Annotated in this window: 90 protein-coding genes, 2 tRNA genes and 1 other annotated feature; of the genes, 53 read left to right on the forward strand and 39 right to left on the reverse strand. The window is 44.8% G+C overall.

The features are described from left to right. Positions 1-247 precede the first annotated feature (247 nt). The 8 genes from HNQ47_RS08370 (at position 248) to HNQ47_RS08405 (ending at position 10451) form a co-directional block, all read left to right on the forward strand. Complete coding sequence (locus tag HNQ47_RS08370) at positions 248-856, forward strand: ECF transporter S component (protein WP_183328950.1); 609 nt, start codon at positions 248-250, stop codon at positions 854-856. 224 nt (positions 857-1080) lie between these two features. Continuing rightward, positions 1081-2781, forward strand: coding sequence for a phosphoenolpyruvate--protein phosphotransferase (ptsP, locus tag HNQ47_RS08375; protein WP_183328951.1), 1701 nt, complete (start codon positions 1081-1083; stop codon positions 2779-2781). Between the two features lie 98 nt (positions 2782-2879). Beyond that, entirely contained in the window at positions 2880-3686 is an 807-nt protein-coding gene (locus HNQ47_RS08380; protein WP_183328952.1) for a PfkB family carbohydrate kinase, read from the forward strand. Positions 3687-3723: 37 nt separating this feature from the next. Next, positions 3724-3929: a binding site (T-box leader), on the forward strand. 39 nt (positions 3930-3968) lie between these two features. Further along, positions 3969-6587, forward strand: a complete 2619-nt coding sequence (locus tag HNQ47_RS08385) for a valine--tRNA ligase (protein ID WP_281378196.1) — start codon at positions 3969-3971, stop codon at positions 6585-6587. 216 nt (positions 6588-6803) lie between these two features. Further along, positions 6804-7718, forward strand: coding sequence for an acetamidase/formamidase family protein (locus HNQ47_RS08390; protein ID WP_183328954.1), 915 nt, complete (start codon positions 6804-6806; stop codon positions 7716-7718). 4 nt (positions 7719-7722) lie between these two features. Next, positions 7723-9090 carry an APC family permease gene (locus tag HNQ47_RS08395; RefSeq protein WP_183328955.1) on the forward strand — a complete coding sequence of 456 codons (1368 nt, stop codon included), beginning with the start codon at positions 7723-7725 and terminating at the stop codon, positions 9088-9090. Between the two features lie 418 nt (positions 9091-9508). Then, entirely contained in the window at positions 9509-9949 is a 441-nt protein-coding gene (locus HNQ47_RS08400; protein WP_183328956.1) for a MarR family winged helix-turn-helix transcriptional regulator, read from the forward strand. Next, on the forward strand, positions 9933-10451 hold the full coding sequence (locus tag HNQ47_RS08405; protein WP_183328957.1) for an AAA family ATPase: 519 nt from the start codon (positions 9933-9935) through the stop codon (positions 10449-10451). Before HNQ47_RS08400 ends, HNQ47_RS08405 begins: the two co-directional genes overlap by 17 nt. Before the next feature lie 24 nt (positions 10452-10475). Here HNQ47_RS08405 and typA read toward each other — a convergent pair whose 3' ends face one another. Then, complete coding sequence (gene typA, locus HNQ47_RS08410; RefSeq protein WP_183328958.1) at positions 10476-12311, reverse strand: translational GTPase TypA; 1836 nt, start codon at positions 12309-12311, stop codon at positions 10476-10478. Positions 12312-12433: 122 nt separating this feature from the next. Here typA and HNQ47_RS08415 point away from each other — a divergent pair, with 122 nt between their 5' ends. Further along, positions 12434-13183: an esterase family protein gene (locus tag HNQ47_RS08415; RefSeq protein ID WP_221248085.1), complete on the forward strand. Its 750-nt coding sequence runs from the start codon at positions 12434-12436 to the stop codon at positions 13181-13183. Positions 13184-13223: 40 nt separating this feature from the next. Here the strand turns inward: HNQ47_RS08415 and HNQ47_RS08420 are convergent, their stop codons facing one another. After that, positions 13224-13481, reverse strand: coding sequence for a NifU family protein (locus tag HNQ47_RS08420; protein WP_183328960.1), 258 nt, complete (start codon positions 13479-13481; stop codon positions 13224-13226). 12 nt (positions 13482-13493) lie between these two features. Continuing rightward, complete coding sequence (locus HNQ47_RS08425; protein ID WP_183328961.1) at positions 13494-13958, reverse strand: divergent PAP2 family protein; 465 nt, start codon at positions 13956-13958, stop codon at positions 13494-13496. Between the two features lie 187 nt (positions 13959-14145). On the opposite strand from HNQ47_RS08425, the gene nifJ reads away from it, so the two are divergent. From nifJ to HNQ47_RS08440, 3 genes are all read left to right on the forward strand, one after another. Beyond that, positions 14146-17655 carry a pyruvate:ferredoxin (flavodoxin) oxidoreductase gene (gene nifJ / locus HNQ47_RS08430; protein ID WP_183328962.1) on the forward strand — a complete coding sequence of 1170 codons (3510 nt, stop codon included), beginning with the start codon at positions 14146-14148 and terminating at the stop codon, positions 17653-17655. An 81-nt stretch (positions 17656-17736) separates the two neighbouring features. Continuing rightward, positions 17737-18435 (forward strand): HAD family hydrolase, encoded by a 699-nt coding sequence (locus tag HNQ47_RS08435; protein ID WP_183328963.1) that lies wholly within the window; start codon positions 17737-17739, stop codon positions 18433-18435. Next, complete coding sequence (locus HNQ47_RS08440) at positions 18419-19093, forward strand: HAD family hydrolase (protein WP_183328964.1); 675 nt, start codon at positions 18419-18421, stop codon at positions 19091-19093. The genes HNQ47_RS08435 and HNQ47_RS08440 overlap by 17 nt, the downstream gene beginning before the upstream one ends. 32 nt (positions 19094-19125) lie before the next feature. Here HNQ47_RS08440 and HNQ47_RS08445 read toward each other — a convergent pair whose 3' ends face one another. After that, complete coding sequence (locus HNQ47_RS08445) at positions 19126-20013, reverse strand: fructose bisphosphate aldolase (RefSeq protein WP_183328965.1); 888 nt, start codon at positions 20011-20013, stop codon at positions 19126-19128. Between the two features lie 265 nt (positions 20014-20278). On the opposite strand from HNQ47_RS08445, the gene HNQ47_RS08450 reads away from it, so the two are divergent. The 7 genes from HNQ47_RS08450 (at position 20279) to HNQ47_RS08480 (ending at position 26041) form a co-directional block, all read left to right on the forward strand. Next, the gene (locus HNQ47_RS08450) at positions 20279-21115 is read left to right on the forward strand and encodes a peptidase U32 family protein (RefSeq protein WP_183328966.1); all 837 of its coding nucleotides are present in this window, start codon (positions 20279-20281) and stop codon (positions 21113-21115) included. Further along, positions 21112-22323: a peptidase U32 family protein gene (locus HNQ47_RS08455; RefSeq protein WP_183328967.1), complete on the forward strand. Its 1212-nt coding sequence runs from the start codon at positions 21112-21114 to the stop codon at positions 22321-22323. Before HNQ47_RS08450 ends, HNQ47_RS08455 begins: the two co-directional genes overlap by 4 nt. Next, positions 22320-24014 carry a proline--tRNA ligase gene (locus HNQ47_RS08460; RefSeq protein ID WP_183328968.1) on the forward strand — a complete coding sequence of 565 codons (1695 nt, stop codon included), beginning with the start codon at positions 22320-22322 and terminating at the stop codon, positions 24012-24014. The genes HNQ47_RS08455 and HNQ47_RS08460 overlap by 4 nt, the downstream gene beginning before the upstream one ends. A 42-nt stretch (positions 24015-24056) precedes the next feature. Further along, entirely contained in the window at positions 24057-24749 is a 693-nt protein-coding gene (locus HNQ47_RS08465) for a Bax inhibitor-1/YccA family protein (RefSeq protein WP_183328969.1), read from the forward strand. Between the two features lie 140 nt (positions 24750-24889). Further along, a tRNA-Cys gene (locus HNQ47_RS08470) sits at positions 24890-24963 on the forward strand. A 4-nt stretch (positions 24964-24967) separates the two neighbouring features. Beyond that, positions 24968-25055, forward strand: a tRNA-Leu gene (locus HNQ47_RS08475). Between the two features lie 104 nt (positions 25056-25159). Continuing rightward, positions 25160-26041 carry a YitT family protein gene (locus HNQ47_RS08480; RefSeq protein ID WP_183328970.1) on the forward strand — a complete coding sequence of 294 codons (882 nt, stop codon included), beginning with the start codon at positions 25160-25162 and terminating at the stop codon, positions 26039-26041. 15 nt (positions 26042-26056) lie between these two features. Here the strand turns inward: HNQ47_RS08480 and HNQ47_RS08485 are convergent, their stop codons facing one another. Next, complete coding sequence (locus HNQ47_RS08485) at positions 26057-26944, reverse strand: putative manganese transporter (protein WP_183328971.1); 888 nt, start codon at positions 26942-26944, stop codon at positions 26057-26059. 56 nt (positions 26945-27000) lie between these two features. Beyond that, a complete protein-coding gene (locus HNQ47_RS08490) occupies positions 27001-28128 on the reverse strand; it encodes an AI-2E family transporter (RefSeq protein WP_183328972.1) in 1128 nt (375 codons plus the stop codon). A 63-nt stretch (positions 28129-28191) separates the two neighbouring features. Here HNQ47_RS08490 and HNQ47_RS08495 point away from each other — a divergent pair, with 63 nt between their 5' ends. Genes HNQ47_RS08495 through HNQ47_RS08545 form a run of 11 tightly spaced genes read left to right on the forward strand, consistent with a single transcriptional unit; the run spans position 28192 to position 39946 of the window. Beyond that, positions 28192-28914 (forward strand): RNA methyltransferase, encoded by a 723-nt coding sequence (locus HNQ47_RS08495; RefSeq protein ID WP_183328973.1) that lies wholly within the window; start codon positions 28192-28194, stop codon positions 28912-28914. Next, on the forward strand, positions 28911-29780 hold the full coding sequence (locus HNQ47_RS08500) for a DUF4438 domain-containing protein (protein WP_425486191.1): 870 nt from the start codon (positions 28911-28913) through the stop codon (positions 29778-29780). Before HNQ47_RS08495 ends, HNQ47_RS08500 begins: the two co-directional genes overlap by 4 nt. Further along, entirely contained in the window at positions 29777-31894 is a 2118-nt protein-coding gene (priA, locus tag HNQ47_RS08505) for a replication restart helicase PriA (RefSeq protein ID WP_183328974.1), read from the forward strand. Before HNQ47_RS08500 ends, priA begins: the two co-directional genes overlap by 4 nt. A 1-nt stretch (position 31895) precedes the next feature. Then, a complete protein-coding gene (rsmB, locus tag HNQ47_RS08510; protein ID WP_183328975.1) occupies positions 31896-33116 on the forward strand; it encodes a 16S rRNA (cytosine(967)-C(5))-methyltransferase RsmB in 1221 nt (406 codons plus the stop codon). A 40-nt stretch (positions 33117-33156) separates the two neighbouring features. Beyond that, on the forward strand, positions 33157-34203 hold the full coding sequence (gene rlmN / locus HNQ47_RS08515) for a dual-specificity RNA methyltransferase RlmN (protein ID WP_183328976.1): 1047 nt from the start codon (positions 33157-33159) through the stop codon (positions 34201-34203). Next, a complete protein-coding gene (locus HNQ47_RS08520) occupies positions 34200-34940 on the forward strand; it encodes a Stp1/IreP family PP2C-type Ser/Thr phosphatase (protein WP_221248087.1) in 741 nt (246 codons plus the stop codon). Before rlmN ends, HNQ47_RS08520 begins: the two co-directional genes overlap by 4 nt. A 3-nt stretch (positions 34941-34943) precedes the next feature. Beyond that, the gene (pknB, locus tag HNQ47_RS08525; RefSeq protein ID WP_183328977.1) at positions 34944-36605 is read left to right on the forward strand and encodes a Stk1 family PASTA domain-containing Ser/Thr kinase; all 1662 of its coding nucleotides are present in this window, start codon (positions 34944-34946) and stop codon (positions 36603-36605) included. Between the two features lies 1 nt (position 36606). Beyond that, entirely contained in the window at positions 36607-37446 is an 840-nt protein-coding gene (gene rsgA, locus HNQ47_RS08530) for a ribosome small subunit-dependent GTPase A (RefSeq protein WP_183328978.1), read from the forward strand. Beyond that, positions 37443-38099, forward strand: a complete 657-nt coding sequence (gene rpe / locus HNQ47_RS08535; RefSeq protein ID WP_183328979.1) for a ribulose-phosphate 3-epimerase — start codon at positions 37443-37445, stop codon at positions 38097-38099. Before rsgA ends, rpe begins: the two co-directional genes overlap by 4 nt. After that, the gene (locus tag HNQ47_RS08540) at positions 38096-38701 is read left to right on the forward strand and encodes a thiamine diphosphokinase (RefSeq protein WP_183328980.1); all 606 of its coding nucleotides are present in this window, start codon (positions 38096-38098) and stop codon (positions 38699-38701) included. Before rpe ends, HNQ47_RS08540 begins: the two co-directional genes overlap by 4 nt. A gap of 54 nt (positions 38702-38755) precedes the next feature. Further along, entirely contained in the window at positions 38756-39946 is a 1191-nt protein-coding gene (locus HNQ47_RS08545; RefSeq protein WP_183328981.1) for a DUF308 domain-containing protein, read from the forward strand. On the opposite strand, the gene HNQ47_RS08550 is transcribed toward HNQ47_RS08545, so the two are convergent. After that, positions 39913-40647, reverse strand: a complete 735-nt coding sequence (locus tag HNQ47_RS08550) for a tRNA 2-thiocytidine biosynthesis TtcA family protein (protein ID WP_183328982.1) — start codon at positions 40645-40647, stop codon at positions 39913-39915. The genes HNQ47_RS08545 and HNQ47_RS08550 overlap by 34 nt on opposite strands. A 57-nt stretch (positions 40648-40704) precedes the next feature. Between HNQ47_RS08550 and truB the strand changes: the two genes are divergently transcribed. From truB to HNQ47_RS08630, 16 genes are read left to right on the forward strand one after another with little or no spacing between them, the layout of a single operon-like run. After that, the gene (gene truB / locus HNQ47_RS08555; RefSeq protein WP_183328983.1) at positions 40705-41517 is read left to right on the forward strand and encodes a tRNA pseudouridine(55) synthase TruB; all 813 of its coding nucleotides are present in this window, start codon (positions 40705-40707) and stop codon (positions 41515-41517) included. Then, complete coding sequence (gene ribF, locus HNQ47_RS08560; RefSeq protein ID WP_183328984.1) at positions 41517-42500, forward strand: riboflavin biosynthesis protein RibF; 984 nt, start codon at positions 41517-41519, stop codon at positions 42498-42500. Before truB ends, ribF begins: the two co-directional genes overlap by 1 nt. 60 nt (positions 42501-42560) lie before the next feature. Continuing rightward, a complete protein-coding gene (locus HNQ47_RS08565) occupies positions 42561-42890 on the forward strand; it encodes an Asp23/Gls24 family envelope stress response protein (RefSeq protein ID WP_183328985.1) in 330 nt (109 codons plus the stop codon). A 38-nt stretch (positions 42891-42928) separates the two neighbouring features. Further along, positions 42929-43816, forward strand: a complete 888-nt coding sequence (locus HNQ47_RS08570; RefSeq protein ID WP_183328986.1) for a 5'-nucleotidase — start codon at positions 42929-42931, stop codon at positions 43814-43816. 10 nt (positions 43817-43826) lie between these two features. Next, positions 43827-44201: a transcription antitermination factor NusB gene (gene nusB, locus HNQ47_RS08575; RefSeq protein WP_183328987.1), complete on the forward strand. Its 375-nt coding sequence runs from the start codon at positions 43827-43829 to the stop codon at positions 44199-44201. Further along, positions 44198-45520 carry an exodeoxyribonuclease VII large subunit gene (xseA, locus tag HNQ47_RS08580; protein WP_183328988.1) on the forward strand — a complete coding sequence of 441 codons (1323 nt, stop codon included), beginning with the start codon at positions 44198-44200 and terminating at the stop codon, positions 45518-45520. Before nusB ends, xseA begins: the two co-directional genes overlap by 4 nt. 2 nt (positions 45521-45522) lie before the next feature. Continuing rightward, positions 45523-45741 (forward strand): exodeoxyribonuclease VII small subunit, encoded by a 219-nt coding sequence (gene xseB, locus HNQ47_RS08585; protein WP_183328989.1) that lies wholly within the window; start codon positions 45523-45525, stop codon positions 45739-45741. Continuing rightward, the gene (locus HNQ47_RS08590) at positions 45725-46567 is read left to right on the forward strand and encodes a polyprenyl synthetase family protein (RefSeq protein ID WP_183328990.1); all 843 of its coding nucleotides are present in this window, start codon (positions 45725-45727) and stop codon (positions 46565-46567) included. Before xseB ends, HNQ47_RS08590 begins: the two co-directional genes overlap by 17 nt. Positions 46568-46580: 13 nt before the next feature. Further along, the gene (dxs, locus tag HNQ47_RS08595) at positions 46581-48434 is read left to right on the forward strand and encodes a 1-deoxy-D-xylulose-5-phosphate synthase (RefSeq protein ID WP_183328991.1); all 1854 of its coding nucleotides are present in this window, start codon (positions 46581-46583) and stop codon (positions 48432-48434) included. Beyond that, on the forward strand, positions 48427-49152 hold the full coding sequence (locus tag HNQ47_RS08600) for a TlyA family RNA methyltransferase (RefSeq protein ID WP_183328992.1): 726 nt from the start codon (positions 48427-48429) through the stop codon (positions 49150-49152). The genes dxs and HNQ47_RS08600 overlap by 8 nt, the downstream gene beginning before the upstream one ends. Positions 49153-49156: 4 nt before the next feature. Beyond that, entirely contained in the window at positions 49157-50797 is a 1641-nt protein-coding gene (gene recN / locus HNQ47_RS08605; RefSeq protein ID WP_183328993.1) for a DNA repair protein RecN, read from the forward strand. Next, positions 50790-51959 carry a DNA polymerase IV gene (gene dinB, locus HNQ47_RS08610; RefSeq protein WP_183328994.1) on the forward strand — a complete coding sequence of 390 codons (1170 nt, stop codon included), beginning with the start codon at positions 50790-50792 and terminating at the stop codon, positions 51957-51959. Before recN ends, dinB begins: the two co-directional genes overlap by 8 nt. Then, a complete protein-coding gene (locus HNQ47_RS08615) occupies positions 51952-52614 on the forward strand; it encodes a tRNA1(Val) (adenine(37)-N6)-methyltransferase (protein ID WP_183328995.1) in 663 nt (220 codons plus the stop codon). Before dinB ends, HNQ47_RS08615 begins: the two co-directional genes overlap by 8 nt. A 12-nt stretch (positions 52615-52626) precedes the next feature. Next, positions 52627-53529 carry a tyrosine-type recombinase/integrase gene (locus tag HNQ47_RS08620; RefSeq protein ID WP_183328996.1) on the forward strand — a complete coding sequence of 301 codons (903 nt, stop codon included), beginning with the start codon at positions 52627-52629 and terminating at the stop codon, positions 53527-53529. Further along, positions 53529-54362: an Mrp/NBP35 family ATP-binding protein gene (locus tag HNQ47_RS08625; RefSeq protein WP_183328997.1), complete on the forward strand. Its 834-nt coding sequence runs from the start codon at positions 53529-53531 to the stop codon at positions 54360-54362. The genes HNQ47_RS08620 and HNQ47_RS08625 overlap by 1 nt, the downstream gene beginning before the upstream one ends. Further along, a complete protein-coding gene (locus HNQ47_RS08630) occupies positions 54359-54967 on the forward strand; it encodes a M48 family metallopeptidase (RefSeq protein ID WP_183328998.1) in 609 nt (202 codons plus the stop codon). The genes HNQ47_RS08625 and HNQ47_RS08630 overlap by 4 nt, the downstream gene beginning before the upstream one ends. A 21-nt stretch (positions 54968-54988) precedes the next feature. On the opposite strand, the gene purB is transcribed toward HNQ47_RS08630, so the two are convergent. Then, the gene (gene purB / locus HNQ47_RS08635) at positions 54989-56419 is read right to left on the reverse strand and encodes an adenylosuccinate lyase (protein WP_183328999.1); all 1431 of its coding nucleotides are present in this window, start codon (positions 56417-56419) and stop codon (positions 54989-54991) included. Between the two features lie 115 nt (positions 56420-56534). Between purB and HNQ47_RS08640 the strand changes: the two genes are divergently transcribed. Continuing rightward, complete coding sequence (locus tag HNQ47_RS08640) at positions 56535-57851, forward strand: Mur ligase family protein (RefSeq protein WP_183329000.1); 1317 nt, start codon at positions 56535-56537, stop codon at positions 57849-57851. Then, positions 57848-58600, forward strand: coding sequence for a type 1 glutamine amidotransferase (locus HNQ47_RS08645; protein WP_425486192.1), 753 nt, complete (start codon positions 57848-57850; stop codon positions 58598-58600). The genes HNQ47_RS08640 and HNQ47_RS08645 overlap by 4 nt, the downstream gene beginning before the upstream one ends. On the opposite strand, the gene HNQ47_RS08650 is transcribed toward HNQ47_RS08645, so the two are convergent. Continuing rightward, complete coding sequence (locus HNQ47_RS08650) at positions 58582-59148, reverse strand: DUF1836 domain-containing protein (RefSeq protein WP_183329001.1); 567 nt, start codon at positions 59146-59148, stop codon at positions 58582-58584. The genes HNQ47_RS08645 and HNQ47_RS08650 overlap by 19 nt on opposite strands. Before the next feature lie 110 nt (positions 59149-59258). Here HNQ47_RS08650 and HNQ47_RS08655 point away from each other — a divergent pair, with 110 nt between their 5' ends. Then, positions 59259-60113, forward strand: a complete 855-nt coding sequence (locus tag HNQ47_RS08655) for a DegV family protein (protein WP_183329002.1) — start codon at positions 59259-59261, stop codon at positions 60111-60113. Between the two features lie 33 nt (positions 60114-60146). Here HNQ47_RS08655 and HNQ47_RS08660 read toward each other — a convergent pair whose 3' ends face one another. Further along, a complete protein-coding gene (locus HNQ47_RS08660) occupies positions 60147-61049 on the reverse strand; it encodes a DegV family protein (protein ID WP_183329003.1) in 903 nt (300 codons plus the stop codon). A gap of 194 nt (positions 61050-61243) precedes the next feature. On the opposite strand from HNQ47_RS08660, the gene HNQ47_RS08665 reads away from it, so the two are divergent. Both HNQ47_RS08665 and HNQ47_RS08670 read left to right on the forward strand, forming a co-directional pair. Continuing rightward, positions 61244-62764 carry a hypothetical protein gene (locus tag HNQ47_RS08665; protein ID WP_221248088.1) on the forward strand — a complete coding sequence of 507 codons (1521 nt, stop codon included), beginning with the start codon at positions 61244-61246 and terminating at the stop codon, positions 62762-62764. 1185 nt (positions 62765-63949) lie between these two features. Further along, positions 63950-64606 (forward strand): flavodoxin family protein, encoded by a 657-nt coding sequence (locus HNQ47_RS08670; RefSeq protein WP_183329005.1) that lies wholly within the window; start codon positions 63950-63952, stop codon positions 64604-64606. A 96-nt stretch (positions 64607-64702) separates the two neighbouring features. On the opposite strand, the gene HNQ47_RS10170 is transcribed toward HNQ47_RS08670, so the two are convergent. From HNQ47_RS10170 to HNQ47_RS08700, 7 genes are all read right to left on the reverse strand, one after another. Continuing rightward, positions 64703-64816, reverse strand: coding sequence for a WxxxWxxW domain-containing protein (locus HNQ47_RS10170; RefSeq protein WP_425486193.1), 114 nt, complete (start codon positions 64814-64816; stop codon positions 64703-64705). A 52-nt stretch (positions 64817-64868) separates the two neighbouring features. Further along, positions 64869-66863: a vWA domain-containing protein gene (locus tag HNQ47_RS08675; protein WP_183329006.1), complete on the reverse strand. Its 1995-nt coding sequence runs from the start codon at positions 66861-66863 to the stop codon at positions 64869-64871. 510 nt (positions 66864-67373) lie between these two features. Next, a complete protein-coding gene (locus tag HNQ47_RS08680; protein WP_183329007.1) occupies positions 67374-69119 on the reverse strand; it encodes a subtype A tannase in 1746 nt (581 codons plus the stop codon). A 206-nt stretch (positions 69120-69325) separates the two neighbouring features. Beyond that, positions 69326-70663 (reverse strand): MATE family efflux transporter, encoded by a 1338-nt coding sequence (locus tag HNQ47_RS08685; RefSeq protein WP_183329008.1) that lies wholly within the window; start codon positions 70661-70663, stop codon positions 69326-69328. Positions 70664-70796: 133 nt separating this feature from the next. Further along, complete coding sequence (gene ade, locus HNQ47_RS08690; protein ID WP_183329009.1) at positions 70797-72974, reverse strand: adenine deaminase; 2178 nt, start codon at positions 72972-72974, stop codon at positions 70797-70799. A 68-nt stretch (positions 72975-73042) separates the two neighbouring features. Then, the gene (locus HNQ47_RS08695; protein ID WP_183329010.1) at positions 73043-73390 is read right to left on the reverse strand and encodes a branched-chain amino acid transporter permease; all 348 of its coding nucleotides are present in this window, start codon (positions 73388-73390) and stop codon (positions 73043-73045) included. Beyond that, positions 73387-74148 (reverse strand): AzlC family ABC transporter permease, encoded by a 762-nt coding sequence (locus HNQ47_RS08700; protein ID WP_183329011.1) that lies wholly within the window; start codon positions 74146-74148, stop codon positions 73387-73389. Before HNQ47_RS08700 ends, HNQ47_RS08695 begins: the two co-directional genes overlap by 4 nt. A gap of 328 nt (positions 74149-74476) precedes the next feature. On the opposite strand from HNQ47_RS08700, the gene deoC reads away from it, so the two are divergent. Then, a complete protein-coding gene (deoC, locus tag HNQ47_RS08705) occupies positions 74477-75187 on the forward strand; it encodes a deoxyribose-phosphate aldolase (RefSeq protein WP_183329012.1) in 711 nt (236 codons plus the stop codon). A 71-nt stretch (positions 75188-75258) separates the two neighbouring features. On the opposite strand, the gene HNQ47_RS08710 is transcribed toward deoC, so the two are convergent. Next, positions 75259-76038, reverse strand: coding sequence for a tyrosine-protein phosphatase (locus tag HNQ47_RS08710; RefSeq protein WP_221248089.1), 780 nt, complete (start codon positions 76036-76038; stop codon positions 75259-75261). Positions 76039-76146: 108 nt separating this feature from the next. On the opposite strand from HNQ47_RS08710, the gene HNQ47_RS08715 reads away from it, so the two are divergent. Further along, on the forward strand, positions 76147-76854 hold the full coding sequence (locus HNQ47_RS08715; protein ID WP_183329014.1) for an HAD family hydrolase: 708 nt from the start codon (positions 76147-76149) through the stop codon (positions 76852-76854). A gap of 26 nt (positions 76855-76880) precedes the next feature. Here HNQ47_RS08715 and HNQ47_RS08720 read toward each other — a convergent pair whose 3' ends face one another. The 21 genes from HNQ47_RS08720 to HNQ47_RS08820 all read right to left on the reverse strand — a co-directional run. After that, positions 76881-77552, reverse strand: coding sequence for a hypothetical protein (locus HNQ47_RS08720; RefSeq protein ID WP_183329015.1), 672 nt, complete (start codon positions 77550-77552; stop codon positions 76881-76883). Positions 77553-77638: 86 nt separating this feature from the next. Further along, entirely contained in the window at positions 77639-77932 is a 294-nt protein-coding gene (locus HNQ47_RS08725; protein WP_183329016.1) for an HU family DNA-binding protein, read from the reverse strand. Between the two features lie 9 nt (positions 77933-77941). After that, entirely contained in the window at positions 77942-78940 is a 999-nt protein-coding gene (locus HNQ47_RS08730) for an NAD(P)H-dependent glycerol-3-phosphate dehydrogenase (protein WP_183329017.1), read from the reverse strand. A 12-nt stretch (positions 78941-78952) separates the two neighbouring features. Then, the gene (der, locus tag HNQ47_RS08735; RefSeq protein ID WP_183329018.1) at positions 78953-80260 is read right to left on the reverse strand and encodes a ribosome biogenesis GTPase Der; all 1308 of its coding nucleotides are present in this window, start codon (positions 80258-80260) and stop codon (positions 78953-78955) included. 17 nt (positions 80261-80277) lie between these two features. Beyond that, positions 80278-80934, reverse strand: coding sequence for a (d)CMP kinase (cmk, locus tag HNQ47_RS08740; RefSeq protein ID WP_183329019.1), 657 nt, complete (start codon positions 80932-80934; stop codon positions 80278-80280). Positions 80935-80938: 4 nt separating this feature from the next. Next, on the reverse strand, positions 80939-81883 hold the full coding sequence (locus HNQ47_RS08745) for a hypothetical protein (protein ID WP_183329020.1): 945 nt from the start codon (positions 81881-81883) through the stop codon (positions 80939-80941). A gap of 108 nt (positions 81884-81991) precedes the next feature. Continuing rightward, a complete protein-coding gene (locus HNQ47_RS08750) occupies positions 81992-82885 on the reverse strand; it encodes a DegV family protein (protein ID WP_183329021.1) in 894 nt (297 codons plus the stop codon). Between the two features lie 75 nt (positions 82886-82960). After that, positions 82961-83587: a VanZ family protein gene (locus HNQ47_RS08755; protein ID WP_221248090.1), complete on the reverse strand. Its 627-nt coding sequence runs from the start codon at positions 83585-83587 to the stop codon at positions 82961-82963. 91 nt (positions 83588-83678) lie between these two features. Next, positions 83679-84491 (reverse strand): DUF4422 domain-containing protein, encoded by an 813-nt coding sequence (locus tag HNQ47_RS08760; RefSeq protein WP_183329023.1) that lies wholly within the window; start codon positions 84489-84491, stop codon positions 83679-83681. Then, a complete protein-coding gene (locus HNQ47_RS08765) occupies positions 84491-86572 on the reverse strand; it encodes a sugar transferase (protein WP_183329024.1) in 2082 nt (693 codons plus the stop codon). The genes HNQ47_RS08760 and HNQ47_RS08765 overlap by 1 nt, the downstream gene beginning before the upstream one ends. A 112-nt stretch (positions 86573-86684) precedes the next feature. Further along, a complete protein-coding gene (locus HNQ47_RS08770) occupies positions 86685-88139 on the reverse strand; it encodes a hypothetical protein (protein WP_183329025.1) in 1455 nt (484 codons plus the stop codon). Further along, positions 88140-89480 (reverse strand): O-antigen polymerase, encoded by a 1341-nt coding sequence (locus tag HNQ47_RS08775; RefSeq protein ID WP_183329026.1) that lies wholly within the window; start codon positions 89478-89480, stop codon positions 88140-88142. A 28-nt stretch (positions 89481-89508) separates the two neighbouring features. Further along, positions 89509-90624, reverse strand: a complete 1116-nt coding sequence (glf, locus tag HNQ47_RS08780) for a UDP-galactopyranose mutase (RefSeq protein WP_183329027.1) — start codon at positions 90622-90624, stop codon at positions 89509-89511. After that, a complete protein-coding gene (locus HNQ47_RS08785) occupies positions 90611-92092 on the reverse strand; it encodes a flippase (protein WP_221248091.1) in 1482 nt (493 codons plus the stop codon). The genes glf and HNQ47_RS08785 overlap by 14 nt, the downstream gene beginning before the upstream one ends. 57 nt (positions 92093-92149) lie before the next feature. Beyond that, the gene (locus HNQ47_RS08790) at positions 92150-93220 is read right to left on the reverse strand and encodes a glycosyltransferase family 2 protein (RefSeq protein ID WP_183329029.1); all 1071 of its coding nucleotides are present in this window, start codon (positions 93218-93220) and stop codon (positions 92150-92152) included. Continuing rightward, positions 93210-94286, reverse strand: a complete 1077-nt coding sequence (locus HNQ47_RS08795; RefSeq protein WP_221248092.1) for an NAD-dependent epimerase/dehydratase family protein — start codon at positions 94284-94286, stop codon at positions 93210-93212. Before HNQ47_RS08795 ends, HNQ47_RS08790 begins: the two co-directional genes overlap by 11 nt. Before the next feature lie 8 nt (positions 94287-94294). Beyond that, positions 94295-95011: an IspD/TarI family cytidylyltransferase gene (locus HNQ47_RS08800; RefSeq protein WP_183329031.1), complete on the reverse strand. Its 717-nt coding sequence runs from the start codon at positions 95009-95011 to the stop codon at positions 94295-94297. A 27-nt stretch (positions 95012-95038) separates the two neighbouring features. Further along, positions 95039-95857, reverse strand: coding sequence for a LicD family protein (locus HNQ47_RS08805; RefSeq protein WP_183329032.1), 819 nt, complete (start codon positions 95855-95857; stop codon positions 95039-95041). Positions 95858-96184: 327 nt separating this feature from the next. Continuing rightward, the gene (gene efp, locus HNQ47_RS08810) at positions 96185-96745 is read right to left on the reverse strand and encodes an elongation factor P (RefSeq protein ID WP_183329033.1); all 561 of its coding nucleotides are present in this window, start codon (positions 96743-96745) and stop codon (positions 96185-96187) included. A gap of 402 nt (positions 96746-97147) precedes the next feature. After that, entirely contained in the window at positions 97148-98152 is a 1005-nt protein-coding gene (locus tag HNQ47_RS08815) for a glycosyltransferase family 2 protein (protein ID WP_183329034.1), read from the reverse strand. A 65-nt stretch (positions 98153-98217) separates the two neighbouring features. Next, the coding region (locus tag HNQ47_RS08820) for an FAD-dependent oxidoreductase (RefSeq protein ID WP_183329035.1) at positions 98218-99171 on the reverse strand (954 nt) is incomplete at its 5' end.

Genomic DNA, 99171 nt, shown 5'->3' on the forward strand with positions numbered 1-99171 from the left:
AATTCCGCCTGATCAGCAAACCATTAAGATTCCCTTTAGGTAAAGACAAAATGAAGGGACAGAAAAATTTATGACCCCTTTACTAAAGTATAGAATGACCCGGATTTTTTCTTGCGCCGGCACCGCTGCAAGAGTATAATCAGAACAAGGCTGTTCATACAGATCCTAAGGACTGTAAGGAATCCAAGGCCCGATGTTTATTTATTTTTACATTGTATTCGTTTGAAACAAGAGTAAAGGAGACAAAATGAAACAAAATTCGAATGTACGCCGGATGACGGCGCTGGCATTATTGATTGCCATTGTTGTGGTGATGTCGCTGACACCGCTTGGCTATCTGCAAGTCGGACCGCTTTCGATGAGCCTGCTGACGATCCCGGTTGCGGTCGCAGCCATGGTATTGGGACCGACAGACGGAGCCATTATTGGACTGGCTTTCGGTTTGACAAGCTTCTACAGTGCGGCTGTCGGCCGAAGTGCCATGGGGACTGCCTTATTTGCGGTCAGCCCGGGCGGCATGTTTGTCGTCACGGTCGTAGCGCGTGTCCTGGAAGGCTGGCTGGCCGGTTTGATCTTCCAGGCGATGACCAAGAAAGGCACAAAAGACAGTAAACCGGCGTATTTTGTGACAGGCCTCATGACTGCCGTCTTGAATACGGTATTCTTTATGGGCTTTTTAGTGCTGTTCTTTTATAACTGCGACTATGTGCAGAGTTTGGCAGCAACATTAAATGTCGATAATGCACTGATGTTCATCATCACTTTGGTTGGCGTCCAGGGTTTGATCGAAGCCGTCGTATGCTGCTTGGTTTCTTCGGCCGTCAGCATCCCGTTACGTAAGATCTGGGTGAAATAAAATATATTTTTTATAAAAATAAATAAACAGGAAATGCCGTTTTCAGAAAAGAAAGCGGTATTTTTTATAGGATCCGATTTTATGACCGGAATTGTTTTATGCAATGAAATCATGTTCTGGTCCATCCAATTTCATCGTTGAACATTGAAGTGCATACTAAAAAGTGTTAAAATTTTATCGGATGAAAGCGATTTTTTCGCATAGAGTACATAGGAGGATTCATAATGTTAAAAGGAATTGCGGCAAGTGCCGGAATTGCGGTAGCGAAAGCATATAAGCTGGAAACACCGAAAGTTGTAATCGAGAAAAAGTCCGCAAATGCAGACGAAGAAATCAAAAAATTTGAAGATGCTTTGGCAAAAACGACCAAAGATATCGAAGGTGTCAAAGAGCGTGCTTCGAAACGTCTGGCAGAAGAAGAACTGGCAGTTTTTGATGCTCACTTGATGATGGCCAATGACCCGGAATTAGCCGGACAGATCAAGACCATGATCCAGAACGACAGCGTCAATGCCGAATATGCAACGGATCAGGTTGCTACGCAGATGGTGCAGATGTTCGAAAGCATGGATAATGACTATTTCCGCGAAAGAGCAGCCGATGTCAAGGATGTGACATTCCGTTTGAAATGCAACCTGTTAGGCTTGGAAATTCCGGATCTGACGAGCATTTCCGAAGATTCGATCATTGTTGCTCATGATCTGACACCAAGTGATACGGCACAGCTGAATGAATACGTAAAAGGTTTCGCAACCGAGATCGGCGGTAAAACTTCGCATTCTGCCATCATGGCCAATAGTTTGGAGATCCCGGCTGTCGTCGGATGCCCGGGCCTGCTGGATGCCATCAAGACTGGTGATACCATTGCCCTGGATGCATTGGACGGTGTGGTAGAAGTCAATCCGGACGATGCGACGGTCGCAAAATATGAAGAAAAAGCAAAAGCTTATCTGAAAGAAAAAGAAGAACTGAAAGTTCTTGTCAATCAGGAAACGATCACACCGGACGGACACAAAGTTGACGTAGCCGGAAACATCGGCGGTTTCAAGGATGTAGAAGGCGTTCTGAAGAACGGCGGCGAAGGTGTCGGCCTGTTCCGTACGGAGTTCCTGTATATGGATTCCGATCACTTCCCGACAGAAGATGAGCAGTTTGAAGCATATAAACAAGTTCTGGGAGGAATGAATGGCAAACGTGTCGTTGTCCGTACATTGGATATCGGCGGTGACAAGAAGTTGTCCTATTATGAATTCCCGCAGGAAATGAACCCGTTCCTGGGTTATCGTGCGATCCGTCTGTGCTTAAAAGAACAGGATGTTTTCCGTACGCAGCTGCGTGCATTGTGCCGTGCATCTGTTTACGGTAAATTAGCCATTATGTTCCCGATGATCGCAACAGTGAAGGAATTCCGTGAAGCAAAATCGATTTACGAAGAAGTCAAAGCGGACCTGATCAAAGAAGGCGTTCAGGTTGCAGATGATATCGAAGTCGGCATGATGGTTGAGATCCCGGCTGCGGCTGTATTAGCCGATCAGTTTGCGAAATATGCAGATTTCTTCTCCATCGGTACCAACGATCTGATCCAGTACTCGATGGCGGCAGACCGTATGTCTGAGTACGTATCGTACTTATATCAGCCAATGAACCCGAGCATCCTGCGTCTGGTTGCCAATACGATCAAGGGCGCACATAAACACGGCCGCTGGGTCGGCATGTGCGGTGCGATGGCCGGTGATCCGGTATCGGCGCCGATCCTGCTGGGATTAGGTCTGGATGAATTCTCTATGAGTGCAACGCAGATCCTGAAGGCACGTAAGATCATCAACTCGACTTCATTTGAAAAAGCGCAGAAATTAGCTGCTGAATGTCTTGAAAAAGATACGATGGATGAAGTTGAAGCAACAGTAAAATCGTATTTAGGATAAAAGCGTGTGAGCAAAAGCATATCTTCGGATATGCTTTTTACCATCCTGAATTTGCCGAAAAAGCCTTATAGGATGATATATAGGTAGGTGAGTTGATCATGGCAAAAAAAATACTACTCATTAGTGAATATGTAGGGGTCGGAAAAGTAGCATTATCAGTCTCAATGCCGGTACTTTCTCATTATGGGTATGATATCTATGCACTGCCGACTGCCATTATGTCAAATACGATGGATTATGGAAAATTCACCAAAATGGACACGACGGAGTATATGGTCAATACAATGCGTGTCTGGAGAGAGCTGAACTTCTCGTTTGACGCCGTCTGCATTGGATATGTTTCCAACGAAGATCAGCTGCGCCTGATCCTTCAGTTCTGCCGCAGCAGCAAGGCCCGGATCCTTTATGATCCGATCATGGCCAAATTGGGAAAACTGTACAACGGGATCTCCCGTGAAACAATTTCCATTATGACAAGACTGTCATCGGTTGCCGATATTGTCATTCCGAATTATACAGAAGCATGTTACATGACCTTCACACCATATTCGGAAAATGCAACCAAAGAAGATATGGCCGGCATTCTGAATCAGCTGCGTCAGTCAGGCTGCCGCACGGTCGTAGCGACCAGCGTTCCTTATGAGAACGGCTGGGCCAACGTTGTATACAACGGCAATGACAATGAAATTACAGCTGTCCCATATACCAAGATCCCGGTGAATATCCCAGGCGTAGGGGACATCTTTACTGCTGTATTCCTGGCACATGTGCTGGAAGACGGCAAGATCATTGATGGTGTCAGAGCAGCAACCGAAATTACATACGAATTGATTGCAGAAAACCGCGACAATCTGGATCTGAACAAAGGTATCCGGATTGAATCGTGCATGCATTTATTAAAGTAAAAGCTTGATATTTCGCGGCATTTTTTATAAACTGTTATTAAATGTGGTGAAAAGAAGGAGTAACTTTTCTGAATGCTTCAAAGAGAGTTCTTGGCTGGTGAAAAAGAACAGATTCAAAAAGCGAAGGTAGTCTGGGAACAGGTTTTCTGAAAAGATCAGTAAGAAAACTCGCGGACACGGCGTTATGTGAATGAGGCTTTTTAAGCAAAGTTAGGTGGTACCACGTCAGAGCACGTCCTATATCGGATGTGCTCTTTTTCTTTGAAAGGAAGGATGAATCGAATGGGAAAACAAATGGCAGCTAAATATGATCATTTAGCCGTAGAAAAAGACCGTTACCAAACGTGGATCGAGAAAGGATACTTTACGGCAGGGGACATGTCCAAAACACCGTACTGTGTGGTCATTCCGCCCCCGAACGTAACCGGAAAGCTGCATCTCGGCCATGCCTGGGATACAACGATCCAGGACATTTTATGCCGCTACAAACGCATGCGAGGCTATGACGTCCTCTGGCTGCCGGGCATGGATCATGCCGGTATTGCGACGCAGGCAAAAGTCGATGCGCGGTTAAAGGAAGAAGGCATTTCCCGCTATGATATCGGCCGTGAAAAATTCCTTGAACGGGCCTGGGACTGGAAGGAAGAATATGCTTCAACGATCCGCCAGCAGTGGGGCAAGCTTGGTTTATCGCTGGATTATACACGGGAACGTTTTACATTGGATGATGGATTATCAAAAGCGGTCCGTAAAGTCTTTGTGGACCTCTATAACAAAGGCCTGATCTATCAGGGCGAGCGCATCATCAACTGGGATCCGGAAGCCAAGACGGCGCTTTCGAATATCGAAGTCGAACATAAGGAAATCAAAGGCCACATGTTCTATTTCAAATATAAAATTGTCGAAAACGGCCGTGAGCTGGTCATTGCGACCACACGTCCGGAAACGATGTTTGCCGACCAGGCAATCTTTGTCCATCCGGATGATGACCGATACAAAGACATAGTCGGCATGCACGCCATCAACCCAGCCAACGGAGAAGCGCTGCCGATCATGGCCGATGATTATATTGATATGTCCTTTGGTACAGCCGTCATGAAATGTACACCGGCACATGATCCGAACGATTTCGCTTTAGCACAGAAATATCATTTGGATATGCCGATCTGCATGAACCCGGATGGTACGATGAACGAAATGTGCGGCAAGTATGCCGGTATGGATCGATTTGAATGCCGTGATGCCCTGGTCAAAGACTTTGAAGCAGCCGGTGTTGTCGATCATATTGAAGAACATATGCATCAGGTCGGTCACTCACAGCGGACCGGTGTCATCGTTGAGCCTTATTTGAGCAAACAATGGTTTGTCAAGATGAAACCGTTGGCAGAAGAAGTGCTGGCTAATCAAAAGATCGAAGATCAGAAGATCCATTTCGTTCCGGAACGATTTGAAAAAACGTTTACACAATGGCTGGAAAATATTGAAGATTGGTGCATTTCCCGTCAATTATGGTGGGGCCACCGCATTCCGGCCTGGACAAACAAAGAGACCGGTGAGATTTATGTCGGCATGGAAGATCCAAAAGATCCGGAAAACTGGCAGCAGGATGAAGATGTTTTGGATACTTGGTTCTCCAGCGGTCTGTGGGCTTTCTCAACATTGGGCTGGCCGGAAAAGACTGCCGATCTGGAACGATATTTCCCGACAGATACCTTAGTGACTGGTTACGATATTATTTTCTTCTGGGTTGCCCGTATGGCGTTCCAGACCCGTTTTGCGATGCATGACCGTCCGTTCAAAGACGTTTTGATCCATGGACTGGTTCGTGATAATCAAGGACGGAAGATGTCCAAATCATTGGGCAACGGCATTGACCCGATGGATGTCATTCAGGAGAAGGGTGCCGATGCGCTGCGCTTCTTCCTGACGACGAACTCCACACCAGGACAGGATCTGCGCTACGATGAGACCAAGATCGATTCTTCCTGGAACTTCATCAACAAGATCTGGAATGCGGCGCGCTATGTTCAGATGCAAGTCGGTGATGAGCGTCCGACATTGGATACCAAAACATTAAGCAGTGCGGATAAATGGATCTTATCCCGCCGGAATGAAGTCCTTGAAAATGTGACCAAAAACATGGATCGTTATGAACTGGCCATGGTCGGCAACGAATTATACAGCTTTGTCTGGGACGACTTCTGCTCTTGGTACATTGAATTAAGTAAAGCGACTTTGTTCAGTGAAGATCCGAAGGTCGTTGCTTCCACGAAAGCCGTTCTGTATACGGTATTGATCGATATTTTGAAATTCCTTTCACCGTTCATGCCGTTCGTGACCGAGGAAATTTACCTCGATCTGCCGCATGACAAAGAAAGCCTGAATGTCGAGACATGGCCGGAGCACATCGATTTTGAAGTGACACAGGATGAAATCGAAGAAATGCAGATGGTGATGAGTGCCATTGAAGCAGTCCGCGAGATCAAATCCACCTATAACATCAAACCAGGAAAGGATATTGCCGTTTCGCTGCGGACCGATCAGAACGACTTCATCGCTTTATCTGATGATGCGCAGGCGATCCTGACAAAGATGTGCCATGCGCAGAATGAAGCCGAACTGCATTCCGATGATCTGCTTTCGCGCAACATTGAACATGCGGTACTGACATGTGCGATGAACGATTTGGTCGACTACAAAGAAGAGCAGACCAAACTGTTGAAAGAAATCGACCGTTTGAATAAAGAAATTCAACGTGCTTCCGGCATGCTGAAGAATCCGGGCTTTGTCAATAAGGCACCAGCCCAAAAAGTACAGCAGGAAAAAGATAAACTGGCTAAGTACCAGGAACAGCTGGCATTGACTCAGAAACAGCTGAGTGATGTAGAGCAGAAACTTTAATTGCTGGATCCACCAATCCTGCGGGACTGATGAAACAAACGCAATGCGATGTTTTTGAGGGTTTCGCAGGTTTTTCCTTTTATGGCGGAGATCGGGCAAACTTATGCTGATCAAATGGCATGCAGCACAGACGAATCCAGAAATTCTGTCTTTGTGATTGCTGTCAAAGAGAGGGTCAGGGCTCTGTGCTTATGCATATAGTCAAGGAGGTACAGTATGAAAGAGTTACAAGATCAAGATGTCGTGTATGAAATTTCTAGAAAAAATTCACCTGTAGTTCATGCCGACGACGGTGAATTGGTATTATTTCATACACAAGATTGTTACAAGAACATGGTGACGAATGAGAATGCGGCTATGTCGGAACAGTTCCCGGATGAAACGCCGAACAATCCGGCAACGGGCCCCGTTTATATCAATGGAGCTCAGCCGGGTGATGTCGTGGCGGTTGAGATCCTGGATATTCGGGTCCAGGATCACGGCGTGGTTGAAAATGGACACAACCATTATCCGCTGGCTGCAGATCAAGAGCGAATCCGTATTTTGCCGATCCACAATAACACCGTTACTTTTCACGATGTGACGTGGCGGCTGGAACCAATGATCGGCGTGATCGGCATGCCGGCAGACAACGATGAACCCATGCCGACGATGTGTGTTTTTAACGGCGGCGGTAATATGGATAATCGCCGGATCACAAAAGGTGCAACGGTTTATTTACCGGTCCGTGTCGAGGGCGGCTTGCTGGCGCTGGGCGATCTGCATGCCACGATGGGCGACGGTGAAGTCTGCGGGACCGGACTTGAAGTTGCCGGCGAAGTCTTGGTTCGTCTGCATTTGATCAAAAACTTTGCCTTGAACTGGCCGGTCATCGAGACAAAAACACGTTGGTATGTCAACACCAATGGAAAAACAACGGATGAGGCCATTCGTGCAGGCTATAAAGAAATGCGTCGTCTTCTGGCAAATGCATATGGCTGGGATGACGCAGACGCTGCGATCTATATGACTTTACGTGGATATGTAGAAGCGTGTCAAGCTTGTCTGGTACCTGGCGCCGGCGGAAATTCGATGCGTATCGGTACCCCAAAACTGGCTGATCATAAGCCATTGATCACAAAGGAGAATTAAGCATATGGAAGAAAAAGAAAATCAAGTCAGTGAAAACGGCTTTCGTAAGGAAATCGGTTTATTTGGCGGGATCAGTGTCATTGGCGGCATTGTCATTGGATCAGGAATTTTTTATTTAGGTTCTTATGTACTTCAGTATGTTGGCATGAGTGAAGGACTCGCTCTGCTCTGCTGGATCATCGGTGGCTTTCTTTCTTTGCTGGGCGGACTTTGCTATGCGGAATTGGGTGCCGCATTTCCTAAAGCAGGCGGCAACATCTATTATTTGTCTGAGGCCTTTCATCCTCTGATTGGTTCACTGGACGGGTATAGTTTATTTCTGATTTCCGATCCGGCTTCTTCTGCGGCAATATCCATTGCGTTGATCACCGCTCTGTTTGGAAATACAATGTCGGATATGCAAATCAAGATCGCATCGATCATTTTGATCGTTGCCTTAAGCATTTACAACTGCTTTGGCGTGAAATTAAGCAATATCCTTCAAAATATTTCGATGGCTGCCAAATTGATCCCTTTGATCATCATCATCGTGCTGGGTCTGTTCATGGGCAATGTCCAGCCTGATTTGTCATTGGCGGTAAAAGAAGCTACCGGCGGAAATACCATTGGTATGATCGCCCTAGGCATCATGGCTTCTTTATGGGCTTATGAAGGATGGACCAATATCAACCTGGTATCGGAAGAAATGAAGAATCCGCAAAAGAATTTACCACGTGCGATCATCATTTCATTGACAGGTATTACCTTACTTTATACACTGTTCAACTTTGTCATTTACCGGATCTTGCCGCTTGATGTGATCACAAAAGAATTAGCCGACGGCAATTTATATTTAGGAACATTGGCGACGAAAAACCTGTTGGGCAATTTAGGAAGCATTTTGGTTACCTTGTGCATGGTATTTGCGATGTTTGGTTCGTTAAACGGCTGCCTCTGGACACCACCGCGTACGTATTACGCTTTGGCACAAGAAAAACACTGGCCGAAAGCATTTGGAAAATTGAATCCGAAAACAGGCGTACCAGTCTTTGGATTTGTGATCGAGACGATCATGGCGATCATCTTTGTCTGCTTTAATACGCTGCAGGATCTAACAATTTTGGTTGCCTTTACGTCTTTGATTTTTAATTCTTTAACCGTTTTGGCCGTTCCTGTCTTCCGTAAAAAATTCCCGGATGTACATCGGCCGTACCGTGTCTGGACACCAATTGTCTATATTTACTTAGCAGCTGAAATCATCTTGATTGCCTACACAATTGCGACGGATATGCGAAATTCATTTATTTCACTCGGCGCTTTGGTGATCGGTGTGATCATTTATTATTTCTTTGAATGGAAATTAAAGAAGGAAAAAACTAAAGATGTCTCATAATCGTACCTTTTGGATCACTGTCCTTTGGGTACTGGCCGCGCTTTGGCTCTGCAGCGGACTGCAGGACTGGAAAAAAGGGGCATCCCTTTGGTGGGTACACATATGTATTGCTTTGCTTTTTGCTGCTGCGGCGATTGTATGGACAAAAAAGAAATCCAAAGAAAAATAGACTGAAAGTATTTTGATGATGAGCATTAAACTCCATTTGAGATACGGTTCAGACATATTTTACTGCTGAAAAATGGGCAGTAAGTCACTGAAATCTTTTATATTTTCATCTTTTCATCAAATACAAAAATAATTATCATTTATCACGGATTCACTTTAGTTAAAAAGGATTTATAGACCATTGGCAAATTGAAACACTTGGAATAGAGTGTAGATTGTTAAGGTACTTAAATGAGAGGCGAAGTAAACTATGACTAGAGAAGACACATTAAAAGCAGTGGATGAATCTTTATTGGTTTTGATGGAATTTACCCGGGAGACGAGAAAACCCATCAAGAATATTCACATCCGTGATTTACAGATCCTTTTGTATATTGATCAAAAACATGACAATCATCGCGTGACCGTTTCCGAGCTGGCTTATCACTTAAATATCACACCGGCCGCTGCCAGTCAGATCCTGACAGGGTATGAAAAAAAAGGCTGGATCCGCCGCATTCGTTCCGAACAGGATCGCCGGACCGTATATATTGAAATGACCGATACGATGAAAAATCACTTTTACGATGAATTACAGATCCATCGTGAGCGGCTCAATAAATTGCTGGATAAAATCGGTGAAAAAGACTGTGAAGCATTGGTACGTATTTTAAGTATCCTGAATGATTATGTCCGTGAAACCTACATCTGACTGCCTGATCTTGATCATGGGCCCGGCAGCATCCGGGAAAACAACGATCGCAAAAATCTTGGCAGAAGTCTACCACATTCCGCGCCTGATCACTTATACGACAAGGGCGCAAAGAGCAGGAGAAAAAGACGGTGCAGATTATCATTTTGTATCGAAGGAAACCTTTCAAAAGATGATCGATGCACATGCGTTCGCCGAGTGGCAGTCGTTTGATTCAGCTTATTATGGATCCTGCATAGAACCAGGCACACATGTTTTAGTGATAACGCCGCAGGGATATCAGAAAATCAAAGATCAGGTATCCTGCCGCGGGTTCTATCTGGAAGTAGATCCGCAGCAGCAGTTCCAACGTCTGCACGACCGTGGTCTGACAGAGGTTCAGATTCATGAACGTATCGCTGAAGACCAGGCCGAGAAGAGATTTCTCGACGCATCCGTCCGGTATATCGATACTCATCAAAAAACACCGGCAGAAATTGCCGATGTCATCATGAAACAATAATGGAACCCATTCGGGGTCCATTTTTTATTGATTTTTCTGGGCCATTTTCTGGCGGTATAAATTCCGACGGTCCATAGCAGTCAGACCTTTTTTCCGCAAACGGATCGCATCGGGTGTTACTTCGACCAGTTCATCATCGTTGATCCATTCCAGAGCTTCTTCCAAAGAGAAGACGCGCGGCGGTGTCAGCAGCATGGCTTCATCGCGGCCGGAGGAACGGATCGCGGTCAGTTTTTTGTTCTTCAGCGGGTTGACGTCCAAATCAATGTTTTTCGAACTTTCTCCGATGATCATTCCTTCATAGACTTCGGTCTGCGGTGAAATGAACAACGTACCGCGCTCCTGCAGATTCCATAATGCGTATGTCATAGCGGTACCTGTTTCAGTTGAGATCATCGCACCCTGCATCCGCTGATGAATTTCGCCTTTATATGGTTCATAGCCCGAGATCCGGCGGACCAGCGTGCCTTCGCCGTGGGTGTCATTGATGAATTCGGTCCGGAAACCCAGCAGACCGCGGGTCGGTGCCAGATACGTGATCCGGACATATCCGTTTTCTTCCGACATATCCTGCATGACACCTTTCCGTAAATTCAGCTTATTGATGATCGTACCTTGGTATTCTTCCGGAGCAAGGCAGACGACCTCTTCGACCGGCTCAACTTTTTTGCCGTTTTCATCGACATGCAGGATGACTTCCGGTTTTGAAACCGCCAGTTCATATCCTTCACGGCGCATGTTTTCGATCAGGATCGAGATATGCAGCTCACCGCGGCCGCTGACTTTAAAGCAGTCCGCACTGTCAGTCGGCTCGACGCGCAGCCCAACATTGACTTCCAGTTCGCGTTCCAGACGTTCTTTGATATTTCGGCTGGTGACGTATTTGCCGCTTTGGCCGGCAAACGGGGACGTGTTGACATGGAAGTTCATCGATAAGGTCGGTTCCTCGATCGGGATGTGCTCCATCGGTTCGATGGCCTCCGGATCACAGATCGTATCACCAATACTGATATCCGGCATTCCCGCGATCACGACGATATCACCGCTGTGCGCTTCTTTGACATTGGTCCGGGATAAACCTTTGTAGACAAACAAATTAGAAATGGTTTCTTTTTCTTCCAGGCCCTGCTGATTGCAGCGGATATACGTCTGTCCTTGTTTCAGAACACCTTTGTATAATCGGCCGATGCCCAGACGTCCGATGTACTCATCGTAGGCCAGGGCGCTGACTTGCATCTGTACTGGTTCGTCATCTAAATCTGGATAAACATCACAGTGTTTCAGGATGGTATCAAACAGCGGATCGATGTTGTCACTTGGTGTGTCGAGATCGTACTGAACGATGCCGTCGCGGGCCACACCATATAAGATCGGGAAGTCCAGCTGCTCATCCGTGGCATTCAGATCCAGGAACAGCTGATAGACTTCGTCGACGACTTCTTCGGCGCGCTGATCTTTTTTATCGATCTTATTGATCAAAAGGATCGGGCGTAAGCCGATTTCCAATGCTTTGGACAGCACGAAACGGGTCTGTGGCATCGGGCCTTCACTGGCATCGACCAGCAGAATGACCGTATCGACGGTGCGGATGATGCGTTCGACTTCACTGGAGAAGTCCGCATGGCCTGGGGTGTCGACGATATTGATCTTTACACCGTTGTGAATAACGGAGCAATTTTTTGAATAAATCGTAATACCGCGTTCACGTTCCAGATCGTTGGAATCCATGACACAGTCAACGACTTCTTCGTTATCGCGGAAAACATCGCTTTGACGCAGGAATGCATCAACCAGAGTACTTTTTCCGGCATCAACATGGGCGATAACGGCAATGTTTAAGATCTTTTCTTTTTCTGACATATTGTCACTCTCTTTCTTTGCACAGAAAATCGTTATAATTATAAGGCAAATCAGTTTCTTATACAATAATTATAAAAAATATTTTATAATACGGTAAGAGGAAAGTAGAATGAGGTAAGAGCATGCAAATTCGCTATTTTAGAGAGTATTCAGAAAATCTGAATCGTTATATGGAATTTAAGATGTACGGACATGCCGGAAAAATATGTATGGTCGTTCCGACCCAGAATAATCGGTTTTATGAATGGGAAGACCACGGCATGTTTGATCCAGTGCGTGATGTGATCGAGGACGGCGAAATACAGTTTATCGCCTGCGACAGCATCGATCCGGAAACATGGTCCAATCAATATGAACCAACCAAGGATTGGATCCGCAAGCATGAAAACTGGATCAATTATATTATCTATGAATTGGTGCCGAGCGTTTTAGAAAAAGCAGGTAAACCAAAAGAGGAAAAACTGATGGTAACGGGCGCAAGCATGGGCGCAACGCATGCCGCCAATTTGATGCTTCGCTATCCGGATACGTTTGATACCTTGTTGGCGTTATCCGGCATTTATGAGATGGAACCGTACTATCGCGGCTATCATGACGATTACACGTATTTCAACAATCCGATGGCGTATTTATCCAATATGCCGGCCGAACATCCATATATTGAAAAATACAATCAGTCGCGTCTTATTTTCTGCGTCGGCCAAGGACAATGGGAAGAGCAAACCCAGGAAGAACTGCGGCATTTGGCGGATATTCTATATAAAAAAGGCATCCATGCCTGGACGGATTTCTGGGGACCGGATGTTTATCATGACTGGCCATGGTGGCAGGTCCAGCTGCCGTATTTCATTGATGTGATCCTGCATCGATAAAAAAAGCCCGAAACCGGAACTTCCGATTTCGGGTTATTTTTTACTGCACCAACATGACGTCTTTGACGCCCGGTACTTCATCCAGGATCAATGCTTTGATCCCGCCGGAGAAGTCGGCCGCTGCCATCATACAGCCGGCACAGGCACCGCGGAAGGCGACATATACGACCGCATTTTCGTCGATTCCCAACAAGGCGATATCACCGCCGTCCTGTTGTATATACGGACGTATTTTTTCAATGCATGCTTCTACATCATCTTTGTCTGGAAGCTGGAATTCTTTTTTTTCTTCTGCCATATAAATCCTCCTTTATCCCAAAAATAAGGGTGTTAAGATCAAGGGAATGATCAAGCCGAGCACAAAACCGCCGGCTACTTCACCAAATTTATGTCCGAGTATGGTTTTCAGCTGTTCTTTATAGATCGGCTGATCGAATTGAATGCCGGAAACTTCCTGCAGGCCTTTGACGAGCTGTTTGGTCAATTCGATGTTTTTGCCGGAATAGTAACGGACGTGACAGGCATCATACATAACGATGAATGCGAAGACGGCCGTGACCGCAAATAAGGCTGAATTGAATCCTTCCTGTATACCGATGGCCATGGCCAGACCGGTCACAGTGGATGAGTGCGAACTCGGAAAACCGCCGCTGGCAATCACCCAATGCAGATCCCAATGTCCGGACTTATAATAATAATGAATGGTTTTAGCACATTGTGCAACGATATTGCACAGCAGCGCCGTGACTAACGGATAAAGGGACGCTGAAAACATGAAATCTCCACCTCAATTCCATAGTATTATAACATACTATTCACATTTGTTGAGTGATTTGAATTTCTTGAAAACCGCCGAAAAGGCACAAAGTGAAAAAAATCACATGAAAGGCCTTTAAAAAGTTCGATATTCCTCGTATAATTATTACGGTATGAATGACCATATTTAAGGAGGAATTTAAAAAATGGCAAAAAAATTTATGTCCATGGATGGTAATACTGCCGCCGCCCATAACGCCTATGCGCTGACGGAAATGAGCTGTATTTACCCGATCACGCCGTCGTCTCCGATGGCGGAATCAATGGATGCTTGGGCCAGCCAGGGCCGTAAGAACGTTTTCGGCAACGTCGTAAAGATCGCCGAAATGGAATCTGAGGCCGGTGCTGCCGGTGCCGTTCACGGTGCTTCCCAAGGCGGAACATTAGCAACGACATTCACTGCCAGCCAAGGTTTGCTGTTGATGATCCCGAACATTTACAAGTGGGTCGGAGAAAACCTGCCGGCAGTTGTTCATGTTGCTGCACGTTCTTTGGCAAGCCGTTCGCTGAACATCTTCGGTGACCACGAAGACGTTTATGCTGTGCGTCAGACCGGCATCTGCATGCTGTCGAGCCACTCGGTTCAGGAAGCAATGGATCTGGCCGGTGTTGCTCACTTAGCAGCAATCAAATGTCAGGTACCGTTCCTGCATTTCTTCGATGGTTTCCGTACGAGCCACGAAGTGCACAAAGTCGAAGTCTTTGATACAGATCTGTACAAGGATATGATCGACTATGACGCTTTGGAATCTTTCCGTAAGCGTGCTATGGGACCGCATACGAACCCGGTTACTCGCGGTACCAACGAAAACGATGACATCTTCTTCCAGGGCGTGGAAGCAAGAAACCTGCATTATGCAGCTGTACCGGATGTTGTCGCTGACTACATGAAGAAAATCAGCGAGATCACAGGCCGTGAGTATGCACCGTTCACTTATGTTGGTGATCCGGATGCAGAGCGTGTGATCGTTGTGATGGGTTCTGCCAGCGAATGTGCCGGTGAAGTCATCAAAGATCTGACCGCAAAAGGCGAGAAGATCGGTATGATCAAAGTTCATTTGTATCGTCCGTTCTCCGTTAAATACTTGAAGGCTGTGCTGCCGAAGAGCGTAAAACGCATCGCAGTTCTGGACCGCACAAAAGAAACCGGATCCATCGGCGAGCCGCTGTACTTAGATGTATTGGCTGCTTTGAACGGAAGCGGTATCGAAATCGTCGGCGGACGCTATGGTTTAGGTTCTCACGATACACAGCCGAACCAGATCAAGGCCGTATTTGATTATCTGAAAGAAGACGAGATCAAGAGCGGATTCACGATCGGTATCAATGATGATGTTACACATACATCGCTGCCGGTCGATCCGAACTACGAGATCGAAAGCGATGCAACTTCCTGCCTGTTCTGGGGTCTGGGATCCGATGGTACCGTCGGTGCCAACAAGAACACCATCAAGATCATTGGTGATAACACGGATCAGTATGCACAGGGTTACTTTGCTTATGATTCCAAGAAGGCCGGCGGCGTTACCCGCAGCCACTTGCGTTTCGGTAAATCACCGATCCATGCAACCTACTATGTAAACAACGCGGACTTCATTTCCGTTTCGTTGGATACATATATGTTCAAATATGATGTTGCCCGCGGCTTGAAGGAAGGCGGCACGTTCTTACTGAACACGACATTCAGCAAAGACGAAATCGTTGATCATATGCCGAACCGTCTGAAAGCACGTCTGGCTCAGCAGCATGCAAAATTCTATATCATCAACGCGACGAAGATCGCTCAGGAAATCGGTATGGGCCGTCGTACCAACACGATCCTGCAGTCGGCATTCTTCGCATTGAACGAGCAGATCATGCCGTTGGATACATCGGTTGATTTGATGAAGAAATTCGCGAAGAAGTCTTATGGCTCCAAGGGCGATGCGATCGTAGAGTTAAACTACAAAGCGATTGATGCCGGAAAAGATGGAATTGTCGAAGTTCCGGTCGATCCGGCTTGGGCAGATCTGCCGTTTGGTCAGCTGCGTGAAATGACCGGCGATCCGTACTGGGATGAATATGCTGGCCGTATCAATGCACTGGAAGGCTACGATATGCCAGTATCCGCCTTTACGAAGTTTGATGTACTGGATGGTACGATGCATCCGAATGCTTCCTTTAAGGAACACCGTACGATTGCGACCATGGTTCCGCAGTGGAATCCGGATAACTGTATCCAATGCGGTTTCTGCTCGTTCGTATGTCCGCATGCAACGATCCGTACATTCGCTTTGACGGATGAAGAAGTTGCCAACGCACCGAAGGAATTCGAAACAGTTCCAGTTATGGGCGTAAAAGATAAGAAGCTGAACTTCCGTGTTCAGGTTTCGCCGTCGAACTGTGTCGGCTGCGGCCTGTGTGCAACCGAATGTCCGGGCAAGAAGGGGGAGAAGGCTTTGAAGATGGTCGATGTTCACTCGATGCTTGATCAGGATGATTTGGCAAACTACTTATTCAAAGAAACAGAATACAAGAAAGATCTGTTCCCGAAAACAACGATCAAGGGAAGCCAGATGCTGATGCCGTACTTTGAAGTTTCGGGTTCCTGCCCGGGCTGCGGCGAAGCTCCGTACTATCGTCTGGCATCTCAGCTGTTCGGTAAAGATATGATGATCGCCAACGCAACCGGATGCTCTTCCATTTACTGCGGTGCAACGCCAAGTACACCGTTCGTAACGGATAAAGACGGCGAAGGTGTTGCCTGGGATAACTCCTTGTTCGAGGATAACGCTGAATTCGGTTATGGTATGGCTTTGGCTCAGAACTACAAGATGGCTGAAATCTATAAGACCATCGAAGATAACATGGATACGGTTGCTCCGGAACTGAAAGCCGCATTTGAAAAATATCTGGCTGCTAAGGGCAATCGTGATGCAGAGCGTGAGATCGCTCCGACGATCCGTGAATTAGCCGCAAAAGAATCCAACGCGGATGTACAGGCTTTGGCAAAAGCCGACCTGGTAGAGCGTTCCGTATGGATCATCGGCGGTGACGGATGGGCATACGATATCGGTTACGGCGGACTGGATCACGTATTGGCAAACGATGTCAACGTCAATGTCCTGGTACTGGATACCGAAGTTTACTCCAACACCGGCGGACAGTCGAGTAAGTCCAGCCAGCGTGCTTCGATCGCGAAGTTTGCGGCCGGCGGTAAATCGACTGCGAAGAAAGACCTGGGTCAGATTGCCATGACATATGGTCATGTATATGTTGCCAGCGTCTGCATGGGTGCCAACAAGATGCAGACTCTGAAGGCATTCCAGGAAGCAGAAAGCTATGACGGACCTTCGTTGATCATCGCTTATGCACCATGTGCTGAGCACCACATCAAGGGCGGTCTGGGAATCCATCAGATCGTACAGAAGGAAGCCGTTGCCTGCGGTTATGTAGATCTGTATCGTTACGATCCGCGCAAGGAACAGCACCTGACGATCGATTCTGCAGAACCTGACTACAGCAAGATGGAAGCCTTCATGAAACGTGAAGCACGTTTCGCTCAGTTGGTTAAGTTAAAAGGAGCCGAAGGAGCAGAAGCTCTGTATGAAGAGGCAAAACAGGATGCGATGCGCCGTCATCACAGACTGCAGAGCCTGGCAAAAGAAGACGAATAATTCTCTTCGTTCCTTTTTGGGAATCGTGTTGCGATCGCAATGCGATTCCTTTTTTGTTACAATAAGAACGGGGGAACCAACATGAAATTCTGTTTTGATTGTGACGATACATTGTATGATCTGCAGGAACCCTTTCTGCGCACGGTCCGGCATGAACTGCCGAATATTGGTAAAATCGATCTATCCGCATTTTATCAATGTTATCGCGGCTACGGCGATGAGGTCTATCAATTGCTGCAGGACGGCATCATTACTGTGGATGACAGCGGCATTTACCGCGCCTATAAAGCAGCGGAAGAATTCGGCATTCCGATGACGTTGGAGAAAGCCTGTGATTTCCAGGAGCGTTATGGATATGAGCAGCATCATATCCAACTGAGCGACATCTATAAAAAATACTTTTCGGATACGAACTCTGAATTGGCCATTCTGACCAATGGAGAAGACAGTCATCAGCGCATGAAATTGAATGCCTTGGGCGTGTTTGATTACTTTGCACCGGACCATGTCTTTACCAGCGGCGAGATCGGTGCGGCCAAACCGGAAGCTGAAGCCTTCCAGATCGTCTGTCACCGGATGCAGACAGAGCCGGAAGAATGGTTCTATATTGGGGATAATTATGTCAATGATATGGAAGGGGCCAAGTCTGCCGGCATGCATACGATCCATTTCAATCGGCACCATGCCCATGAAGGACCGGCAAGCGATCATGTAGTTTATACGGAAGAAGAATTGATACGATACTTAAGAAAGTTGGAAGAGAATGAAAGCAGCCTTTGATTTTGACAACACCTTATATAATTTACAGACACCGTTGGATGTTTGTGTCGATGAACTGATCGAAGAACCGATCGATAAAGATCAGTTCTATTTACTGACACGAAAATACAATGAAGAACTGTTTCCGCTCCAGCAAGCCGGCAAGATCACGTATGATGAGATCATGCGCCGCCGTTTACGTTTGGCGATGGAAGATCTGCATGTCGATGTCAGCCGCATTGACCTTGATCAATTTATTCGCCGATATAAAGAAGCCCAGGATCACATCCAGATCAGTGATCTCTATCGGACCTATTTCATGACTACGACCGATGAGATCGCCATCCTGACCAATGGTGACAATACTCGCCAGCGTGAGAAACTGGCAGCGGCCGGATTAACCGAATTAATACCGGCAGATCATATCTTTACCAGTACACAGCTGGGATATGCAAAACCGGATCCGCGCGTATTCTTAAAAATGCTGGAACTACTAGGAGACAAGGCAGAAAACTGGTATTATATCGGTGACAATTATGATATTGATATGGTCGGTGCAAAGTCGGCCGGCCTGCATACGATCCATTTGAACCGACATCGGCAAAACGAAGGACCGTGCAGCGATCATACCGTTTATACAGAAGCAGAATGCATTGATTTGTTAAAGAAATTGGCATAAGAAAAGCGAGCTGAGCTCGCTTTTTCTGTTGATCAGCTGATCGAAGCATCATAGATCAGATCGGCTGCTTTTTTTACTTCAGCATCAAATTCTGCATCTGTCTGATTGTAACGCAGATTTTGGGCAAAGGCCCGTGAGAAGCTGGCGATCATACCATGGTTTTGTTTCAATAATTCGCAGGCTTCCTTCTGTGAATATCCGCCTGACAAGGCAACGACCCGGACAACATGCGGATCGGCGATCACATCGGTATATAAATCTGCCTGAGTTGGAATGGTCAGTTTAAACATGATCTTTTCATCGCCGAGCGTTCCAAGTTTTTTCATGATCAAATCATGCAGCAGTTTTTCACATTCTGCTTTATGCGGACTGTGAATGTCAACTTCTGGCTCCAGGATCGGAACCAAGCCGTGTGCGCATACTTTCATTCCCAGTTCAAACTGCTGATCGACGATGGCAGCAATGCCTTTTTCATCATAGTCGAGAATGACTGAACGTTCCTTGGTGCCAAAAATGTGGCGGTCCTTGACGGCATGTTCCAATGTCGCATCGAGACCAGGGATCGGTTTCATCAAACGAACATGATTTTCCTCATCTTTCAGGCCTTTATCGATCTTTAAGATCGGGATGATGCCTTTGGTGTTCCATAAATAATCCGCTGTGTACTGACCCTCAACTTTCCGATCCATGGTATTTTCGAATAAGATAGCTGCGAGGATCCGGTCGCTCGTGAATGAAGGAGATGTCATGATTCGGGTGCGCATCTGGTGGACCAAATCAAACATTTCATCATCATTGTGCCAAGCATCATCGCTTAAGCCATAGGCGCGCAGTGCTTTCGGGGTCGATCCGCCGCTTTGATCCAATGCGGCAATAAACCCTTTGCCGGTGTGCATTCTGTCAAATTGTTTTTGATTCATTGCTTTCTCCTCCTTCTCTTCTATCTTCATTATAGTGCATGAACATCATTTCGGCCAGAAATAAATTATATAAAAGTTAAAATTGACCGATTAAAAACACGCGTGTAGAAAATAATTAAAAATATTGACATTGATATCAATAATAATCAATTTATTGCTTGATGAATTGCTGAATTTCAATATGATGAAGAAATTAAGAACGACTCGAATCGAATCGCTATTCTGCGGCATCTATGATAGAATAATAAAGCTAATGAGGAATTATATGATATTGACAACAATTCATTCGATCGACCGGCTGAATGACTTGAAAAAAGCCGGTGCCGATGCGGTGATCATCGGTGTACAGGATCTTTCGATCCGCAGTCTGCAGTACGCTCCATTCGAGCAGATTCCAAAATGGAAACAGGCATGTGATTCGGCCGGTCTAAAATTGTATATCAACGCATTAAAATTATGTATGGATGAAGACCTGGAAAATGTCCGTAAGCTTCTGAAAATTTGTCAGGAGCAGGAAATTGACGGTGTCTATTTTGCCGACGAGGGCATTCTTTACGAGGCAAAACAACGGCAGCTGGAACACTTGCTGATTTATCAGCCGGAAACCCTGATCACCAATCATTTGGATGTGCAGTTTTACTTAAAACAAGGCATACAGGCCGTCAGCCTGGCTCATGAGCTTTCATTGGATGAGATCGGCAAAATGGCAGTCCCAGGAGCTGAGGTCCTGCTTTCCGGTTACTATTCGCTGCTGTATTCAAGAAGACCGCTGGTTTCCAATTACTTCGATTTCATGCACAAAGATGTGGATGTCAATGGCCGCCGCTTTGATTTGATCGAACAGACACGGACCGATCGGATGCCGATCGTGCAGGATGAAACCGGCACACATATCTTCAGTGAAGTGCCGATCGCCAGCTTTCAAGAATTTGAACAGTTGAAACAAATGGGCATTCAGCGTTTCCGAATCGATTCCATGTTTTTTGATGATGGCTGGACCGTTCAGACCTTGAAGGCATATACGCAGCACGGCCGTCCGACTGCCGGCAGTGATCAATGGTACTACCAGAAATCCGGCAAGACCAAGGAGGACGTGTCATGAAACCCATTGAATTATTAGCACCGGCTGGGAACTTAGAAAAAGCGAAGATCGCAGTTCTGTATGGCGCGGACGCGGTCTATGTCGGCGGCAAACAATTTTCTCTGCGCTCACGTGCCAGCAACTTTTCATTATCTGAAATCGATGAATTGGTGAAATTCGCAGCGGCTCATGATGCACATGTGCATGTAACTGTAAACATGCTGCCGCACGAAGAAGATCTAGAAGGTTTGGATACCTATCTGAAGGATCTGGATGATATCGGGATCCGGGCCATCATCGCGGCCAGTCCGTATGTGATGTCCCGCGCCAAGGCCCTAGGCTGCCGCTTTGAAGTGCACGTCTCCACCCAGCATTCCACCACAAATACATCGGCTATTCGATTCTGGAAAGAGCAGGGGATGGATCGTGCAGTGCTGGCCAGAGAATGCGGCATGGATCAGATCCGTTCCATGACCGCTGCTGATGTTCTGCCGGTCGAGGTCTTTATCCACGGCGGCATGTGCATCTCATATTCCGGCCGCTGCGTGTTAAGCAATCATATGACCTTGCGCGATGCCAATCGGGGCGGCTGTGCCCAAAGCTGCCGTTGGAAATATCATCTGATGGACGGGAACAAAGAATTAAGTGATCCTGAACGGCTGTTTTCTATGTCCTCCAAAGATCTGCAGGCCGTCGATGAGATCGAAGCGTTCATGAAGATGGGCGTGGCTTCGCTGAAGATCGAAGGACGGATGAAATCAGCATATTATTTAGCAACGATTGTTTCGGCCTATCGCCATTTGATCGATGAAATCATGAAAAATGGAACAGCCAGTGAAGCGCTGATCGCTAAAACGAAGACCGAGATCGCCAAAGCTGAAAATCGAATGACCGGTCCGGGTTTTTATCAGGGGATCCCTGGCTGTGATGTACAGCTGTACCAAGATCATGATGAGACAGTGACGCAGGAATATGTGGCATATGTCATTGACTGCGAACTGGAGCAGCATCGGGCAACGATACAGGTCAAGAATAAATTTTATAAAGAGGAAGCATTTGAGATTTTTGGTCCGTCATTGTATAGTACGGAAGGAAAGATGCTTAAGATCCTGGATGAAGACGGCAACGAACTGACGATGTGCAACCGACCGATGCAGGTGGTACATATACGTTGGGAAGGACCGTTGGAAAAGAATGCGATGATACGAAAAAAGGAGAACAGACAATGAGATTAAGTGAAAGTTTCTTTTATACACTGCGGGAAGACGCAAAAGATGAAGACAGCGTTTCCAGCAATCTGCTTGTACGTGCTGGTATGATCAAAAAAAGCAGTACCGGCATTTATATGATCATGCCGATGGGCAAGAAAGTTCTGTCCAAGATCGAAAATATCATTCGTGAAGAGATGGATGCCAAGGGAGCACAGGAACTGCTGATGCCGGCATTGATCAGTGAAGATGTCTATGTGAGATCCGGCCGGCGGGATGCATTTGGTTCCAATATGTTCAGCTTGAAAGACCGTTACAATCGTCCGTATGTGCTCGGTCCGACACATGAAGAATTATTTGCGGTCGCAGCCAGCATGCACGGCGGCAGTTATAAAGACTTTCCGTATAATCTCTACCAGATCCAGACCAAGTACCGTGATGAAACACGGCCGCGTTTTGGCCTGATCCGGGTGCGCGAGTTCATCATGAAAGATGCGTACACATTTGATATCGATGAAGCCGGGCTGGATGTCGCATATGATAAAATGTACGATGCCTATTGCCGGATCTTTGACCGCCTGGATTTAAACTATAAAATCGTCAAGGCCGATACCGGTGCCATGGGCGGCCTGCTCTCCGAAGAGTACCAAGCCATCAGCTCGATCGGTGAAGATACCGTCGTAGGCTGTGAGGCTTGTGATTTCTCCAGTAACTTAGAGATTACTGAAGTCGTTGATACATTGATTGACAGCACCGAGGAAAAGAAAACGATGCGCGTGGTAGAAACGCCGAATGCCAAGACCATCGAAGAAGTGGCAGCTTTCTTTGGCAAGTCGCCGAAGGATTTTGTGAAGACGCTGCTTTATAATGTCGACGGCCGGATCGTTGCTTTCTGTATCCCGGGTGATCGTGAACTGAATGAAACGAAAGCGCTGAAACTTCTGCAGGCCAATGAAATGGAACTGGCCTCGTTTGAAGACGTGGAACGTGTGACCCATGCGAAAGTCGGATTCGCCGGTCCGGTCGGTTTGGATTGTCCGGTCTATTTGGACCGTCAGATCCTGCATATGCGCAACTTCATCGTTGGAGCCAATCAAACCGATCACCATATTGAAAATGTAAATCTTGAAGATTTTGAACCGGAAGCTGTCGCTGATCTCTGCCAGGTCAAAGAAGGCGATTTATGTCCGAAGTGCGGTAAGAAACTGACTTTTGAACACGGCATTGAAGTCGGCAACTTATTTAAGCTGGGAACCAAATACGCCCGCAGCATGAACTTGTTCTATACCGATGCAAACAACCAGCTGCAGCCAGTCTGGATGGGCAGCTACGGCATCGGTCTGGAACGCTGTATGGCAGCGGTCGCTGATCAGCATCGGGATGAGCATGGTTTGATCTGGCCGCTGGAGATCGCACCGTTCCGTCTGGCCATTGTGCTGATCAATAAGAAAGATGAAGAACAGGTAAAATTGGCGGATCAGCTGTATGAATTCTGCCAGTCAAAACACTTCGATGTCTTGCTGGATGATCGGAAAGAACGCCCGGGCGTGAAGTTCAAGGATATGGAATTGATCGGTATTCCGTATCGGATCACAGTCGGGCGCGGGGTCAAAGACGGCCAGGTCGAGTGGACAGAGCGGGCCACCGGTGCTAAAGAAAATGTAGCCATCGAGGACATCGAAGAAAAAATCATGGACATTTATCAACATTAATTGTAAGATATGCAAAACCGAAATAAGGAAGGTGAATAAAGAATGAGTCAAATTACGAATTACTTTTCGCAGGATGATACACACCAAGCGCTGCTGAGCATGTATTCCTGGCTGGGAATCGGTCTATTGGTCACGGCAGTGACATCGGCTGTGATGTATAGCTCCGGCGCATTTATTACGATGTTGGCAATGGCCCCAAGCATGGCCTGGATCCTGGCATTGGTGCAGATCGGCGTGGTCGTCGCATTTTCTGCACTGATCAACCGGGCTTCTGCTTCCACGTTAAAAGTGCTGTATATTGTTTATGCGCTGACACTGGGCGTTTCATTAACATCGTTGTGCTATGTCTATGATTTAGGATCGATCGCGATCGCTTTTCTGGTCAGCGCAGTCTACTACGGCAGTCTGGTCGTGATCGGACATACGACAAAGCGCAATTTAGCCGGCATTGGTACATTGTGTCTGGGTGCCTTGGTCGCCTTGATCATTTGTGAGATCGTGATGATGATCTTCGGTGTATCTGCTTCGACCCAGCTGCTGAGCATCATTGGACTGTTGATCTTTACTGGTTTGACGGCTTACGATGTGCAGCGTGCAGAACGTCTGCTGAGCCTGCCGGACGGCACCATGATCTCGCGTGAGAAGATGACAATTTATATGGCTTTGGAGCTGTATTTAGACTTCATCAACATTTTCTTGTATATTCTGCGGATCATTGGCCGCAATCGCGATTAAGAGTTCGAAAGAACTCTTTTTTCTTGCTTAATGGATAAAAAACATTCTGAGGAAATCAGGACGTTTTTTCAGATCTGCGGTTCATCTTTCTCTTGCAACCGTGTTTGAATTTATGTATAATAAATAAGCACATGAAAAATGGTTCCGTAGCCAAGTGGTAAGGCAATAGACTGCAACTCTGTGATCACCGGTTCAAATCCGGTCGGAACCTCCATTTTGGGGTCGTGGCGAAATCGGCAGACGCAACGGACTTAAAATCCGTTGGGAGTTAATCCCGTGTGGGTTCAAGTCCCACCGTCCCCACCACTTGAAAGAGACATCGCAAAACGATGTTTTTTTTTCATATTCTTTACAATGAATGTAACCTTTTCTTGCGTTACAATACGTTTAGTCACGGAAGGGGAATTATTATGATCGAAGTTTGGAAAGATATGCAGAAAGACAAAAAAATACGGCTGGTGATTTCTGTTGTGGTCGTGATCATCAGCGCTTTTCTGCAAGTTGTCATCATGGAAGTGTTCATGGATCCATGCAACTTGATTTCCGGCGGTTTTACGGGCATCTCTTTGATGCTGAATAAAATCATGAAACTCTTTGGGATCAACTTCTCAACATCGGCCGGCATCCTGCTGTTGAATATTCCGGCAGCTGTATTATGCTACCGCTATGTTTCACCGCGATTTACTTTTTTAAGCTGTCTGCAGTTTACATTGGTATCCTTGTTCCTGGAAGTGTTTCATTTCGAACCATTCATTTCTGATCAGACATTGAACGTTTTGTTCGGTGGTCTGTGCTGGGGATTTACGATCTCTATCGCGCTGCGGGCCGGCGGCAGTACCGGCGGCACCGATTTCATCGCACAGTATGTTTCCAGTAAGATCCACAAAGGAATCTGGGAATATGTCTTTGCCGGCAATTGTGTCATGTACGTGATCTTCGGCTCGATCTTCGGCTGGACCCATGCAGGCTATTCCATCGTCTTCCAGTTTTTATCGACCAAGACGATTTCCAGCATGTATCATCAGTATTCGCAGACGACATTGGAAATCACGACTTCTCATCCGCAGGCAGTCATCGATGCGTTCATGACGACCACCAAGCACGGCATGAGCGTACTGCCGGGCTTCGGCGGCTACAGCCATCGCCGCATCTATATCTGCAAGGCGGTGGTCAGCAGCTATGAATGCTCGGATATCATTGACAATATCCGCCGGGTCGATCCGAAAGTGATCATCAACACATATCCAACTTCAAACTTCTATGGCAGTTTCTATCAAAAACCGATCGAATAACAACAAGCCCTGACATTATGCCAGGGCTTGAATAATAATACCGGAAAGTATAGCAGTGATCAGCAGGATCGTGATGATCCGCAGAATATTTCGACGGCGTTCACCGTAGCGGATCAAGACCAACATGCCCAGTCCCGAATTGGTGATCAGCCCGGAGAGCAGGGAACCTGATGAGATGCTGCCGGTCGCATACAACTGGGCCAAGATCACGGTTGCGGCACAATTTGGGATCAAACCGATCACGGCGGCCAGCACGGGCTGAAATACGGTATTGGAAAGCAGGATCGTCCGTAAGGCTTGTTCACCGAACGTTTGGATGATTGCAGTGAGGATCAGCGTGGTCACAAACAAGAAGATCCAGATCTTGGCCGAACGCAGCAGAACACTGACGGCCATAGGCTTATCTGTATAACAGCACGGACACTGCATGGCCGATCCTTCATAGTCGTCGAATTCATCGTATTCTTCACCGTTTTCTTCCGGCATATCTTCAAAACGAATAATGTGCTGGCGTTTGCGCAGCAGGAAATCGATCAAATATCCGACGCTGATGCCGAGAATGAACTTCATGATCAGCACCCAGCCCAGCGTGGTATACATCGAAGGATTGCTCAGCAAGATGGGGATGGCTTCATCGCTGGTCGAAATCATGACGGCCAGCAGCGTTCCCATTGTGATGCTGCGCTGTACAAACAACATCGCAGCCAGGACGCTGAACCCGCACTGCGGCAGCAGACCGACCAAGGCACCGATCAAGGGGCCGAATTTCTGCAGACCGACAAAGATCTTATCATCGGTCTTTGCATTTTGACGGCGTTCGAAATGCTCAATGATCACATAGGTCACAATGAGCAGCGGGAACATCGTCCATGTATCGTGAAAGCTATCAAGCAGAATGTTCATTTCTTACTCCTCTCAAACCGATACTATACACAAAAACAGAAAAAAAGTCACGTCATTCAATACGTGACATCTTCATCTAAATCGATCTTTTTATCCTTGATCCGTTTGGTAAATAACTGATCCAGTTCGCGATAGCAGAAGGCAAAGATCGGTACGCCCAGGAACATGCCCAGGATGCCGCCTAGGTTGCCGCCGACGGTGACCGAGAACAAGATCCAGAAACCGGAGAGACCCAGCTGATCGCCCAATACGATCGGTTTGAGGATATTGCCGTCAAATTGCTGGAGGGCCAGGATGAAGATCAAAAAGAACAACGCATACCAAGGATTGATCAATACCAGAATGATCGCCACCGGAATGGCTCCCAGGAACGGGCCGAACATCGGGATGACGTTGGTCAGTCCGACAATGAATGCGATCATCGGTGCATACGGCAGTTTCATCAGGGTGACGCCGATAAAACATAAGACACCAATGATGATCGAATCCAGAATGGTCCCGACAATGTATTTATCAAAGATATCCAGTGCATCGCGGAACAGGCCGGCCACCACATCCGCCGTACGGACCGGGAACGTGCCGTAATTCATTTTCACCAGCACTTTTTTCAGCTTTTCCTTATCCAGGATCATATAGAAGGCTGCTACAGAAGCAATGATGAAATTGATCAGACCGCGGATGAACGAAATTGAGAACGATGCGATCTTATCTGCATATTTGGCGATGAACTTCGCAAATGTATGATCCATGCGGCCGGATTCCAGCAGCGGCACCGAAATGCCGAATTGTTTGTTCAAATGTTTCATATAAGCTGAAAGCTTGTCGGCGTATTTGGCATTGTCGCTGATAAATGTATTCAGCGAATCAGCGATGCTCGGGATGATCGCAATGCCCAGCAGGATCAAAAGCAGAAAGAAGACAACGAATACAATAACCAAAGACCACATTCGTTTATGCTTTGAATTTTTGAAAGCGTGCGCTTCCAGCCACCGTGCCGGCACACGCAGAACGATTGCCATCAGCAGGCCGAAGAAGAAGGCTTTCGCTGCCGAAACGATCGTCTTGATCGTCATCCAGAGAATATCCAAATGCCCCAGCAGCAAGCCGACCGCAATGACGATAATAAACGAGACGGAAAGCACGAAGATCCACTTGCGCATTTCCGAATCCACTTTAATGTGCATATCAATCACTCCATAACTCCCATATATCTGGCACATAAAATGCAAATTCGCTATAATAATAACATGAAAAAGATATTTATTGGTACAATTTCGTGCAAATCCGTATTAGAGGCTGAAAAACGCCCGGCGATCTGTCTTTATGTCGATTCTAAAAAACGCACTCGTGATATCCGCTATATCTGCCGGCTGGCTGAGAAAAAAGCCGTACCGGTCGAAAAAACGAACCGTGAAGCACTGGATCGATTGACGGGATCCAAACGGCATGGCGGCATCGCGCTAAGTGCCGGACGGCGTATGATTCCATCTGTTTCTGCGGGAATGTCTGGTTTTTTATGCCTGATCGACGGGGTGGAAGATCCATACAATCTCGGCAGTATCTGCCGGACTTTGTATGCCGCCGGATGCAGTACATTGATCCTGCCGCGGCGCAGCTGGGAGAATGCGGAAAGCACGATCCAGAAAGCGAGCGCCGGCGCCTATGAGCGCCTGGATATCCGTATGTATGAGGATGCATCGTTGTTGGTGAAACAACTGCAGGCGGATGCGGTCCCGCTGTATTGTGCCTATCGCAAAGACGCTGTTGAACTGCCTTCGTTCCAATTCCCAGAAACATTTTGTCTGGCGATCGGCGGGGCCCTGCGCGGTCTGCAGGCCGATCTGATCGCCGCTTCCGCGAAGAATCTTGTCATTCCGTATGAACGGGATTTCCGGAATGCGTTGGATACACCGAGCGCAGCGGCTGTCTTTGCGTATGAATATATTCGACAGAAAAAGGAGCAATCATGATGAATATCAATAAGGAACAATTAATAAAAATGGCCGTGAACGGTCAGGTCGATCATCCCCGTATGGGGCATTTCTATGTCGGCTGCGACGGTAAGGGAAGACTGCCGGTCGGCACCGGCGGCATCGTTTACAACCGTGAGATCGGAGATCCATGCATGAACCTTGCCGGCGATCATGTCGAACCTGGTGTCACCATTGCCAATCCTTCAGACCGTGAGAATCATGCCTTGGAGACGCTGGCCTGCATCGGCAACGAAGCGATCGTATTGAACGGACCGGCGGAAGGGGCGGTCGGCTATGTGACGGGGACCCATGGCGGTGTCGATCATACAATGCTTTATTTTCCGCATGAAGAGATCGAAAAAATGACGGGACATGAACAGTTTCTGGTCAAAGCATATGGTCAGGGCCTGAAACTGCTCGATTATCCGGAGATTTATATGATGAATATCGATCCGGATCTTCTGCTCAGCATGCCGATCAAGGAGCATGAACTATATCTTGAATTTCCGGTGGTGACGATCCTGCCGCCTTATTTGATGGGTGCCGGATTGGGACAATCTACCATGATGGAAGGCGATTATGACATCATGACCCAGGATGAAGAGAGTGTTTATAAGTATGGGATCCATGAGCTTCGTTTCGGCGATTTTGTCGCTGTACAGGATCACGAAACAACTTATGGACCGCATTATCAGAAAGGCTCCTGCACCATCGGTGTCGTCGTACACAGCGACTCCTTTACCAGCGGACATGGTCCGGGCTTGACCGTCGTGGCAACATGTGAAAGCCGGATCTTGATGCCGTATATTGACAAAAATGCAAACATAAAAACATACATGGAAGGAATGCAGCGTAAACTATGATCTATATCGATGTGCTGGTCGAATACGATGTGCTGAAACTGAACCGGCCGTTTACGTATGCCTGCCGTCAGCCGGTCGAACCGGGCTGCCGCGTACGTGTCCTGTTCCGCAATCGGGAAGTCATCGGTTATGTGACCGCAGTACATGAACAGACACATCTGCAAAAAGTCAGCGAAGTGCTCGAAGTAGTCGATCCCAAACCGCTGCTCAATGAAGAGCTCTCAGAACTCTCGGAATGGATGAGTCATACGTATGTCTGTCCGCGGATCTCCTGTCTGAAGACCATGCTGCCGCCGGCTTTGAAACCCGAGAAAACACATTCAAAAGTCATCATGGAAGACTGGGCTGAGCTTGGCGATCCTGTTGAATTGACGGAAAAACAACGGGCGTACCGCGATGCTTTTGAATATCCTTTACCAGCGCGTGAATTCCGCCGTCAGTCTGCCGGTCTGGCGCGCACATTGATCAAAAAAGGTGCAGTTCGTCTCTTTAAAAAAGAAAAAGAATCAAAGCCAGTTATGCCGGTCGGAACGGATACCAATTTTACGCTGACCGAGGAACAAAAAGCGGCTGTTCAGACCATTGCCGAAGGCAGTGATTCACTTTATCTTCTGCACGGCGTGACGGGATCCGGCAAAACGGAAGTCTTTTTGCAGCTGGCACAGAAAACACTTGATGCCGGACGTCAAGTGCTTTTTCTCGTACCGGAGATTGGTCTGACCCCGTTGATGATCGAACGTGTTACAGCCCGTTTCGGTGCCAATATCGCGATTTATCATTCACGGCTGACCGCACAAGAAAAATATCGTCAATACCGTGCCGTGCAGGAAGGAAAGACCGCGATCGTTGTCGGTACGCGGTCGGCCGTGTTCATGCCGTTTTCTAAACTGGGTTTGATCTTGATGGACGAAGAACACGACGGCAGTTATAAGCAGGACAATCTGCCGCGTTATCAAACCCGCGACATCGTCCGCTGGCGGGCAGCGTATCATACATGCAAAGCCGTATTTGCTTCGGCAACGCCCGCTTTGGAATCGTACAGCCGTGCCTTGAATCAAACCTATCACCTGGTCGAACTTAAGCATCGCATTTATCAGAACCTGCCGGAAATCCGCCTGCTGGATATGCGCAGGGAACCGCGTCAGGATGCTTTGGCAAAAACGTTGATCGATGCGATCCGCCAGCGCCTGGCGGATCATGAACAGACAATATTATTGCTCAACCGCCGCGGATATTTACCCATTGTCCGCTGTGCAGAATGCGGCACGGTGCTGACATGTCCGGACTGTGGCATCGCACTGACCTATCATAAACGCGAGGATGTTTTAAAATGTCATAGCTGCGGACGAATTTTTGCGTTTGATCATATTTGTCCCACATGCGGCAGCACACATTTTTTTCAAGCTTCGCTGGGCACAGAAAAACTGGAAGAACAGGTCCGCCAGTTGTTTCCGACCGCCTCGATCCTGCGCATGGATGCCGACAGCACTCGAAAAAAACACGCCCATGAAAAGATCCTCAGCGAATTCCAGGCACATGGAGATATCCTGCTGGGGACCCAGATGGTTGCCAAAGGTCTGGATTTTGAACGCGTCACGCTGGTTGGTATTTTACAGGCGGATGCATCATTGGCACGAATGGACTATCGTTCGGCAGAAACAGCGTATGAAATGTTGGAACAGGCGGCCGGCCGCAGCGGACGCGGGACACGTGCCGGCATCGTGATGATCCAGACATTTGATCCGGATCATTATGTGATGCAGGCTGTGGTGAAGCACGATTATCAACAATTTTTCCGCAAAGAAATGAAGTACCGCCGTTTAGGCGTCTATCCGCCGTTTGTCTTTTTGTGTTCTGTCTTGTTCAGCGCCGGCAATGCGCAGAAAGCGCTGCAGGCAGCCAGTGATGCGAAAGCATTTTGTGCAGGATTTGACGTCATTGGTCCGACGGAGATCTCCATGCGGCAGCGCCGTCCGCGTTTTCGCATCGTGATCAAATCATCATCAAAACAAAAACTGGTGAAAATGGTACAGGAACTGGCAGACCGCCACCAGAGATTATTTTCAACGGTATCCATCAGCATCAATATGGATCCGTATATGTTGGAGGAGTAATATGCGGCAATGGATCTATCAAGCTTTATGCGCCATCGTATTGGATGGACAATATTCCAATCTCTATATTCGAAAGCATCTGAACGAGCTGGATCAGAAAGATCAGGCGCTGGCCACCCGGATCGTCTATGGGACCCTTCAGAACCTGCTTTTCTGCGAGGCGCTTTGGCAGCCGTATGTTAAACGTGTACAGCCTAAGCTCGGCGTCTTATTGTCCATGAGCGCCTATCAGCTCTATTTTCTCGATGCGGTGCCGGCGTATGCGGTCATTGATGAGGCAGTGAACATCGCCCGCAAAACTGCCCCCAAAAGTGCCGGTTTCATCAATGCCGTTCTGCGGAAAGTGGACCGAAGGGAATTTCGTATGCCGGATGATCCAATAGAAGCCCTGTCGCTGAAGAGTTCCGTGCCGCTGTGGCTGATTCGTTTATGGACTGCGCAGTATGGTGCAAAAAAAGCCGAACAATGTACCATGGCAACAACGGCCATCCTGCCGGTCTATGTACGGCGGAATCCGCTGCGTATTTCCAAAGCAGCTTTTGAAAATGCCCCACACATCCAAAGAATTGGAGATGACTGGATCTACATAGGACATGATCTGGCTTCTGACTTGTTGTATCAAGAAGGAAAGCTTACTGTTCAGGAAACTGGATCGTATCAAATCAGTCAGTTTGTCGGACCGAAGGCCGGGGACCGCATTCTCGATGCCTGCGCGGCACCGGGCACCAAAACCACGGCCATGGCAGAATGCATGAATGATCAAGGATGGATCGATGCGCTGGATCTGCATGCGCATCGGGTCAAACTGATCCAAAAGGACTGCCGACGGCTGCATCTGGCCTGTATTCATCCCCGTGTCATGGACGCCTGTGCCATCGATGATCTGGGTCTGTATGACCGCATTTTGTGCGATGTGCCATGCACCGGTTTCGGCGTGATGGCCCGCAAACCGGATATCAAGTGCCGTTTAAAACCGGAAAACATTGATGAGATCCTGCCGGTACAGAAAGCAATACTGTCATCGTGCAGCCAGCATCTGAAAGCCGGCGGCACATTGGTCTATTCAACTTGTACGATCAATAAAAAGGAAAACGAGCGACAGATCGAAAGTTTTCTTGATGCTCATCCGGATTTCAGGCTGGAAGCAATGCAGACCCTGTTTCCGGATCAACAGCACGACGGCTTCTTTATGGCCCGCTTAAAACGTGTGGCATCCAAATAAGAATCTGTTATAATAGGAACATACAGAATGGGGGTACTTTGTGCAAAGTTTGTTTGACTTCAATTTTGAGCAAATGAAAGAAATGGCGGAAGATCATGGCTGGAAAGGTTACCGCGGACAGCAGATCTTTGAATGGCTGTACCGCCATCGGGCCTGTTCCATCGACGAGATGACCACGCTGAGCAAAGAAACACGCGAAGTGCTCAAGGACCAATATGCACTGAATCCGCTGGAATTGGTCAAACAGCAAGTATCCCGTGACGGCACGACCAAATTTCTGTTCCGTACGCATGACGGTGCGTTATTGGAAAGTGTTTTGATGGTCTTTGATTACGGCAACAGCATCTGTGTTTCCAGTCAGGTCGGCTGCAATATGGGCTGTGCGTTCTGTGCCAGCGGTCTGACCAAGAAGATCCGCAATCTGACATCTGGTGAAATGGTCGGTCAGGTGATGTACGTGCAGAATGAATTGGATAAGCGGCAGGAACGGCTTTCTCATGTGGTCGTGATGGGCACCGGGGAGCCGTTTGATAATTATGAAAATGTGATGAACTTTACGTCGACGGTCAACCATGACCGCGGTCTGGCCATCAGCAGCCGGCACATCACGATTTCCACCTGCGGCATCGTTCCGCGCATTTACGATTTTGCGGATGCACATACACAGTACAATCTGGCGGTCAGTCTGCATGCGCCCAACGATAAGCTGCGCAGTCAGCTGATGCCGGTCAACCGTGCTTATCCGCTGGCGGAACTGATGAAGGCCATTGACTACTACACGAAGACCAACAATCGTCGTCTGACGTTTGAATATATTTTACTGGATGGGGTGAACAACCGTCCGGAACATGCGCGTCAGCTGGCGCGTTTATTAAAGGGGCTGAATGCGTACGTGAATTTAATTCCGTACAATGCGGTGGAAGAAAATCAATTCCGCAGCGTCAGCCGTCAAAAAGCGATGGTGTTTTACGACTTGCTCATGAAACAAAACATTCGCTGTACGATTCGTAAGGAACACGGCAATGACATTGATGCGGCATGCGGTCAGTTACGGATCAAAGAGATGAAGAAAGGGAACGGACAATGATCAAAGCTTTCGGACAAACAGACATCGGCTGTGTGAGAAAAGAAAACGAAGATGACTTCTGCGTCTTTTCGAATGCGCACGAAGACTGGATCGCAGCAGTCTGTGACGGCATCGGCGGCAGTGCCGGCGGAGAGGTTGCCAGCAAGATCGCCGTGCGGACCTTGAAGGAAGCGTTTGAAAAAGCGCCGGAATTCATGAAAGATTCGCAGGTCAACGACTGGATCCAGTCGACATTGAACAAAGCTAACGATGCCATCTACTATAAGGGTCTGCATTCAGACGATGAAAAGGGAATGGGCACAACTTGTGTCGGTGCCATCATCACCGGGGATTCGACCTATATTTTTAATGTCGGCGATTCCCGCATCTATGCGGACTACACCGAAGGTCTGGTGCAGATGAGCGAAGACCATAGTGTGGTCGCACGTCTTTTGCGCAGCGGACAGATCACTCCTGAGGAAGCCAAAACACATGTGCAGCGCAATACGCTGACCAACGCCTTGGGAATCTGGCGTGTTTTTCAAATTGATATTCATAAAATCGATCCGGGATACCAGTATTTATTGATCTCCAGTGATGGGCTGCATGGCTATGTTGCACATGATGATATACAAGCCATTGTTGAAAATCAAGACCTCGATGTCAAGACTAAGACCGAGGCGCTGATTGCCCGCGCCAACAATGCCGGCGGCTATGACAACTGTACCGTGATCGTCTTGGAAAATGTTAAGGAGTAACGAATGGATTCGGAAATCAAAATCGTCGCCAACCGTTATGAGATCCTTTCATTGATCGGACAAGGCGGTATGGCGGATGTTTATCAAGCGCGCGATACGATTTTGAATCGTGTCGTTGCGATAAAAATTCTGCGCGACAGCATGAGCGAAGACCCGATGACCTTGGTGCGGTTCCAGCGGGAAGCCAGTGCTGCCAGCCGTTTATCACATCCCAACGTCGTCGATATCTATGATGTCGGCGAATACAAAGGCATGCATTACATCGTGATGGAATATATCCGCGGCCGGACATTGAAACAGATGATCAAACGGCGCGGCTCCATCGATCTGCACGAATCGCTGAATATTATGATCCAGCTGACCAGTGCGATCAAAGATGCGCATTCCCACAATATTATTCACCGTGATATCAAACCGCAGAATGTGCTGGTAAAGGATGACGGTACGGTCAAGATCACGGATTTTGGCATCGCGATCGCCAATGACAATGTCCAGCTGACCATGAACAATGCGGTCATGGGTTCTGCGCATTATTTGGCGCCGGAAACGGCCCAGGGCAAAGAAGCGACGCCGCAGGTGGATATCTATTCATTGGGCATCGTTTTTTATGAATTGCTCACCGGCAGCGTGCCTTTTCAAGGACATACGCCGACAGAAATCGCTGTCAAACATCTGCGGGAACCGATGCCTTTTGTGCGCGATTATAACCCGGAGATCCCGCAGTCCGTGGAAAACATCATTCTGAAAGCGACTGCCAAAAACCCGGCGGACCGGTATGAAAACGCCGGCTTGATGCTTTATGATCTGGAACATTGTCTGGATCCGGAATATATGAATATGCAGCGGCTGACGTTCGATGATCGGCCGATCGCCAATGTCGATGTTTCGCACGGGCATGTGGAAGTGGAGTACGATGATCGGCCCGTAAGCAAACCGAAAAAGCAGCGGAACTGGGCGACGATCCTTACGATATCGATCTGCGCTATCATCATTGCGGTCATCTTATTCTTGATGGCCTGGGTGACCGGTCTGGTGCGGTTCAGCGGCATGCTCGGGTATGAAACCATGCCGGATGTGACCGAGATGAAAGTGGCAGATGCCGAAGAAAAACTTGAAGCATCCGACTTCACGCACTATAAGATCAAACGCAAAGTCAGCGACAGTGTCAAAAAAGGTTATGTGATCGAAACCAATTACGATGCCGGTGACGTGGTCTCTACCGAAGACACGGTCGTATTGACGGTCAGTAAAGGACCAAGTTATTTGATCAAAGATTATACCGGACTATATTTAGCTGACGTCAAACAGGAATTTGAAGATGACGACGTCAATGTAAAGATCAAAGTAAAGTATAAGAATGCCTCGGATACCAATCCTGGCGTGATCCTGAAACAGTCAAAACTGGAAGCAGGCGATCGGATCGATCCGGATGCCGGTGAAACCATTCAGTTTACGGTTTCGCGTTATCCGACCATCACGATCCCGGAGAAGATCATCGGAATGGATGTCACAAAAGCGAAGAAACTGCTGAATGACAAAGGCGTTGCAGTCGTGACGGAACAGGTCGGCAGCGGATCCGGCGAAGTCCTTTACAGCAGCCCGTCGGTCGGCAGTACGTATACACAGGAAGGATCGGACAGCGTTGTCACGCTGTATTATGACTGATATGAAACAAGGAACGATCATAAAAATTATTTCTAACCAGTATACGATCCATTCGGCGGAAGAAGAAATCATCGCCACGCCGCGCGGTAAAATGCGCCGGGACGGTGCGCCGGTCGTCGGCGATCACGTTGAGTATGAATATATCGAAGGCTCGTACCGCATCCATCGTGTGCTGCCGCGGCAAAATCGGCTGCTGCGGCCGGCGATGGCAAATGTCGATCAGGCGCTGATCGTTACCAGTATGAAAGATCCGGATTTTTCGGAGCACCTGCTCAACCGCCTGATCTTTCTGATTTCTCTGGCCCATGTAGAGCCGATCATCTGCGTGACAAAAGTCGATCTCTATGACAAAGATGCCGAAAAGCAGTTTACCTGGTATGAAAAAGCAGGATATACAGTTGTCTATTCCTATCCGGGCAGTGATGATGAAGATCTGAAAACGATCTTATCCGGAAAGATCAGCGTTTTATGCGGTCAGTCAGGAGCCGGGAAAAGCTCGCTGCTCAATCGGCTGGATCCGGATTTCCAGCTGCAGACGCAGGAAATCTCCAAAGCGTTAGGCCGCGGAAAACACACGACCCGCTATTGTCAGCTGCATCCGATCCTGGATGGCTGGGTCGGGGATACACCAGGCTTTTCCAGCTTGGATTTTTCCAGGCTGGATCTTTCAGAGATGGATAAGGTCATCAAAGATTTTCAGCCCTATCTGGGCAAGTGCCGGTTTTCCGACTGCCGGCATTTGAAGGAACCGGACTGTGCTGTCAAACAAGCGGTAGAAAACGGTGAAATCAATCCGGTCTTATATGAAGATTATCGTCAAATTAGGGAGGAATTTTCATGAATGAACATATCGTAGCACCATCGGTCCTTTCCTTGGATTATACACATTTGAAGGAACAAGTCCGCGGATTGAATGAATCCAATGCCAAGTGGCTGCATTTTGATGTGATGGACGGTCACTTTGTTCCCAATATCACGTTTGGTCCGATCATCCTGCATACTTTTGATCAGATGTCGGATTTATTTATGGACGTCCACCTGATGATCTCGGATCCGGAAAAATATATTCCGGATTTCATCAAGGCCGGTGCCGACGGGATCACGTTCCATACAGAAGCCGTCGGAAATGACATTGAACACATCCGGAAGATCATCGATGATCTGCATGCACAGTCGATCAAGGCGGGTTTTGTGGTCAAACCGAAAACGGATATCAAGCAGTTTGAACCGTTGCTGCCGATCGTGGATTACATTTTGATCATGAGCGTGGAACCGGGATTCGGCGGTCAGAAATTTATGCCGGATCAGCTGGAAAAAGTGCGCTGGCTGGATGCCAAACGGCAGGAAAAAGGATTGTCCTTCCGCATTGAGATCGACGGCGGCATCAATGAAACAACCGCAAAAGAAGCGTATGCAGCCGGCTGTGATACATTGGTCGCCGGCAGTTACGTTTTCAAGGCAGATATTGCCAAACAAGTTGATTCGATCTTATGAAACGTGCTGTTTTGATCACGCCGATGGTCTCTGAGATCGTACCGTTTGATGAGGCAGATTATATCGGAGTTGATGCCGGTGCCCTGCTGCTGCTTCATAAGAGAATGCCGATGAAATGTGCTGTCGGGGATTTTGATTCAATGGATGAAACACAGTTTAAAATGCTCGAAGCGGCAGTCAAGATCTACCAGCATCCGGTCATGAAAAATGAAACTGACAGTGAACTGGCGATCCGTCTGTGCATCGAAAACGGTTATGACGATGTGATCCTGGAAGGCGGTCTGAACGGCCGCATCGATCATACGATCGCCAACCTGCGTTTATTGATGTATCGCTATCCGCAGGTGACCATTTTGGATGGGGACCAAATGGTACGTATACTGCGACCAGGTACGTATAGGGTCGATACGCCCGTCAAGCACGTTTCCTTTTTTGCGGTCGAACCATCCGTGCTTACGCTGCGGGGCTTTCTCTATCCGCTTGAACATCGATCGATCGTCCCTTCGGATATTTTTACGGTTTCCAACTCATTGGATGGCAAAGAAGGGCAGATCATCGTAGAAGCGGGCAAGGTATTGTATATTTGTTCGAATGAAAGGTAGCTCGGTATGACATTCTTTTTATCCGGTCTTTTATTTCTCTTATTGGGGATGTTTATGATTTTTATTCCGACGATGGTGTTTCGCTGGTTCAGTGAAGCACTCTTTTTCGGCCTGATCGTACATGCCTGTCTGCAGGGACAGCGTTTTTTCCGCGGGCAGGGAAGCGGCCATTTTGTCGGTGCCGCTGTTTCTGCCGCATTCGCCGTGTTTATTTTGTTTCATCAGCAGTTTCCTGCCTGCTTGCTGCACTTTTTATTCGGGTGCTATTGTTTATTCAGCGGTCTGCTTTCAGCCGTCCAGTTTTTGATCAACCGGAAGAATCATGCAGACGGCGGGCTGTTCTTTTTCTTCCATACGGCAGCGGCCTTCAGCATCGGTGTGTTCGCACTGACGCATCCCAATACAGCGGATGAAGTGCTGCAGATCTACGGTCTATATTTTATCTTGCTGGGGATCCGTTATCTGCACGATGCCCGTCAAAGTAAGATCTTTGAATCGGCCTATCATTGGCATCGGAAACTGCGGATCGCCATGCCGGCTTTGGCGGCTGCCTGGCTGCCGAGCTGGTTTATTCATCATTTTATCCGGACCCGATCGGATGCCGACCGCCGCAAGAGTGACGAACAACCAGATCTAAAGATCATGGTCCATGTCGGCGAAAAAGGCATTCAAAAAATCGGGCACATTACATTCTGTCTGGACAATATAGTCTACAGTTTTGGAAATTATGATCGATCGGCTTCAAAACTGGGATCGATTCTTGGTGACGGCATCTTTTTTACGGCCCCGTATCGAGCGTATATGAAAAATATAATCGTTGGAGAGAAGAATACCATCGTAGAGTTCGGCATCCGGATCACGGCCGCTCAGAAAAAGGCCATCCAGACAGAAATCGAAAAGCTCAAAACGGCTGCCGTCCGGTGGCACTGTCCGCTTGAAACAGATGCCTCCGGCCGGGAACAAAAACTGAAAGAAGACTATGCCTGCCGCGTCTATGCGCGGACCGGGGCGCAGTTTTATAAATTTACGCAGGGAATTTTTAAAAAATACTGGGCCTTCGGCGGCAATTGTGCCTTGTTTGTCGATCAGGCATTAAAAAAGCTGCAGGCTTCGATCCTGGATTTCCGTCTGATCATGTCGCCGGGAATTTATTTTGACTGGCTGGAGAGTGAATTCGCAAAGAAAAACAGCCCGGTCATTTCACGGACTGTCTATTTGGCAGAAGATTTCCAGAGCTCGATTTGATCGATATTGGATAAACTGGAAATAAAGTTATCATGCGCTTCAGGATTCTCGGCATAGAATGCATTCAATTTTTCTTTGATGTACTGCCGGCGCGTAAAGCCGTCATTGGGACAGACGCGGCGTACACCGGTGATGTGATTTTTGCGGCAGGCTTCGATAATGTCCTGCTCTTTTAAATAGATCATCGGCCGGATCAGATCCATCTGCTGCCGGGACATATATTGCTTCGGCTGAAAGGTGGCGATCCTCGAGCCATACATCATATTCATGAACAGGGTCTCTACGGCATCATCGCCGTGATGGCCGAAGGCAACCTTATTGCACCCATTCGCTTTAGCGGCCCGGAACAGGTCGCCTTTTTTTAAATTGGAGCACAGGCTGCATTGGATCTGTCCGCGGGGGTTGGGATGTTTTTTTAAAATTTCATAGATACGGGTTTGATCAATGATCAAATCTAAATTGTATTGTTCCGCAAAATCGATCATCGGCTGGTGATCAAAGTTTTCAAAGCCAACATCGACATGGATCCCGCAGAGAGAAAAGTGTTTCGTTTTGTATTTTTGATAGATACTTAAAGCCAGAAACAGAAGCATGGAATCTTTGCCGCCGGAAAAAGCGACCGCGATCTTATCACCATCTTCGATCATGCCGAAATCCGTATCTGCTTTTTGGATAGCGCCTAAAATATGTCTAAGTTTCATGGTTCGATTATAACACATTGGTTGCCTAATCGTAGAAAGACCGATAAAATAGAAACTATGGATGGAATTTTGATCATTGACAAACCCCAGGGCATGACCAGTCATGATGTGATCAATGCCCTGCGGCGGAAATACGGACAAAAAAAATTCGGTCATACCGGCACACTGGATCCGGAAGCAACTGGCGTATTGGTCGTGTTATGCGGCAAAGCGACCAAAGCGCTGCAGTTTCTGACCGATACCGATAAAACCTATATCGCTCAATTTGAGTTAGGAAAACGCACTGATACGGATGACATTTGGGGCAATGTGATCGAAACCAAGCCTGTTCGTACCGATTTTGACTTAAATGAAGTCCTGCAGTCTTTTGTCGGGCCGCTGCATCAGAAGGTTCCGATGACATCCAATAAGCGGTATAAAGGCCGCAAACTGCTTGAATATCAACGGAAAGGTATTACCGTGCCGGATGTTTATCAGGATGTGACAGTTTACAGTGTGCAGGCGCTGAACGATGATACTTTCCGTATCCATTGTTCTTCCGGAACGTATGTCCGCAGCATCTGCCGCGATTTGGGCGAAAAAACCGGTAATGCGGCATGCATGAAAAGTCTGCGGCGGGTGCAGGTAGGACGTTTTACGATTGATCAGGCGCAGACCATTGAAGAGGAACCAAAGCTGTATTCTATGGCTCAGGTACTTGACCATTTGCCGAAGATCGAACCAGAAGATTGTCAGCCCGTCTATCAGGGTAAGCGCCTGTATTTGGATCGGGAAGAGCCGTTGGTCTGCATCTATGAGAACGGCGAACCGATCGCTGTGTATGAAAAAGAGGCACCCGGACAATATCACAGTAAGAGGGGGTTGTGGTAATGGAAGTTGTTCATATCAATTATAAGCATGTGCCCGCGCTGCCGGGCAGCGTAGGATGCATCGGTTATTTTGACGGTATCCATAAAGGTCATCAGACACTGATGAAAAAAGCAGCGGCACTGGCTGAGGAAAAGAATATCGCTTCTTCCATCGTGACATTTGATCCCGATCCATGGAAGGTATTTTATCCGGATCGGAAGATCACTCATTTGACCACATTGAGCGACCGGATCAAGATCGCCGAGCACATGAATATTGACTTGTTTTATATTCTGACATTCAGTCGAGAATTTGCGGCGCTGCCGGTCGATGCTTTTCATGAAGTCCTGCACACCATGAAGATCCGTTCTCTGGTCTGCGGATTTGATTTCCATTACGCTGTGCACAATTCTGGGAACACGGATACCCTAATCCAACAGCCTTATTTCGATGTGCATGTGATCGACAGTATCAATGAAGGCAATCGGAAGATCGCCTCCAGCCGGATCGAACCGCTGGTAATGGCCGGAGATGTCGAGCAGGCAGCCCGTTTATTGGGCTATGTCTATTCGATACGCGGTCATGTGGCGCACGGCTATAAACGGGGGACGAATCTGCTGAAGATCCCGACCGCAAATTTAAATATGCATCCGGAATACGCATTGCCCGCTGTTGGTGTTTATGCCGGTATGGTCAAAGTGGGAACGAGGCTGTTCGGTGCAATGATCAACATCGGCAGCAATCCTACGTTCGAAAATGAAACCGTCACGATCGAAGCCCACTTGCATGATTTTAATGAGGATATCTATGGTGAGGAAGTACGCTTCTACTTTTTGAAAAAGATGCGAGATGAAATTAAATTTGACAGTTTTTCTGCGCTGCAGAAGCAATTGTTCTATGATATTGATCACTCACGTATCGTGCTGAAACAAAATGATGATCTGGTTCGGACCACAGCACGGTTATGGGATGTCAAACAAAATTTTGTGAATGTGCAAAGATAAAAAACTTTCCCAAATAACAAGGGTTTGTTATAATAGAAGCAAGAATTGTAGGTGAAAAAAATGGCTGAGGAATATGTAGTAATGGAACCGCAGAACAAGTACGGTACGGTTCGATTGAATAAATCGGTATTTTCGAGCATAGCGCTCAATGCCATGCAGGAGGAAGAAAATATCCAGCTGGTGGAAGGGACCAAGCCGTTCCGGGGCGGTATTGCCACGGAGATCAAGGACAACCAGCTGACGATCCGCATTCCGGTGAAAGTACACTATAAAGCGAATGTAGCGGATACCTGCACGAAACTGCAGAACAAGATCTTTGAAAGTATTTCTTATATGACCGGTTTCAAGCCCCAGGCAATTGAAGTCGAAGTCGTCAGTTTCATTTTCTAGGAAATCTTTTAAGATTTCCTTTTTTTAAGGAGGAAACGATGAGCGTATCATTTGATCAAATGTTGGTGGTGGGTATTTCATCACGGGCGCTTTTTAATTTAGAGAAAGAAAATCAGATTTTCGAAAAGGAAGGACTGGAAGCCTACCGCAATTATCAGTTTGAACACGAAGAGGATATCCTCGAGCCGGGGGCTGGTTTTCCGCTGGTGAAAAAGCTGCTTGCCGTCAATGAAAAAATGCAGAAAAAAATGGTTGAAGTGATCGTCATGTCGCGCAATTCCGCGGAGACATCCTTGCGGATGATCAATTCGATCGATCATTACGGATTGGATATCAATCGCATGGCCATGAGCGGAGGGGAAGCAATCGACCGATATCTGGAGCCGTTTGGCGTCGACCTGTTTCTTTCCCGCAAGGAAGAAGATGTCAACCGGGCTTTGAAAAGCGGCTTTCCGGCCGGTTTGATCTATCCGCACGACAGCTATCAGGCCAACGCAGACGATCCGATCCGGATCGCGTTTGATGCCGATGCCGTCTTGTTTTCCGGTGATTCGGAGAATATCTACCAGCAGCACGGACTGGATGCTTTCCGTGAAAACGAAGTCAAAAACGAAAACAATGCCATGAAAAAAGGTCCGATGGCCAAGTTCCTCTTTCAGCTTTCGCATCTGCAGAAAGAGTGTGCCGGCCACAACGTTCTTCGTACGGCCATCGTCACTGCCCGTGACAAAGACTCCGGCAAACGGGTCATCAAAACACTGCGTCAGTGGAACGTGATCGTGGATGAGGTCTTCTTTTTACAAGGGGCAAAAAAAGCCGATGTCCTGAAAAGTTTTCAGGCGGACATCTTCTTCGATGATCAGGATGTGCACGCAAAACCGGCCAGTGAGGTCGTGCCGAGCGCGCGGGTGCTGAACACCGATTAGAAAGGAACGTATGAACAGACATGAAATGAGAAAAACGGCCATGGAGTGCATGTACCAACATTTATTGCTGAATAGGGATATTCGCAAATGTGTCTTTGAAGCGGTCGGTTCCAATAAGATCGATTCCTTCCTCTATGCATTGACCATGGGTACGGTCGAGAACGAATACGCGTTTATTCGGGCCATCAACCAATATTTACGCGAAGATTGGGAATTCAGCCGGCTGAGCGTGCTGGAACAGGCCATCCTGCTGATTTCTTTTGAAGAGATACTAGCTGTGGAAACGCCGAAAGCCGTCGTCATCAATGAAGCTGTGACTTTGGCAAAGCAATATTGTGATGATGATTCGTATAAATTGATCAACGGCGTTTTGGATCGTCTATGAGCGAGAATCTGCCGGTCGTTTCGGTCAGCTCGGTTTTACGGCGGCTGGATAAGGTGCTGGAAAAAACCATGCCGCTGGATACCGTCTGGATCGAAGGTGAAATTTCCGGCTTAAAAAAATACAAACATTATTATTTTTCATTAAAAGATGAACAAGGCATGATGGCGTGCATCATGTATGAATGGAATGCACGGCGTCTTGATTTTGATCTGAAAGACGGCATGAAAGTGCTGGTCCGAGCCGATATCAGTGTGTATCATCCCAACGGCAAACTGCAGCTGGTCATTAAATCGGTCCGGCAGAGCGGTTTGGGCCAATTGTATCTGGAGTTTGAAAGGCGCAAAAAGAAATTGACGGAAGCCGGTTATTTCGATGATGCCCATAAAAAGCCGAAGCCGGACTACATGGAAAACATTGCGGTGATCACATCTGCCAACGGGGAAGTGATCCATGATGTACGCAAAACCATTGCCAAACGCTGGCCGATGATGAAGATCACTTTATATCCTGCGGCTGTGCAAGGCGATAAAGCGGCACCGGAAATCATCCGCCAGCTGAAAAAAGCTGATCCAGTGGGGTATGATGCGATCTTGATCGTGCGCGGCGGCGGCAGTTTTGAAGACTTGTTCTGTTTTAATGATGAACAATTGGTCAAAGCTATCTATGATACAAAAACCTATACGGTCAGCGGCGTCGGACATGAACCAGATTTTACACTATGTGACATGGTCTGTGATGTCCGGTGTGCAACACCGACAGCGGCGGCGGAATTCGTGTCGTGGAATCAATATGAAGTGCTTGCCGGACTGGAAAAAAGCCGGCAGTCGATGGTCCATGCGATGCGCAGCCGGCTTGGACAAGGAAGACGTCAGCTGGAACAATATAAAAATAACCCTTATATACGTGATCCGATGAAATGGGCGGCCGATAAACAGCTGCATCTGGCTGCCCTGCAGACACAGATGGAGCAGGAATACGAACATATTCTCGATAAACGCATCGATATCGTCCGCAAACAGGAACTGATGAGCGAACAAATCCGCCGGTTCCTGCAGGGAAGAAAGATGGATCTGGCGCAAGGTCAACAGCGGATCCCTGAAGCGATGAAAAATTACCGCCGACAGCAGCGCGATACTCTGAAACATTATGCCGCTCTGTTGGATGCGTATTCACCGCTGAAAACGATCAGCCGCGGTTATACGATCACGGCCAAAAACGGGCAGTACATCCGATCTATTCAGGATGTCGATCCCGGTGATTCGATGGAAACCAAAGTAAAGGATGGTACGATTCTTTCGACTGTCATCAAGAAAGGATAAACATGGAAGAAAAAGAATATACATTTCAGGAAGCAATGAAACGATTGGATGAAATCGTGACGCAGCTGAATGCCGGCGATCTGGAACTGGAAAAAGCAATGGATTTATTTACCGAAGGCATGAAGCTGTCCGCCCGCTGTGAAAAACAGCTGACAGAATTTGAAAAGAAAATGAATGATTTGATGAAAGAGAACGGTGAGGCCGATGATCCTGAAAAATGAATTTGAGGCGTATCTAAAAGCTAAAATGGATGAAAATATTCAGGGACGAGTCAACGCAGCCATGAGCTATTCTTTATTTGCCGGCGGCAAACGCGTGCGTCCGCAGCTGTTGTTTGCGGCCCTGCAGGACTATGGTGCCGATCCTGCTGTCGGTCTGCCGGCCGCAGCGGCCCTTGAAATGATCCAGACCTATTCATTGATCCATGATGACCTGCCGGCCATGGATGATGATGATCTGCGGCGCGGGAAACCAAGCTGTCATGTGGCCTTTGATGAAGCAACTGCGATCCTGGCCGGTGACGGCCTGCTGACATTGGCCTTCCGGGTCCTCTGCGAATCACCGAAAGAGAAAGTGCCGGAGTTGGTCGCTGCCTTCAGTGATCATGCCGGCGCCAACGGCATGGTATACGGACAAGAACTGGATCTGAAAGCGGAAGCGGATCCTCAGCCGACCATTGAAAAACTATATACAATTGATCAGTATAAGACCGCAAAGCTGCTGACGCTGCCGCTGTTATCTGCAGCCATTCTGACAGATCATAGGGAAGATCAGGAAACCATGAAAACGATCGGTTATGATATCGGCATTCAGTTCCAAGTGCTTGATGATATTTTAGATGTGACACAAAGCAGTGAAGCATTAGGAAAAAGCACCAGTGATGCCGAAAACAATAAAATGACAGCCGTGTCCCTGTTAGGGCTGGAAAAAGCCAAGCAGACCGTAGCCGATCTGGAACAGGAAATCAATACAGCTATTGATTCCTTGCACAGCGACGGCCGGGCCTTGAAAGAATGGATCGCTTTTTTGACTAACCGGACATATTGAAAGGAAGGTGCCTATGCGCGTAACGGATATTCAATCTCCGAAAGACATCAAATCGATGAATGTCCGCCAGCTGGAAAATCTGGCAGATCAGATCCGCACGTTTTTGATCGAATCGATCGCGCGGACCGGCGGACATCTTTCCAGCAATCTCGGTGTCGTAGAACTGACGCTGGCGATGCATTATGTTTTCAATGCGCCGAAAGATAAACTGATCTTTGACGTCGGCCATCAGTGCTATACGCACAAGATCCTAACTGGAAGGGCCCAGATGTTTCCGCTGCTGCGGCAGCGCAACGGCTTATCCGGTTATCAGCGGATGCATGAAAGTCCGTATGACTGCTGGGAAGCCGGTCATTCATCGACTTCCTTGAGCGCTGCACTGGGTTTTGCGACCGCACGGGACTTGCTGAAACAGAACTATGAAGTTGTGGCTTTGATCGGCGATGGTTCACTGACTGGCGGTATGGCGATGGAAGCATTGAATGATATTGGCTCGAAGCAAAAGAAGCTGATCATTATTTTCAACGACAACAATATGTCGATTTCCCGCAATCATGCCGGCTTTGAAGAACGGATCACTGCGCTGCGTGCCAGCAAGGTTTACCGCAGTACGAAACAAGGCATGAAATCCAATTTAAAGAATAATAAAATGGGTCAGAATGTCTTAAAACAAGTGACCAAGGTCAAGGATCATATCAAAGATGGGGTGATTGATGCGCCGTTGTTCCGGGAATTTAATCTGGATTATATTGGTCCGGTCGACGGTCATAATTTAAATGAATTGATCAATGTTTTGGAAACGGCCAAAGAGCATGACGGACCGATCGTCGTGCATGTTCTGACCCGAAAAGGGAAAGGCTATCCGTATGCTGAACAGGATCAAACCGGCAAATGGCACGGCGTTTCACCGTTTGACGTAAAAACCGGCGAACCGCTCATGAAACTGCCGTATGATCATTTGACCTGGTCCGAAGTCATCAGCCGGACTTTGATGCGCTTTGCCAAAAAAGACAAGAAGCTGGTTGTTTTAACACCAGCCATGGCACAAGGTTCGAAACTGCTGGAATTCAGTAAAGCATATCCAGACCGGTTCTTTGACTGCGGCATTGCCGAGCAGCACACCGTCACGATGGCCGGGGCGATGGCGCTGGGCGGTCTGCATCCGTTCGTGAGCGTCTATTCAACGTTTCTGCAACGGGCATACGATCAGATGAATCATGATATCGGCCGGATGAAACTGCCGGTCGTCATCGGCATTGACCGGGCAGGCCTGGTCGGGCAGGACGGTGATACACATCAAGGTGTCTTTGATATCGCCATGCTGCGCAGCATTCCGAATCTGATCCTCTCACAGCCGCAGGATGCCGCAGAGGCACAGAATCTGCTCTATACGGCGTTTCGATCAGGTAAACCATTCTGTATCCGTTATCCGCGGGGCAACGTAAAATACGAGGAAGTGACTGATCTGCAGGATATCGAAATTGGCAGCTGGACCAAAACGACGGTCGGTACGCATCCGAAATCGATCGTCATCACATATGGGCCGGATGTTGACCATGTGATTGCCAAAGCGAAAACGAACAATATGGATCTGATCGTCGTCAATGCCCGGTTCTTTAAACCGGTCGATGGTACGATGATCGATGAATTGTATGAAACCGGTCTGCCGATCCATGTGTTTGAGACCGACTGCCGTATCGGGTCACTGAGCACAGCCATTCTTGAATACCGAAACCGTGTTGCACCGCAGTTTCAGACATTCGGTATTGATGATCATTTTGTCGAACAAGGTTCGGTGCGCTCTTTGCGGATCCAGGAACACATCGGCCTGGAAGATTTGTTTGAGGAACTGGAGCAGGATGTATAAAGAGCGGCTGGATATTGTCTGCAGCAGACAGCTTGCTTCCCGTGCCAAAGCGCAGGATGCGATCCAGGAAGGTCGCGTGAAAGTCAACGGGTGCACGATCAAGAAAAACAGCTTTGCGGTCAGTGAAGAGGATACCATCGAGATTCAGCCGAGAGAAAAGGAATTCGTTTCGCGCGGCGGTTATAAACTGAAAATTATTTTCGACCGGTTTTCGGTTTCGGTGGACGATCAAATCGTACTAGATATCGGAGCCAGTACCGGCGGATTTACGGATGTCTGCCTGCGGCACGGTGCCAGAAAGGTGTACGCACTGGATGTCGGGCATTTGCAGCTGGATGCTCGGTTGGATCAAGATCCGGCCGTGGTCAAAATGGAAGGGCGCAACGCCCGGGATATTCAGCCGGACTGGTTTGAGGAGCCAATCGATTTCATCTGCATGGATGTGAGCTTTATTTCCTGCCGGACGATCTTGTCGCATTTGTTTCAAGTACTGCCGGTGCCGCATCTGGCGGTGCTGATCAAACCGCAGGTTGAATGTGGACCGGCAGCTTTGAATAAACACGGCGTCCTGAAAGATAAAAAACTGCAGATGAAAATTGTCAATGAAATAAAAAGAGAAGTCTTAACGAAGTATCGCATTGTCGAGGTGATTCCTTCGCCAATCGAAGGACGCGGCGGCAATCAGGAATTTGTATTGTATGCCGAAGATTTGAGGTGATCTGATGATTGAACAATTGATGGTCCGAGATTATATCTTGTTTAAATATGCCGTTGTTGATTTTACCGACGGAATGACGGCGATCACCGGTGAAACCGGAGCCGGCAAGAGCTTGTTGATCGATGCGATCGGATATGTCAGCGGCCGCCGGATCACTTCCAATGTGGTGCGAAAAGGTGCGAAAAAAGCTGTGATCCAAATGGTCATCAGTTGTGAGGATCCGTCTCTACGGGAATATCTGGAAGAGAATGGATTCGAAGCTGATGAGCATTTGATCATTCAGCGGACGATCACCGATAATCAGAAATCGACGATCCGCGTCAATCAGCAGATCACAACTTTAGCTTTTGTCCGTTCGTTGACCGCGCGCTGCATTGATGTTCATTCTCAGATGGATACCTATCAGCTGATGCGGCCGGATGTTCAGCTGAATTTACTGGATCAGTATTGTCAGACGCAGGAACTGCGCCGGCAGGTGCAGGCGGCTTATCAACGTCTTCGTTCTGTGCAGGACCATCTCCGTCAGTTGGAAAACGAGACCTTGTCCGATGATGAATTGGATTATATCAATACACGGTACAATGAAATCGTGGATGCTGAGATCGGGGAACAGGAAGCGGAAGAGCTGGATGAAAAGATCCGTACGATCACGGAAGCGGAAAAGAATTCTGAGCAGATCAGGGATGCGCTGTATCGTCTGGAAGGAGAAGGAAATGTTTCCGATCAGTTATTTGATGCCGCAAAAGAACTGGAAAAGAGTGAAATCACTGAATCAGAAGCAGAGAAACTGAACGATTTGTATTACGATGTACAAGAAATGATCGAGCAGCTGAAAGAAAAAATGGAAAGTTTCCAGAATGAAGCGCAGGATCTGAATGCACTCCAGGAACGGCGCTATTTGATTCGTTCGCTGATCCGAAAAAACGGGGGCAGCTACGAGGCGATGATGGCGCAGAAGGAAGCCTATCTACAGAAAATCGATGCGATCATTCATCGGGATGATGTTCTTCGGAAAGTGAAAAAGGAATTGGCACAGGCGGAAGCGGAATACAAAAAGCTCGCCGGCGAACTTTCCCAGAAGCGGCAGGCCCGCTTTGCGGAACTGCAGACGGCAGTGGAACATCATTGTCATGATATTATGTTGGAGCATGCCCGTTTTGCGATCCGGCGAACGGAAAAACCGGCTTCTGCCGATGGCATCGATGATCTGGAATTTGTTGTTTCTATGAATCCAGGGCAGGATTTTTCGCCGCTGAAGGAAAGTGCATCAGGCGGTGAATTATCGCGGCTGATGTTGGCGCTGAAAGTGGTGTTCCAGTCCGAGAGCGGTGTGCAGACGATCATTTTTGATGAAATTGATACAGGGGTCAGCGGCAAGGTCGCATTTGCGATGGGGCAGAAAATGAAACAGCTGTCTCGATCGTACCAGGTTTTATGCATCACGCATTTGGCCAGTATCGCAGCATGGGCGGATACGCATTTCAAAGTGGAAAAATCGAGCAGCGATCGTTCAACCGTTACGGAAGTCCATCGGCTGGATGAATCGGAAAGTCTGGAAGAATTAGCGATCATGTCTTCCGGCAAGGCCAGTGCCATCGGTATCAAAGCGGCCCGGGAACTGAAAGCGAGGGTGAAAAATGGCTAGAGTCATCTTTCATGTCGACATCAATGCTTTCTTTGCTTCAGCTGAAGAAATGCGCAAGCCGGCTTTGCATGGCAAGCCGGTCGCGGTCGGATCAAACAGCCGGCGCGGTGTCGTTTCGACCGCCAACTACAAGGCGCGTGAATATGGTGTGCACAGCGCACAGCCAATGTACGAAGCCAAAAAGCTCTGCCCTGACCTTGTGATCGTCCCGGCCGATTTTGCTTATTATCGGGCGCTGAGTGCCCGCTTTTTCGCCTATTTAAAGAAATTTACGCCCTATATTGAGCCAGCCAGCATCGATGAGGGATACATGGATGTGACTGAGACGATCCGTCATTATCATCGGCCGCTGGACCTGGCATATCAGATCCAGAACGGCTTGTTGGAAACATTGGGGCTTCATGTTTCTATTGGCGTGGCACCGACAAAATTTCTGGCGAAAATGGCCAGTGATATGCGCAAACCTATGGGGATCACGGTACTGCGGCGCAGTGAGCTGAAACAGAAATTATGGCCGCTGCCGATCGAATCGATCCATGGTTTAGGTAAAAAGAGCGCGGCGCTGCTGCGCAAAGAAGGGATCGAAACCATCGGGGATTTTGCCGATCCGGACAATGAACAGCTGATCATCGGTAAACTGAAGAAAAATGGCTATCAGTTGATCCGCAAAGTCCGCGGCCGAAGCACCGACCGACTGGATGTTTCAACGACTCGTAAAAGCATCTCGGCGAGCCGTACTTATGATTACGATTTAACGACTCTGGAAGAGACCGGCCGGAAAGTACAGGAATTGTGCCGGGAAGTTGTAAACAAGATGCATCAGGAGCATCAGATGGGTAAAATGGTATCGCTCTCGCTGCGGGATACGGAATTTCATACTATCGTTCGTTCAACGACATTTTCGAACTATATCGATGCCTATCCGGTACTGTACCAGGCGCTGATGAATTTACTGGAAGAAAATTTTGAGCCGATCGGCTATCGTTACGTCGGTGTCCATATCGGATCTTTGAAGTATGCCGAAAAAGTGATCGTACAGCCTTCATTATTTGAAAAGCCGGTAGAAGATACCGGTGACATCGTGACACAGCTGAATAAACGCATCGACGGGATTCATTTGATGAAAGCCAGTGACTTGCTGAAGGGAGAAGGGCATGAGTAACCTAGAATTGGATTATTTCATCGATCGGGATCTGCCGATTTATCAAAATCGGGAGCATTTTCGTTTTAACACCGATTCAAAGCTGCTTGCGCAGTTTGCTCATGTCCGACGGGATGATGTCGTGCTCGATATCGGCACGAACAACGGTGCGATTTTACGTTATTTGGATACCTTTCCGATCGAAAAGAGTTACGGCGTAGAGATCATTCCGGAAGCATGTGAACTGGCGCAGCTGAATGCCGACACGTTTTTCCGGCATCCCTGCACGATCCTCAATGCCCGTATTCAGGATGTGCAGATCGATCCGGTGGATGTGATCGTCAGCAATCCGCCGTATTTTACGCTGAGTGAGACGCATCCGGAAACGAAGATGGATCTGCGGCAAATGGGACGAATCGAAAAGAACCTGACCTTGCAGGAATTGATCTTTCATGCATCCCGGCTGCTGAAAAGCAATGGACGTTTTTATTTTATTCATCGGCCGGAGCGTCTGAACGATATTCTGAAATTATTATATGCGCATCGTTTTCAGCTGAAGACCATGCAGATCGCTTATCATCATCAAATGGCTAAATCGGTTTTGTTTGAGGCAGTTAAAGAAGGAACCTGCAACTGTACCGTTGGCAAACCAATTGATTTAGATCGATTGGGATAGTAGAATAATGTTATGAATATATCGGAAGCGGTCGATGATTATATAATGAACATCACCGTGATCGAAAACAAAAGCAAGCAGACATCCCAAGCTTATCGGCGTGATCTGAATGCCTATACCCAATATTTATCAGCGCATCACATTGACAAAATGGAATCAGTAACGACTGCTGATGTGGATGCGTTTTTAAATGCGTATGCGGAAAATCATGCAGCGGCAAGCGTCAATCGCATACTTTCAGCGCTGCATTCTTTTCATCGGTTCACTTCACTGAATCATCCGGAAATTGATGATCCGTCCAAAGTGATCCGCGGCATCGCAAAATCACGTCATCTGCCGGTCTATTTTTCCTACGAGGATGTGACAAAAATGTTAAGCTCTTTTGGCAGCAGCGACAAAGAAGTCTATCAGAAAACCATTCTGGAAACGTTGTATGCCTGCGGGCTGCGTGTCAGTGAATTGTGCGGCCTGCAGCTGAATCAAGTACATCTGTCGCAGGGAATGATGAAAGTCAAAGGCAAGGGCGGCAAGGAACGGATGATCCCGATTGCTGAACCTTGTGTTCAGCAGATGCAGCTGTATCTGGATGTGATCCGGCCGCAGTGGGATAAAAACAAGCTGCCCAATTTTTTCATCAATCAACTGGGTCATGTCTGTACGCGCCAGTATATTCATGTGCTGATCAAGAAAAAAATCAACGCTTTACATCTCAATCCGGCGATTTCTGCACATAGTTTCCGGCATAGTTTTGCGACTCAGCTGCTGGCCGGACAGGCAGATATCCGTGTGGTCCAGGAACTGCTCGGTCACCGGGATATACAGACGACCCAGATTTATACGCATGTCCAGGATGAGCGGCTGCGTCAGGCGTATGATGATTTTTTTCAAAGTTTTAATAAAAAGGAGGACGCATAATGTCGTGTGAAGGATGCCCGAATGAGGGAAACTGCAATAAAGATGCTGCATCTTGTCAGATCGTCACCAATCCCAAAAATCACATTGCCAAGATCGTAGCCGTGATGAGCGGCAAAGGCGGTGTCGGTAAATCAACGATGACGGTGATGCTGGCGAAATCTTTGGCAAAACAGGGAAAGAAAGTCGGAATTATGGACGCGGACATCACTGGTCCGAGCATTCCGCGTTTGATGGATGCACAGAATGAGCATGCCATGGGAACGGCAGAAAACGAAATTCTGCCGATCGTGGTTGACGGCATCAAATTGATTTCTTTGAACTTTATGATGGAGACGGAAAGCACGCCGGTCATCTGGCGCGGTCCGATCATCGGTAATGTTGTGAAACAGTTTTATACCGATGTTTTGTGGGGCAATCTGGATGTACTGCTGGTGGATATGCCGCCGGGAACCGGTGATGTTGCTTTGACCGTGATGCAGTCGCTGCCGGTCAGCGGTGTGATCATGGTTTCTACGCCGCAGCCGATGGTTTCGATGATCGTTGCCAAAGCCGTACATATGTGCGAGAAAATGAATATTCCGGTCCTGGGCGTGATCGAAAATATGGCGTATCTGGAATGTCCGCACTGTCATGAGAAGATCAACTTCTACAATGACGAAGAGCTGGATGCATTCTTTGATGATACCAAGATCAAATGCTACGGCACACTGCCAATGGTCGATCTGATCCGCGATATTCATGCGTATGATACGTATAATCTGGAACAGCAGGAAAAGACATTGCAGTTTATCGATGATATTGCAGACCAGGTGGTCCAGGATCTGAATCAATGAACGTAACGGTCATTCGCAAACGCCGAAATAAACGAATGTATTTACGAGTAAAAGACGGGGAAGTTGTCGTAACGGCCCCGGCTTTTGTTTCAGATCAGGAAATTGAAGCTTTTGTACATTCACGGTCGGATTGGATCGCTTTACAGCTGGAGAAAAACCGCCCGCTGCAGACCGGAGATGAGCTGAATATTTTACAGGAAACGTACACGGTCATTCGGGATGACAAAACGTATGTGGATGGTCATCGGCTCCATCTCTCGGATCAAAAAGCCCTGCAGGCTTTGATCCTCGAAAAGTCAGAAGCCTATCTCCGTAAGCGGTTTGCCGATTGGCAGGATCGCATGGGCTATGCGGATCTGACGCTGAAATTTGGATTTTATACGTCCAAGTGGGGCAGCTGTCAACCGGCGAAACGACTGATCCGCCTCAATGGTTATTTAGCATTGTGTGATCCGGAAGGCATTGATGCTGTCATCGTACATGAGCTGTGCCATTTAAAAGTACTTGGACATTCACAGCGATTCTATCAGGAAATCAGTAAATGGCTGCCGGATTACAAACAGGCGATGGCATCCGTTAAACGGATCCGGATTCCAAGGGTATAAAAAAAGGGCATAAGCCCTTTTTTATACATTAATTTCTGCTTTTACGCCCAGATCTTTCTTGTGTGCTTCCAGGATCGGATCGATATAGTCAGCGAAGAACTCTTCGGTCTGCTGCACGGAGCGGCCGACAAAGTTGATCGGTTTCATGATCGCTTCGATCTGTTCCTTGGTCATTCCAAACCTTGGATCTGCGGCAATGCGGTCGATCAAATCATTTGGTCTGCCTTCTTTTTTCACGACATTTCCCGCGGCCATCGAGTGCTGACGGATCGCTTCATGCAGTTCCTGGCGGTCTCCGCCGGCTTTGACGGCATCCATCAATATGTTTTCGGTTGCCATGAACGGCAGTTCTTTCTGCAGATCGGCTTCCACGACTTTCGGATAGACCACCAATCCGGATGAGATATTCAAATACAAATCAAGAATACCATCGATGGCCAGGAAGGCTTCAGCAATGCTGATGCGTTTATTTGCACTGTCGTCCAGCGTACGTTCAAACCATTGCGTACTAGCAGTAATTGCCGGATTCAGGCTGTCGCAGATCACATAGCGGGCCAGGGAATCCATACGTTCCGAGCGCATTGGATTGCGTTTGTACGCCATGGCGCTTGAACCGATCTGTGTCTTTTCAAACGGCTCTTCGACTTCTTTCATATGCTGCAGCATGCGGATATCGTTGCTGAATTTCGATGCGCTCTGCGCGATACCGACCAGTGCTGATAACACTTGCGTATCATACTTTCTTGTATATGTCTGACCGCTGACCGGAAAATAATGTTCATAGCCCATTTTTTCGCAGATCTTCTGATCTAAGGCTTTGACCTTGTCGGTATCTCCGTTGAACAGTTCCATGAAACTGGCTTGTGTGCCGGTAGTGCCTTTGCAGCCTAACAGCCGTTTGTTTTTCAGCAGATGTTCAATTTCCAGATAATCAAGATACAGATCCTGTGCCCACAAACTGGCCCGTTTGCCGATGGTGGTCGGCTGTGCCGGCTGGAAATGAGTAAACGCCAGACATGGCATGTCTTTATATTCCAGCGCAAAATCTTTTAATTGTGCCAGGACGTTGATCACTTTTTTCTGTACCAGTTCCAAGGCTTCGTGCATGATGATCAGATCAGTGTTGTCACCGACGTAGCAGGATGTTGCGCCCAAGTGAATGATGCCTTTGGCTTTCGGACATTGGACGCCGTATGCATAGACATGGCTCATGACATCATGACGGACGACTTTTTCACGCGCCTGCGCAACATCGTAATTGATGTCGTCTTTGTGCGCGATCATTTCGTCAATTTGTTCATCGGTGATATCCAAGCCGAGTTCTTGTTCAGCTTGTGCCAGCGCGATCCAGAGACGGCGCCAGGTACGGAATTTTTTATCGTTGGAAAACAACGCCTGCATCTCCTTGGATGCGTATCGTTGAGATAACGGGGATTGATAATATTCGTTCATTTTATGCCTCCTGCTGATATTATATAAGAAACGCGGCAGGATTGACAATTAGGATGGAATATTTCTTCAGGCGTGGTAAAATAAAACATATTGAAAACTAAGAGGAGTGTTCGGGATGAAGGGAATTTCTATCTTCGCAACAAAAGTAAGTGCATCTTTGCTTCACCGGATCGGACGGGGCGGTTCCTTGCCGGGTTCGATCGGGCTGAAGCTGGATTCCGATATATTCAGTAAATTACGGATCAACGGTCCGGTGATCCTCGTGACGGGGACCAACGGGAAAACCAGTACAGCCAATATGATCACTGACCTAATGGAACAGGACGGCTATCATGTGATTTCCAACCGGCGCGGGGACAATCTGCGGGAAGGGATCGCGACCACGTTGCTGTCCCACAGTACGCTGTCAGGCCGGATCAAAGCCGATGCGGTGGTGCTGGAAGTCGATGAATTGAATGTACGGCATGTGCTGCCGAAACTGCCGGTACAGTTGTTGGTCGTGAATAACTTTTTCCGCGATCAGCTGGATCGGGCCCGGGAGATGGAACAACTGATTGATTCAATCGAGGGCGTACTGCCAAATTTCAACGGAACGTTGGTATTGAATGCCAACGATCCCAATGTCGTGCGTCTGTCGCTGAAAGCCCCGCAGGCGGACTGCCTGTATTTTGGCTTGGCAAAAAATAAATATTCTGTTGCTTCGACCAATGAAGCCAGTGAAGGAAAATTCTGTCCGAAATGCGGCGCCCGCTTGGTTTACGATTATTATCAGTACAGCCACATCGGCAAATTTCATTGTTCAAAGTGTGATTTTCAGACGCCTCCCATGGATGTGGAACTGACCGACATCGATTTGGAAACCGAAACATTCCGCTATAAGGACAAGCTTTATCGCTCGCCGTATGAAGGAATGTATTCGATGTATAACTGTGCAGCCGTGCTTGCGGTCTCAGCTTTTTATCGAATGAAAGAATCGGCTGCCCGCGCTGTCTTTGCGCATGCTCCGCAGCCAAAAGGCCGGAATGAGCGATTTGAAAAAGACGGCAGGACCGTAATTTTGAATCTGGTCAAGAATCCAACCGGTGCCAACGAAGTCATGAAGGTCATTGAGCGGGATGAACGGCCAAAATCTGTCTGTATCGTTTTGAATGACCGTGAACAGGACGGCACCGATGTCAGCTGGATCTATGATACGTTCTTTGAGAAGCTGATGAAAGATACCACAAAAGCGGTGGTCTGTACGGGTCTTCGGGCGTATGATATGGCGCTGCGCATGTATTACGGCGGTTATCAAGGAAAAATCGCCGTGAAAAACAATGTGACGGAAGCTGTGGATCTGGCGATGAAAGAATGTGATCGGGTATATGTAGTGGCTACGTATACAGCACTGCTGCCGACAAGAAATATCATCGTGAAGGAGATGGGGTTATGACAATGAAAATGAAAGTGTGTTGGATGTATCATGACATCATGGATCTTTACGGCGATAAAGGCAATATCCTGACGCTGCAGAAACGGTGCGAAGACCGTGGTATAGAGTTTGAACTGGAGACCTGCGGGATCGGAGAAAATAAAGAACTATCGGATTTTGATTTGATGTTTTTGGGCGGCGGTGCCGACAAGGAACAAATCAGTTTGATCCCGGATCTGCGCAGCCGGCGTGAAAATATAAAAAAAGCATTGGATGAAAAGACTTTTGTGCTGCTGATCTGCGGCGGCTATCAGTTGTTTGGACAATATTATACTGCGGCAGACGGCTCCAGGATCGACGGTCTATGTTTCAACGATTATTATACGGAAACCGGCAAAGCGGGAAGCCGCTGTATCGGCAACATCATCTTGGATGCTCAATTAGAGGATCTTCACACCAAGATCGTCGGATTCGAGAATCATGGCGGTCAGACATTGAACGTTGCACATCCACTAGGAAAAGTACTGGTCGGTGAGGGCAATGCGTTTGGTGCCGGTTATGAAGGGTATTACGACGGCAGGATGCTGGGGACTTATCTGCATGGTCCGCTGCTGCCGAAGAATCCGGATGTAGCGGATTTTGTGATCATGAAAGCACTGCAGAAACGACATCCAGACTTTACCTATAAAGATTTAAAACCCCTGACCAATCCATTTGATCAGGGGGCAAGAAAAGCTTTATTTGAGCGTTTTCACATTGAGGCAGACTGAACGGCTGCCTTTTCTTTTGCTTTTTTCTCTTTGTAGGCGAGAATGTCCAGTTCGGAATACATTTTATAAACCACAGTTTTGATCACATTGACCATAAGGTGATGTTCTTTTGTATCATTTTCCGGCTGGATCATTTCCGATGCGTTCTGATCGGACATGATCGCATGCAGATAGGTATCAAAACAAGTGCTGAAAGAATCGTAGAGTTCCGGGATATGCATGGATCTTTCGGTCTCACGGACAATTTTGATCAGCTGTGTGATCTCGTCCAGCGAGTAGCATCGTTTCAGGATGCACACCGCAATTAAAAAGGCCATGTGGTATTGTTTGTAGTGTTTTTTGATCGGCGGATCGACGATGCTGTTTTTTACATAGTTATTGACCATGTTGGATGTGATGATTTTATCGCTTTCGTTAAAATATAAAGGGGCCAATCGATCGTTGATAAAATAAATGACTTGATCCATGTATACGTCAAAATCCGGCAATGCTTCCCATTTTGGACAGGAATAGGCACACAATTGTTTTTTGATTTCTTCTTTGCTCATGCTTTAAAATTAACATAATTTTCATCTCTTTTCAATATGGTTTTTAAAACTAGTTTATATTGACATTGAAAAATATTTTGGTAAACTAAAATAAAATATGAGGTGCTTCTATGGTTAAAATTGTTACAGATTCAGCAAGCCACTATTCTCGCCAGCAGGCAGCGGACAGCGGCATGTATGCCGTCCCTTTGATGGTTACCATTGATCATCAGAGCTACCGAGATTACGAAGAAATTACAGATGTCCAGTTATTAAAGAAAATCAATGAAGGTAAAGTACCGAGCACATCACAGCCGTCAATTGGCGAAAAAGTCGATATATACAATGAAATCACTGAACAGGGAAACGAAGTGATCGATATTACGATGGCCGACGGTCTGAGCGGCACGTATCAGTCTGCTTTGATTGCCAGAGAAAGCTGCGATCATCCGGAGATGGTGACGGTATTCAATTCGAAGACATTGTGTGTGCCGGAACATATTCTGGTTGCCCATGCGAATCAAATGGCACAGGCAGGAAGATCGAAAGAAGAAATCATGACCATGTTGGAGAAATCGATCGCAACCGATGATTCATTCATGATCCCAATTGATTTCCAGTTCTTGCTCAGAGGCGGCCGAACAAATAATGCCTCGGCGTTCTTAGGCGGTTTGTTAAAGTTGATTCCGATCATCCGCCGGACCGATGATGCAAAACGTCTGGAAAAATATGCGATTGCACGAACCTATAAGCGTGCATTCGGAATGATGATGGATCATTTTGAAAAGCGGGGCGTCGATTCGACATATACGTTTTGTCTGGCGCATGCCCAGAATGAAGAGCTGGCGGCCAAGGCGGCACAAAGTATCTGCCGTCGGTTTGGCGCATCCGTAAAGATCGTTGTCATGCCGCTGTGTCCTTCTTTTATTGTTCAAGGCGGTCCGGGCTGCCTGGCTTTTCAGACAATTAAAATTATCGAAAAATAAAAATGCAGGATCGATCGATCTTGCATTCTTTTTTTATTCATAATCTTCTGGTTGTACGATGCGTGCTGCACCGATTCCTAATACGCCTGGACCTGTATGGCAGGAGATAAATAAAGGCAGCGGATCATGCATGACCGTGTGTCCTGGGAAGGCTTGTTCTACTTCATGGATCCAACTATCGATGATGGATTGATCCTGGTGGGTATAAGAAACCATCAGCTGCATCTGACCTTTGGCCTCGTACTCTTTGAAACGAGTATCCAGGTCCTTGCGCAGTGCTTCCAGCATGGTCTTTTTCGCAGATTTTACACTGCGTGCTTTCGCAAACGCATCGAGCTTTTCACCTTGGATCTGCAGGACTGGCTTAATGCGCAGAAAGCCCCCGAGCAATGCAGCTGCCGGCGTGACTCGGCCGCCGCGTTTTAAGAATTCCAGCGTATCAACCATTAAGTAGATCGTGTTGTCGTGTTTTTGTTCCAATAGGATCTCTTTGGTTTCCTTTGCTGTTTTGCCGGCATTTTTCAAGTGGATCGCATCCAGGATCGCCTGACGCAGAGGAACAGAGATCCGTTGGTTATCAACTACTTGAACTTTGCCTTCAAAATCCTGTGCCAAGGATTCCGCAGTCTGTGTAGAATTTGACAAACCGCTGGAGATCGGCATGTATAATATAGCATCATAGGTTTTCAACAGACGTTTCCATTCATTTAAGATATCGCCTGGTGTCGGCATGGAGGTGGAAAAATGCATATCCGGATGATCTTCCATGCGTTCAAAGAATTCTTTTGCGGTGATATCGATTCCTTCATGGTATAATTTTCCATCTATATAAAAAGGAATAGAAATAATTTCAATTCCGAGTTTTTTTGCTTCTTCCAATGGAATACCGCAACTGTCATCGGTCATGATCACAAAGTTTTCAGTTTTGTTGCCCATAGTACACTTCCTTTACATCCTTCAATCATTTTATAAAGTTTAAGGACATTATGCAAGTTGATTTATTATGTAATAAGATAAGATGAGTCTTGTTTTTATACATGAATCGGTTTTTGCATAACAGATTTAAGAAGAAAATTCAGCTCTGTTTCAGGAATAAAACGTATAGTAAATGAGACAGGAGATGAATGAAAATGAATCAAAAAAAATGGGTCCAAATGATGACGGCAGCGATGCTGTCTTTGAGCATGGCTTCCGCACCGATTTATGCGCAAGATACGCAGGCGGAACCATCTTCCCAGGGGCAGGATCAGGCACCCAGTCAGGCGGGCGGCGGTGCAGATACAATGTCTTATGACTATACAGGCAGTTACAGTGCCTCTTTAACAGCGGACGGAGAAAAAACCAAAAGCAGCAATGATACGATTTCTTCCGATCAAGCGGATGTCAATGCGGCTTTAGCTGAAAACGGCGGTACATTGGCGATAAAAAAAGGAACATTGACCAAGTCCGGGGATGATACAGACGGCGATAATTGTAATTTCTATGGCGTCAATTCAATCTTACTGAGTGTCGGTGATGGTTCCAAAGCATATATTTCCGGCAGCAAGCTGACGGCAGACAGTGCCGGATCGAACGCGTTGTTTGCGACAGATGAAGCATTGATCTATGCCAATTCCGATACCATTCAGACCGCAGCGGATAATTCACGCGGTTTGGATGCTACATACGGCGGTACGATCATTGGCAATAAATTAAATATCTCTACAAAGGGCGATCACAGTGCTGCCTTGGCAACTGACCGCGGCGGCGGGAATATTTCGGTGACAAATAGTAAGCTGAAAACATCCGGATCCGGATCTCCGCTGCTTTACTCGACTGGAGATATTGAAGTTGAAAATGTGACCGGTACGGCTTCTGGTTCACAGATTGCGGGCATGGAAGGATTGAATACCATCTATATAAAGAATTCCAATTTAAAATCAACGAATACATCAACAACCGGCAGCGATCCTGTGGCCAATGGTGTGATTCTCTATCAGTCGACATCGGGCGATGCAGAATCTACGACCGGTGATACAGCGTCATTCTATGCATCGAATTCCACATTATCCAGTGACATCGAATCTGGCTCAATGTTTTATGTCACAAATACAACAGCAAATATCGTTCTATCAAAAACAAAGCTGAAATTCGATTCTTCAAAAGCCAATTTGCTGCAGATCGAAGGAAATGATTCCAATAATTGGGGTACAGCAGGTTCCAACGGCGGTACGGTCACATTTACCGCAACAAATGATACGCTGAAAGGAAATATTTCCGTGGATTCCATCAGTTCCTTGGATTTCTATGTGATCAATGATTCGAAATATATTGGTGCCGCAAGCATTACAGAAAATGCCACAAATACGGATGCCAAGGATTCGAATATCACGATGAATGTCGATGAGGACTCTACCTGGGTCGTAACGAAAGATAGTACCGTTTCAAATCTGAATGTGGAAAACGGTGCGAAAATCGTTGATTCCGAAGGTAAAGATGTAACGATCGTTGTTAATGGTAAGACAAAGATCAAAGGGGATAGTGATATCACAGTGACAGTAACGGGTTCTTACTCAACAAAGGTCAATACAAGTAAAACCAATGAAATCTCTTCAGATACGATCGATCGTTCGGATTTCGATTCCTATTACGATACGGATACAAAATTTTAAAGAATGGCCTCGATGAAAATCGAGGCTTTTCTATGATTTATATTTAAGATACTTAAATATATAGGAACAGGACAGGGAAAATTGTTTTTTAAATATGAGAAAAATCTGTCGTGTGAATAAATAGTCTACGTAGTTACTCATGAAATCAAAATTAAACGGATGATCATCCGTTCGTCTGCAGCAATAATATCTAAACTAAATATACGTTAACAAGACTGATTTCAATAAAGAATGAATTGTTTGCGTATCTTTAAAGATCAGTAAAATCATGAAAAAAAGCAGATTCAAATTTGCATCGAGCTGTATAGTCGATCGTAAAAAAGAGTTTCGATGCAAATGAGAGGATCGATCAATCGATCATTTAATTTATTTTGAAGTTTTATAGGTACTTATTAATAGAAAAGAATGATCAGATGAAATTTAATGAAATAAACAAATCATCATTAAAGAAAAGTGTCATTCAATAGATTTTATTAAAGAGAGGATACCTAAATATTCAGAAAATAAAGAAAACATGCGTAGAATCGTTATCGATTCGTATAAAATGCAATGTTCTAAAAAATAACATAATATATATTATGCGAAGTAATGCTAATACACGAAAGTGTCAATATAGGCGAATACCCCCGAATTTAAAGGATATTCCCTGTTTGTTGCTCTATAATTGGAAATCGCTCTCGATCTGCCATCGGATCAAAGCTACCATGCTTGAGGCGGAATTATTCTCTAAATACTGTCGCTCCAAAAAAAGAACCATGCTTACGACATTGCTTTTAAGCGTCTGTATTTATTATTGATGATTATCTGAGCGTATTATACATTGAAATTGTGATGAAAAAAGTTTATGACAAAAATAAATAGCCTCGTTCTGCTCTTTCACTTGCTTTATATGCTGCTGAAGCCGTCTGTGTTTTGTGTCCCCTTTCCTCTTGGGTAGCTTACTTCAGTTATCAGTTGTATATGATTTTACTAGGAATATTAATATAAGCATCAATCATTATCCCGTTTTTATTTGATGCTGTTCATTCAGTCAAAGTATCAACGACTATATACGATGGCTTCCTGTTGATTATTCATGCTTATACTTTCCTTTTGGATAGTATCTAACAAAATAGTGCGTTCTTCCCATTTTTATCTTTTCATTTTATGATAATGAAAACGAATCAAATAAAAGGAGGATACCTTATGAAAGTACTACTCGTTAATGGCAGCAGCCATCCGGCTGGCACTACAATGAGAGCTTTAAATGAAATGATCAAAGTATTTGAGGAAGCTGGTGTGGAAACAGAAGTGATCCAACTTGGCGGAAAGCCGATTGCCGATTGTTTACAATGCAATGTCTGTCAGAAGACCGGCAAATGTGTTTTTAAAGATGACGGAGTGAATGATTTTGTCGAAAAAGCCTATAATGCCGATGGTTTTGTATTTGCATCTCCGACCTATTTTGCACACCCAAGCGGCAGGCTGCTTTCCTTCCTTGACCGTGTTTTTTACAGCAATGGAAAAGACGAAGTCTATGATGCCTTTCAATTTAAACCAGGCGCTGCAGTGGTAACGGCCCGCCGCGGCGGAACATCTACTTCCTACGATGTCATCAATAAGTATTTTGGTATTGCACAAATGCCGATCGTTACTTCTACTTATTGGAACAATGTGCACGGCCTTACTGCAGATGATGCAGTTCAAGATGAAGAAGGACTGCAAGTTGTAAGAAATCTCGCAAGAAATATGATCTGGATGATGCAGGCATCTGCTGCCGCAAAAGAATCCGGCATTGCACTTCCAAAAGCGGAGAGCGAAGCGGTAACGAATTTCATCAAACGAAACGATAACTTACGTTGATCAAAAAACGACAGGTATTTTATTGCCTGTCGTTTTGATTTTTTTCACTTAATATTAAATAATCCATTATCCGTTCATTCTTAAACTAGGATCTATCTATTTCACGATAAATCTATAAATTGCATAGACAACCCAGATAATCCAAGAAAAAGCCCACAAATCAAAGAGAATGCTTACTGTTAAATAAACGATAACAACAATTGCTATTATCCAATTTTTCTTTTCAGAATTTGATAATAGGAATTCAGCGCCACAAAGGTTTTTACCTTTCTTTTTTCATACATACGATACCGCCGAAGGCTGCCAGTGCGATGATCATCCAAAAAGCCGTAAATCCATTTACGGAAGTCTGCACACCGCTTTTCTGCTGAGAAACGGCTGCTGCCGTCTGCACAGCTTTTTCAGCCGGCTGTGATTCTGATTCATCGTTCGATGGTGTTGTTTCTTCTTCCTGCGGTACTTCTTTTTCGTAGTGTACGTATGGCACTTCAAAATATTCACGGAATGATTCGTTCCATTCTGTCGTATATTTCAATGAAGCTAATTTATTGGTCGGATAGTCTCCGGTCTCGTCTGCCGTCAGCAGCAGCCGATAGGACAGGCGCAGCGGATCCGACACTTTTACCGGGACATTGATCTGCAGCACGAACATTTCTTCTGAACGGCCATAGGTCAGCACGTATTGATACATCTGTTCGCCGTCTTTTTCGATCAGACTGCCGAATGCCCAGACATCGCTGCCAAGTGATATTGGTGTCAGCGTCTGACTGCCGATCTTCAGCGTGAACGGGCAGGTACCAGCTGTTTCGACCAAATCAAAGTCGTCTCCGATATAGTCGGTCAGTTCTGCTTCTTCGAATAAATATTCGATATTGTAGTTGATGTCGTCGAAACTTTCACCTATGGTCGTTCCCCAGTTGTCGATATCCGAATCGGTCGAAGTACGGCCGTAAATATGTGCGTTAAAATCGTTCTGGATCTGTTCAAGGAAATCCATCGGCTTATTCTTAAGATATTGATTCCAGTTGTAATCCTCGCCGTCTGTTCCGTCATGACTTGTCGAGAACACCATAATTTTATATCCGCGTTCATAGCTTTCTTTCAATGCCTCATAGGTCATGAGCAGTGAAATATCGTTGCCGTTCACATAGTTGTCTCCGGCGGTCTGTATAATGGCCCATTCAGTATCCATCAAGTCCTGAAAATCACTTTCGGTAATACCTGCCAGCTCTGCCGGCATACCGCCCGGATAAATATTGTTCCAAAAATGTCTCCACGAGTATCCGAAAGTTCCCCAACGAACAAAACAATTGGTATTGAAATCATCACGGCTCTGGATCGCTCCGGACTGCCAGTCACTAAGCAGATCGGCCCAGCTATCATAACTTGAATCAAGCGCCAGAACGGCCTGAGTAGTTTGGCCATCGGTCTTGCTGACAGGGACCATCTCATAAGTTTCGCCGTTGATCGTGATCGGTCCGGAATAAATATACGATTCTAAATCAGATAGTAGGGTCAGATTTTTATTTTGGTCCGGCGTCTGTGTATCGGCCGCCAGCATACGGTTGGCCAGACGGATGGCTGTCTCGGTATTGCTTCCGCCGACAAAATACGAGTTAAACACATTAAAATTGTACAGGATCGCTTCCAGTAAGCTGTCGTATGTATCCGCATTCACATCAACCAAGCCGGTAACAACATCGCCCAAGCCTTGTGACAGGGAATACGCATCGTGTGCTAATCCGTCAAATACCACAACGCCTAATTTGATCGAATAATTGCCCGTTTCGACTTTTGCCATAAAACTATCTAGCAAAGCTTTGGATTGGGCTTCGATATTATCGATATCAGAACCCGCACTTTTATCCATGACCAGTACGACATCGGCTCGATACATTTCGCCAGAAGGTATTTCCAAGGTCACTTCGGTTTCTTTGTTTTCATCAAGATCCGTTGCTGTCTTGGATTTATCCGTATTATTTTCATCGATGACCAGTGTGCCGTCTTCTTCCACGGTCCCTGCTTCTTCCTGGACCGGATCGGTTTCTTCTGTTTGCGAGGAAGTCTCTGTAGTACTCGTTTCTTCCTGAACAGTATCCGTTTCTGTTGATTGTACAGATGTTTCCACAGTGCTCGTCACTTCCTGAACGCTATCTGTTTCTTCTGCCTGTATGGATGTCTGCGCAAGCCACAGACAAAAAAATACGCCCAGGAAAACAGCTATAATGAAAAGCGTTTTCTTGCGTGATTGTTGCATTTGTTCACCTCCCTTCATCTCTCACAAGTATCATAATATATTATTAATAATATTAGTAGTTATATGTCCTATATTTTATTTTTATAGCAAATTTCTTATTATTATTGTATTTTTAGTAAATCAATAAAAAACTTCCATTTCTACAACGCTTGTGCCATGAGGAAATCCATCGCATAGACGATCTGGATGCCGCCCTTGGTCATCTGAGGTTTACTTTCCAGGCAATGATGACATTACTCAATGTAAAGATCTTATACTTCTTCCAACGTATAGACACGGTCGTTGATCGATGAACGCTCCATATTCTGGATCATACGTATGGGACACTCGAACATCAGTATCACGCTGAACCTGTACGCCTATGCGTCAATGAAGAATGTCAGGACAGAATTAAGTGGTGGTTTAGAAGTATCAGCCGAAAAAAAATGTCCGTAAAGCTGATCAAATAAGGCTTTACGGACATTTAAGAAGATATGAAGAGATAATCAAAAATTCTATTTTGAGTTTATTCTAATCATCTACGCTTTCATTGACCCATTCGATAAAGTTTGTGGTTGAATCACCGGTTCGTTCGGCCATGGTATGACCAAGGCCCCAGACGGTCGCAAAATCGACGTCGCTGACGTTTGTATTCGCTTCCAGCGCCAGCATTAAATTCACTTCGGTACACAGTGATGTATCTCCCTGCTCGATGCCGGTGCGGATCCGCCAATGGGAAGCAACTTTCGATGTGCCGTAACCATCTTCCGAAGCCATCAAGTAGTAAAGCGGCGAATACATGGATAGTCTTGTTTGTACATCAGTATCCAAACTGTCGGTCTTTTTAAGATCTTTCTTATAATCAGAAGCATAATCGCTGTCAAGGTCAGAAAGAATGGAAGCAAGAGTCGCATCGAAGTGTGCGCCTTCCCCGTCGCCGTAACCGAACAGGATGTTTTCCCCCTGACCGGCATCCAGCTGGTCAAAGGCACCCAGGCTTTTGGAAGCACTCTTCATGGCGCTCACAAAATCTGCAACAGAAGTAATAGTGGCGGTATTTGTGTCCGCATCGTAGTTTACCCACGTACCATTGGCATTCAATGCATCGATGTAATCCTGTGCGGTCTCATAGGTTCCGGAAATCGAAACACTGTTGGACTGCTCCGTTTTGGTAATGTTGTCGTTTTGACCGGTTTGATTTGCCGCATCAGCGGTCGGCGTCGTCCCATTTGTATCATTTGGTAAATTTCCATCCGGAGTTCCGCCGCCGGTCGGCATGCCGGCCGTCTCGCTTGTTGCTGAATCCGAATCGTATGGGAAGGTCGTATCGGCGAGGAAGTTGTTCAGCGAAGTTTCGATGGTCTTCTTGATGTATTGATAATAACTGCCGGCCTGATAGATGCCGTCATCTGATTTCTTCAGTGTCAGCGTATTGCCGTCGTCATCGACAAAACCTGCGCTGTTGACATATTTCGCATAAGCTTTCGCCAGTTCATCGGAGATCGATTGTTCTTCATCCGAAAGACCGCTGCGGGTACTGCCCATGTTCCATTCATATGCTTCATCGGCTTCATCCAGACTGGTAATCGGACACCAGCACATGGAACCATTCACCGCATCGGAAGTTTCCATTACCGCGCCGATGGATTTTAGATATTTATTATAAAGATCAGAATCGCCCGTTGCTCCAAGCACGGCGGACTGTGCCCCGCCGCCGGACATGCCGAATGTAAAAATGCGGTCGCAGTCTCCGGCAATGACGCCTTCGTTATATCGGATATATCGGATCCCGGCTTTGAAGTCTGTCACGCCGGCTGGTGCACCGGCATCTCTGCCGCGCGCGCCGATATGGACATAAACAAATCCCGCATCGGTGTAGTCGGAGACATCCGTATAATCCGATAGTTCTTCCTGTGCTGCGTAACCTGGGGTATTGACCGGCACGACGATCGGTGCGGTTTTTGCGGTATAGCCGGATACTTTCTTGCTTGTCAGTTTGCAGGTGTATGTACCGTCACCATTATCGGTTGCTTTCAAATAGTCGCCGGGCATGAAAACGGCAAGGCTGTCATAGGCCTCATCCGGTGCGTCTTCGGCATATTGGATGCCGACTTGATAATAGACGTTATCCTCTTCATTGTATTGCCATTTGCTCATATCAATTGTATCAAGCGATGTCTTGGCGGTTGTTTCAGTCGTTTCATTTGATGAGCAGCCTGCTAATAAAAGCGAGACTGCGGTAAACACACTTGTCAGTACTTTGAATTTCTTATGCATCGGGTTTCCTCCTCTATCTCCGTTCAAAATATTATAGTTTTATGCTGCAGAATGTGTCTGCCGAACACAGTAATTTCTGTAGCGTAATTATTAATTAACTTAATTTTATCATGTGGAAACCGTTTACATATTATATAAAATTTCAATATTTCTCGATCATTTATAAGAACAGCTGGTCTGCCCAACTGATCCGATCAAGGATTTCTTTACTTAGTTGTCGTTTCCTTCCGCATCCGTGTTAAATAGAAAATACACAAAATTGTTTGGACAGCGGATGCGCATGGTGTGGAAAGACCGATCTGGAAAAAAGATACCGGACGCATCCTGGAAAAGATCCAAGCCGCCGGCAGACGTACACCGATCCCACCGATCAAATTCTCTGCCATCACAAAATTGGTGTGGCCGCAGCCATTTAAAAAGCCTGCAATATTAAAGAAAATCGGCGTGATACAACAATCGATCGCATAAGAACGCAGGTAAGCAAAGCCAATTTGAACGACTTCCGGATCTTTCGTGAAAATCTGGCACAGCAGATTACCGTGAAAATACGTCAGCAGGCTCATACAGAAACCGATGCCAAGCGCAGTCAGGATCCCATAGCGCAGTCCTTTATAGGAACGGTCCGGCTTTCCGGCGGCTTGATTTTGTGCGACAAAGGCCGACATTGACTGAGAGAAAGAGGTCGGCACGATCATAATGAACGCACAAACTTTTTCGGCGACTCCGATGCCGGCACTCGCCGTGACACCAAACTGATTGACGATCGCCAGGATCACCAAAAAGGACAAGCCAACCAAAAAGTCTGAGATAGACAATGGGAAACCCAGTTGAAAGATCTTTTTGATATCCTTTGAATTCCAACGAATCATTGTCCGATGAAAGGTGACCGGCAGTTCCAGATGACGGATCCATATCAATGAAATAAGTACCGACATGGCTTGCGAAAAGACGGTCGCATAGGCTGCACCGGCAGCGCCCATATGGAAAACTCGGACGAGAATCAGATCGCCGGAAATGTTCATGATGGCAGCCAGGATGACGGTGACCATCGGAATCATTGAATTGCCAAGGCCGCGGAAGATCGAACTGAACAAATTATACCCGGTGATGCAGATCATGCCGGCCCCGCAGATACGAATATAATCACATGTTGCCGAATAGGCTTCAGCCGGCGCCTGCAATATGGATGCCAAAGCACCTGTACTTAAAACAATGAAAAATGAAAAAATGACTGCAAGAACACAAAAAAATACGACGGAAGTCCCAATGATCTCCCCTGCTCTTTTCGGTTCTTGTTTTCCGATTGCCCGGCCGACCAAAATCGTCGTACCCATGGATAAACTAGCCATTACATACGTCATGATCTGCATCAGCTGGGAACCGGTCGAAACGGCCGAAACATCAACGCTTGAAGCAAATTGTCCGACGATCAATAAATCGACCGCACCATAGAGCGATTGTAAAAAAAGCGCGATCATGACAGGCAGCGTAAACTTCAGCAGCGGCTGCAGAACTTTTCCTTCGGTCAAAGTTTGATTGGTCATAAACACTCTCTCCTAAAAAAAGCCGGATAAGAACGAGCATCTCAACTCGTGCCTTATCCGGCTGTTGTTTCTGATGAACAACGCACCTCCGTGCATGACTTATCATAGCATGGATGACTGTATTGTCAATCATTCATTTGCGAAAAATTGATAAATATTTTTGTTTTTGGACATCATATATACCATGTGTCGTGATCCGTAATGTCGGGATCACGGTCAGGGCCATGAAACTTAAGGTCATGAACGGGTCGATGCCTGGATTGACCCCAAGCTGCCGGGCCGATCGTTTGCATGCGGAAAGTCTGCGGCTGACGGTTTTTAATGGTTCATCGCTCATGATGCCTGCGATGGCCAGCGGGACTTCGCCGCAGATCTTTTCCTGATCCATGACGACGATGCCGCCGTTGATCGCGATCACACGGTTGACAGCGTCGGTCATTGCTTTTGGATCGGCACCGATGACGATAATGTTGTGCGCATCATGCGCGATGGAAGTGGCAACGGCACCGGATTTCAAGCCGTATCCTTTCATGTATCCCAATCCAATGTGGTTGGTATTGTGGTGGCGTTCAATGACCGCAATTTCCAAACGGTCCTGTTCTGGATCGGCAGAAGCAGCAGTTCCTTCGTCAGTCGTCGTTATTTCCCCATTCTGCATGCCGATGACGGCCAGCGGCCGGTCCGGAATGAAATCTTCTGGTTCCATTTTGCGGACATGAAAGGTGTGATGTGCTTTTTCAGAGAGCGTATCCTGAATGACTGGTTCCGGAAAATCAATGGCTCTGCCATAGTCAGCGACGATCTTACCGTTCTTATAAACGCGCTGAATAGTAAAATCTTTAAAGTTATCAATGATTGTCAGATCAGCAGCATACCCCGGTGCAATAGCACCGTGCTGACGGTAACCGAAATAACGAGCTGTATTATAAGTAGCTGCTTTGACAGCCAGGCAAGGATCGGTACCGGCAGCGATGGCTTGTTTCAAAATATAGTCGATATGCCCTTTCTCTTCTAAATCATTTGGATGCCGGTCATCTGTACAAATCAAGATCCGGTCGATGTATTTCTCGATCAGCAGCGGGCGCAAAGCTTCCAGATTGCGGGCTGCGGTCCCTTTGCGGATCATGATAAACTGACCGCTGCGCAGTTTTTCCAGTGCTTCTTCAAAGGTGCTGCATTCATGGTCCGAGGCGATCCCGGCAGCAGCATAAGCCTGCAGCACTTTTCCGCTTATGCCTGGTGCGTGGCCGTCGGTCCGGGCATGATAAGCTTTGCAGTCTGAAAGTTTTTGAAGGATCTCAGGATCACAGGAAACGACGCCATGCGCGTTCATCATTTCGGCCAGTCCTTTGACACGCGGATGCGCATAAAACGGGGCCAGAGCAGCGGCCTGCAGTCTGGCACCGGATTCATCCTCCGGTGCGGCCGGTACACAGGACGGAAGCATGAAATACACATCAAGCGGCAGCCCTTCAGTTGCCTCCAACATATATTCAATGCCGTCTGTTCCCAATACATTGGCGATTTCATGCGGATCTGTAAAGACGGCTGTCGTGCCGTGCGGCAGAACGGCTCTGGCAAATTCAGAAGGCATGGTCAGTGCTGATTCTAAGTGAATATGCGCATCCATCAAGCCCGGCAGGACGATGCTTCCGGACAAGTCAATTTCTTTGCGGCCATGATAACTCCCAATGCCGGCGATCAGACCGTCCGTGATCGCCAGATCACCGGAAAGAATTTCGTTGGAAAATACATTTACATAGCGGGCATTTTTCAAGACTAGATCTGCTGGTTCCTGGCCGGCTGCTGTCCGAATAAGCCGGGCTTTATTTTTCATTTGTATATTATCCTGTTTTTTATTGGTCATATTGATTACGAAAATCCTCCGAACATTTTTTAATGTGGAACCATCGATCCGATAAACGGTCCAGTCTGACATCGGTTCTGCACCCATTGATAAGTAAAAATCAATACTCGGTTGGTTCCGATCCAGGCACCACCATTCTAAACGGCCGCATCCCCGTTGAACAGCGATATCGGCCAGCTTTTCCAGCAAGGCTTTTCCATATCCTTTGCCGCGGTATTCTGGTTTTACAAAAAGGTCTTCTAAATAAATTCCGGCGCGGCCAAGAAATGTTGAAAAGTTGTGAAAAAACAACGCAAATCCGGCTTCCTTCCCTGCTTCTTCAATAAAAATAGCTTCGGCTTTCTGCCGGTCAAAGAGCCATTCTTCCAATGTCGCTTCATCGGCAACCACTTCCTCGAGCATTTTTTCATAAGCGGCCAGTTCTTTGATGAATGCCAGGAGCAATGCGGTATCTTTGCGCTCGGCAAATCGAAAATGAACATTTTGATTCGTAGATCTTCCCTCATTTCTTTTTAAAAAACCACTTGTAACAGGAACATGTAAACGGCAGTGCCGAAGGCCATCGCCAGCATCATCTGCCGCTTTGAACAATAAACAGCACCCGTTACAAGCAAGGCGATCAGTTCCGGAATGCCGTGGGTCCCGCCTTGGGAAAACGGGGTCAGAACATCGACATTACGGAAGCAATAAATCACCAGCAAGCCGAAGACGGCTGCACCCAGTACTTTTCCTAAATAAAGAATATATGACGGAATGGGTCTTCCTTCCGGAAAGGCGATATAAGAAATGAAACGGGTAAAAACTGTACCGGCAATGACGATCAGTATTGTTATGGCGGTTTGTGCTGCGGTCATGGTCATTGTACGATCCCTCCCTGTTCATTTGGATCCTTTTCTGGCTCGAGCTGTTTCCGGCACAAGGTCAGTACTAATAAAATCAAAAACATCGACGGCACGATGAATCGTTCTGGGCCAAAAAGCAGCAGACATAACAGTGAAGAGCCGGCACCGATGATTTCCGGTGCGTGAATCCGGATCCGATCTTGATAGGTTGATCGTTTTCCGTTTGCCTTCAAAATATCGTTGTCTTTTAGCCACTGATTTAAAAAGATACAGACAAACATAGCAGTCATCACGAAATCAAGTCCTTCGGTATTGAAGGAGATAAGCTGACCGCACAAAGCACCGATGGCCGTGCCGGCGACCCAGTAAGACTGGTCCAGCACAGAAACCGCGACATAATATTTCGTTTTATCCAGTTCCGGCGGAATGTCCGCATCGCAGTTCAATGCGAACGTTTCATCACTCGTAGAAAAAATCAAATAATATTTCGCTTTCCCTGTGCCGCGGTAACGATTTAACATGGCTAAGCCATAGAAGATATGGCGCGCCCCGACCATTAAAGTTGTCGCTAAGGTAGCCCAAGGATTGAACGGAGAAAGCAGAATGCCGACCAATAAAAATTCCATGCTTCCGGTATAGACCACGCAGGCCGTTAAAATAGGCAGCCAAAGTGGAAAGCCGTTGGTTTCCATCAAGATTCCGTAAGTGATTCCAAGAAAAACATAGCCGGCCAGCACAGGGATCGTCCTGGGAAAAGCCGCTTTCAGTTCCTTCATATGAATCCCCCTTCGTACTTCGATGGTATTATTGTATCATCTGAAACGATAAAAAACGACTGTTTCGCTGGCTGATCCTATCATGGACATTGCGCGGATCCAGATCCAGTTCAGATCCGTTCATGGATCGGTGCGTTGTCGATGATTTTAGATAAAATGATTGATTTCGATCATTTTTGGGGGTCAGAGTCCCTTTTTTATTGTATTTAAATTCCTAGGACATCCAGAATTTACTTTTTGCTTCTTATTAAAATGAACGTTTTCAATCATAAAATGATTGACATCACTCATTATTGTGCTATGATAAGAATGAACAGGAGGAACAAACATGAAACCAAATAAACCAGCAGCAGAAATGACAACCAAGGAACTGGCTTCCTACATCGATTATTCCGTTTTGAAACCGGAGTTCACGGAGCAGGAGATCATCGATCTGACCAAAGACGGTGTAAAGCTGGGCTGTGCGACGATCTGCATCAACCCGGGCTATATGGAATTGTGCCGTCCGTATGTCCAGGGATCGGATACAAAGCTTTGTCCGGTCACGGATTTCCCATTTGGCGACAGTTCCACGGCCAGCCGTGTGAAACAAATTGAAGATGTCGCGAAATACGACGAGGTAAAAGAAGTCGATATCGTGGCTAATTTCGGTAAGATCCGTTCCGGCAAACTGGACGAAGTGACCGCAGACTTGAAGGCTTGTGCAGAGGCTGCCCATAAATATGGACGCGAGCTGAAAGTCATTTTGGAGACCGACGCTTTGACAAAAGAAGAAATCAAGGCCGGCTGTCATTGTGTCATGGACTCCGGCGCCGACTTTATCAAGACCAGCACCGGTTTCTTGACCGGACATGACAATGTCGGTGCAACACCGGAAGTCATTCAGCTGATCATGGATGAGAATCAGGGCAAATGCAAGATCAAAGGATCCGGATGCATCCGTACCCGTGAACGTTTCCTGAAGCTGATCGATATGGGAATTGACCGGATGGGTATTGGATTCCGTTCGATCCCGGTCGTACTGGATTTAAAACAATAATTCAGCAGACTTCCATAAACTTCCTTCATCCCTCAATTTAAAAATGCAGACTTGAAAACAGGTCTGCATTTTTATCTATCTGATTCTTTTTTGACGGTCCACTGGGATCGAAAGGCCTGCTGTTCCGCAGACGGAATTTCCAGAGCTTCGGTCAAATAGTTCGTTACTGTACCGTAGTTCTGTTCGATGGCTTCAAAAGCCGCATCCATGTACCGGATCTTCGCGCTGAAGATTTCTTTCACGGCATGGGCTTTTTCATGATCGCCGGTTCGTAACAGCACTGCGCGGACCGTGCGGTCCATGCTTCGGCTGGGGGCTTTGTTGGTCCAAAGATAGTCGCGGTAAATGGTTTGTCGGTCCACATCCATCATAGAAAGGAACAATGCAGAAACAATTCCTGCGCGGTCCTTCCCTTCTGAACAATGCCATAAAACTGCACCGTCTTCATGTTTCAGGATGATCCGAAAGATTTTTTTCAGCTGTTGGATGCATTCTGGCTGCAGGACCATAACTTTGTACAGTTGTTCCATATCCGGCATCCTGCCATGATCAAGCAGATCATTGAATTCATGGGAAATGCCTTTGGTCGAGGTGCTGAAAACCGGGATGTGCTCATAATGCACGTTCGGGATGATGCGGTCGGGTCTTTCTGCGGTTTCTAAATGGGTCCGCAGATCAATGACGGTGTTGACGTCGTAGGTTTTTGTCAACGTGACCATATCTCCCAGTGTCAGGTGGTTTAAGGCCCCGCTGCGCAGGAACACGTGTTTCCGTATGGTTTTACCTTCTAAAGTCTGAATGCCGCCTAGATCGCGGGCATTTTGTTGTCCGATCAATTTTATATTTTCCATATCCCCACTATAGCATGTTTTTGTTTTTTCGGATTATATTAGTGACCGAAATTGATTTTTGTACTTAAAAAAATATTTTTTGTTATACTGATACGCAGGAGGAAGTCCATGAAAAAATTTGTTTGTATCGATCTGGACGGTACGCTGCTGCCGATGGATAACGATTATTTTATTAAAATGTATTTAAAAGAACTGGCGGCCAAAATGGCGCCGTACGGATACGATCCTCAGGAATTGATCAAAACCGTTTGGGCCGGCGTTTATGCCATGTTTGAAAATGATGGATCTCAGACCAATGAAGAATTGTTCTGGAAATTGATGAATGAACATTATGGAGAAGCCCGGGTGAAAAAAGATTACCGGCTGTTTGATGAATTCTATTCCGAAGATTTTGATGCGATGAAGAAATATACCGACGGCTGTGATCCGGATGCGAAAGTTCTGATCGATGGATTAAAAAAATCCGGCTGTCAGATCGTGCTGGCTACTTCGCCGGTTTTTCCGCAGGTCGCCACATACACAAGAATTCGCTGGGCCGGACTGAAACCGAGTGATTTTGACTGGATCACGACTTATGAAAATGTCATTCATACCAAGCCCAACCCATTATACTACCAGGACATATTGGAGAAATTTCAGACCGACGGCGAAGATGCGATCATGGTCGGAAATGATGTAGATGAGGATATGTCGGCCGCTTCATTAGGAATGGATGTATTTCTGCTGACGGATCATCTCATCAACCGGCATGATAAAAATATAGACGCTTATCCGCATGGCGGTTTCAAAGACTTGATGGCTTATTTAGAAAAATAAAGATCCCTTGCGGGATCTTTATTTCTTTAACTATCGATTTCAGTTTTTTCCGTCTTCGAAATTTTCCATTCCCCATCGACTTTTTCAAACGTAAATGTCACCTTATAATCTTTATAATCCAGGTTATTCACTTCATCCTGAACCTGGCTGTACACATAGTCGACCGCATCCGGTGCATATTGCTCGATGGCTGCCTGCGTGCCGGAACTCATGACGGTCGATGCGATGCTGCTCATGTTATTTTTGATATACGTTTTAACAGCCGATTTCACATCGCTTTTGATCTGTGAAATATCTATAGCAGAAATCGTTGCCTGTACAGAATCAGTGTTATCAGACATTGAATATTCTTTGAATACTTTCTGACAGATATAAGCAATGGCCTGATCGGCCTGGCTTCCATACGTATCTTCCAAGTTGTATTTGCTCAGCAGATCTTCAAACTCATCGTATGTGCTTTTGATTTCAAATGCATCGCTGAAATCATCGGTGCAGTAGGAATTCGCTGTATCGATATCACCATTCTGGATGGCTTCGATATAGGCCTGAGCGACTTCTTTTTGTGCTTCGATATCAGCGGATGAAGTGCTGGTCGATGACGTACTTGTCGTCTGGGATGTATTCGTTTCGGTTGACTGGCAGGCGCTGATTGAGAAGACCAGCAGGCCTGATAATAAAATCGTCAATAATTTTTTCATATGACACCTCCATGTCGGGTATCAGTATACAATGAATTTCTTAAAATTGTCTAAAATAACAATTTTTCACATAATTAAAACGAGACCTATTTGGTCTCGTTACATTTGTTTTTCAACGTCTGGCTGGGTTTGAATTTCGGCAGCTTGGAAGAATGGATCATCATTTTTTCCTTGGTCGCCGGGTTGATTCCCATGCGCTCTTTCCGATAAAAGATATGGAATTTTCCGAAGGATGTGATCTCTACATTTCCTTCGTTGACCAGCGCATCGGACATTTCATCAAAGATCACGTTGACGGCTTTCATGGCGTCTTTTTTGCTCATGTTGCATTTTTCGGCAACGCTTTGTGCCAGTGTTTCTTTATTAACTAATTTTCCCATCGTGTCACCTCATTCGAATTCGTCTTTTAAATCACGGAGCATCAAGTCATAAGCACATTCCCGCGGTTCTTTGTTATGGTAAAGGATCTGATAGACTTCCTCACAGATCGGCATGGAAATGTTCTTTTCTTTTGCGACTTTGTGTACGATCTTGGCCGTGCGCACGCCTTCCACGGTTTTTGTGTTATTGGCCCAGAACCCTTCCACGGAATTTTCGGTTCCGATCTGGAAACCGCACTGGAAGTTTCTCGAATGCACACTGGTACATGTAACGATCAAGTCGCCGATACCGGTCAGACCATTAAACGTCTTGGCATGAGCGCCGAACGCGACACCGTAACGGATCATTTCCTGCAGCCCGCGTGTGATCAAGGCGGCTCTGGTGTTATCCTGATAACCTAGACCGGATAAGACTCCGGAGGCAATGGCCATGACGTTTTTGATCGCGGCACCCAATTCACTGCCGATTTCATCTTCCCCTGTATAAATCCGCAGATAATCATTGGAAAACATCTGCTGGATGATGACCGCATCTTCATGTTTCAGACTGATGGCGTCGATCGAGGTCAGCTGTCGGATGATGACTTCTTCCGCATGGCTTGGCCCGATCAAGGAAACGACACTGCTGATATTTTCCGGAGAGATCGTCCGGCGGATGACTTCTGACATCCGCTCATTGGTCGTTGGGTGGAATCCCTTAGAGACATTGACGATGATGACGTTCTTCTTCAGCATCGGGTCGATCTGCCGGCAAATGCCTTCGATGGCAATGGTCGGCACGGCCAGTACCACAATATCGGCTTCTTCGACAACCGATAGGTCGGTTGTCGCTTTGAGATCCGGCGAAATAATGATCTGCTGGAAAAATTTTTGGTTCTTATGGTGTTCGTTGATGTCATTGACTTCTTTTTCAGATTTTCCATACAAAATGACATCTTCGTGATTATCACATAAGACCTGTGCGAGTGCTGTGCCCCAGCTTCCGCTTCCGACAATGACTGTTCGCATATTTATTCCTTTCTATGTTCGCTGACGGGCGAATATTTTGATCGGCGTTCCGGTAAAGCCGAACGCTTCTCTGATTTTATTTTCGATATATCGTTGATAACTGAAATGGAACAAGTCCGGATCGTTCACAAAGAGAACAAAGGTCGGCGGTTCCACGGCGACCTGGCTGCAGTAATAGATGCGCAGCTGACGGCCGTTATGCGGTTTTGGCGGGTTGATCATCTGGGCATCCAGCACGACGTCGTTCAGCACGTTGGTCGGAATGCGCAGACAGCAGGCATCGTGCACTTCATTGATCAGCGGGATCAATTGATTGATGCGGCTGTGATTCTTGGCCGAAACAAATACGATCGGTGCATAATCCAGATACACAAACTGGCTTCGGATCTTCTTGGTGATCGTCTGCATCGTGTTCTGGTCTTTTTCCACTGTATCCCACTTGTTATAGACGATGATGACCCCTTTACCGGCATCATGGGCCAATCCGGCCACATGCTTGTCCTGGTCGATGATTCCTGTTTCGCCATCAATTAAAAACAAGGCAACATCACTGCGGTCAATGGCGCTCAAAGCACGCAGGATCGAGTATTTTTCAATGTTTTCGTATATTTTTCCCCGTTTGCGGATACCGGCCGTATCGATGATCATGTATTCCTGGCCTTCATACGTAAACGGTGTGTCGATCGCATCCCGTGTCGTTCCCTGCACATCGGAGACGATGGAACGTTCTTCATGAAGGATGGCATTGACCAAGGAGCTTTTACCGACATTCGGACGGCCGATGACACAAAAAGAGGTAATGCCTTCATAGGTTTTGATTTTCTTTTCCGGCATTACTTGAATAATTCGGTCCAATAAATCACCGAATCCAATGCCATGGGCAGCGGAAACGATCATTGGATCGCCCAGTCCGAGCTGGTAAAAATCATACTGCATCAGCTGCAGTTGTTCGTTATCGGATTTATTGACCGCAACAATGACCGGTTTCTTGGTTTTTTGCAATTTACGGGCAATCGCAATGTCGTCAGACGTGGCGCCTTCCTGGGCGCTGGTCACAAAAATGATGACATCGGCTTCTTCGATGGCAATATCCACCTGCATATTGATCTCTTCCGCAAAGGGCTGGTCTTCGATCTGTATACCGCCGGTGTCGATCAATCGAAATTCTTGGGTCAGCCATTCGACGGTGCCGTAGATCCGGTCTCTGGTCACGCCGGGGGTGTCATCCACGATACTTTTTCGTTCTCCGATCAAGCGATTGAAAATCGTTGATTTTCCGACATTTGGCCGGCCGACGATGGCAGCGGTTCCTCGTATCATGGTATTCCTCCTGTTCGTTAGATTTCTTTATCGATGATATCCAATACGGTTTCGACGACTTCGTCGATCGTTAAGTCGGATGTATCGACCAGAATGGCGTCATCTGCCTTTTTTAGCGGCGATATGGCGCGGTGGGTATCCTGGTAGTCCCTGGCTACGATATCCTGAAAAATCGTCTCATAGTCCGCTTCGATGCCTTTTTTAATATATTCTTTATAACGACGTCCGGCACGCGCTTCCGGCGTGGCGTCCATATATAATTTTACTTCGGCATCCGGCAGGACCACGGAACAAATATCCCTGCCGTCGACGATGAATCCTTTGTCCTTTACTGCTTCCTGCTGGAGACTGACGAGCTTTTGACGTACTTCCGGCAAAGCTGAAGTGATCGAAGCCATCATGGACACTTCATTCATCCGGATCGCTTGGGATACATCTTCCCCGTTTAATAAGACCCGGTCGCCGTCGAAACGGATATGGATCTGATCCAGTGCTTCTTGAAGCGCTTGTTTATTTTCATAATCGACATGATTCTTTTTGACATAATAAGCTACGCAGCGGTACATTGCACCGGTATCCAAATGGCGCATATTCAGCTTTTCGGCTATGCGGTCGGAAATGGTGCTCTTTCCGACCCCGCTGGGGCCGTCGATCGCAATATTGATTTTTTTCATTTCGTTATGCACCCAAATTTTTCAGAATGACGACGGTGAAGCCGATCGCGATGATCAAAAGAACAACCAGAACGATCAAAATGATATTCAGAACTTTGCCTGTGCGTTCTTCTTTGGAAGTTGTCTTCTTTTGTGCCTCTTTCAGCGTATCGCTCGGCATTTTGTCCTTAGACTTTGCGGCTTTCTTCTTTGCTTTGCGGGCACGTTTTTCTTGTTTTTTGCGTTCTTTTTCTTTCCGCCGTTCTTCCCTTGCCTGTTCGGCTTCATCAATTTCAGGAAGTTCTTCCTCTTCGTATTCATCATCATAGACAAATTCAGTCGGAATATCGTCATTGGAAAGAACGATCTTTTCTTTTGAATCTTCTTTTGGTTCTTCTTTTTCCGCTGGCTCCTCTGTTTCATTGACTTCTTCATCATCAACGACCGGATGAACTGGCAGCGGTTCATCGCTTACCGGCAGGATCGTCGGACCTTCATCCTCTTCTTCCTCTTCCTCGTCTTCGACTTCCGGTGTCTTAATAGCACTGATATTCATCGACTGATTCGGAATGAATGGTTCAGCCTTTGGCTGTCCTTCGGATAAATCGACCGTTGAGCCTAATTCATCATCGTCCTCTTCCATCGGAACGAAATGCTGGTTGCGGTGCATAGTATCGGTTCCGCCCAGCTGTTTCAGAATATTGATCTGTGTATCATCCGATACACTGTTTCCATTATCTAAATTATATTGACGTGCTTCTTCAAACACATTGGCCATGACGTCATTGTCATTTTCGGCAGCCTGTGTTTTGGTTTCCTGATGCGGATGGACCGGCTGATTGGCATGGTTTAAAGAAGTATTTTCTTCTATTTTTGTTTCTTTTGTCTGTGCTTGTTTGGCAGTCGTTTCTTCTTCCAGCTGCTCGCGCAGTGCTTTATATCGTTGAACCCGTGAATATTTTTTAGGCATACTGAACCTCCCGTAAAATCATAAATAATTATATATAAAAAAGGGCAAAAAGTCTATATACTTAAAGCCCGATTCATTTCTCGACATAAAAATTTTAAATGTGAAAAATTATTCAATCGTCGTGCCTTCTACACGCGGCGCATACTGAATCGCAAACGATTTCATACCTGTATGACAATTAATGACCGGCGACAATACGTCCTTATTGTAGTGCACGTCCGGGAAAAATTTTGCCATTAGTTCTTCGCCGTAAGCCATTGCTTCCGGATTGCGGGAATCCATCAAATAGAAGACATAATCATGATAGTCATCCCCGTTTCGCTCCGCAATACCCTTCTGACAAAGTTCAAAGGTCCGGCGGATCGCTTTCTTCATGGTGCGGACTTTTTCGGACATACCAACCTTTCCTTTCGTATCAATTGATACGACACAGATTGGTTTGATCTGAAGCATATTGGCAAATTTTGCGGCAAAAGGAGTCAGTCGGCCGCCTTTTGCCAGGTGATTCAGATCATACGGCAGAAGATAGCCGCAGGAACGGGTCGTGGAAGCTGCTAGACGACGGATGATTTCCTCTGGCTCTACGCCCTGTTCAACGAGCTGTCGGGCCGCTTTGGTCCAATATCCCTCAATGGCCAGCGTTGTGAATGTATCCGTTGTGTAGACCGGGATATCAAATTGTTTTCCGGTCGACAGCATCAGCGCGTTGGTGCCGGACAGTCCCGGACTCATATTGACCGCAATGACGTCGGTAACGCCTTCTTTTTTATATTTAGCAAATAATTCTTCGGCAAGTGCTGCTTTTGGCTGACTGGTCATGGCATAGGAACCGTCCTCCATCAAGTCATACAAACCTTGGGCATCCAAGTCAACGCCGTCATCATAGCTCTTGTCATCAATAAAAATCTGCATCGGCAGAATATCAATATCTAAATCGGCTGCTTGTTTTCGGGTCAGGCAACCGCCGCTTTCTGTTACTACGCGAACTTTTCGAGTCATCATGTTCAACCTTTCTCTTTTATCTTAAATCATAGCAGATTCTTTGCATTTTGCATTTGTGTAAAATTCAGAATCTGCCTAATTTTCGTTGTTTTCCGAAGCCGTTTCGGTCTGTTCGGACGCTTTCCGTATACGGCGCTTGCCGCAGAGCATATAAAGCATGCCGCCGATCATGCCGCCGAGGGTATTGAAAAATAAATCCGACAGCTGAAATGTACCCACCTTCAGCAGCAGCTGCAGCAGTTCGATCGACAAAGAAAATATAAAAGAATACGAGAACGACTGAATCACAATTTCAGAATACTTCAGATCTTGATCTTTTCCTTTTTCCTTTGCCCAAAATACCAAATACGTAAACGGTACAAAAAGCAGCAGGTTCTCAATGATCTGTGTGGATAAATTGCCTGCATCATCATACAATCCCCATGTACCCATGACATCGCTCAGCGGATTGTTCCACAAAGACCGGCAGAGCAGCGTCCGATAAAGAATCATGGCCGTATAAAAAGCCAGATAGAAAACATATCGAAATTCCTTGTTGGACTTAAAAAATCGGCCGAACACATGGAAGGCATTGCGGAATCCGCCGTTCTTTTTAGCGATCATATATAAGTACATGAAAAGAAAAGCAGAAATGACAGAAGCGAAAAATTCCTGATAGAAACTAGCTAATACGTTGGTTAGAACTAAAATAAATAAATCCAAAGCAAATCCCCTCTTTTGCCATATCATGGTAACATGAGGTCGCCTTGGATTCAAATAAATATAATTCCATTAAAGTGTTCAAAATTTCATTTTAGAAACTTTTTGTATACTTCTTATGGAAGAGTTTTGCCGCTAAGAATGATGTGATCTTGCGTTTCCAGTCGATCTGGCCGAAGTACATATACGGCACTTCATGGATCTCATTCGGGTCCAGTACATCCGAGCGGACTTGATAGTCCAGCCAGACATTGAATAAACGTTCACTGATCCGGCCTGGATACCGCATCTCAAATCCGGACAGACCGTCTGCTGAATATTCTTTTACCAGCGTAAAAAGAATATCGAACAGCCATTCACAATACTGATCGGCCAATTTTTTGTTCATGATAAACATGTTGAACATATAACCGCTGCGCTGATTCATCACCCGGTCAAAGGATTCTACATATTCCGGATATTTTTTCTGCAGGATCTCTTTTGTCAGATTCAGCTGTTTTCCGTCAAATGTATGCGCATAATGGGAATAAATCGTTTCGATATAGTAATGACGTTTTTTCGGTACCAGGACTTGATACTGCTTCAGCATTGGTTCCAGTTCTTCCTTTGTCAGTACAGATTCCAACTCTTCACGATTTTTCTGATACGACTTGCTTTTCATCGTAAAATACCGGCGGTAATGGACCAAACCAAAGTAATCACACGGCAAATTTTTCCAGGCCCAGTAGACAACCGTCAATTCCGAAAACATCGGATTCTGATCACTGATATTGTCCCCGCTGTTATCCGGTGTAAATCCTGGGATCGGATCATGCAAGGCGCTGCCGGCCTGAACTGGCAGATAGATATCACTTTTTGGCACATCACAAGGTTTATGACATGCGATACATAATTTTATATCTGACATTATTTTGCTCCTTCTTCTTTTGCGACCGAGCGGAACGTATGGAAAATGATCTTAATATCGAATCCTAAACTATGATGATCAACATAGTATAATTCCATTTTCTGCCGTTCGCCGGATTCATAGGTTGCGTTGTTGCGCGCATAGGCTTGCCAATAACCGGTCAGACCTGGTTTGACACTTAAAAGCTTGCCGATCTGATCACCGTAGATCTTTGTCTCTTTTTCCACGATCGGCCGCGGCCCGACGATGGACAGGCTGCCGCCCAGGATGTTGAATAACTGCGGCAGTTCATCCAGGCTTGTCCGGCGCAGGAAACCGCCGATCTTGGTAATACGCGGATCATCGGTGATCTTAAATTCGGTTTGATATTCATGCAGCTGCTCTTCGGTCAATACTTCACGTAGATCTTCAAAATCATTGCGCATGGACCGGAACTTGTAAACCTTGATCCGTTTGCCGTTCTTGCCGATTCGTTCATGGCCGTAGAACGGGCTGCCGCCGTCGTTCAATACGACTAAGATCATCAAGACCAGCAGCAGCGGTGAAAGGATCACGATCGCAATGGCAGAAAGAACAATATCGAAGGTTCTCTTGATAAACAAGTAGAAGCTTTCTTTGAAAGAATGCCGTGCATGATACAGCGAATGATCATACGGCAGCGGCTGTTTAAATTCAACATACCGCTGGATGCGGTGCAGCTCTTCATTTTGATTCTCTTTGGTATATTTTCTTGTGGAACGGAACGTGATATAACGACCGATCATCTTTAAAATGATAAGCAGATCTTTGCCCAGGTTCCAGGATTCAATATAGTCCCGTTCAATATGGATCAGTTCCTTGTCGGAATACTTGCAGCTCCAATAGCCGACCACACCAGCCTGTACATTTAAATTTGTACGCTCTTTGGCACTTAAGTGGATGTATTCCACCGGCTTCAATGCCTTCGGTCCGACAAAACTCATTTCCCCAGCCAATACATTCAGGATCATCGGCATGCCGTCCAGATGGGTCCATAATAAAAACAGTCCGAACTTTGTATACGGTGATTTATGAGCTTTGATACGCTCTTGGGCATCGATCCGCATGGTACGGAAACGATATTGCCGGAAGTTCATCCCGTTGCGGCTGATCCGAATGAGATGGACAAGGATCCGTCCATGGGTTTCAAAAATCGAATCAATTAGTGAAAGAACGCAAAGGATCAACAACGCCGGCAGCAGGCAGAGTCCCAAAACGATATCGAATAAACGTTTCAAAGCAGCTGAACGTTTCGGGATCGGAATGATCGGCAAATACGTCAGTACCGTGCACTCCCCGATCCGGTTGACGATATCGTGGTAATTCTGCATTAAATTGAAATCGTCGACTTGGACGTGAACGGTTTTTCCTTCTTCACAAATTTCAGAAGCAACTCGAAAGACCGATCGGTCAATTACATCCGCAGCTAAGAAAACATCATCGACCGCTTCCGATTTGATGATTTCCATATAATCTTCATATGAACCAATGACTTTGACATTATCGATAAAAGAATCTTTTAAGTTCTGATCCGTTACGATCAAGCCGGAGACTGTATAACGCCAATCATCGGTATTTTTTAATTTTTCCAGTGCACTTTTTACCAGACGCAGAGATCCGACAATAATAAGCTTCCGGCCATGCGAAAGCTGGTAACGAAAAAAGAACCGGCTTTTTAAAAAGTTTCGGAAAACAAATAGAAAAATAACGGAGAATCCAACGAACAGAATGAAAAAACTGCGTGAATAAGCGATACTTGTCTTCGTGAAGAACGCGAATCCAAGCATGACTAAAAGCAATAAAAAAACAATCTTGATGCATTCCCCAAGTTCCTGTATTTTCGATCGCGAAAATAAGGTATCGTTATGGAGCATGATGATGATCAACGCAAAATAACCAACAATCATCACAAAGTAAAGTGTGATATATGCTTGTTGGTTATAGTTCACTCCATCCAGAATAGGAGAAAATTTAATCGCTTTAGCCAGCCAAAACGAGATGGTGATTGCCAGCAGATCCACGATATATTGATAATACAGATTGTATTTGCTTAAGTTATTCATACAAATTCCTCATAAACGTTAATATTCTAACATATTTTATTATGAAATGAAATGAAATGAACATACGCACCGTTGAAATAAAAAAGAAGCCTTTTATAAAGGCTTCTTTTATTTAACAAGTAATTGCACCAATAATTTCTTTTCTGTAATTTGCGGCAATATCAAAGAATTCATTTAATTCGGAATATTTCGATACTTCACATTCTGCAACAAGAATGACTGCATCTACCTCATCCAAATTCTTTCTTTCCAGTACACTGTCGTTGACATTTGGCAAAGCGACAATTTCAATGTCTTTTGTTCTGGATTGAATCTTTTCTGAAAGATCGATGATCTTACTTGCTTTGGTATCACCAACTAAAGCAATCTTCTTTGCATCGGTTATTCTTGTCACTGTATCGATACACAAATCGAGACGATCTTCAATCGATAAATTGGTTCGATCTTCTGCATTTAAACGCATGATTTTCTTATTCAATCCTTTTAGAGATTTTCCTCTATATTTTTTCTCTAAAACAGCTAGAGAAGGAATTTCATAGAAATCTGTTAATTCTTTTGCAGAAAGAACTTTACCAGCAAGCAACAAGTAGAATCCAATCAAGATCACTGCAATCAAAACACCGGCCAGTCCGCCAAGAATAAATTGCTTCAACACTTTTTTCTTGCTAATTGACGTTATTTTAGAAGATGCAGTAACCGCATTTGCCTGATCCGAATAAGTTCCGTTGTTCTCTAACAAAGTAACATAGTTATTAATTTCTGTAATTCGGCTATTGAGCCAAGTGAAATTATCACTATCAACAACTTTAGTGGAACTCCTATCTAAGGTGACAAGCGAATAACCAGATACTCCCATTTTTTCTACGGTTGAATTAAATTTATCTTCGACTTGAGACTGAATGTCATCGAGAACGTAATTCGCAGATTTTTCACTTTTAAAGAATACGGTGACTGTGAATGTGTTTCCTGATGCCTGTGTGACAACAAGTTCATTTAAATACTCATCTTTGTTGATGTCGTATTTATTTTTTACGGAATCCCAATCCAATCCGTACTTTGTGAAGTTGGATAATGTCGTTAATAGTGTGTTAACATTGGAATCACTGGAAACGACTTCAAGATTATTCGATTCAGAAGTTTCGTCTGAACTTGAGCTTGAATCACTTTCGTTTTCAACTGCAGCTGCCGCTGAATCCGTATTCTGTGTATTCGAAGAAGAATTTATATATAATGTGACGGAAGCTGCACTTGTAGAATAAGGATCTAAATTTGTCTTTACGGAATTTTTCAAATATTTATAACGGTTGTTTAACGCTTTGATCAGTTGATCTTGCTGGTCTTCATAATATGTTTCATAATCATTGTCAAAGGACTCCTCAGAAGCAGAATTTGATGTAGCTAATTGTGATTTTTGCGTTAAGTAACTTTTTCCGCCAAAACAGAGTCCGAAGATAATTCCAATTAATATAATTGATTTCCAACGCAACAAAAGCCGAATTAATAAGGCTCTCATGCTAACGGTTCGATCCTTTTCAAGCACCTTTGTTTCTACATTTGTTTTAAGCATCTAATCATTCCTTTCTTGAAATATTTTTTCTATTTTTTTATTTGATGAGGTATGGTAATAAATCAAATAGCATAAAATCCAAATAATAATCATTTTTACCATGGCAAATGTGAAATTTTCTTCGTAAAATTTATTGGAGAAAAATGACATAATAAGGCTCGCAGCTACGTGACCATAGATTAAAAAACATATAAAGAACGAAAATGAATTCTTTGAATTTTTTACATTTTCAAAAAATATCTGTGATATTGCGGCCATTAATGCTACGAGAATAATGCATCCTACATAACCAAAATCATAAATAAATGGATAAAAAACTGTATAAACATTACCTAAATTGAATCCATTCACTTTCCTATATGGAAGATCTAATTTATACTTCGAGTGTAGCCAACCAATTCTTTTGCCTATAGAAATGACCAAAGACCTAAATGTTTGACTACCCCATATTCGAGAAATACGTCGCGGTTCTTGAAGAAATAAATCTAAATTCTTAATTTCTGCTCCCATGTAAATTGCCAAATAGTCAAATGCTGTTAATCGATTATCAATTGATCTTTGCATTAACTGTCCGCTTGCTTTAAATAATATCATGCAGACAATTGCAATTAAAAATATCGCAACAAACATTTTTCTTGTGATGATTTGTTCTTTATTTTTATTTTTTTGTAAAATGATAAGATAATATACAAATATACATATGGCTAATGAAATCAAACCACCACGACTTCCCAACATTAAATTTGATGGAATACTGCATAGTAATATGAATAAATAGCTTAACTTTATTTTTCTATTTTCTGCAAAATAATTCGCTAAAAGTAGTCCGTAGAAATAAGTAGATGCAGTCAAAAACGCTCTGAGTTGTTCAGTCATATTTGAAAATTGTAATCCATCTCCATTTGAGAATTTTGTTTGATCTACTTTTCTGGATGCTTCTACAATTGAAGTAATGGGTAACCCAGCCCAGTCTAGTTCTTCTTTTAAGGATATTAATAATGTGAATATACAAATCAATAACACTGCATAAGTAATGATATTTGGTATTGAATTCTGGATAAAGAATTTATTTTGATGGACACCTACAGTTTCATGAGTTAGATTAAATGCATATTGAACTATTTTACATACAATTATAAATTCTAGAATTCCACCGGTAATAACTAAAAATGTATTTATATGCAGATTTAAAGTCCAGGTAGATTTATAAAGACATGCTATTAATGTGGCGGGAATAAATGATAATGTAAAAATAAAAGAAGGAGCAATAACATTCCGATTATTCCATCTATAACTTATATATAAAAGAATGCAAATAATAATAAACATTAAATAAATCAATATCATCACTCCTTATTAACTAGAACCTTTAAAGCATTTTTATAGTAAAGTTCAATGCAGATGCTATAACTGCATCCATATCATAATATTTGTATTCTCCTAAACGTCCACCGAAATACACGTCGTTTTCTTTGTCAGCTAATTCTTTATATTTTGCAAACAAAGCGCTGTTTTTTTCATCGTTAACCGGATAATACGGTTCATCTCCCGGTTTCCATTCCGAGCTAAATTCACGGGAAATTACTGTTTTAGGTAGATCATTACCCTCTACATCTTTACCAAACTCAAACCATTTATGTTCAATGATTCGTGTCCATGGAGTTTCACGATCTGTGTAATTAACGGCAGCGTTTCCTTGGAAATTCGGAATATCCAATACTTCGTTTTCAAAGCGGACCGATCGATATTCCAAATTACCTAATTTAAAATTGAAATAGGCATCAATAGGTCCGGTATAAACCACTTTTTCAGCTAACGCATCTAACTCTTCTTTATGTTCGAGATAATCGGTATTCAAACGCACCTCGATATCTCCAATCATATTCTGAACCATTTTTGTGTAACCGCCGACTGGAATTCCCTGGAATAACGCATTGAAATAATTATTATCAAATGTCAATCGTACAGGAAGCCTCTTAATAATAAAGCTCGGTAGTTCTGTGCAGTCCCTTCCCCATTGCTTTTCTGTATATCCTTTGATTAATTTTTCATAAATATCTCGGCCAACCAAAGAAATTGCTTGTTCTTCCAGATTTTGTGGTTCATGATCAATTTCTTTGCGTTGTTCAGCAATTTTTGCCTCCGCTTCTTGTGGTGTTACAACGCCCCACATTTTATTGAATGTGTACATGTTGAATGGCAGTGAATAAAGCTCTCCCTTATAGTTTGCTACTGGGCTGTTCGTGAATCGATTAAATGTTGCAAATTGATTAACATATTCCCAAACTTCCTTATTGTTGGTATGGAAAATGTGTGCACCATATTTATGGACATTGATCCCTTCAATTTTTTCTGTATAAACATTTCCAGCAATATTTGGGCGTTTATCTACCATTAGTATCTTTTTTCCTTTTTTATTAGCTTCATGTGCAAATACAGATCCAAATAAACCTGTTCCAACAACTAAATAATCATACTTTTTCATGTTTCTCTCCTTTGAATCGTCTTAATAAATCATTTTTCATGTCTATTACAAATGGTTCTTTCATTAAAAGTAGAAGTAATCCGTATATACCGAAAAAAATTATTCCAGTAATAACAATTACTAAAAAACTATTCCATCTCAGACTGTTTAATATCTGTAAGTCTTTGAAAAATGAAGAAATAAATACACTAGCAGCCAGACTAATTAAAATTCTAAAATAATTAAATGACTTAAAAATATCTGCAACAAAATCTTTTGTATAGTGCAATTGTACAATTAAAACGACAAATTCTGCAACTAAAGTTCCAATAGCAGCGCCAGATGATGCCATACTTGGAATCAATATCAAATTAATAATAAAATCAACAATTCCCCCAGCAACTTCAGAATAAAGTACACAAATTTCATTGCCGGTCGGTACAAGAATTTGCATTCCTAAAATGTTTGTCAGACCAATAAATATTAATGTTGGCATAATAATCTGCATTGGCCGAATCGCACCTGTATAATCTTGACTTGATAAAAAATATATTCCTTCACTAGCAAATAAAGTAAAGTAAACTGCTAGAGGGATTGAAATCAATATAACGAAATTCAGTGCTTTTTTTGTAATATTCTCAAATTGTTCTTTTTCATTATGTTCTATATAATAAGATGCTCTTGGCAACAGGACAGTTCCCAATGATGTGACAATACTAACCAAAACAGTCTTTATTTTAACAGCTGCTTGATAGTATCCGACATCTGTATTTGTCTTCATGAATCCTAACATCACCGTATCAAGGTTCGTATATACTGTTGTAGCACAAGACATTGCAAAAAAGATACCAATAGGTCGTAAATGTCTTTTGAAATTGTAATGCCCTACTGGTCTTACAATGATAAACTTCCTTGCGTAAATAAAGTTTAGTAAACTTGAAGCAGATGATGCAAAAATTGAAATTGCACCATAGATGATATAATCGCTTTTTGCATGGATCAAAGCAAACATTGCCAATAAAGCAATAAATTTAAAAAGAACAGAACGGATCGTAATATAAGTATATTGCTCAAGTCCTTTATATAACCACTCCATGCCAATACAGTTAAACATAATCAATAAACTTATTATTAAAAACAAAGGCTTTTCTTGTGCAAGACGTGGTACAGTAAACAAGCAAATAAAGAAGACTATATATGCTAATATTGACATTACTAGGTTAATAATAAATAATTCCTGCGTTGTTCTTGATAATTTTTCCTTGTCATCACGCACCTGTGCACATGCTCGTATACCATATGTTGGTATTCCAAGCTGTGCAAACATTGAAAAATAAGTGATCACCGATGTGGCAAAAGTAACACTTCCATATCCAGAAGGCGATAAAATAGTCGAAACATAAGGAAATGTAATCAAAGGGAATATAAATGAAGACATTGTCAGCAACGCATTCATGATGAAATTCTTTTTTACAGAAGTTTGTTGCATATGTCTCCTCCTCATTAATACGAATCGATAATTAATTATCTTTCCTCAAATAAATTTTCATTTAATAAATAAATTTTTAAGCTTTAGTGCTAAAAAAATAGTTTTATTTTTATATAAAAATATTTTTATTTTTTGTTTTTTATCAGTAGCTTGTTTTGGATTTACTGTTTGCAAAAAGTACCATGGATATTCATGTAATATATGATATTTGACTTTTTTTATTTTTTCTTTTTCCTTAAATCCCTGATCATTTAGTATGTAGCTTTTACAAATTTGATTAATAAATTCCAAAAGTAAATTTGAATAAGAAATAAATTGTTCATTATCATTTAAATCAATATTTTGCTTAATTTCCAATAAGGTTTTTTCCAATTCTTCTACAATATTTGGATTAAATTGATTAGTTGCTGATGTCGGTCTATATTTATAAAGATAAAGTGATTTTTTTATCAAACATAATGATGTTAAATCATTGAATATTCTTAGATTCCATTCAATATCTTCCCCAATTGTAAGATATGGATTAAACTGTGTTTTTTTTAGTAATTCAGTTTTTATCATTCTCGAAATTGGCCCTCTAGAAAAGTATCCTCCATCTTTTAAATAATTTGAATTGGTAATAAAAATCATATTTGATTTAAATTTATTTATTTCAAATTTATTCAAAATGTAAACGTCATCAGGCATTTTATTCTCATGAGTAGCTAATGTGTTTTGAAGACTTGCTTCTTTACTTTTTATATAAATAACGCCGCTTAAAATCATATCAAAATCTGATTCAATTAAAATGTCAGACACATTGTTGAAATAGTTAGGAGCTAATTCATCATCAGCATCTAAGAAAGTAATGTACTTACCACGGGCAAAATTTATTCCGAAATTTCTTGCTGATGACACTCCGCCATTTGTTTTATGGAGAACCTTAATTCTATCATCTTTGTTTTCAATCATATTTAAACTTAAAGAAAATTTTTTCAGACTACCATCATCTACAATAAGAATTTCATAATCAGAAAAATCTTGATTTAAGACGCTATCAACTGCAGCACTAACTAAGGAAAATTCAACATTATAATATGGTATTATTACGCTAATTATAACTGAATAATTTTCATTATTAGGCTTCATCGGAATACTCCTTAAAAGAAATACTTTTGATTATATTAATATTTCGAACTATACCTTCCTGGATGGAATATTTTGGTTTCCAGCCAAGTTGCTTTAATTTATTACCGTTCAGCCTCGCTTTTGTAGCTTTACTATAACCAGATTTTTCAATATCATCGGGTAGCTGAAAAATAACTTTTGTATTTACATCTTTGGCAATCAAAGACGCTAAGTCTTTTAATTTAATATCCGATTCTTCATCCGCAATATTATATGCTTCGCCATTTTTACCATAAAACAGAATAGTAAATAACCCTGATATAGCATCTGAAACATAGGTATAGGAGTAATATTGGTTTCCTTCACTCTTCAGAACAATATTTTCACCTTTTATTCCATTTTTTATAAATTGTGATATTGCTTTTGTATCATTCATTCTCATTGTTGGACCGTAAGAACGTGTAAAACGAGGGATTACAATATCCATATTGTATTGTTTGATGTACGCTTGGCAAAGAGCCTCACCACAACGTTTACTTTCTGGATAACCGGCTCTTAATGTATTCGAATTTATGTAACCACAATAGTTCTCGTCAAATAATTCAACATCACCACGATTTTCACCATAAATCTCGTTTGATGAAGCAAATACAAATCGTTCAATATTGTGATCCACGGCTAAATCAAGCATATTCTTCAGTCCAATAATATTTGTAGTTATTGTACTGATGGGTTCGTTGGCATACTGCAGCGGATGTGTATTGCTCGCCAAATGCATCACAAAATTAATCTTCTGTTCATTGATTTCTAATGGCAAATTGATATCATGCGTATAAAAGATTAGAAAACCAGAATTCCAATATTTTTCAAAGCGCTGTTTTGCTTTATCAATGTTTCTGCCAATTAATAATAATTTACATCCTAAATCAAAATAAATGTTCCTATACATCACAACATCTACAAAAAAAGTACCCAGTAAACCTGTTGCACCAGTTAAAAGAATCGTTTTATTTTTCAGTTGATTCCAAGGAAGATCAAGTTCTGCAACGAACTTAACATCTTCAATATATAACGTATTTTCAATCATCAAATCACCTAATCCAACCATCTATTTCTTTCAGATAAAATATAAGCTTTAAATAATTGCAAATCTTCTTGCGTAGTTAATTTAATATTACGTTCTGAACCTTCAGCAAAATATAGTCTTTCACCCAGTTCAACCATCATAGTATTTGTATAAGAAGATCCATAAATACCTATTTCTTCTTTAAATGCTTTATGATATGCCCAGTCAAGTTTAGAAAATTTATAAGCTTGAGGAGTAGAAACACGTCGCAGAGTTTCTCTTGGTATATATTTTACTGTCGAAATTTCATCATCGATTAAAAATATTTGTTCATTATATGGTAATGAAGTTACAGCATTTCCATATTGTTTACATTTTACAATAACATCAGACAATACTGCAGAATCGACTAAAGGACGAATACCATCATGTATTATAACTGTGTCATCGTCTGAACATATATTTTCAAGATTATATACACCGTTGCGAATGGATTCTTGACCTGTATTTCCGCCTTTAACGATCCATTTTAGTTTTGTAATACCATATTGTTTAGCATATGCTCTAGCAACGTCTTCCCAGCCTTGAATACAAACAAGTTCAATTGCATCAATTTGAGGATGCTTTTGAAAATTCTCTAAAGTATAAACTAAAACCGGTTTATCAAAAACATTGATAAACTGTTTTGGAATATCTTTACCCATTCTTTTACCTGATCCACCGGCTATTATTATTGCAATGTTCATAATATTTTCCTCCTAATCATGAAGTATTTATTCAGCATCTATATAATAAGCAATCATATTATGTACTTTTCTTTTTTCAACTGGTGGTAATTTCATATAATCCCCATATAAATTTTCGAGGTACGATTTCCAGCATGACATTACTGAAAATTTGTGTCCTTCAAAAACAACAACATCTGTTTTTTCAAAATCTTCTTTTTTCATTAATTCATTAGAGTTATATAAACCCCACGTAACAATCCCAACATTCTTAGATAGTTCGTATTTATTCAAAGAAGCTTCATAATTTATTTTTTTAAGTAACCGTTTCTTTCCAATTAATTTTGCAAATGGAACTAACAGGAATTTCGAAACTGCTTTAAATTTTGTACTACCTTTTCCTGCTTTTGCAAAACAAAGAGACAGCAATCTTCTGTATAAATTAACTTTTTTATATATTTGGTCAACTTCCTGCATTTTTTCAGGTAAACCATCTACAGGTAAAACATCAATCCACAAATGATCATAATTTGTTTTTATGGAATAATCCATATCACAAAATGTATTTAAATCGAGAACTTTCATAAATGGAAAATCAAAATTACCTAGCTCATCACATACTATTTGAAAACGATCATCAATACCATTCAAGTCTTTATTGATCTTGATTAGTTTTTCATAATCAGGACGTGGCATACATACATCTATATCATCATCCCACGGTATAAATCCTTTATGCCTTGCAGCACCTAACATAGTTCCTCCACAAAGGTAGAACTTAAGATTATATTTGTTACACCACTTTTGAAATTCTAAAAGTATGTTTAATTCTGCTAATTGTATTGATCTTTTTGATAATCTTTCCATATATTCTTCCTCACTCAATAAAATTATCAACAATAGAAAGTATATAGATATTTCTATTACAATGCTTTTAATTTATATAGATTTACATTTATAAAATCATAAAATCAAATTAATTTATATATTAATTTTCTTATTGAAAAGAAAATATAAAGATTTTGATTTTCGATTTTTCAATTTCCGTTGAATCGATACGCATTGCAATAAATGACTAATAGAAAAATATTGATACTCTTATTTACAAGAAAAATTATTTTTTAAATCAAAATGTGATTTTAAATATTTATTCTTTATCGCTACACTAAAAAATAGATGGTTTATTCAACCATCCTATTTTGCACGTCCAGAATATTTTCCATCGTTTGTATTAACTACAATTGTCTCATCCTGATTAATGAATAAAGGAACTTTCACTTCCAAACCAGTTTCCAAAACAGCATTTTTACTAGCGCTTGTAGCTGTATCGCCTTTTACTGCCGGTTCGCATTCTACTACTTTTAATGAAACCTTATCTGGCAGAACAACTCCTAAAATTTCTCCTTCGTAACTAGAAATATTAACATTGTCTTCTGGCTTTATAAATTGTTTTTCCCAAGTTAAGCGATCCATTGGTATTTCAATCTGATCATAAGTTTCATTATCCATAAATACCATGGCATCATCTGTATCATACAGATATTGCATTTCTTTTTTTTCAATCATAGCAGGTTCTACTTTTTCGCCGCCGCCCCATGATAATTCAACGTTACTTCCTGTACGTAAATTACGAACTTTAGCTTTAACCACCATAGCACTACGAGCTGTCTTATTTTGAGAAATATCTAATACAACATAAATATCTCCATTTACGTTAATTGTTTGACCTGGTTTTAAGTCGTTTGATTGAATCATTCTTCTCGTCTCCTTTTTACATATAACCTATTTTATTCTAATGGATAATCTTCATTTGTCAAGATTTCGGCCATAGTAAAAGGTGCCTAAAAGGCACCTTTTACTTGTATCGAAAGGAATCGATATGAATAAATAGGCTCACATACTTATTTTAAGGAAGGATGTATGTGTGCAGCTTTTGAGATTGAGCCTGATCTCAAACTTTATCCGAATACATATTATCATCATTTTTATTTTATGTAAACCCTTACACTATGCATTATTGATTTTATTCTTTTTCTTTAAATCTATGAATGGATATTGATCTTTACAAATTCGTTGCACTACTATAAGAAAAAATCAATTTTAGGACAATGAATTTTATTTATAAAATCACTTAATATGTAAATTAAATAAGATGATTTAATGCGAAAATCTTTTAAATTGATATTGCCTGATTTTGCCAACAAATAATGCCAAATAATTCATTTTATGCTTCAAAAGAAATAAAGGAACTTTTCGAGTAAAGGATAAGTCTTCATATGATGAATATTTAATTGATTTTTCTACAACATCATTTTGTAAAACGAATTTAAGTGATTTCATTTTATTCTTATTTTTTGGATTTGCACAATAATTGACGAGTATAAGTAAAACATGATAAATAACAAAGTTATAATAATACTTAATTATTGCTGGATTTGACTTAAATTCTGTATTTAAATCAGAATATATTATATTCATTGATAACAAATATTTATTGGCATATTCATTATCAAAACTTCGCACAATAGAATTTGGATTAAAAATATAATGAAATAAAAATTTTTTTATACCCACAATATTTTTTAAATTTTGAGAAAGTCGTATACAATATTCTGCATCTTCAGCCAACTCTAAGTTTTCATTTAAAAAAATATCAGATACTGCAGTTCTTTTTATTAGTTTTCCCCAACAGAATCCAACACCTTTTTGAACAGTTAAAATGTCTTTTATATAATCTATTCTGCTTAAATATATTTTATCATCTTGGAAACAATATACTTTTTCTGAATGATCATGATATTCTCTAATATAATTACAAATAACACAATCTGAATTATAAAATATTGCTTTTTCAATCATTGTTTCACATGTTTCATTTGATAAATAATCATCCGCATCTAAAAATAATAACCAGTCTCCTATTGCATTCCGTATACCTATATTCCGTCCAGAAGCAGCTGTATGATTTTTATTTTTAAATACCCTTATTTTATCATTCTGATTAAATTGACTAATTATTTCTTCTATATCAGAATTTTTTCCATTATCAATTATTAATATTTCTATATCTTTATAAGTCTGGTTCAAACAGCTTTTTACGGTATTTGTGAAAAGTACTTTGTCACCATTATACACTGGAATAATAATTGAAATCTTACTCATACATGTAACTCCATTAAACCATTGTTTATTGAAAACAACTGTGTAGAACACAGTTGTTTATAAATTTATTTCTTATTTAAATAATTATCAATTGCAAACGCTGCTTTTTTACCAGCTCCCATGGCACTGATGACCGTGGCTGCCCCAGTGACCGCATCCCCGCCGGCATAGATGCCTTCTCTTGTCGTCTGTTCGTTTTCATCCACGACCAGGCAGCCGCGCCGGTTGGTCTCCAGTCCTTCCGTCGTGGAACGGATCAGCGGGTTCGGGCTCGTACCGATGGCCATGATCATGCAGTCGGCATCGATCACGAATTCACTGCCTTCGATCGGCATCGGACGCCGACGGCCGGATTCATCCGGTTCGCCCAGTTCCATCCGGATGCACTTGACCTGTTTGACCCAGCCGTTCTCGTCCCCGATCACTTCCACCGGGTTATTCAGCAGGTCAAAGACGATGCCTTCCTCCTTGGCATGTTCGACCTCTTCTTTCCGGGCCGGCAGTTCTTCCATGCTCCGGCGGTACACGATATGTACCTCTGCACCCAGTCTTCGTGCACAGCGGGCCGCATCCATGGCAACATTGCCGCCGCCCACTACGACGCATTTCTTCGGATGGTAGATCGGCGTATCCGATCCTTCTTTGTAGGCTTTCATCAGATTGATCCGGGTCAGGAACTCATTCGCGGAGAACACACCTTTCAGGTTCTCGCCCGGCAGGTTCATGAAGCGCGGCAGACCGGCACCCGAGCCGATGAACACGGCTTCATATCCTTCATCCATGATCGCATCGATCGAATCGGTGCGTCCGACCACGAAGTTCGTGATGATCTTGACGCCCATCTCTTTCAGATGATCGATCTCATTCTGTACGATCTCTTTCGGCAGACGGAACTGCGGAATACCGTACATCAGCACACCGCCTGCTTCGTGCAGCGCTTCAAAGATCGTGACCTCATAGCCTTTCTTGGCCAGATCGCCGGCCGCGGTCAGTCCGGACGGACCGGCGCCGACAACGGC

The organism is Catenisphaera adipataccumulans, from assembly GCF_014202755.1.
Lineage (GTDB): Bacteria > Bacillota_I > Bacilli_A > Erysipelotrichales > Erysipelotrichaceae > Catenisphaera > Catenisphaera adipataccumulans.

Bases quoted from the DNA above. Each gene is read 5' to 3' on its own strand.
- HNQ47_RS08520 (WP_221248087.1), top strand. From the start codon at position 34,200: ATGATCAAAGCTTTCGGACAAACAGACATCGGCTGTGTGAGAAAAGAA.
- HNQ47_RS08745 (WP_183329020.1), bottom strand. From the start codon at position 81,883: ATGCCTAAAAAATATTCACGGGTTCAACGATATAAAGCACTGCGCGAG.
- HNQ47_RS08760 (WP_183329023.1), bottom strand. From the start codon at position 84,491: ATGTCAGATATAAAATTATGTATCGCATGTCATAAACCTTGTGATGTG.
- HNQ47_RS08370 (WP_183328950.1), top strand. From the start codon at position 248: ATGAAACAAAATTCGAATGTACGCCGGATGACGGCGCTGGCATTATTG.
- rsmB (WP_183328975.1), top strand. From the start codon at position 31,896: ATGCGGCAATGGATCTATCAAGCTTTATGCGCCATCGTATTGGATGGA.
- HNQ47_RS08790 (WP_183329029.1), bottom strand. From the start codon at position 93,220: ATGAAGCCTAATAATGAAAATTATTCAGTTATAATTAGCGTAATAATA.
- nifJ (WP_183328962.1), top strand. From the start codon at position 14,146: ATGGCAAAAAAATTTATGTCCATGGATGGTAATACTGCCGCCGCCCAT.
- ribF (WP_183328984.1), top strand. From the start codon at position 41,517: ATGGAAGTTGTTCATATCAATTATAAGCATGTGCCCGCGCTGCCGGGC.
- HNQ47_RS08620 (WP_183328996.1), top strand. From the start codon at position 52,627: ATGAATATATCGGAAGCGGTCGATGATTATATAATGAACATCACCGTG.
- HNQ47_RS08425 (WP_183328961.1), bottom strand. From the start codon at position 13,958: ATGTTTTCAGCGTCCCTTTATCCGTTAGTCACGGCGCTGCTGTGCAAT.
- HNQ47_RS08665 (WP_221248088.1), top strand. From the start codon at position 61,244: ATGAATCAAAAAAAATGGGTCCAAATGATGACGGCAGCGATGCTGTCT.
- HNQ47_RS08785 (WP_221248091.1), bottom strand. From the start codon at position 92,092: ATGCAACAAACTTCTGTAAAAAAGAATTTCATCATGAATGCGTTGCTG.
- HNQ47_RS08800 (WP_183329031.1), bottom strand. From the start codon at position 95,011: ATGAACATTGCAATAATAATAGCCGGTGGATCAGGTAAAAGAATGGGT.
- HNQ47_RS08670 (WP_183329005.1), top strand. From the start codon at position 63,950: ATGAAAGTACTACTCGTTAATGGCAGCAGCCATCCGGCTGGCACTACA.
- efp (WP_183329033.1), bottom strand. From the start codon at position 96,745: ATGATTCAATCAAACGACTTAAAACCAGGTCAAACAATTAACGTAAAT.
- HNQ47_RS08710 (WP_221248089.1), bottom strand. From the start codon at position 76,038: ATGGAAAATATAAAATTGATCGGACAACAAAATGCCCGCGATCTAGGC.
- xseA (WP_183328988.1), top strand. From the start codon at position 44,198: ATGAGCGAGAATCTGCCGGTCGTTTCGGTCAGCTCGGTTTTACGGCGG.
- HNQ47_RS08490 (WP_183328972.1), bottom strand. From the start codon at position 28,128: ATGCACATTAAAGTGGATTCGGAAATGCGCAAGTGGATCTTCGTGCTT.
- HNQ47_RS08450 (WP_183328966.1), top strand. From the start codon at position 20,279: ATGATATTGACAACAATTCATTCGATCGACCGGCTGAATGACTTGAAA.
- HNQ47_RS08750 (WP_183329021.1), bottom strand. From the start codon at position 82,885: ATGATGACTCGAAAAGTTCGCGTAGTAACAGAAAGCGGCGGTTGCCTG.
- HNQ47_RS08540 (WP_183328980.1), top strand. From the start codon at position 38,096: ATGAAACGTGCTGTTTTGATCACGCCGATGGTCTCTGAGATCGTACCG.
- HNQ47_RS08600 (WP_183328992.1), top strand. From the start codon at position 48,427: ATGTATAAAGAGCGGCTGGATATTGTCTGCAGCAGACAGCTTGCTTCC.
- HNQ47_RS08765 (WP_183329024.1), bottom strand. From the start codon at position 86,572: ATGAATAACTTAAGCAAATACAATCTGTATTATCAATATATCGTGGAT.
- HNQ47_RS08715 (WP_183329014.1), top strand. From the start codon at position 76,147: ATGAAAAAATTTGTTTGTATCGATCTGGACGGTACGCTGCTGCCGATG.
- nusB (WP_183328987.1), top strand. From the start codon at position 43,827: ATGAACAGACATGAAATGAGAAAAACGGCCATGGAGTGCATGTACCAA.
- HNQ47_RS08660 (WP_183329003.1), bottom strand. From the start codon at position 61,049: ATGGGCAACAAAACTGAAAACTTTGTGATCATGACCGATGACAGTTGC.
- HNQ47_RS08550 (WP_183328982.1), bottom strand. From the start codon at position 40,647: ATGAAACTTAGACATATTTTAGGCGCTATCCAAAAAGCAGATACGGAT.
- HNQ47_RS08480 (WP_183328970.1), top strand. From the start codon at position 25,160: ATGATCGAAGTTTGGAAAGATATGCAGAAAGACAAAAAAATACGGCTG.
- ptsP (WP_183328951.1), top strand. From the start codon at position 1,081: ATGTTAAAAGGAATTGCGGCAAGTGCCGGAATTGCGGTAGCGAAAGCA.
- HNQ47_RS08495 (WP_183328973.1), top strand. From the start codon at position 28,192: ATGAAAAAGATATTTATTGGTACAATTTCGTGCAAATCCGTATTAGAG.
- HNQ47_RS08445 (WP_183328965.1), bottom strand. From the start codon at position 20,013: ATGAATCAAAAACAATTTGACAGAATGCACACCGGCAAAGGGTTTATT.
- HNQ47_RS08695 (WP_183329010.1), bottom strand. From the start codon at position 73,390: ATGACCATGACCGCAGCACAAACCGCCATAACAATACTGATCGTCATT.
- HNQ47_RS08725 (WP_183329016.1), bottom strand. From the start codon at position 77,932: ATGGGAAAATTAGTTAATAAAGAAACACTGGCACAAAGCGTTGCCGAA.
- HNQ47_RS08685 (WP_183329008.1), bottom strand. From the start codon at position 70,663: ATGACCAATCAAACTTTGACCGAAGGAAAAGTTCTGCAGCCGCTGCTG.
- HNQ47_RS08500 (WP_425486191.1), top strand. From the start codon at position 28,911: ATGATGAATATCAATAAGGAACAATTAATAAAAATGGCCGTGAACGGT.
- HNQ47_RS08815 (WP_183329034.1), bottom strand. From the start codon at position 98,152: ATGAGTAAGATTTCAATTATTATTCCAGTGTATAATGGTGACAAAGTA.
- HNQ47_RS08700 (WP_183329011.1), bottom strand. From the start codon at position 74,148: ATGAAGGAACTGAAAGCGGCTTTTCCCAGGACGATCCCTGTGCTGGCC.
- pknB (WP_183328977.1), top strand. From the start codon at position 34,944: ATGGATTCGGAAATCAAAATCGTCGCCAACCGTTATGAGATCCTTTCA.
- HNQ47_RS08625 (WP_183328997.1), top strand. From the start codon at position 53,529: ATGTCGTGTGAAGGATGCCCGAATGAGGGAAACTGCAATAAAGATGCT.
- HNQ47_RS08680 (WP_183329007.1), bottom strand. From the start codon at position 69,119: ATGCATAAGAAATTCAAAGTACTGACAAGTGTGTTTACCGCAGTCTCG.
- HNQ47_RS08435 (WP_183328963.1), top strand. From the start codon at position 17,737: ATGAAATTCTGTTTTGATTGTGACGATACATTGTATGATCTGCAGGAA.
- truB (WP_183328983.1), top strand. From the start codon at position 40,705: ATGGATGGAATTTTGATCATTGACAAACCCCAGGGCATGACCAGTCAT.
- HNQ47_RS08730 (WP_183329017.1), bottom strand. From the start codon at position 78,940: ATGCGAACAGTCATTGTCGGAAGCGGAAGCTGGGGCACAGCACTCGCA.
- HNQ47_RS08485 (WP_183328971.1), bottom strand. From the start codon at position 26,944: ATGAACATTCTGCTTGATAGCTTTCACGATACATGGACGATGTTCCCG.
- HNQ47_RS08380 (WP_183328952.1), top strand. From the start codon at position 2,880: ATGGCAAAAAAAATACTACTCATTAGTGAATATGTAGGGGTCGGAAAA.
- glf (WP_183329027.1), bottom strand. From the start codon at position 90,624: ATGAAAAAGTATGATTATTTAGTTGTTGGAACAGGTTTATTTGGATCT.
- HNQ47_RS08590 (WP_183328990.1), top strand. From the start codon at position 45,725: ATGATCCTGAAAAATGAATTTGAGGCGTATCTAAAAGCTAAAATGGAT.
- dxs (WP_183328991.1), top strand. From the start codon at position 46,581: ATGCGCGTAACGGATATTCAATCTCCGAAAGACATCAAATCGATGAAT.
- HNQ47_RS08630 (WP_183328998.1), top strand. From the start codon at position 54,359: ATGAACGTAACGGTCATTCGCAAACGCCGAAATAAACGAATGTATTTA.
- HNQ47_RS08770 (WP_183329025.1), bottom strand. From the start codon at position 88,139: ATGCTTAAAACAAATGTAGAAACAAAGGTGCTTGAAAAGGATCGAACC.
- rsgA (WP_183328978.1), top strand. From the start codon at position 36,607: ATGAAACAAGGAACGATCATAAAAATTATTTCTAACCAGTATACGATC.
- HNQ47_RS08465 (WP_183328969.1), top strand. From the start codon at position 24,057: ATGAGTCAAATTACGAATTACTTTTCGCAGGATGATACACACCAAGCG.
- deoC (WP_183329012.1), top strand. From the start codon at position 74,477: ATGAAACCAAATAAACCAGCAGCAGAAATGACAACCAAGGAACTGGCT.
- HNQ47_RS08455 (WP_183328967.1), top strand. From the start codon at position 21,112: ATGAAACCCATTGAATTATTAGCACCGGCTGGGAACTTAGAAAAAGCG.
- purB (WP_183328999.1), bottom strand. From the start codon at position 56,419: ATGAACGAATATTATCAATCCCCGTTATCTCAACGATACGCATCCAAG.
- HNQ47_RS08440 (WP_183328964.1), top strand. From the start codon at position 18,419: ATGAAAGCAGCCTTTGATTTTGACAACACCTTATATAATTTACAGACA.
- HNQ47_RS08805 (WP_183329032.1), bottom strand. From the start codon at position 95,857: ATGGAAAGATTATCAAAAAGATCAATACAATTAGCAGAATTAAACATA.
- HNQ47_RS08615 (WP_183328995.1), top strand. From the start codon at position 51,952: ATGAGTAACCTAGAATTGGATTATTTCATCGATCGGGATCTGCCGATT.
- HNQ47_RS08415 (WP_221248085.1), top strand. From the start codon at position 12,434: ATGCAAATTCGCTATTTTAGAGAGTATTCAGAAAATCTGAATCGTTAT.
- der (WP_183329018.1), bottom strand. From the start codon at position 80,260: ATGATACGAGGAACCGCTGCCATCGTCGGCCGGCCAAATGTCGGAAAA.
- HNQ47_RS08400 (WP_183328956.1), top strand. From the start codon at position 9,509: ATGACTAGAGAAGACACATTAAAAGCAGTGGATGAATCTTTATTGGTT.
- HNQ47_RS08655 (WP_183329002.1), top strand. From the start codon at position 59,259: ATGGTTAAAATTGTTACAGATTCAGCAAGCCACTATTCTCGCCAGCAG.
- dinB (WP_183328994.1), top strand. From the start codon at position 50,790: ATGGCTAGAGTCATCTTTCATGTCGACATCAATGCTTTCTTTGCTTCA.
- xseB (WP_183328989.1), top strand. From the start codon at position 45,523: ATGGAAGAAAAAGAATATACATTTCAGGAAGCAATGAAACGATTGGAT.
- rpe (WP_183328979.1), top strand. From the start codon at position 37,443: ATGAATGAACATATCGTAGCACCATCGGTCCTTTCCTTGGATTATACA.
- HNQ47_RS08570 (WP_183328986.1), top strand. From the start codon at position 42,929: ATGAGCGTATCATTTGATCAAATGTTGGTGGTGGGTATTTCATCACGG.
- HNQ47_RS08640 (WP_183329000.1), top strand. From the start codon at position 56,535: ATGAAGGGAATTTCTATCTTCGCAACAAAAGTAAGTGCATCTTTGCTT.
- typA (WP_183328958.1), bottom strand. From the start codon at position 12,311: ATGTCAGAAAAAGAAAAGATCTTAAACATTGCCGTTATCGCCCATGTT.
- HNQ47_RS08565 (WP_183328985.1), top strand. From the start codon at position 42,561: ATGGCTGAGGAATATGTAGTAATGGAACCGCAGAACAAGTACGGTACG.
- HNQ47_RS08795 (WP_221248092.1), bottom strand. From the start codon at position 94,286: ATGATTGAAAATACGTTATATATTGAAGATGTTAAGTTCGTTGCAGAA.
- priA (WP_183328974.1), top strand. From the start codon at position 29,777: ATGATCTATATCGATGTGCTGGTCGAATACGATGTGCTGAAACTGAAC.
- HNQ47_RS08420 (WP_183328960.1), bottom strand. From the start codon at position 13,481: ATGGCAGAAGAAAAAAAAGAATTCCAGCTTCCAGACAAAGATGATGTA.
- HNQ47_RS08720 (WP_183329015.1), bottom strand. From the start codon at position 77,552: ATGAAAAAATTATTGACGATTTTATTATCAGGCCTGCTGGTCTTCTCA.
- HNQ47_RS08545 (WP_183328981.1), top strand. From the start codon at position 38,756: ATGATTTTTATTCCGACGATGGTGTTTCGCTGGTTCAGTGAAGCACTC.
- HNQ47_RS08390 (WP_183328954.1), top strand. From the start codon at position 6,804: ATGAAAGAGTTACAAGATCAAGATGTCGTGTATGAAATTTCTAGAAAA.
- cmk (WP_183329019.1), bottom strand. From the start codon at position 80,934: ATGAAAAAAATCAATATTGCGATCGACGGCCCCAGCGGGGTCGGAAAG.
- recN (WP_183328993.1), top strand. From the start codon at position 49,157: ATGATTGAACAATTGATGGTCCGAGATTATATCTTGTTTAAATATGCC.
- HNQ47_RS08385 (WP_281378196.1), top strand. From the start codon at position 3,969: ATGGGAAAACAAATGGCAGCTAAATATGATCATTTAGCCGTAGAAAAA.
- HNQ47_RS08675 (WP_183329006.1), bottom strand. From the start codon at position 66,863: ATGCAACAATCACGCAAGAAAACGCTTTTCATTATAGCTGTTTTCCTG.
- HNQ47_RS08460 (WP_183328968.1), top strand. From the start codon at position 22,320: ATGAGATTAAGTGAAAGTTTCTTTTATACACTGCGGGAAGACGCAAAA.
- HNQ47_RS08650 (WP_183329001.1), bottom strand. From the start codon at position 59,148: ATGAGCAAAGAAGAAATCAAAAAACAATTGTGTGCCTATTCCTGTCCA.
- HNQ47_RS08645 (WP_425486192.1), top strand. From the start codon at position 57,848: ATGACAATGAAAATGAAAGTGTGTTGGATGTATCATGACATCATGGAT.
- HNQ47_RS08395 (WP_183328955.1), top strand. From the start codon at position 7,723: ATGGAAGAAAAAGAAAATCAAGTCAGTGAAAACGGCTTTCGTAAGGAA.